This is a genomic window from Flavisolibacter tropicus, assembly GCF_001644645.1.
GTDB lineage: Bacteria > Bacteroidota > Bacteroidia > Chitinophagales > Chitinophagaceae > Flavisolibacter > Flavisolibacter tropicus.
The window spans coordinates 4,133,318-4,248,660 of sequence record NZ_CP011390.1; the positions used below are offsets into that span (position 1 = coordinate 4,133,318).

The following is a 115,343-nucleotide window of genomic DNA, read 5'->3' on the forward strand; positions in this document are numbered from 1 at the left end:
GCGGCCTGGCGTATTTCAAAGGAGAACTTCCTTAACGGTGTTGACTGGGTAAACGATCTGAAGCTGAGAGGAAGTATTGGTATCAGTGGTAATGATAACATTGCCCGATATGGACGTTTAGACCTTTACAGCATTGGTAACAGCTATGGAGGCAGTGCCGGTACCAGCTATTCTCAACTGGGCAACCCTGGCTTACAGTGGGAAGCCAACAAGGTAAAAGAGATAGGCGTTGAATTTGGTTTATTCAAAAGAGTGAAGGGTGAAGTGAGCTATTTTGAAAGAGGCTCTAGCGGTATCCTGTTTGACAAACCACTTTCTTACACAACTGGTTTCTCAACGATCCTGACCAACCTGGCTAACATGAAGAACTACGGTGTAGAAGGTATGGTGGATGTAAGAGTATTAGATAAGAAAGACTTCAACTGGAATGTGTCCTTGAACATGACTTCTTATAAAAACAGAATCCAAAAAATGACCACGGATTCTATTATTCAGGGTAACCTGCGCTGGAAAGTGGGAAGTGACAGATACCAATACTATATGCGCGAGTGGGCGGGTGTTGATCCTGCTGACGGCAAACCAATGTGGTATATGAATGAAGTGGCTACTGGCAAAAAAATCACGACAAAGGATTGGAATGCGGCTAGCCGTTATGAAAACGGATCCTCTTTACCAAAGTTCTTTGGTGGTATTACCAACAAGTTTGAATACAAAGGCTTTGATGCTACCGTATTTGTATTCTTTAACGTAGGTGGTAAAATCTACGACTTTACCTTGTCTCAGCAAATGCATGGTGGTGCTAACCGAGGTCAAACCTTGGCTAATCAAAGCTTTAATGCCTGGAAGAAGGCAGGCGATGTTACAGACGTGCCACGCTTTGTTGATAGAAATACCGACTTAGGTAATAATGCTTCAACCCGCTTCTTATTTGACGGTTCCTATGCTCGTTTGAAGAACCTTAACATAGGTTATACTTTGCCGAAGTCGGTATTGGACAGAGCAAAGATTTCAAACGCTCGCTTTTATATTCAGGCAGAAAACTATTTTACCTGGGCGAAACATAAGGGCATGGACCCAGAGGTTGGTATAGACGGTACTAACAACAACGATATCCCTAATATCAAAACTTTAACCGTAGGTCTGAATCTTGGCTTATAATAAAAACTTAACAATGAAAAGGTCACTGTTTTATATACTGTTTGCGGGTATGGTCTTTTCCGGATGTAAGAAAGACTTTCTGGAAACAAAGCCTACCACATCTATAGATGCACCTGATGCATTCTCTACACCAGATAAGGTGACAGCCGCTATGAATGGGCTGTACGATCTGATGACATTATCTACGTTTACGAATCATATCATGTTGACCACCGATATTAAGGGTGGCGATATGCTGGTGGTTAGTACAGGTAACTACAGCCGGTTTGTTACTGAATATCAGTTTTTGCAAAGTCCAACGGCTGGATATGGTACCCAGTTCTGGAGAGATGGTTTCCGCTTGATCTCTAACACGAACCAAGCCATTAAAAACTTGCCAACTGCGCCAATTAGTGATGCCCAGAAAAATGATTTCCTGGCTGAAGCCAGAATGATCAGGGCCTGGGGCAACTATCAACTGGTACGTTTGTTTGGCCAGCCGTATTCTGTAGCACCAACTAGCTTGGGTATTCCAAAATTAGAAACACCAATTGGTGAAAAAGATCCAACACCAGCACGTGCAACGGTAAAGGAGATCTATGATTTTATAGTAGCCGACTTAACTTTTGCAGCTACCAACTTGTCAAGTACCAGAAACAGCGTTTTCCGTGTTACTAAAAATGCAGCCTATGGTATGTTAGCCCGGGTATACCTGGACATGGAGCAATGGAAGCTAGCTAGTGATAACGCCAAGTTAGCCCGGGCAGGTTTTAGCCTGGCTCCAGGAGCTGATTTATTAAAAGGCTTTGTTGATCCTACTTCTGAATGGATCTGGGGTTTGGATTACCGCTCCGACGACAACTCTGGTTACCTGCAGGTGGCTTCTTTCCAGGAGCCCTATGATATTGGCTATAGCACATTTAGAGCTACTTCAACTTTCTTTAATCTTTTCGCGGCAGATGATATTCGCAAGAAGTTATTCTATGTGAATGAAACAAAAGTAGCGACTTACGAAGGCGATGCGCTGCAAAGAGATAAGCCAATGATCAGCAGAGATGGCTACCTGATGAATAAATTTTATTTCCGTTCCGCCTGGGATTTGGATGTGCCTTTGATGCGTTCGGCTGAAATGTACCTGATTGAAGCAGAAGCTGAAGCTGAGCTGGGAAATACAGTACCTGCACAAACGGCACTTTATGCCGTTCAGAAAAGATCAATTCCTACTGCCGTTATTTCTGCCAATACGGGTAATGCCTTGAAAGCAGAAATTCAGGTAGAAAGAAGAAAAGAGTTGTTTGGTGAAGGCTTCCGTTTCTTTGATATTTTAAGAAGAAAAGAAACATTGGTTAGAACCAGCCCCGAGCATTGGGCTCCATTAACCCTGGCTCCCGGTGCACAAAAAAATATCTTACCGATTCCACAAAGTGAGCGCGAGGTAAGCGGGCTGCCACAGAACCCCGGATATAACTAAGCGCACCTACATAAGCTTAAAAAAGTAAAACCATGCCCCAAGGCATGGTTTTTTTATTTCCACAACTCAAATACTGCGTAGAGGCTTTTCCGACAGCTGTAAAAGCGCTTCTTTTTCGCATTATTTGACCTAAACCAGTCCTGCCATACACACACTGCCACGTACATAGATGTACCAATGAGGATATAAGATTTGTGATGTAAAACGAAGAACTATGAAAAGGTGGAAAGGCATGGTGGCTGTTATGCTATTAACATTAGCGAGTTGTAAAGACCTGTTTCAGTATAGCCCCAATGAAATACGGTTAGAAGAGGATGAAACAAGTATCAATTTGAAAAACATCCCAAGGATTGAGGCGTTGCCACAGAAGGACACACTTAAGTTTGTTCTCATTGGCGACTCGCAGCGTTTTTATGATCAAACAGCTGACTTTGTAACAACCATCAATCAAAGAAATGATATCAGCTTTGTAGTGTTAGCAGGTGATATATCTGACTTTGGTTTAAGCCAGGAATTTAAGTGGGTACATCGGGAAATGAAAAAGCTGAAAATGCCATATGTAGGTGTCATTGGCAACCACGATATGCTGGCCAATGGCCGATTGGTATTTAACGAAATGTACGGGCCTGAAAATTTTGCTTTTACGTGCAATGATACCCGGTTGATTTGCCTGAATACAAACTCACGAGAGGTGGGCTTTGATGGCTCTCTTCCCAATCTATCCTGGTTGAATACGGAATTGAAACAAGCAGCTTCCTTTAAAAATGTGTTTGTGATTTCTCATGTGCCTCCTTTTGATCATAAAGATTTTGATACAAACCTGGAGCAGCCTTATGCAAATACACTAGCCACCTATCCCAATGTACTGGCTTCTCTTCACGCGCATGAACATCACCTAAGCCGTTCGCGGCCTTATGAAAATGGTATGGAATATTATGTAACCGCCACGGTTAAAAAGCGAATGTATTCAGTGGTAACGGTTTGGGATCATCAATATAAAATTGAAGAAGTTGAGTTCTAATCTATCATATAAATCCATGTTTGCTATAGTGCTGTTGCTGGGTCATTTGGCAGTAAGTGCACAGAAGTGGCTGCCAGATCATACCAAGCTGCAGTATGCAGGTGGTATAGGCTTTCTGTCTGTGGGTGTGGGCTACCATAATAAAAAAGACAAGTTACAGGGAGATGTGTTTTATGGTTTTACGCCAGCATCGGTAGGCGGATTGGATATACATGCGCTGACTGTAAAGGGAACCTGGTTTCCGCTAAAGCCAATCAATCGTAAAACATGGCAACTGCGGCCCCTAAGCACTGGTCTGCAAGTGAACTATACGTTCGGAAAACAATACTTTGGTTTTACGCCCGACAATTATCCCTATGACTACTACAAATTCCCAACGGCTCTGCATGCAGGGGCCTTTATTGGCGGACAGGTGAACAAACAGGTGAGTAGTAGACGAGGCATAAAACGAATAGGGCTATATTATGAGCTGGGAACCTATGATGTGGAGCTGGCCAGTTATGTTAGAAACCGAAAGGCCTTGTCTGTTCCGGATATTCTAAACCTGGGGATTGGAATTGTAACCTCTTTTTAAATAAGGTTGTTGGTTTACAGAGGACAGAAGAGAATATTGAACAAGGAACAAGGAAGGAAGAATGCAGGAAATGTTCAATGTTCAATGCCGTGATCAACGCTCAATGTTCAATGAAGAGAGAATGAATAAGGAATAATGAATAATGAATGATGAATATTGAAGGAGGGAGAGCGTACTGAATATAGTGGGCTGCTGCTATCTAAATTAAATGAGTCTAAGACATAAAAAAAGCCCTGAACTACTTCAGGGCTTTTTTCTATATTTTGATTTCTTCACCGTCTTGGTCAAAGAACCGGAATTCGGTCAATTGGTAATTGGTATCAGCCTTTATGGTAACGGTTTGTTTGAACTTACGTTTCCACTTAGCCGCTTTGCTCCACAGCCAACCTTTTGTCAGGTAGGCATGTACAATTGGATTGACCATGATGGTCAGGTTGCGGTGTTTATGAGTGATCAGGTAGTTGAGGTTCTTTTCAATCTCATCTTCCAGGATCAGTGTAGAAGCAATCTTACCGGTACCATGACAGCTTGGACACACCTCTTGGGTGTTGATGTTCATTTCCGGCTTCATACGCTGCCGCGTAATTTGCATCAGGCCAAATTTGGAAATAGGAAGAACGGCATGTTTAGCGCGGTCGGGCTGCATAAACCCTTCCATCGCTTCCATTAATTTCTTTTTGTTATCGGGCAGTTTCATATCAATGAAGTCTACCACAATAATTCCCCCAATATCGCGCAGGCGCAATTGGCGGGCAATTTCTTCCGCCGCTTCCATATTGGTTTCCAGGGCGTTTTGTTCCTGATTATTACTAACACTCTTGTAGCCGCTGTTTACATCAATTACGTGTAAGGCCTCTGTGTGCTCAATAATAATATAGGCGCCACTGTTCAGGTTCACGGTTTTACCAAAAGAAGCCTTTACCTGTTTGGTAATACCATACTGGTCAAAGACACCCATGCCACCATTGTTGGCATGCAGGGTTACAATGTCGGCTTTTTCCGGGGCTATCTTTTGAATATAGCTCTTGGCATCGGCATAAATGCCTTTGTCGTTAGTTACAATGCGGTTGAAGTCTTCATTCAGCAAGTCCCTTAAGATCGAAGTGGTCTTAGTTTGCTCACTCAGTATCTTGGCAGGAGCTACTGCGCCTTGCAAATTCTTTTGAATGGTTTTCCAGGTAGCTACCAGTTCTGAAAGGTCTTCATGCAGCTCTGCTGTATTTTTTCCTTCAGCCGCTGTACGTACAATAACCCCGAAATTCTTTTGCTTGATGGATTCAATGATCCGTTGCAAGCGCTTCCGCTCTTCAGCAGAGTGGATCTTGCGCGATACGGCTACAATATCATTAAAAGGAGTTAGTACTACAAAACGACCTGGTAAGGAGATCTCACAGCTCAGGCGCGGGCCTTTGGCCGCGATGGGTTCCTTTAAAATTTGAACTAAAATGTTAGGCTTGCCGTTTAAAACCTCATTGATCTTGCCGGTTTTAATAATTTCTGGCTCATTGGGAAATTGTGCAAAGTCAAACCCTTCAGGACTACGATCATTAATAGCCTGTTGGGTAAATTTCAGCAAAGAGCGGGCATAGGGGCTTAGATCGGTATAGTGTAAAAAAGCATCCTTTTCATGGCCTACATCAACGAAAGCTGCGTTTAAGCCGGGAATTAATTTCTTTACTTTACCCAAATACAAATCGCCAACTGCAAAGCGGGCATCTACCTTTTCTGTATGAAGCTCTACAAGTTTTTTATCTTCCAATAATGCAATGTCCACGCCGTGCGGGGCTGCATTTATAATCAATTCTTTGTTCACATTACTACAGCTTTATGTACGAAATAGCAATACATGCCAATTGCGTTAGTGTATACCGGAATGCTGCAGTAACCTTTTGAGAGAATGATGATGGAGCAAATTGATGGGAGGAATGCAAACGGTATTACGCAATCAACAAGCAATAAAGCCGGGAATAGCTGGGCTATTCCCGGATAAAATATTAACCTAAGAAGTTATTTCCTCTTTTTATGACGGTTTTTTCTTAATCTCTTTTTGCGCTTATGCGTCGCAATTTTATGACGCTTTCTTTTTTTACCACAAGGCATACGTGAAACGAAATTTTATGTTTGAAAATTATTTAAGTAAATCTTTCACTCGTTTTTCAACTTCTTGTTTGAGTTCCGGTATTTGAATAAAAGGTAAACTGCGCTGGTACCAGGCCGCTGCTTCCTTCTTATCATTTTTCCGCTCATACACATCTGCCAGGTATAATAATGCTTCCAGATTATTAGGCTGTAGTTGTGTTACCCTTTTAAAACGCTCAATAGCTTTATCCAATTGTCCAGACATCATGGAGGCTTCTCCTAAAGTCATCTGGGCGTAAATATTGGTAGAGTCGCGCTCTACTACCTGGCGAATCTTCATAATGGCTTCCATCGGGCTTTCTGAAAGGCCGCCATACAACAGTGTGGCGCCCAGGGCTACCTGAGAGGAATCATTATTCGGGTTGAGCTTCAAAGAACGTTCAAAAAGATCTTTGGCTTGTTCGCCTTTCCAGTGTTGAACCAGAGGACTTTTTTCAAACCGCAGATTGTTTAAAAACAAATGGGCTGCAAAGGTGAGGGATTTTTCTGAATTTTCCAACCGCGCGGCCTCGGCGGTGTACCAGGCGTATGGTTCAAAGATGCGGGCGGTGTCGCGCCAGAACTTTGCCAGCTGGTGGTAGATGTGCATTTTCTGCTCACCCACATCGCCGCGGGTGACGCTGCTCTCTAAAAAACTAATGCGGGTCAGCTGCTCTGCCGTAAGGTTTTCCTTGGCATGGTGCAAGATGCTATCTACAGATAGCTGCTCGTCCTGGGCATGATCGTGCCCGGCATGGCTATCAGCCTGCTGACTACCGGTAGGTGTTTTTGGGTTATGACCAAATATTTTGTCCTGAGTGACAGCATATAATGTGATGGTCAAAAAAACAGCAATCCCTGCTGTTATCAACTGTGGTCTTTTCATGAAAACGGCCCCTGTTCTTGTGAATGGGCACGCAAAGTTATTGTTATTCTACTACAGTTGTTTTCTTCACTTCAGCTACAAACTCTTTTGCAGGCTTAAAGGCAGGGATTTGATGTTCAGGAATGTGAACGGCAATATTTTTCTTGATATTGCGTCCAATTTTGGCGGCACGTTTTTTTGTGATAAACGATCCAAAGCCCCGGATATAGATGTTTTCACCCTTAGAAAGAGAGTCCTTGATCTCTTTAAACATGGACTCAAGAGTTACTAATACATCGACCTTGGGAATGCCGGTTTTTTCCGAAATCTGGTTGACTAGATCAGCTTTTCTCATAGCTCTGTTTTGTCTTTGTGATAGCAATATAATACTAAATATAATGATTGTCAACATTATACAACATCTTTCAGGAGGAAATTGTTGTTTTGTTAAAATAAATGGGAAAAACAAAAAGCACCGCTAAAAACGGAGAAAAAGACTTGGGACGCGCCTTTGCCAAGGGTTTGTTACAATGGAACCGCCAGGAAAATAGCCGCGAAATGCCCTGGAAAGGAGAAGCTGATCCGTATAAAATTTGGTTGAGCGAAATCATTTTACAACAAACCCGGGTAGAGCAGGGGTGGAAATATTATGAACGCTTTATACAAACGTTTCCAACTATAACTGATCTGGCTGCTGCGCCTGATCAGGCCATTTTTAAATTATGGGAAGGGCTGGGGTATTATTCGCGGTGTAGAAACCTTATTGCTACTGCCCGCTTTATTGCCACCGAGCGCAATGGCATTTTTCCGGATACCTATGGAGAAATACTAGCCTTAAAAGGAGTGGGGCCTTATACCGCTGCTGCTATTGCCTCATTTGCTTATAATGCACCATACGCTGTGCTGGATGGCAATGTGTTCCGGGTGCTTTCCCGCATATATGCCCTGGAACAGCCCATAGATACTACTGAAGGAAAAAAAGTTTTTTCGCAGTTAGCGCAGGAGCAGCTGCCGGAAAAACAAGCCGCGGCCTATAACCAGGCTATCATGGACTTTGGCGCTGTTATCTGTAAGCCTGTGCCCAATTGCTCCCAATGTTTTTTCCAGGAGCAATGCCAGGCATTTTTGGGCAACAAACAGGCCTTGCTGCCCATCAAAAGCAAGAAGACGCAGATACGTGAACGTTGGTTTCACTACATTGTTCTTCAATACGGAAATGCGGTGGCCATACAGCACCGTACCGCTAAAGATATTTGGCAGAACCTTTATCAACCCCTGTTGATTGAAGCCGATAAAAAACTAAATAAAAACGAAGTGCTGCTGCAATTAGAGCATAGTTATGGCATTCGGCCTGCGCAATATGAAGTCATTAGCGCTGCCGTAAACCTTACACAAAAGCTTTCTCACCAAACCATTCATTTTTCTTTTATCCATTTAGAAGTTAAAAAAAAGCCGCAACTAGAAGGTTTTCAATGGGTTGTTAAAAATGAATTAGAGCGTTATCCCTTTCCTAAAACCTTACAGCAATTCTTAAGTAAAAATTAGCACCAGCTTACTGGCAAACAATTTGTTGCTTTTAAGTAAATTAGAGATACGAAGCTTTAGACGATTCACTAACGAAAATTTGAATGGTATGAGAGGCGTAAACAGAGTTATGCTTATTGGCAACTTAGGTAAAGATCCGGATGTACAGTTTTTAGAAGGTAATATTGCTGTTGCAAAATTTCCGCTGGCCACCACCGAAACCTTTAAAGATCGTTCAGGCAAATTGGTATCCCAAACCGAATGGCATACCGTAGTATTGTGGCGAGGATTGGCCGAACTGGCCCAGAAGTACCTGCACAAGGGCAGCTTGGTCTATATAGAAGGCCGACTGCGTACCCGCAGCTGGGAAGACAAAGAGGCTAACCGAAAGTTTGCTACCGAGGTGGTTGGTGATAACCTCATTATGCTAGACAAGCGCACCGAAGGTAATCATGGCGCCGCTATGAGCGGACAAACTGAATCAGGGGGTATGGAAGGAATAAACGTACCACCGCCGCTCGATGAGAATGAAGACTTATCTTTTTAAATAGCAGAAATAAAATAAATTTGTCGTGTAGATAAGGGCAGGATTATCCTGCCTTTATCCATATATTGTTCACCAAAATCGTTGCTTTGGACTATCATTCGGTTGATAACTTACTATTTTCACTAGCCTACACCATTATATCTGCAAACCCGCAGGGGGCAGTTTTTCTTGTTGTTCTGCTGATTATTTTACTCTTACTAAGCTTTGTAACAGCCGGTGCTGAGGTAGCGCTGTTTACCTTACAGGGCAAAGACGTAAACATGCTGAAAACTAAACAGCATGCCGCCGCCCGCCGCATTACCAGTTTATTAGACGAACGCAAAGCCGTTTATACTTCTTTACTGATTGCCGGCACTTTTTTCAACATCAGTATTATTATCCTGACCAATTTCTTACTGAATAGCATTTTACACCTGGGCACCGTGGACTTTATATTACCCATTAACCTGGATATGCTGGTAAAGATCATTGTTATTGCCTTTATCCTGGTGCTAATAGGAAAGGTGCTGCCCAAAGTATGGGCTACTCAAAATAATCTGCGCTTTGCCTACAGTACATCATCTGTAGTGGAAGCCTTACATCTTTTACTGCGCCGCCCCAGCTTATATATGGTGGCCATAGCCGACAATATCAGTAAACAAAGCGGTGCTGATAAAGTAGAGAGCGCAAGCCTGCGCCAGCTGGATGCCGCTATTGATGTAAACAATGAAGAAACTTCTGTAGAAGAAAAGAATATTCTAAAGGGTATTGTAAAGTTTGGCAATATCTCCGTAAAGCAGATCATGCGCTTTCGCCTGGATGTAAACGGTGTTGAATACGACACTCCCTTTAGTGAGCTTGTTAGAAAAGTAGAGGACCTGCATTACTCGCGCCTGCCGGTATATAAAGACACGCTGGATAATGTGGCTGGTGTGGTCAACACTAAAGACCTTTTACCGTATTTGCACGAGCCCAATTTTGACTGGCATACCATTATCCGCGCGCCGTTTTTTGTGCCGGAGTCTAAGCTGATCAAAGATCTGCTGGAAGAATTCCGCACAAAGCGCATACACTTTGCCGTGGTAGTAGATGAATTTGGTGGCACCAGCGGTATTGTAACCATGGAAGACATCCTGGAAGAAATTATTGGCGATATAAAGGACGAGTTTGACGAAGAGGAAAACAGCGTGCGCCAAATTGATAACGATACCTATATTGTTGATGCGAAGGTAATGCTACACGATATGTGTAGGGCTATGAGACTAGCCTTGGATACCTTTGATGAAGTGCGGGGTGAAAGTGACTCTCTTGGCGGACTGGTACTGGAAATAGCTGGTAAATTCCCTGCCCAGGATGAAACCGTAACCGCTGGCGACTTTCAATTTACTGTATTAGAGATCAATAAAAACCGCATCAACACCGTTAAGGTAACGATCAACCGCAACCGAAATGAAGACTAAGAGCCTATTATGGATAGCCGTTGCAACTGTGCTGATGGCGGCGTGTAACAGTGATTATGTTGTAAAGCCCCGCGGCTATTTTAAGATCGACTTCCCCCAAAAAGCCTATCAAACCTTTGATCAGCCGGGCTACCCCTATACTTTCGAATACCCGGTGTATGGCAAGGTGATCAAGGATACCTTGTTTTTTGATAGGCAACCAGAGAATCCTTATTGGATCAACATTGACTTTCCTCAGTTTAACAGCCGCATTCATATATCTTATAAGGATGTGCAGAAGAATAACTTTGACTCGCTGGTAAACGACGCCTTTACCATGTCGTATAAACAACACACTTATAAAGCTTCAGCTATTGAACCAGAGCCGTTTACAACTCCCAATGGAGTAGAGGGTGTTTATTTTACCCTGAAAGGCAATACCGCTACTGGTAATCAGTTCTTTGCTACCGATACCTCTAAGCATTTCCTGCGCGGCGCACTGTATTTTGCAGCTACCCCTAACGAAGATTCTTTAGCACCTGTTAATGCCTTCCTTAAAAAAGACCTACAGCACTTGATTAATACGATACAGTGGAAGAAATAGGGAGGGAAAGCTACAAGCTTCACGCTGCAAGCTACAAGCAGAACAGTCCTACTAGATATTATTATTTCCTCTTACCTGCAAAACTGCCGGCTCTTTTGTATCTTTAAACTCTTCACTTTAGCTTGGGTTACAGGCTGTTTTATTACAAATTTCCATCATGATTTCGGGGTGCCAGAAGGGGCAGGATAGGTTGTCAGAGGGTAGGGCGCGGGGTAGAAAGGCCAGAAGTGCGGGTGAGGTACGGACTTCATACGGAGTAAGTAGGGACCTGATACGGAGTTACCTAGGCTTCTATACGGAGTAACCATGAAGGTGTAGAGGAGTGGCAGTGAAGGTAGAGGGAAGGAGTAGGCAAGGTAGAATGGCTGATGGCTGATTTTGGGATGGCGGATTGGGAGGATTAGAAAGAAGAATTAGCTGGATGAGATTAGATTTTTAGGGGAAGTGTGCTTTTGGGGTAGTTGCTTTTCTATCAACTGCTGAAACAAGTTACGCCTGCCAATCAAGAGTCATTGTAGATGGCAGGCAGGTAGAGTGTAGAAGATCGAAACCTGCACCCAGTCCTCCTTTTCTCCTTAGCTCTGTGCGAAATCTTTCTTACGCCCCTTGGCGCGTTCTGCTTGAGACTATCACATAATTTCCCGTTAATCCACACCATAGCTGGAAAAGGAGGGTTAATTTTGTGCCTTACATTGAACACATGATATCAATAGATAATGTTCTGGTGAGCGATGAGGTGGTAGAAGCCAAATTTGTGTGCGACCTAAATAAGTGTAAAGGTGGCTGCTGCGAGGATGGCGATGCCGGTGCTCCCCTGGAACAAGAAGAAATGAAAATTATCGAAGACAACTTCGAAGCCGTGGTGCCATACCTGACCCAAGAGGGACTTGACGAAATTAAGCGCCAAGGCAAGTTTTTATATGATAAAGAATTTGGCTGGGTAACTCCTACCATCAACGGTGGCCTGTGTGTATACGGCTTCCGCGATGAAAAAGGCATTATCAAGTGCGGCTTTGAAGCAGCTTATAACGATGGTAAGATCGGGTGGAAAAAGCCCATTAGCTGTCACCTGTTTCCCATTCGTCTTACTGAAACAAAGCAGTACACCATGGTCAACTACGAGCCAAGGGAAGTAATGTGCGACCCGGCTTGTGCATTTGGTAAAAAGCTAAAGGTGCCGGTATACCAGTTTTTAAAAGAGCCGATAGAACGTAAGTTTGGAGCAGAATTTTATAATACCTTACACCAGATAGCGGTTGAGTACTTTGACCAAAAAGCCGAAAAGAAGTAAATGTCTGAACAATCATCCACCTTCGTAGCCAAAAGCACGGTAAAGGCTGCCGACAGGGAGCATCGCCGTAAGATCAACTTTAATATTGCGCGATACAATGCGGTAGTGCCGCAAGGCAAAACACAGTTTACTGATGTTCCACTGGCGCGTGAGCGGGCCAAGAATGTAAAGTGGAAGGCTATTGAAACATTGGATAAACAGCTGGAACTTTTTGAAAGTACACTGACCAAACGCGGCGGAAAGGTGCTATGGGCTGAAACGGCTGATGAAGCCTTGCAACAAATTCTCACGATCTGTAAGGATAAGAATTGCTCTACTATTGTAAAGAGCAAGAGCATGGTTACAGAGGAACTACACCTGAATAAGTTCCTGAATAAACACAATATTGAAAGTGTGGAGACAGACCTGGGTGAATACATTCAGCAACTGGACGATGAACCACCTTATCATATTGTAACACCGGCTATGCACAAGAGCAAGGAAGATGTGGCTAAACTCTTTGCTGAAAAGCTAGGTACTCCGTCTTCTTTAAATCCAAGTCAGCTAACGTTAGTAGCGCGGCAAAAGCTGCGTGAGAAATACCGTCAGGCGCAAATCGGGATCACCGGGGCCAACTTTATTGTAGCCGATACCGGCGCTATTGCCCTAACTGAAAATGAAGGTAATGGCCGCTTGAGCTGTGCTTATCCAAAAACCCATATTGTAATTGTGGGTATTGAGAAAGTGATTCCTACGCTTACTGACCTGGGATTGTTCTGGCCGCTATTGGCTACCTATGGTACGGGTCAGAAAGTAACTGTTTATAATTCTATTGTAAGCGGACCGCGCCAGCCGGGTGAAACCGACGGCCCAGAAGAAATGTATGTGATACTGCTGGATAATGGGCGCACCAATATCCTGATGAATCCAACATCAAGAGAAAGCTTGTACTGTATCCGTTGTGGTGCTTGCTTAAACGCTTGTCCTGTCTATAAAAATATTGGTGGCCATGCTTATGGCACAACCTATAGCGGTCCTATTGGATCGGTGATTACTCCCCACCTGAAAGAAATGGATGAGTGGAAGCACTTAAGCTATGCTTCTTCGCTGTGTGGCAATTGTACAGAAGTATGTGCGGTGAAGATCAACCTGCATGAACTTTTGCTGGAGAATAGGGCTGAGGCCGTGAAGAAGAACCATGCCTCCTTTGTAGAAAAGATGGCCTGGGTCTTTTGGAAAAAGGCTATGAGGAATCGCGGCATGATGAACATGGGTTCGGGCCGACTGAAAGGCTGGATGGTCAATACGTTTGTAAAAGACTGGAAGAAACACCGCAGCGAGCTTGAATTTCCTGAAAAGTCCTTCAACCAGTTGTGGAAGGAGCGTAATGGCAAAAAGGTTAAATAACGCTTGTGCTGATTTACAGTCATACCGTTACGCCGCGGCTGCAATATGTAGCCAGCTTCCTAACGCAGTACTATGGGGAGTCATTTCTTCTGACTACCGATTGGCAGTATTTCCAAAGTGCAGACAAACATAAGATCAATTACTCTGCAACTAGCATTAATGAGCAAACGCTTTGGATAAAGCCTGTTGACCTGCTTTTTGAAGCAGGGGTGAAAAAGCAGTCGATCGACTGCTTTGAACATGCACATGGCTATAAAGCCTTCTTTGCTACAGAAGGTGCACTAGGCTTTGATCTCTTTGCTGCTGTATTTTATTTGCTATCGCGGTATGAAGAGTACCTGCCTCACCAGAAAGATAGCTATGGCCGCTATGCACACGAAAATAGTTTGGCTTATAAAAACGGCTTCCTGCACCTGCCACTGATCAATATTTGGTTGGAAGACTTTAGAGAAATCCTTCAAGAAATTTGGAATTTGGAACTTGGAATTCGGAGCTTCCAATTTGTTCCTACGTATGACATTGATATAGCCTGGAGTTATCAGAACAAAGGTTTTTTGCGTAATGCAGGAGGTACGGTAAAATCAATAGTCAATGGTCAATGGGCAAGAGTAAGAGAACGGTTTAAGGTTTTGAGAGGGAAGGAGCAGGACCCCTATGATTGCTACGACTGGTTAGATGCCATACATTGGAAGTATGAATTGTGGCCGCTGTATTTTTTTCATGTAGGGCAAGAAAGAAACCAGTACGATAAAAATATAGCTACCACTAATAGTGCTTTTCAGGAGTTGATAAAACATCATGCTCATACCTATGTAGTGGGCTTACATCCTTCTTGGAGCAGTGGTGATAAGGCCGAATTCTTTCAAAAGGAGAAAGAGGAGTTAGAGCGCCTTGCTAGTCAAAAGATTACCTTTTCCCGTCAACACTACATTCGGTTTACTTTACCAGATACTTTCCGGCGTTTAATACACAATGGTATAAGAGAAGATTACTCAATGGGCTATGGTAGTATTAATGGTTTTAGAGCTTCCATAAGTACGCCGTTTCATTGGTATGACCTGGATAATGAAGTGGCAACGATATTGCAGCTGCATCCGTTCTGTTTTATGGATGCCAATGCTTTCTTTGAGCAAAACTTATCGGTAGAAGACGCCTTTGATGAATTGATGCACTACTACCATGTAACCAAACAATGCGGTGCCGTTTTGATTACTATCTGGCATAACCAGTTTTTAGGAACTGACCCGATGTTCAAAGGCTGGCAGGAATTGTATGAGCGATTCCTTAAGACCGTTGTGTACTAATTCTCTTCTTTGACCCGCTTAGCCGGTAACATCTTCATGATGGACTTGTTTACCAGGTATACACCAACAAGGGTAATCAGCATCCCGATAATAATATAGCCGGAAAGTTCTTCTCCCAGCAACTGCCACCCCAATAAAACAGCCACAACCGGATTTACATAGGCATATAAGCTTACCTGCTCTGTGGGAAGATGTTGTAAGGCATATAAATAAGCCAGGAATGTAAGTATTGAGCCAGCGGTAACCAGGTAGGCAATGGCCATCCAAGAAGCATTTGGAATAGCTGCCAAGGGTATGGCATAACCTAAGGCAAAGCTGCCACCAATAAGAGCTGTGCCGGAAATAACCATTTGCAGTCCTAAACTAAAATAAGGGTTGAAATTAGCCGCCTGCTTTTTAGTATAAAGTGTACCGAATGCCCACGACCAGGTAGATGCTATAGAGATAAAAATACCAAAGCGAAACTCTGGATTCAGGAAATCTTGCAAGTGATCGAAGAAGATAACACAGACACCGGCAAAGCCTAGTAAAAGGCCAATTACTGTATTAAACCGCAGTTTGGAATGTGAGCTGAATGCTGCAATCAATACCAGCCACAGCGGGAAAATAGCACCAATGATGGAGCCCAGGCCAGCAGAAATAAATTTTACACCCCAGGTAGAAAGCGCATTGCTTAAGAGGAAGTTTAACACGCAAAGGACCAAGATCGGGCCCCATTCTTTTCCTTTGGGAAGGTGATAACCCTTGATCAGGAAAAAGACCACGTAACACACTCCACCTAATAGTTGACGCATTCCTACCAACTGTAGTGCTGGCATATGTTTTACGCCTTCTCTGGAAGCCAGCCAGGTGGTACCCCATAAAAAACACACAGCAATCAGCGCCGCTATTGCTTTCCTATGCTGGCTTTTGTTGTGAAGGGGCAAGGGGTTCATCTGTTCCAAGTACGTGGTTACATCTTGTTCTGCTTGCGCATCACTGCCAGCAACATTTTTATGTTGGGGGTTTAGAGGCATTGGATGTGTAGTGAGTGGTGAGTGAAAAGAAAAGTGAAAGGTGAAAGGTGAAACGTGAAAGAGGAAAACTCCCTGCTCACGTTTCACCTTTCACGCCTGCCTTAGTGTCTGAAATGACGCATGCCGGTCATTACCATAGCCAGGTTTCTTTCCTTGCAATATTCAATACTGTCTTTGTCGCGAATAGAACCACCTGGTTGTACAAACGCTGTAATGCCCGCTTCATCGCCCAGCTTCACACAATCATTAAAGGGGAAGAACGCATCGCTGGCCATAACAGCTCCTTTCAGATCAAAACTGAACTGCTTGGCTTTTTCTACGGCATGACGTAAGGCGTCAATACGACTGGTTTGACCGCAACCTTTACCTACCAGTTGTTTGTTTTTTACCAGCGCAATAGCGTTGCTCTTTAAATGCTTACACACGATGTTGGCAAACAACAGGTCTTCTCTTTCCGATGCAGTAGCCGGACGGCCTCCTACATCTTCCCACTTTTCATAGTTGCCTTTATCCTTGTCTTGTACCAGGGTGCCATTCAATACATTCTTGTATTGTTTTGTAGCAGCAACTGGTTTATTCAATTGTAGTAATATGCGGTTCTTCTTGGATTGTAAAATAGTCAGTGCATCTGCATCAAAAGCAGGTGCAATCAATACTTCAAAGAAGATCTCGTTAATAGCATTGGCAGTAGCTATATCTATAGCGCCATTACATACCAGCACACCACCAAAAGCACTTTCTGCATCACCTGCTAAGGCATCTTTCCAGGCGCCTTCTACAGAAGGGCGACTGGAAATACCACACACGTTGGTATGCTTGATAATAGCAAATGTGGCCTGAGTAGTTTCACCTTCAAACTCCTGGATCAATTCAATAGCGGCATCAATATCTACCAGGTTGTTATAGCTGATCTCTTTACCATGCAGCTGATTGAAGTTCTCGGAAAGGTTGCCAAAGAACGCAGCTTGCTGATGTGGGTTCTCACCATAACGCAGTGGCGTGCGTTGTTCTTGTCCAAATACGGTCAGTGGCGTATCTGCACTGAAATAGTTGGTGATAGCAATATCATAATCGGCTACTATCTGGAACGCTTTAGCCGCAAATTTTCTGCGTTGTTCTAAAGTGGTTTCTCCATTTTGTAATTCCAGGATCTCTACCAGGTTGGCGTAATCATCTTTGGAAGCTAACACCGTTACATCACTGAAGTTCTTGGCGGCACCGCGTATCATGGATGGACCACCAATATCAACCTTTTCAATGATCAGTTTTTCATCTGTAGTGTTGGCTACTGTTTCCTGGAAAGGATACAAGTCCACAATCACCAGGTCCAGTTCAGGAATACCATATTGCTTCATTTCCTGCACATCGGTTTCATTATTTCTACGACCTAGTATACCACCAAAAATCAATGGATGCAAGGTCTTTACACGACCTCCTAAAATAGAAGGGTAAGAGGTTAACTGCTCTACTGGCACTACAGGTATACCCAGGTCTTCAATAAACTTTTGAGTACCTCCGGTAGAGTAAATAGTGGTGCCTTGCTGTTGCAACTGGCGTACTACGGGCTCAAGACCATCTTTGTAAAATACAGAGATCAGAGCGGCTGAAATTTTCTTGTTCATGTAGAAATAAATTAAGGCAGGCTTAGAAGCTGTTTGAATTAATTATTTGATATGGCGCATGGTGTCTTTTGGGCTGCAACTTCGTCGGATTTTTTGCCTTAGGCGTTTGACTATGGCTGCAAAATCCTCCTTGTTTCGCTCCAAAATACTCTCATCATCAATTCTGAATAACTAACTCAAACAGCTTCTTAAAGGAGCCGCAAAGGTAGGAGACTAAAACGGCATCACAAAAGCACCTTGCTCCTGTACATCATAAAAGGGAATGTGTAGCGCAAGGGCACTGCGTTTCCACAGATCAGCTTTCCAATGAGGCACCGAACCATCAATAACAATCTGTTTGATAGTTGATGCCTGGGCTATTTGCTCAAGGTAAAGTTTTGGGTTTTTGGAAAGAATCAGCAGATCAATAACAGGCTTAGTGGGTTGTGGTTGAAATACTACAGTGGTATCAATAACTAAGCATTGCTTGCCTTCAATAACAAAGGTTTTCTGATTAATACAATGCTGTTCTTCAATGCGGTAATGAATACGAGATGGCTGCAGATGAAAACGATAGAGAGCGGGTTCTTGCAACAATGCGCTATCGCCAATAAACGCAGAAGACTGCCCTTGTATAACATCAATGGCCTGTCGCTTGGGGATGTTATAAACAATGAGCTGTTGTTGCTGTGTGGCCTGTTTAAATGAAAGGGCGCGCAGGCCTATAAACAATAGTGCGCTGCTCAAGGCTATCCGAATGGCCTTGGTTTGTTGATGGAGTAGCCAAAGCGTTAAACCAAGTATGCACGCGTATAGCAATGCAGTCTGCAAAGGTGAAATGGACAGGTTTTGCCAAACGGCAAAAGACACCGAGTCTAAGCGTTCCACATAGTTGTTAAGTCCTTGAATAAGCAAGGATAAGAGCTGGCCGCACTTTACGGCTATACTGGGAATAAAAGCCAATGCGCACAGAATAATCTCTCCAATCAAGATCAAGCTGGATAAGGGAACTGCTACCAGGTTGGACAATAAGAAGAGAAGCGGAAACTGGTGGAAATAATAAATGCTAATAGGCAGCGTGAGTATTTGGGCCGCCATCGATACTGCTGTTAGCTTCCATACAAAATCAACCAACTTGTTGGGGAAGAAGCACCAGTTGTATATAGGTTTAAAGAAAACAAGAATGCTTAGTACGGCCAGGTAGGAAAGCTGAAAACCCACATCCCACAGCCAGTATGGATTGATACAGAGTAACACAAAGGCTGAAAGTGCTAAGGTGTTGTAAATAGATGCCTTGCGGTCTATGACCGTACTAAAGGCTATACAGGTAAACATCACTGCCGAGCGCAGAACTGAAGGTTGTGCACCAGCCAGTAGACTAAACGCCCAAAGGCCTGCTATGATCAACAAAAAGCGCCCCCATCTCCATGATTGGCGAGAAAGTGGACGGGTGAGAAGTAACAGTAGCCAATAAATAATTCCCAGGTGCAAACCAGAAATAGCGATGACATGTACCACGCCTGTATTGGAATAAGACTGTACCAGGTTCTTGTCCAGATCGTCTTTATAGCCAATAAGTAAGGCTTCTGCCAAGCCGGCTTCTTTTTCACCGGGTATATATTGTTGCAATGTCTCAACAATTGCTTGCCGGCAACGATAGATGGCTTTGGTTAAAGCGGCTTCCTCTTTTTGGGGCAGCACTTGGTAGTCGTTGAGCGTTAAGTAGGCTTGGTGCGTGGTGCCTTGGCGCAGACTGTATTGCTGAAAGTCAAAACCTCCGGGATTGCCTGTATTTCGAATAAGCTGTAACCGTTTGGCTGTTATGATCTGGCTGCCATAGCTTAAGGAGAGGCTGTTACTATCTTTTTTAAAGTAAAGAATCACTTGCCCGGTCAGAGGCTCCAAATGATCTTTTGTGTACCTGCCTTTTACCGTTGCCAGTGCTTTATAGGAGTTGGGTTTTTCTACTAATGGTTCTTCCAGTCGTAGTAACAGGGCTTGCTCTGGTTTAGTTTGGTGACTAATCCATTGTGTGTTATTACGCACATCTTGTTTCCACGCTAGTAAACTGCCGGCTATAAACAACAAGGCTTGCAAAAGAAAACCGCTTACTTGCTTATAGGCAAACCGGTGCACAATAGGTAAACGATAAGCGATGAAAAGAAAAATGAGGATAGGGAGGGCGCATTCACCTAAAAGAGAAGGTGGGTGGGGCCAGTACCATTGACAGCCTATACCCAGCATAAACGGCATTAACAGGCGTAGCATAGGCATACGCCGTAGGTTTACATGTGGGGTAACAGACATGCTTGAAAATACACCCTTTTCTAAAAAATTAGAGGCGATGAATGCATTCATCGCCTCTGGTGTCTCTGCATAGGTTAGCGCAGAATTATATATAAGAAAACTAAAGCTTTTGTAGTTGTTTGATAAATAACCAAACTTGTGCCAAAAAGCTCCGCATTAATAATTTTTGGCAGGAATTAAACGGAAGTAGATATAAACACCTAAAGCTGCCAAGGCGGTCACTATAAATGGAACAGTGCTGTTCAAACCAGTCCATAACACACCAGCAACCACGCTTGCCAGCAATGTACAGATGCTTTGTCCTGATGTGTAAAAGCCAATAGCAGTAGCCGTGTTGGTATCATGTGCCAGGTTGGTGATCCATGCTTTGGCAATGCCTTCCGTAGCAGCTGCATAAATGCCATACAGGAAAAAGGCAATGAATAGTAAATAGGTAGTCGTGCTTAAAGCAAATAACAGGTATACGATTGCAAACACTAACAGGCCGCCACAGAATACACGCTTCAATCCAAACCGGTCGGCCAGTACGCCCAGTGGGTAGGAAGCAACTGCATAGACCAGGTTATAAAAGATATAGGCTAGAATAGTAGTGGTATCGCTGCCGGTGATCTCTTTGGTCTTCAGTAACAAAAACACATCGGAACTGTTGAACAATGTAAACACCAACAGTCCTAAAACCAGTTGTTTATAGTCGACCGGCGCAATGCTCCAATAGCGGAAGAACGAGAAAAAATTGCCTTTGCGTAGCGTTGAGGAAGGTTGTTTCTTTTCTTTAAGCAAAAAGATCAACCCCACGGCTACCATACCCGGAATAAAAGCATAATAAAACAGAGGGGCATATTGCCGGGGAAAGAAATAGAGAAAAGTGAGGGCCAGCACCGGGCCAATAACGGCACCCAATGTATCCATACCGCGGTGAAAAGCAAACACACGTGCCTTGGTTTGTGGGGTAGCGTTTTGTGAGAGCAATGCATCGCGTGCTGCGGTACGTAGGCCTTTGCCAAGCCGGTCCGTAGTACGGGCCAGGAAGATCCACCAAGGATAGGTTAATACTGCCATCATAGGCTTGGACAAAGCACTTAAAAAATAACCGGCTTTAATAAAGGGAAGGCGAATGCCTTTCTCATCGCTGCGCTTGCCAAAGTACCCTTTGCTGAGTCCGGCCGTAAATTCAGCAATGCCTTCCAGCACACCAATCAGTAAAACGGAAAAGCCAATTTCTTTAAGGTAGATGGGAACAACGGGATACAGCATCTCGCTGGCCACGTCGGCAAACAGGCTGACCAGTGAAAGGATCCAAACGGTGCGGTTGATGATCTTCACAATTACAAATCTAATTGTTCTAAAAAGGGATTGAAAGTAGGTGTACAAGTACGAGCGGTACAATGAAATTATCAAGCCAATCCCTTTTGTATTAAATACCTTTGCAGCGCTTATCAATAGATAAGCGAGCAGGCATGTGGTTTGAGCATGCCGGCATTACGATCTTTTCATTTTATCTGACTACGTATGTGTGCAACAAAGGCCGATGTAAAACCCAATATTGTTTTAAGTATCCTACAAAATAAATGTCCACGCTGCCGCAGGGGTAAGTTGTATAAATACGGCAACCCCTACAACCTGAGAAAATTTATGGTCATGAATGCGCACTGCCCGGTATGCGGACAAGTGCTGGATATGGAGCCTGGTTTTTACTATGGTACCAATATGGTGAGTTATACATTGGCTGTGTTGATCAGTCTTTTTTCCTTTTTTCTATGGTGGCTTACAATTGGCTTTTCACTTTCCGACTCACGCTTCTTTTGGTGGATTGGACTGAACGCTGTGATGCTGGTGTTATTGCAGCCACCGCTAATGCGCATCTCTCGTACTATTTGGATCTACTTCTTTGTGAAGTACAGTCCACAATGGAGCGAAGGTGATGTAATGCATGCGGAGCGCATTAATAAGGATCAGATGAATGCGTGGTAGGGCAGTTGGCAGAGGACTGTTGATAGAGGATAGAATTCAGTTGACAGAGAGACGTTGAAAAATGCTAATTGTTTTAATCCATTATATCCAGAGACTTGCAATAGTCGATATCCCCTATCTTCAAGATAGGGGATATCTATATGCGCTAATCCCTTATAGACAACATCAATCGCCATGGATCATATAGAAGTAGGTAAATACTGGAACGATAATGCCCTTGCGTGGACCACCATTGCCAGAGCGGGCTTTGATATTTACAGAGACCATCTGAATACGCCAGCCTTCTTTAATATGTTACCTGGTGTACAAGGCTTAAGCGGTATTGACATTGGGTGCGGCGAAGGCCATAATACCCGCCTATTGGCAAAGAAGGGAGCTGCCATCTGCGCTATTGATATTTCTGAAGTCTTTATCCAAAATGCCTTGGAAGAAGAGGCGCAACATCCATTAGGCATAGCCTACCAGATAGCCAGCGCTATTGAGCTGCCCTTTGAAAATAACCAGTTTGACTTTGCCACTTCCTTCATGTGCCTGATGGACATTCCGGAATTGGAGCAGGCACTAACCGAGGCCTACCGCGTGATCAAGCCCGGTGGCTTTTTCCAGTTTTCCATTACCCATCCTTGTTTTGATACACCGGTTCGGGTAAATAAGAGAGATGTAAATGGGAAAACTTATGCAATAGAGATAAGTGATTATTTTAAGCACATACATGGTGATATAGAAGAATGGATTTTTGGTGCTGCGCCGGCGCACTATAAGAGCGCCTTTCCTAAGTTTAAAGTACCTAAGTTTTCCCGCACCTTGTCGCAATGGGTAAATACCCTGGTGAAAACCGGGTTTATCATTGAGGAGTTCAATGAACCCTGCCCCAGTAATGAAGTAGTAGCGCAGCAGCCTCGCCTACAAGACAGTCAGCAAGTGCCGTATTTTTTACAGGTGCGCTGTAGAAAAGCTTTGTAAGCCCAATAAGCTATATAACAAAACCAACACTTCATACAACGAAGACCCGGCTTCATACATGTGAATATTCCATAAAGTGAAGTAGTCGATTAGTTTGGTAGTATGAATGAATTCCTGGAACTATTTGGTGGCCCAATAGCCGTTTTAAGTTCGATCATAGCTACTATACTATTAGCGCGTCGTTGGAAAAACCAACGGCACGGCCATACACGTAAACATGTCGTTGCACTACTTTACTGGGGACCTGTGTTCCTGATTTGTTGTATGGTGCTACATTGTTTCCGAAACGGGTATAATACTATCACTAATTCAATAAGCATAGGTCGCTCTGTTTTCAACTTCTATCACTATTCCTTACAACTGTTTGGAGTCGTGCTGGCTTACCAGGCCTATGTGCTGTTGGGTAAATGCCGCGACTATGCAAAGCAGCGTGTCCGCCAAGGCAAATCGGTATATGCAATGATAGCGTTGATTGTTTTTACAACACTTCCTACGTTTTACTTTACACCTATTGGTATTGTGCCCACTGTTGTGTTAACCATTTCATCCATCGTCTCCTGGTTTGTACATAAATCGGTACCAGCAATGAGCGTCGATAGCAAGCAAGCTAATGAGCTTATGCCAGTGCTAGAAGAGGAAGCAGCTACGCTGTAACAACATGCACCAACTATCCCTGCTTATTTCAGAATAGAATGAGTGTTTAGCTAGTGATATAAAAAACTTGGATAAAACTGTAACCTGCTCTTTTTATTGATTGTCTAAATGGTAAACCAACAAATGAGAAACACTTTAGTAGCGCTTTTATTGCTACCCACGCTAACCAAAGCCCAGACCATTGCGCAGAATGCCGATGCTTTATTAACGGCGTATTCCGATCAGCATAAGTTTAGCGGCACTGTGCTTATTGCCAAAGAAGGGAAAGTCGTATTTGAAAAGGCCTATGGCTATGCGGATCAGAAAGCGGGGCGCTTAAATACTACTACAACAGAATTTAGAGTGGGGTCACTCACCAAGATGTTTACTTCCACGCTGATCTTGAAACTGGCACAAACTTCAAAACTCTCCTTAACAGATCCGGTATCAAAATATGTAAAGGGTATAACCGGTGGTGATAGTATAAAGCTGATCCATTTACTGACACATACTTCGGGTATCAACGGAAATATAGAAACTGAAGTGTCTACCCTCGAGCAATTTGTTGCCAACTTCAAAACACAATCACTGAAATTTACCCCAGGCTCTCAGTTTGAGTATAACAACTTCAACTATATTCTGCTTAGCTACATTGCACAAAAAGTGACTGGTGTTCCTTATGCAAAACTGCTACAAACCGAAGTGATAAATAAAGCCGGCATGATTCATTCCGGTCTGGATAAAGCGGATAGAGCCTCAAAGGTGAAAGCCTTGGGATATACCACTAACCCGGAAACAGCATTGTGGCAAGAGGTGGACGATAAAAACGTAGCGCTGGCTGCAGGTGCCGGTGCATTGTATAGCACGGCAGGGGATTTATATAAGTGGTCTCAAGCGCTATCACTACATAAGCTGCTGCCTGATTCTATGTGGACCAAAGCTATGCAGCCTTTTGTTAATGGTTATGGCATGGGCTGGATGAATAGTAACGCGTATGGGCATACGCAAATTGGGCACACCGGTTCTATTCCTGGTTTTATTGCCAACTTCATGAAGTTTCCTAAGGAAGATATTACTGTTATCTTATTATCTAATTACCAGGATGTAGATGGCAACCAGCTGTCAAAAGACCTGGCGGCAGTAGCTTTTGGTGAGCCTTTTAAGCTGCCGGTTAAAAAACAAGCGGTGGCCCTTTCTGCCGATGTGTTGAACAAGTTAGTAGGTGAGTATCGCTTGCCAAATGGCTTTAGCATTACGGTATCGGTAGACGGTAATAAGTTGTATGCATTGGCAGCTGGCGATCCGACGCGTATAGAGCTAACGCCTGAAAGTGAAACCAGGTTCTTCTTGAAAGGGCCTGAAACAGAAGTGCAGTTCCTAGAGGAGAATGGTGCGAAGTATATGTTTGTGAATATGCAGGGTGGGATGAAGTTTGAGAAGGCGAAGTAACGTTTATTACTATTTCTAACATCAGTTGGTATCAGTGAAAGATGGCGTTGGTCTTCTTTTACGGATACCAACTGTTTTTTTTAAAGGGTGATCCCAAAAAGAAGGATCAGATTATACCCACTTCAAATAGAAGGTTTTAAGTCTGGAATTTGTGATTTGGAATTTGGTATTTCCTCCCCCTATTCGGATTTCGATATTTTAATTTCGGATTTTTTTATATTATATTTAAGCTAATAGGTTTACTCTTTATTCAGTAACGTAAGAATAATTTAATCATGAAAAACATGATTGTAAAAGGGGCGTCATTAGTATGTTTCATAAGTTTACTAATCGCCTGTAATGAAAAGAAAGAAGAACCGCAAAAAGAAGCACCGCAAGCGGTAACGGTTGATAAAGAACAAATCAAAAAAGAAATTCAGGCTAAGGAAGATTCCTTTGCGGCGGTTTATAATAGCGGAGAACTAAGAAACATCGGCTATTATGCAGATGATGCGGTAAGCTTTTTTCAAAACAGAGCACCATTAGTGGGGAAGCAAACCATAATAGAGTTTTTAAAAAATGATATACCCTCAACTGCTGATCGAATTTCATTTACAACAAAGGAGGTTTTTGTTTCCAATGATGGAAACCAGGTGGTAGAAATTGGTTCTTTTAAAGTGGTGGATTCTACCCAAGCGCCAATCAATACAGGAAACTATATGAGTTTATTTGAAAAGAGAAATGGTAAATATGTTGTTGTAAGAGATATGAGTGCTTCTGATATGCCATTTAAATAAAAGTATAGAACATCTACTTTAAAAAGGCCGCCCGAAAATAGTTTCGGACGGCCTTTTTATTTTATAAAACTATTTTGGTGTTATACCCATTTCAAATAGAAGGTTTTAAGCCTGGTATTTGGAATCTGGATTTTGGTATTTCCTCTCACTATTCGGATTTCGGTATTTTAATTTCGGATTTTCCCATACCGGTCTGCTTATTTGAAAACGGTATTATCATTTCTTTTTAATGCCATTCAGTACATAACTAACCTCTTCTGCCGCCACCCATGGAACGACCGCCTCCTCCTGAAGAACGACCACCACCCATGGAACGACCACCACCCGTGGAACTAGATCTGGGTGACGGAGAAGAATAGCTTGGTGATTGTCGGGTTGATGTAGGCTGTCGGGTTGATGTAGACGGCGACTGCCGTGTTGATGCAGATGGCCTGTTTGATGCAGAACCTCGATCTGATGCAGAAGCTCGATTACCTGCCCTGTCTGATGGACCATTAGCTGCATGGTCCGAAGTTGAAACCCTATTATTCCCAGCCCTATTATCTCCAGCCCTATTATTCCCAGCTCTATTATCCCCAACCCTATTATTTCCACCCCGGTTTCCTGATCCATTGCCATAACTGTTTCTGGAATTATTATTGGCTACTGTTGTAGATCTGTTTCTGTTACTATTGTAGTTATTGAAATTGTTATTGTTATTAATAACTACCGTATTGCCGCCGCCATAATGGCCACCATAGTATCCATGATGGTGGTAATAGTGGTTACTCCTATATATGCCAACGGCCATCACTGTTGCAAATCCAAACCAGGGGGGATAATACCCATAATGATAAGGAGGAACATAAGGTACATAGGCGGGTGAATACACATACTGTACGATGGGTGCCGATTGAACGACTACTGTAGTTTGTGCCGGTACATTTACAGTAACAGGATTATCGCCCGTATACCCTGGATTAGCCGTTACTGATGAGTTTCCTTTTGGCTCAATAACATAATCTTTACCATACAGGTCCTCGTCACCAACTATCTGCAAGCTAACCTTCTTGTCTTTATCTTTATCTAATAAGATGACCGCCACATCTTGTGTTTCGCTCTTGCTGACATCAACCTGTAGTATAAATGAATACGAGTCACCGTTTTTCTTCGTCACCACTTTGATAAAATCTATTTTTTTATCCAGGTTTAAATCCAGGTTATTGATTTTTGATTTTTCATCATTCAACGATTTTTCAAAGGCTTCAATCGTTTTTGACTTTTGGAAAAGATCCAATACGGCATAAAGATCAAGGTTGTCTCCAGCCATGCCTAACATGGCAGATGTATCTTCTTTTTCTTGAGCAAAAGCCGGCAGGCTTAACATACTCAGTGCGGCTGCTAAATAGGGCAAAAGAAATTTTTTCATGATAAAGCATTTATATTATCAATCTTTTGCAGAGTACCATCTTCTACACACAAAAGGAGTGGGATGATAGCATAGCGGCACAGTTACTTCAAAGTTAGAAATCTCTTATAACAAACATTTCCTTCGCCATTTTTTTGTGCAACATTGTTAAGCAGATTGGAGACATTTAAACCAATGGTTCGTTGCCAGGCGCAAGGCTATGAAAGGAGAAACGGCAGAGTCTGAAGACCGGTAGAAGTATAAAAGATGACACCGGATATGGTATAATACCCAATTAAACCATTCAGTACGCATATTTGATGACTGAGGACAGTTGATAGATGATAGGAACACTGTCATCTATCAACTGCCAACTGTCAACTATTCCTTGACAGTTCTTTTATGTCGCTGACCTCCAAAATTTGTTTACGGTAACCATTCGTTACTGTTTTTATCATGGCTCTTCCTACTTGCTCCATTGTTAGCGAACTGGCTGAAAAAAGCTTGGGGTATAGAAAGATAATAGGCTTAAAAACGGCTTTTACATTTTTCTGTTCTTTAAAGGGTTTCATAAAGCCTGGACGAAAATTGTATTGTCCTTTGAAGGGAAGTTTCAGTAATGCATTTTCTGTTTTGCCTTTCACTCTTGCCCACATGGATTTTCCCTGTTCAGTGCTGTCGGTGTGACGGCCTGTAACAAAATTGAATACCATATTTGGATTTAGGCCTAACAAGACCTTTGCAAAATGCAAGGTAGTGTCGTAAGTAATTTTTGTATACGCATCTTCCTTCACTCCAATAGAACTGATGCCGGCACAATAAAAGCAGGCATCATATATTTTTAATTGTTCTGCGAACGCCTCAATATTAAAAAAGTCAGGTACCAGCAACTCTTTTAGTTTTGGATGTTGCAGGTCGTAATGCCGGCGGCTAACAATCAATACGTCTGACACCTTTTCATTTTGCAAACATTCCAATAATACCCCTTCACCCACCATTCCTGTAGCCCCTGTTATGATTACTTTTATTGTGTCCATTTTCCTGATTGCGATTTGAGTGGGTTATGCTTTTGCTCGCCGCTGTTATGTGCTTGCCTTCCTGACTGCAATGTTAATCTGTCCAAAGTTCTTGATGTATCTTGATTGTATTCGAAGTCGCTTTCCTTCCAACGTTTTAATATAGAGCGTTTTGAACTCGTTGTACCTGCTGTCAATAGGAAAAAATCGAAAACGGTAAGGTGTTGTTTCTCGTTTTACTGTTAAGCCGCTGCTGTTGGGCAACGAAAATGTCCTGCGTCTAAGCCCAAACCAATCAACTACTGTAATTTGGCCTCTCTCGATGAGAAATGTCATGACAGACCACGATAGGGCAAAAAGAGGCAAAACAATAAAAACTAGCATGTATCCTAGTCCAAGTAGAATGTGTTTTGTTGAGCCATTCGATACTTTTTCAAAAAAAGTTGTCTTCCAAAAGGAATAGAAAAGGTCAATGCTAACAGTCCAAAGAGGAAAAGATTGCAAAAGAAAAGGGTAAAGTCAGTTTTAGAATTTGTCTGCATGAAGATTGTCAGGATTGTACATAACTGAGAGAGGCTTTCTGAAGTACAGGCAGTCTGTGTTCCTATAGCCCCTAGTTTAACTTAAAGATAAACAGAATTACGCCGTTGATTTCACTTGCTTTTGTCATAGAAATCAACGGCGTAATAATGCCCTATTGGCAGTTCGTTGTACTTGTTTTAGATGTTGTCTGAATACTTTACAGTAAGCTTTGGAAACATTTGTTTTAAGTCGTCACCCTCTTCTTCCCATTCGTTGCCAGTCGTCTCTAACTTCTCCCTATATGGATAAGGCATTGCTTGTCCAGTTAGCTCTTCAAAAACGGCCGCCGGTACATAACTCAAACCTTCCCATTCAACATTTTCAATCTTGGCGGTGTCAACGTCAACGAGTGTTTCTGGGTCGTTTACTGTCCTGTAATAGAACTCACTACCCTGTCCAATTACCCACTCCCTAAAATCATTAAAACTATCATCACCGCAACCGCCGTGAATAATATAAATAGCGCCCCAAAGTTCCCAAGTATTTGCTTGCCCTCTAAAGTACCTAAATCTGTTACCAAATAAGATGATGTTGTCAAGTGTCAACTTGCGAAGTTCATTTGCTAATTCTTCTTGCTGCTGCTCGTAGTCACCAATAGCACTGTCCTTCGCAGTCTGGATAATTCTCCAAAACTGACCTTCGTCCATAAGTGCGTCTGATGCAGTAAAGCTTGTGTTTGGCGGCTCAGAATTTGTATTCTTTTTCGTCCCGCCAAAAAGTTTGTCAAATAGTCCCATAAGTATAGATGAAGTTTTTTGGTTGCTGCTGTCGATTAATAATCGACAGCCAAATATCAAAATTAAGCAACTGCTTGCTCAACGTCTTATTAGCAATCAATAATGCAAGTTGGAGTAAGAATAAAAGTAAATACTAAAAGCGCCGATAACCAATCAGAAATAAGCAAGGGGTGTAGAAATGAAAAATGAAACGAGAAACTTGAAACAGCCTTCTCGTTTCATGTTTGCTTTTATGCTTGTGTAGGAGCTTCTTTGTTCTCTTCATTCAATACTTTCCACAACAGGTCTTTCAATTCCTGTAGGTGGTAGTTGGTAACAGAAGAAATAAAGATGTGCGGAACATTAGTAGGTAGTTCGTTAGCAATGGCGTGGCGCAGTTCTTCATCCAGCATATCGCTCTTGCTAATGGCAATGATGAATTGCTTGTGCAGCAGCTCGGGGTTATATTCCTCCAGCTCGTTGACCAGGATATCAAACTCCTTGCGATGATCTTTACTGTCGGCAGGAATGAGGAACAGCAAAATAGAGTTGCGTTCAATATGCCGCAGGAAGCGGTGTCCTAACCCTTTGCCTTCTGCCGCGCCCTCAATGATTCCGGGCAGATCAGCAATACAGAAGCTTTTAGAATCACGGTATTCAACAATGCCTAAGTTAGGCGTAATAGTAGTAAAGGCATAGTCAGCAATCTTAGGCTTGGCAGCGGTGATCACGGAAAGCAGGGTGGACTTACCAGCATTGGGAAAGCCTACCAGTCCCACATCGGCCAATACCTTCAGCTCTACTACCTTCCAGCCTTCTTCACCTGGTAAGCCCGGTTGGCTATATTCTGGAGCCTGGTTGGTGGGTGTTTTAAAATTGGTATTTCCTAAGCCGCCTTTTCCACCAGGCAGCCAAACCTTTTCCTCACCATCGTTAAGAATCTCCATTTCTATTTCGCCCGTCTCTTCATCTCTCACAATAGTACCCAGCGGCACTTCCAGGATAATATCCTTGCCATCGCGGCCGGTGCGGTTGTTGTCACTCCCTTTCTCTCCATCTTCTGCTAACACATTCTTGTGATAACGCAGGTGCAGCAAGGTCCACAGGTTGCGGTTGCCCCGCAGGATAATATGACCACCACGGCCACCATCACCCCCATCCGGGCCACCATATGCGGTAAGTTTATCTCTTCTAAAATGCTTGATACCAGCGCCACCATGTCCACTGCGACAATAGATCCGTATCTGGTCTACAAAGTTGCTTTTTTCCAATCTGCTCTAATTTATAAGCTGCAAAAGTAGTGAAAAAGCCACCGCTCGCCCTTTTCCCTAAAGGAGAAGCGCTTCGCGCTGGTTGGTTTCACGCAGAGGCGCCGGGGGCGCGGAGAAGGGTAGAACCAGGATTATTAGGATTGAGGAGGATTGGGAGGAGAAGGGTTGACAGGTTGATAAGGTGACAGGCAAAGGAATGATGAAGAAAGAAATATTCAATGCTCAATACCCAACGATCAAAGTTCAATGGAGAGAAAAAGAATTGATAAAAAGAAAAGCACTCCTACAATTGGAGTGCTTTTCTTTTTATAGACATTCCTTATTCTTCCAAATCCTGTTCATCCATTCTAAATCCCACTAATCCGCGGTCCTCCTTTCCTCTGTGCGAAACCTCTTCTCTGCGCCTCTGCGTGAAGCTCATCGCGTGCAGCGTGTAGCTTACAGCTTGCAGCTTCCCTCACTCACCACTCACCGTCCTACTGTATCATCACCTTCTGTTCATAAACCTTTTCGTTCTCTTTGTTTAGTACACGTACCAGGTATACGCCGTGGGCTTTAAGAGAAGAAATGGAAATAGATTGGTTTACATATTCGTCTGCGGTTAGCAGGCGCTTTTGCATTACTTGACGGCCCATTACGTCGGTTAGCTGTAGTGTATACTCGCCAGCTGGAATGCGATTAAACTGAAGGTTGAACTGGTTGCTGGTAATGGGGTTGGGATATACCTGTATTTGATTGGCATATTTAGACTCTACACGGGCAATGCTTTCTATAGTGGTTCTGTTGCCGGAAGTGCTTAAATAATTACTGTTGGCCAAATCTGAACTGCGAAATACAATGGGTGTTTGGTAGACAGAGGCTTCCCAGCTTTTGGGATTTACTACATAGTAACCACTGCCATCAATAGCACTGCTCACCAGTAGATTGCCATCGCCATCTACAACGGCACCATTTGTAGTGAATTGGGCAGGCAAGCCTTTAATATTGCCCATAAGCTTGGCTACCTTGGTGTTGATATCTACTTTAAAAACATAATTGCGGGCTGAAAGGATATAGAGACTACCCTTATCATCGGCAATCATATCACCACCAAAAGAGCTGCAGCGGTTATGAACGGAAATGCCGTTATTGGAAGCATCGTCTACTAACTTGCCTAATTGTTGGATCTGGGACTTCTTGCCGTTGGTAGAAAAGCGGATAAATGTTTCACCATTGTTGCTTATCGCATAGCCATATCCGTCAGGCGCTATCACCATGCGGGTAATACACTTGCCTTCATCGTTGTGCATATTGCCAGCTTGTGTAAACGCTTGGTCAGTTACATAATACACCTTCATGGTTCTAAGGTCTATATAGCGGAGCTGATCAATAAACATGGGTGTGAAGTACAAACGATTGTGCTTGCGGTCATAGGCAGCTGCTGCCACGCCTGTACTAAATGGTGCGTTCAGCATATTGCCAAAGCGAGCGTCTGCTTTAGGTGCTACTACTTTATGTGTTGTGGCATCGTACACTACTGCTTTTTCATCAGTGCCATTAAAGAGCAGGTCGCTATACTGGCCGGTTTTCAGGTCCAGGCGACGCAAAGCGTTCCAACCAGAGCCCTTGTCGTTTAAATCAGTAACTACATAGGCAAAGCGATCGTTTTGCGCATATAAACTAATGGTAGTAAATAAAAGGAGGCTTGAAAGAATACTAAAAGGTAGCGTTCTTCTCATGGTTAAGGTTTTAAAGTAGTAAATAGAGGAGTATTAAGATACAATAAGAAGTGCTGTATTACTAGGGCTTTCGTAGGAATCGTTGCATTATTTTTTGAAAGGACTATAGTCGGCCACAAACAAAGGTTTTTGTTCTACTTCTTCACGCAATGGTTCACAAGGTTTTAAGGTATTGTAGAGGTGCTGGGGTAGTTCCTGGTAAAGTTGTGTGCCTTGCGTTTTCCATTGAATCATATCATCACTTACCTGCTTAATGATCTTACCAGGATTACCAACTATTAAAGAGCGGGGTGGTACTTTCTCGCCTTGTTTGATGAAACAAAGAGCGCCTACAATGCATTCATCACCTAGGTCTACATCATCCATGATCACTGCATTCATACCTACCAGGCAGTTGCGGCCAATGGTAGCTCCGTGAATAATAGCGCCATGGCCAATATGTGCGGCTTCTTTCAATAAAACAGTCACACCGGGAAACATATGTATGGTGCAATTCTCCTGCACATTACAGCCGTCTTCAATCACAATCTTGCCCCAGTCGCCACGAATGGCTGCACCAGGTCCAACATACACATCCTTCCCAATAATCACATGACCGGTAACAGCAGCTTGTGGGTGTACAAAAGCAGATGGGTGTACAACAGGCTTGATGCCATTGAACTCGTAGATCATAAAATAAGTTTGGAGGGTTAAAGATAGTCTGAACCGGGATTTGGGGAGATTTAGGGATTAGGGAGAAATGGCTGATGGCTGATTTGGGTTGACAGGTTAACAAGTTGAAAAGTTGATAAGGAATTGGAGTGTTTAGAATCAGGAGTTGGTGTGAACTGAGTTATATAAATACTGTCAAAGCTTTAGGCTCATATTGCATAGGCGTCACGTCACAATAAAGCCTCATAGGGAGGAATATTCGATTGTGGTGAATGATACATAAGAGTAGTATACAATGTTTATATTATTTTCAATAATTATTGAAAGTTTAATAATATTGATTAGTTTTACGTCAGAAAGTTATTCGTTATGAATATACTGGCCTATATCATCTACCTCAGCATTACTTACCTGATTACGGTGCATGTGGGTTTACGTTTTTACAGGAATGGCCGTATTTATATTCTTACCATCTTTCAGGGTGATCAGGGACTTGCCGATTTTGTGAACAAGCTATTACTGGTAGGTTATTACTTGTTGAACTTAGGATATGCTGCTGTAATGATCCGCTTTTGGGATACCATTACTTCTTGGGCAGAACTGGTCAGCAGTATTGGTACAATGACGGGCCGAATCATGTTAACACTTGCGGTTATACATTTTGCCAACATGGGTATTATTTACCTGATTCGTGAAAGAGCAACTCATTTTACTCACCATAAAATTTAAGATCATGAATATGTCTTTCAATTTTACCGCGTACCTGGTATACCTACCTATTGTTATATTTCTTACCTGGTATGTAGCCCATACTCTGTTCAAAAACGCCCGCGTATTTATGCTGGATATTTTTAATGGTCGTGAAGAGATTGCCCTATCTACCAACAAATTGTTTGAAACCGGTTTTTACTTGCTCAACCTAGGCTTTGCCTTATTGATCATGGAGATTGCTACTGAAATAGCTGATAGTCGCACCATGCTGGAAATATTGAGTACCAAGATTGGTGGCTACAGCATTTACCTGGGCATTATGTTGTTTCTCAACTTATACTTATTCTTCCGCGGTAAGCGTGTATCTAAAGAACGAGCCAAAGCTGCACTGCTGCAAGGGCGATAAGTTGAATAGAAAAGGATGTTTACTGTTGCGATACAGATGGTTATACGGGCAAGCCTATTCAGGCTTGCCTTTTTTATGGGTGGCTACCCAGTAAATTAGTAGGCCTGCTATGATGACCAGTATCAGTTTGCCTTGCCAACCAAACTGTGTGACCTGGTAAACGGAATAGGCCTCAATAAACAATGCAGGTACTTTCCCTAGAGAGCTGGCAATAGCAAACGTCATTAGGCTTACGTTGCCGATAGCACCTGCAAACGTAACTAAGCCGGAAGGAACAAAAGGCAGTAAACGCAACCCTAGGATGAGTACAAAGGCCTCTTTGCCATTAGCCTCTATTAAACGTTCAATACGTGGGTATTTGTGCAAGGGCGTGGTCATGGCTTTTTTAAATCCTTTACGGTATAGAATAAATGCCACTACAGCTCCAATAGCTTCCCCTAAAAATGACATAAACAATCCTTCCCAAAAACCAAAGAATAAGATATTGGCAGCAGTAATAAAAACGCTGGGAAGAATACCTGCTACAGCAATGACCACGCTTAAGAAAAGACTAATAACGATAGCCCATTGCGGATGCGCCTGAAATATTTCAACTAACTGTTCTCCCAAAATACAAGATTAAATCAGTGGCTTACCTGTTCTAAAACAAGTGCCTTTGAAAAGCGCTACTTGCTCATTGCGTTGGTTAGTGACCGTTATAAGGTATAGTCCTGTACTACGGCCATTGTGTAGCTCTTTGGCTTCTGCTGTAAGTACATCGCCGGGAAAGGTGGGTTTTGTAAAGTTAATGGAGGTATCCAGCGCCATTGATAAGTTATTGCGATTGTTGCAGGCAAAGGCAAAGGCGCTATCAGCCAGTGAGAAGCAAATGCCACCGTGAATAACACCAAAGCCATTAAGCATTTCCTCGCGCAGGATAAGATTTATCTTGCTATAACCTTCTTTAATATCAAGTATCTGAATGCCTAGCCATTGACTAAAAGCATCGTGTTGCATCATATGGGCTACTACTTCACTTGGACTAGGCTGTGCTATTGGTTGATAAGTTGGCAAGTTAACAAGTTGACTAGGTGATGTAATTATTTAGTAGTTGATTTGTTTTGGAGAAAAGTAATATAGCCATTTAAAAGCTTTTCAATCTCCTGAACCTTAACGCGTAGGAAATCCAGTTCTGTATGTGAAATTAGTTGACAGTCAAAAGCATCAATCAAATGATTCAATGTTTCACTCAATGAGCCTCTGGCAATAATACAAAATCGTAATCGGTCTGGATTTGTTTGTCGCCCATGTCCTTCTGCTATTTGCGAGTTGATAGAGCGGGAACTAGGTATTAGTTGATCTGAGAGTCGAAATTTCTCTTCAGTTGGAAATCGTTTGACTAGCGTATGTATTTCATTTTTAAAACTCCGGGCTCTTTTCCACACTTCTAACTCTTCAAAGCTTTGATATGCCATATACTTTCCTTATTAACTTATCAACTTTTTAACTTGTCAACCCAATCTATTTCCCCCTAAACACCGGTTTCCTTTTTTCCAGGAAAGCCTGAACCCCCTCATTGAAATCCGCCGTTCTGCCTGCTTTTTCCTGAAATATTTCCTCATCATGCAACTGGTCTTCATAACTATTAATGAAGGAGTTATTCAGTACCTGTTTGGTAAACGCCAAACCTAGTGTGGGCATTTGGGCTAGTGTAGATGCGAGCTTCTGGGCTTCAGCAGCAAAGGAGGCGTCAGGAAAAACTTTATAAATCATACCCATGCGCTCGGCTTCAGTAGCAGGTACTTTATCACCCAACATCATTAGAGCCGATGCCTTTTGCCAGCCAATCAGTCGGGGCAGGAAAAAAGTGCCACCACTATCCGGGATCAATCCAATTCTGGAGAATGCTTGAATAAAAGAGGCTGACTCAGCGGCTACTACTATATCACAGCATAGCGCAATGTTGGCGCCAGCGCCAGCAGCTACGCCATTGATAGCCGCCACAACTGGTTTTTCCAGTTTGCGTATCTGGCGAATAATGGGATTATAGTGTTCGCTTAGAATAGTGGTAATTTCTGGCCCATTGGGATCTGCCACTTCTTCCAGATCCTGGCCAGACGAAAAGGCTTTGCCTGCTCCAGTTATGAACACACAACGGATGTTGCTATTGCTTTTGCATTCTTTCAGTTGATCTTGCATCAGCAGCGCCATCTCCCGATTAAAGGCATTGTATTTATCCGGGCGGTTGAGGGTAATGCAGGCAACACTCTCTTTTATTTCAAATACTACAGAGGTCATGGTAAGTGATTTCCTGCCAAATCTAAAGGGGAAAATTGTAAATCCGGAAAGGGAATTAGTGGCACTTGAAATAATCAAACGCTTCTTTGCAATCTAAGCAGCGATACATAGACTTACAGGCGGTAGAGCCAAACTCACTGATGAGTTCCGTATGATACGAATTACAACGCGGGCATTGAACAGCTTCTTCACGAAACATATCCGTAGTACAAAACTGCTGTTTAGGATTAGGAGGCGCAATGCCGTAAGCTTTTAGTTTTCGTTTGCCTTCTTCCGTCATCCAATCTGTCGTCCAGGCGGGCGAGAGAGATTGCTTGATGGTTATGTTGCGATACCCTTTTTCAATCAGTTTGAGGCGAATGTCCATACTAATTACATCCATAGCAGGACAACCAGAATAGGTAGGGGTAATGGTGATGGAAACTGCTGCTTTCGGCCCTTCTCCTCCTAAAGGGGGAACTTCAGTATCAGAAACCTTTACGTCTCTGACGATTCCTAGATCAAGAACAGATAATACGGGTACTTCCGGATCTTTAACTTCTTCTAATAGTAGCCAGATCTGTTCTTCAATTGAGGTATTGATATGGTCATTAGTTGTATTCATATATTCCCCTTTAGGGGTTAGATGTGTCTACCAAACAGCGTTTGGATAGGTGCGCTGCAAGTATTGCATTTCGGTTAACAGGTAACCTAAATGCTCTGTATGTTTGCCTTCCTTACCACCACTTTGTGCCCAAGTGCTTTTGGGGATCGATAGCGTAGCTTCTTCAAAAACAGTGGTTACACGGTTTAGCCAGCTTTCTTTTAATGAAGCAACATCTACACCATAACCTTCCTGTGCGGCTTGTGTTTCAAAAGCAACAGGCGCAAACATTTCACCTGTAAACATCCAGAGTTCCTCCAGTGCTGCCGTAATGCGACGATTACTTTCTTCTGTGCCATCACCCAGGCGAATCACCCATTCACTGCTCCAGCGCAGATGATAGGCTACCTCCTTCAACGATTTTTCTGCAATAGCAGCCAGTTGTTCATCTGTACTGTTTTGCAATTGCGTATACTGCAGGTATTGAAAAGCAGAAAAGAAGAATTGGCGAAGTGTTGTCTGTGCCCAATCACCTTTAGGCAATTCGGTAATCAACAGGTTTAGGAACTGGCGCTCTTCGCGTAGCATACCCAGATCATCTTCTTGTAACTCCCTGTTGAATGCTTTCCAAGGACGCGGCAGCAGCGCATTTACAGCGTGTTGTTCTTCTACGCTAAATCCATTGTATAATGTAGCAGCATACTGATATAAATAACGAGCCTGGCCAATCAGGTCTAGTGAAATATTGGTAATAGCAATATCCTGCTCTAATACAGGTCCATGTCCACACCACTCAGCGTTGCGCTGACCGAGTATTAAGGCGTTATCGGCAAGTTGAAGTACGTAGGCAAAAAGTTGACGAGTTGACAAGTTGATGAGTTGATAGGTTAAAAAATCCTGCTAATCCTTTTCTTAAAATCCGATAAATCTGCGGTCACATGTGCGTTAATTCATCCGGCAGATCATAAAACGTTGGATGGCGATAGATCTTATCACTGGCAGGTTCATAAAAACTCTCTGCCTCATCAGGATTAGAAGCATGCACATACTTGCTTTCTACTACCCAAATGCTTATGCCTTCCTGTCTACGTGTATACACATCACGTGCGTTTTCAATAGCCATTTCGGCATCAACGGCGTGCAAGCTGCCTACATGTTTGTGATCTAGGCCTTGCTTGCTGCGGATGAATACTTCCCATAGAGGCCACTCAACAGCCCCCTCCGTCTCCCCCGAAAGGGGAGGGACCTGCGCACTGGCCTTGCTTATTTGACCAGTGTTCTTTTGTTGTGAGTTATCTCCACCTTTGATAGCGTCGTAGTCGCCGTAGTATTGTTTACGAAAGAAGTTCATGATTTATTAGTTGCAGATATCCTACTTCGCTGAGATGTAGGATGTCTAATTGTTGAAAATTTTTAGATAAAAGTGATTATATGTAGCCAAGGCAATAATTAATAATTAGTCATCAATAATTACTATGCAGCCACTTGTTTCTTACGAGCCGCTCTTTTCTCTGCATGTGCTACTGCCGCTTCGCGAACCCATGCGCCTTCACTCCAGGCTTTATTGCGGGCTTCCAGGCGTTGCTTGTTGCAAGGACCATTACCACTTACCACGTTCCAAAACTCTTCCCAATTGATCGTTCCAAAATCATAATGCTTGTGCTCTTCATTCCATTTCAGATCCGGATCAGGTAGGGTCATACCTAACAGTTTTACTTGTTCGGCTATCATATCTACAAAGCGCTGGCGCAATTCATCATTGCTAAAACGCTTGATCTTCCATTTCATGCTTTGCTCACTGTGCTGACTCTCGCTATCGTGCGGACCAAACATCATCAGGCTGGGCCACCACCAACGGTCAATGGCGTCCTGCACCATCGCACGTTGTTCTTCATTACCCCTGCTTAATACCAATAAGGTTTCAAAACCCTGGCGCTGGTGAAAGCTTTCTTCCTTACACACACGGATCATAGCACGGCTGTATGGACCATACGACGTACGGCAAAGCGGCACCTGATTCATAATAGCAGCTCCATCAACTAACCAACCAATAGCGCCCATATCGGCCCATGTTAACGTAGGGTAATTGAAGATAGAGGAGTACTTAGCTTTTCCGCTAAGGAGTTGTTCTGTCATTTCATCGCGGCTGATGCCTAAAGTTTCTGCCGCAGAGTAGAGATACAAACCATGACCGGCTTCATCTTGTACTTTGGCAATAAGGATTAGCTTACGCTTTAATGAAGGGGCGCGGCTGATCCAGTTACCTTCAGGTAACATACCCACAATCTCGCTGTGCGCATGCTGGCTGATCTGGCGGATCAGGTTCTGGCGATACTTCTCCGGCATCCAGTCCTTCGGCTCAATGCGGATCTCGTTATCAATTTTATCTTGAAATATCTTTTCTAATTCTTGTACCGACATATAGCAATACGTTATTTACAAATTTACTGAGAACCAGACTAGAGAACTAGGATTCACAAGATTTAAAGGATTATTGGGAAAATAGATATGAAACCCTTTCCTCCTAATCTTTTCCAATCCTAAAAATCCTAGTTCTATTATTATTTCGCATCAAAATCCACTACCACCTTCTCCGTTTTGGGGTGCGACTGGCAGGTGAGGATGTAACCAGCATCAATTTCGTCTTGTTCCAATCCCCAGTTTACTTCCATTTCTACCTGGCCCTCTACCAGCTTGGCTTTGCAGGTACAGCATACACCACCTTTACAGGCATAGGGGAGATCGGCGCCTTGTTTTAGCGCAGCATCCAAAATGCTCTGACCACCATAGGGCAAGTCAAAGTCAAAAAGAATACCGTCAAGCTTCACGCTCACCTTGGCTTGTGGGCCTTCATTGCTAACTGGCTTGGCTTCAGTATTTACAGTAGATTTCTTTTGTCCGGGAACGGTAAACAGTTCAAAATGAATATGTTCTTTGGCTACTCCATTGGCTTGCAAAAGGTCGCGAACGCAGAAGATCATTTCTTCTGGCCCGCAAAGGAAGAAATCGTGCGACTTCTTGACATCAATCAGTTTATCTAAAAATAGCTGGCATTTAGTAGCGTCCAAACGGCCGGTATTGATCTCGGCATCCGTGCGTTCACGGCTTAATACATGGTAAATGCGAAACCGGTTTATGTATTTATCTTTTATTGCTTCCAGCTCTTCTTTAAAGATGATGCTGTTCTTGGTACGGTTGCCAAACACCAGTGTAAAGGTGCTGTTAGGCTCTGTTTGAAGCGTTGTTTTGATAATGGATAAAATAGGCGTGATCCCGCTACCTGCAGCAAACGCCACATAGTTCTTGTGTTGTTCAGCGTTCAGTTCTGTATAGAATTTTCCAACAGGTGGCATTACTTCCAACAAGTCGCCTTTTTTAAGGCTTTCATTGGCATAGGTAGAAAAGAGTCCTCCTTCTACTTTTTTAACCGCCACTCTTAACTCGCCGTCAATAGGACTACTACAAATAGAGTAGCTACGGCGGAGCTCTTCACCGTTCAACTGTTTGCGGATCGTCAGACTTTGCCCCTGTTTAAAAGCAAAAAGGTCTTTAAGTTCACTAGGTACATCAAAAACAATGGATACGCAGTCTTCCGTTTCTTGTTGCACTTTCTTAACCGGAAGGGAATGGAAATGAATCATACAGCCACAATCGTTACAAATGAGGCCCAAAGATAGGAGGAGATGGGGATTAGGGAAAAGAATAGAACTAGGATTAGCTGATTAGAAAGGATTAGGAGGAATAAGTTAACAAGTTGGAAAGTTGACAAGGGGAGTGCAATGGCATTCCCCTTGTCAATTGAATAAAAAAGAAAAGCTGGCAATCGCTGCCAGCTTTTTACTATAAATAGTTTGTTGGATTCTCCTTCTTAGATTGTCAACCTATCAACATTCTCTCCTCAATCCCCTAATCCACTCAAATCCCGGTTCAGACAATTATTTTCTTTCTACCTGGTTTTTGATCTTAGGGATAGATTGCAGGTAAGCAAAGATGGCTTTGGCTTCATTGTCGGTCAATGGCGTGTAAGGGATCATAGGGATGCGCAGGGCTGGTCCGTGAGGTACCTGTCCATACTTCAGAGCCTTGACAAAGTCTTCTTCTGACCACTTGCCAATTCCAGTTTCTTCGTCCATAGTAAGGTTAAGCGTATAGATATCTTTACCATCCATGCCCTGCATTTTGTTGCCGCCACCAAAGAAGCCAGCTGATTTTTCAGGGTTGTTATAATCATTCTTGGTAAAATCCTTAGAATGGCAGGCATAACATTCCAACTGGTTCAAGGCAATATAGCGGCCCCAGGCTACCTGGTTGGTTGTATCGGGGTTTGGAATAGCTGCTGTTGGATAAGCCGATGGTTTAATAAAGCCCGCGTTGGTAATAAACTTGGCTAAAAATGAGTATTCTGTCGCTGGCTGGCGTGTATTGTCAGCCGTTACCCAAGTATGATTGGAGCGTAGAAAAGCTATGACGGAGTACAAATCTTCGTCAGAAGTATGGGCCAGTTTAGCCATGATGGGCAGGAAGGTGCCGTCGGGCTTAATACCAGTGCGTAATAAATAAGCAATCTCGCCATCGGTCCATTTACCAATACCATGTTCAGGATCTTGAGTAATATTTTTAGAGTAAATAGCGCCAAACTGGGGTACCTCGTCCATTTTTCTACCAGTAAGTTTACCGGTATTAGGGTCCATGTGACAGGAGTTACATAACATGGCTGCCAGGCGTTGACCTTGCGCTACCCGAGCCGGAGTGGCTTCTACTTTTAAGTCGATTTTCTTTGCTTCCCCTTTTGGAACGCCGCGAAAGGCAATAAATGCGGCAGCTAAACCTACCAGAACTACAATTACGCCTAATGTAATTAATAAATAGCGCAATGCCTTTTTCATAACAGTCAGTTTTAATATTATGCAAGAATAATATACATAAGCTGAGTTTAAAAGCTCTGCTGTAGGAAATGTGGTAACTTAGGGATGAATTGTCATGATTTTGTCGGGTTGCCCCCGTGTAGGGGGAAATACTGATGCGTTTGGTAACAAATAAGAAGAGCTTTACACCCAAGAATTGGTGGTTCTAACGCAATATTTTCGGTTTATAAAAGCATGTCAGTGGCACTCAGGGGCGGACTGAAAGAAAATTATTACTTCCCACTGTCAAATGCTGTAGGTTTGCACGCCGAAAAGGGTAATGGTCAATGGTCTGCCGCCAAGTAGTTTCCCACTCTAGCTCAACGTCCACTGTCTTCTACCCGAATTAAAAATCAAAATTAGAAAATCAATTTATGTCTCTGCTCGTAGTAGGCTCTATGGCCTTTGATGCTATTGAAACACCATTTGGAAAAAGTGATAAGATCATTGGTGGTGCTGCCACTTATATTGCATGGAGCGCCAGCAACTTTACACAACCTATCAAACAGATCTCTATTGTAGGTTACGATTTTCCAAAGGAAGAATTGCAAGCCTTAGAAGCAAGAGGCGTAGTAACGGAAGGTATCCAGATCAAGGAAGATGAAAAATCATTCTTCTGGAGCGGTAAGTATCATATGGATATGAATACCCGCGATACATTGGATACACAGTTAAACGTATTGGCCAACTTCAACCCAGTTGTACCTGAAAGCTACCAGGATTGTGAGTTCTTGATGTTGGGTAACCTGGTGCCAGCGTTACAAATGAGCGTGATCGATCAAATGAAGAACCGCCCGAAGTTGATTGTAATGGATACCATGAACTTCTGGATGGAAACTGCTATGGATGATCTGAAGAAGGTGTTGACCAAGGTAGATTTATTAATGGTTAATGACAGCGAAGCCCGTGAATTGAGCCATGAGTTCTCCCTGGTAAAAGCGGCCAAGAAGATCATGCAAATGGGACCAAAATACCTGATCATCAAAAAAGGGGAGCATGGTGCATTATTGTTCCATGGTGAGAACGTGTTCTTTGCCCCGGCTCTACCATTAGAAGATGTATATGATCCAACTGGTGCTGGCGATACGTTTGCCGGTGGTTTTATCGGTCACCTCGCCCGTACCAAAGACATCTCTTTTGAGAATATGAAAACAGCCATCATTATTGGCTCGGCTATGGCTTCTTTCTGCGTAGAGAAGTTTGGTACACAACGCTTAAAAGAAATCACTAAAGCAGATATCGACCACCGCTTAGAGCAGTTCCAGGAACTGGTAAGCTTTGAGATTGAGTTGGTATAGTCTGAACCGGGATTTGGGGAGATGAAGAGGAGAAAGTTAACAGGTTGACAAGTTAATAAGGAGATCCCAACAAACTATTGATAGTAAAAAGCTGGCAGTCACTGCCAGCTTTTCTTTTTACATTGATGCTCCCCTCTCTCCCTTAAATATTGAGTATTGAAAGTTGAGCATTGGACATTTTCTCCCTTCTTCCTTCTTCATTCCTTGTTCCTTGTTCATCATTCCCTTCCTTGTCAACTTTTCAACTTGTTAACCTGTCAACCAAAATCAGCCATCAGCCATCCTCACATCAACCATTTCTCCCTAATCCCTTCATCTCCCCAAATCCCGGTTCAGACTTTTCTCGCCAACACCACCGTCTCTTTAAACCGCTCCCTCTTCCCCTCCAAATTGAACAATTCAATAAGAACAATGTAGGTGCCTACAGGTAGTTTCTGATGTTGTTCATTTAGCCCATCCCAGATCCAGTTGCCCTTTAGCCCCATCGTGCCATTCTTTACCAGGTAACGAACGGGCACACCTCTTACATCAAAGAGGGTTATGTTGGCTACCCAGCCGGGCTCTATTGCTTGGTATTGGATGAACGCGATATCATCATAACCATCGTTGTCTGGCGAAAAGACCTTAGGTGTGATGTTGATTAGCGTATGACCCTCTTCCACTTGTTTGTACTGGCTGTTCTTATAAGTAGGAGTACCATAGCCCGCTGTAGACGCTGCGGAGTGCCAGTTGTTGGCTTCCTGTGATACCCCTTTAGGATCTAAACGTTCCAAGGATACGCCTTCGGGGTTTGCAATCAAATCAAAATGCCAGCTGGAATTGTAGATCACTTCATCCAGTACGGTGCCGGCTTGGTTTAGTAGCACTACTGTTCCTTTGTCATCAGGAAAAGAGGGAAGGGTAGAAAGTTCTAAAACTGCTTCTGGTTGTTTTACATGGTAGCGAAGTGAAAGTCCGGCTTTGTTTTCAGTAACAACCACATACGCACCCGGCGCAATAAAGAAAGAATTGGTGGTGAGCTGCTTTTTAGAAGCAATAGCGCCAGTACTGTTCCGGTTGGCAATAAACAAGTCTTTGGCATCTATCAGTTTGTTGCTGTTATTATACAGTTCTACATAGTCATCACCGTTAGGTGCCGGATTAAAAAGTATCTCGTTGATCACTATATCCAAAGCTGCCGCAGCTTCTGGGATACCGGTAATAACAGTGCTTTCGCCTGCATTGCCTTTACAGTCTTTTATGTTGGTGCTCTTGATGGTGTAAGTAGTGTTCGCTTTTAGGGGTGCTCCTAGTTTTAGATATACCGTCTGAAATAACGGTGCTTCTAGTTTTATTCCTGTAACGGTATTTCCACTAATGGTATAGTTTACCATCGTAGCTGCTGATGCACTATCTAATGGTTCGTTGAAGCGCAATACCAAGGTATCAGTACCAATGGGATATACCTGCAATAATACAGGCGGCGTATTATCGCTATTCAATCCATGCACTGCATTCTTTTGGCCGGGTGTGCCGCCGCTGCTATGTGTACTGGCTTTCCAATTAGCAGCACTGGTACAGGGATTTTGAGGGTCAATCATTTCCAGGCTCCAGCCGCCTTCTTCTTTTTCTTCGCCATACCACGCCTTCTCATATGCTACTGCATGGATCAGCGTTTGGTTTTTAGAACGCAGTGATAGGGTAGTACCATCATTCGCCAAACTAGGGAAACTGCTTACGCCCAATACGCGCAAATATTTGGGAAATAGGGCAGCGCCAGATGTGGTTGTAACAACTAAAAAACTATCTGCCGGCAGCGTATATGAGGGAAATGATCCACTCGTTGAAGTAAGGGTATATAATCGCCAGCCCTCAAGGTTAAGACTTCTTCCACTAATATTTTTCAGTTCTATGTACTCCACATTGGGCAAGTCGATAGGTGGTGTGGGATCGGCCATGATCTCGTCTATGATCACATCAAAACGTTGGGGAGTATAGTGACTAAATGTACCGGTGCCTCTGTTAAGTGTATTACCAGCTATGTCTTTAATGCCGTTAATTGTTAGCGTATAGGTAGTGCCGTTAGTAAGCGGTGTAGCAAAAGCTAAATGCACCAAAGCCAGGTTGTCAAAGTCCAGCTTTGAAGTGGTTGGTATTCCCAAACTATTGACATTGTAATTGGTGAGTGTCTCACTGCTGGAACGCTCTACCGGTTCTGAGAATAATACATCAATATTAGTTGGTGAAAGGGCGATAAGCGATGCAATGGCTGGCGGTGTTACATCGGGTGTGTAAGGAACAATTGAAATATCGTCAAAGTAATGTTTTTGAAAGAAGGAAGATGTGCTTTGCTTTACCGAAATGCCAAAGTGAGTAGAGGTGGTATAGGTATTGTCTGCCGCAACTCCTTCTTCCGTAAACGTACTACCTGTGCCCGATGCATCGCGGTATAAAACAAAAACGCCAGCTGTGCGCAACACTTTTATGCGCAGTGTATTATCGCTGGTATTGGTAATACCATCCACACCATCAATGATCTTGGTACTACTGCTGCCATCTTTCCTGTATAGAGCTACTTCATCCTGCGTATTACCAATGCGCACAAAATAACCGGTAGTGGTGTTAGCACTAAGATCTTCGGCAGAAGCAATAAGAAAAACATCTATATAATTAGCAGAGGAGGTATTGAATTGCAGTCGTAGGGTAAATTCCCACTGCGCGTCGGTGGCCAGTTCATTGATTGTGCTCAAGAAATAGCTGCTGTTAGCGGTGGTGTTATTGCTTTGCAATTGACCCGTAGTATTTATTTTCCAGTTGGTCAGCGTACCCAGCCAGGTAGGGTTGATACTAAGATCTCCATCGGAAAAGTCATCTTTTACCTGGGCAAAGAGGCGTGATACGGGCAGGAGCGCCAGCAGGCAAACGAGTATCGTTCTCATAAGTAAGTTTTGGTACCTTAAATATACAAAGCCCTGCTACTACAGATTTTATATGATAATTTTTAGAAATTCAAGACATTTGCGGCTCTAATTTTACCACCATGAAAGTAGCCGTAGTAGGTGCCACTGGTTTAGTGGGCACAAAAATGTTACAGGTGTTGGCCGAGCGCAACTTCCCTGTAACCGAGTTAATACCTGTAGCCTCAGAGCGTTCAGTAGGCAAAGAAGTAACCTTTAAGGGTAAGACTTATAAGGTTGTAGGTATGCAAGAAGGTATTGCGGCGAAACCAGCAGTGGCATTGTTTTCCGCAGGTGGCAGCACCTCTCTTGAGTGGGCGCCTAAGTTTGCAGAAGCCGGCATTACTGTTATTGATAATTCCTCTGCCTGGCGCATGCATCCCGACAAGCCATTGGTAGTACCCGAAGTAAATGCCAGTGTATTAACAGCAACTGATAAGATCATTGCTAATCCTAATTGTTCTACCATTCAAATGGTAGTAGCCTTAAAACCCTTGCACGAAAAATATAAGATCAAGCGTGTGATAGTAAGTACGTACCAGAGCGTAACCGGTACTGGTAAAAAAGCGGTTGATCAGCTGAATAATGAGCGTGCAGGAAAAGAAGGGGAAATGGCCTATAAATACCAGATCGACCTGAATGCTATTCCACAGATCGATGTGTTTATGGATAATGGCTACACCAAAGAAGAAATGAAAATGGTGAACGAGACCAAGAAGATCATGATGGATGACAGCATTAAAGTAACCGCTACTACCGTGCGTATTCCAGTGATGGGTGGACACAGTGAAAGCGTGAATGTAGAGTTTGAAAACGAATATGATCTGGCCGATCTAAAAAAGGTACTAAGCGAAGCACCAGGTGTTGTTGTACAAGATGATGTTGATCAGCAAGTATACCCAATGCCGCTGTGGGCGCATGAAAAAGATGAGGTGTTTGTAGGTCGTCTACGTCGCGATGAAACACAGCCTCGCACATTGAATATGTGGATTGTAAGTGACAACTTACGTAAAGGCGCTGCTACCAATGCCGTGCAGATTGCAGAGTATTTGATGGGTAAAGCTTTATTGGGTTAAGGAGTTGACAAGTTGATAAGTTAACAGGTTGACAAGAAAGGGCTTTACCTGTTAACGGAAATAAAGAAAAGGCAGGCTATTAATAGCCTGCCTTTTCTTTTAATAATTTACCAACCTAGCATAAAGTGAAATCTAAAGGCCGAAGATCTTTTCCTTATTGAGCAAATCATCTAAGTGCATGTTAGTAAAAGAGAGAATAACTTTCTTCTTTGTCCGGCTTGTATAATTACCACCATGGTCTCTACGTAGCGTAATATCAATATCATTGATCTCCCAGTGTAAAAAGTCAAAGTCCCTTTTTTCTACATCTTCCATAGTTACATTAAAGGGAGAGCCAAACAGGAGAATTAAGCTGTCTATAAATCTTGAGGACAAATCCAATAGCAAATACAAACAATAGGACGTAGTAGAAGGTCTATAAGCGTAAATGTCATTGATAAGAAATTCTCCTAAAGTATAGGGGCGTATTTCTTTAAGCTTACGGTTGAAGTTTTCAATAGACAACGAGTGACTACTTTTCACTAACTCAATACGATCATAAGAACAAGGCAACATTTGCTCATCAATGAAATGCTGTATGTTTTCGCTTTTAGGAAGAATTTCATTTAAATCCATAGTACGGATATATGTTTTGTAATCTGATACATAAAAAAGTAAAAGCTGGTATCAACTGCCAAGCATTTTCTATGTATGTAAGAGAAAGTACGGAGGGATTATCCTTGTCAACTTTTCAACTAGTTAACTTTTCAACTCTTATGAGCCCCTGTTTCAGAAAAAATGACCGATGCCGCCACCGCTTCATTCGCTTCCAGATCCTTTTGTACGGACTGAAGTTTGGCCTTAATTCCAGCCAATGCTAATTGGCCCAGCGGCAAACGTAAGGACTCATTATCGCTATAAACAAAGTCTACAATGGCTCGAGCGCCTTTAACCGGATCGCCTTCTTGTTTGCCATTGGCCTCCTGTATATACTTGTACATAGTTCCTACTGGAGTATGCTGGTAGTCTTCCAGTCTTTTTTGCGGCATTTTAATAGAGGTGCCGGCAAATTGGGTGCGGAAGGGGCCTGGCTCTACTATGGTGACACGGATATTGAAAGGAGCTACTTCCTGCGCCAGGGCTTCACTAAAACCTTCCAGTGCAAACTTGCTGGCGTTATAAATACCAAAACCTCCCAGTGCCCGGATGCCAGACACGGAAGAGAGTTGCACAATATGGCCACTTCTTTTCTCCCGCATTATCGGTAGCACTTCTTTGGTTACGGCTACAGTGCCAAAGAAGTTGGTTTCCATTTGCTGGCGTATTTCTTCCAAACTAAACTCTTCAATGGCACCAACAGTACCATAGCCGGCATTATTAACTAATACATCAATAGAACCAAAATGTGTATAGGCCCTGGCTACTACGGCCTTGATCTTGTCTGTTGCTGTTACATCTAAGACAAGCCCAATACCTCGTTCCGGGTGTTGATTATTAAATGCAATGGCCTGTTCTTCGCTGCGAAACGTAGCTGCGACCATATCTCCTTTATCAATAATTGCCTGTGCAAGAGCCTCTCCCAAACCACTGGAAGCGCCTGTTAAGAACCAAACCTTTGCCATATAGTTTGTTTTAATTTGTTTTTATGAATATGGGGCGTATTAAGTTGACAGCTGATCGTTGACAGAGGAACTTCCTGTCATCTGCCCACTAGCAGCCGTCATCTGATACGTACTGAATAGATTAAAAGGTTTTTAATCCGTTATTGCTCTGTTGATAAACTGTAGTAATGGTTGCAGGGCCTCAAAAGCAGCTACTGTTTTTTTGTGCAATGAAGCGGTGAAGAGTTCTTCGTCGGTTATGGATGTTTCGGCAATAAAGCTTTTTAGTTTTAAATATTCAATAGCAGGGTTATCTTTTTCATAGCCTTTCGGTACAGTAGATAAGCGTATCTCATCGGCTGAATACACATCCCCAAAGTTCTTCTGAAAGGTCTTGGCTTTTATGATAGCTTGAAACTCATCCCAGTTATAATCGATCTCCTGGCGTACAGCTTTTAATGCAGGGGCTTCGGGCATCCACAGGCCACCTCCTACAAAGCTGCTACCGGGCTCCAGGTGAAAATAATAGCCTGCCAGTCCCGACTTGCGGCCGCCTGTTTTAATACTAGCACCAAAGTTGGTCTTGTAAGGCGTTTTGTCGTTAGAGAAGCGGATGTCGCGGTTGATGCGGAACATACAATTCCGGGCTATAGTGCCTGTAATAGACGGGTCGCTTTGTTGCAAGCGGTCAATGACCAATTGAATAAAATTCTGAAAGTCTATACGCGCGGCTTCATACTGCGCGCGGTGTGCATCAAACCAAGGTTTGTTATTATTCTTCTTGAGCTGTTTTAAAAAGGTAAGGGTCTGTGGTTCAAGCATAATAGAACTAAGGTTAACTTGATTGATGAGGATTATTGGGAAATATAGAATGAGGCATGTCTTAAAATCATAAGAAGGATTAGGAGGTGATAAGCATTCTCCTCCTAATCCTTCTTAATCCTAAAAATCGTGGTTCTATACTCTTGACCAGTTCTCGCCGCTTTTAATGCGGTATAAGGTCATTTCACTTACAGCATATTTGTCGGCAATCTGCTTAATAGTCAAACGACGGTTCTTATTGTTCAGCTGGTCTTTGATTCTTCGTACTTGCGTAGCGGTTAGTTTCAAGCCTACTGTGCGGTTAGCTTGCTTTTCTTTGTAAGCAATCTTAGCCGGGCTGCCTTGTTGATGTTCAATCATCTCATCCAATGTAGCCCACTGCAGGTTCTTGATGTTATTGTCGAGCTTGTCGTGGTTCTTGTGGATCACGAACTTGTACTTGGGCGATGTCCTTTTCAGGAACAAACGGGCCAGCTCGCGGTGGATGTACAAGGTGCCCTTATTACCGGGACGGTGTAAATTTAGCGTACGGTAGCCCGTTGTAATAGAGCCGTTTAGTAGCTTACCGTCTTTTAAAATATCTTCTTTATAAGAGGCGATACGTCCGTGTGAGGAAACAGCATAACGGTTGCGTAACGCACCACTGCCGCTAAAAACAAGTGGTTTCCACACTTCGCCGGGTTGTTTATTTATCATACTAATCAATTGAAATGGAGAATAGATGGAGCTTACCAGTTAGAATTCTACTCCTAAGTTAAAACGTTTCCAAACAATTTCTTATCTAAACTTTGCCAATCATCCTCAAAAATTGATCTTCCGTAATTATTTTGATTGAAGTAATCTTCTTTGCCTTCTCTAACTTGCTTCCAGCGTCCTCTCCAACCACTAAATAATTGAGCTTGCTGCTTACGCCAGACACGATCTTTCCGCCATTCTCTTCTACTAACGCTTCAGCCTCACTGCGTTTTAATTTGACCATTGAACCAGTGAACAAAAACGTTTGTCCTTCCAGGTTGCCACCATTGCCAAAATCCTTCTTGGCATTTACTAACTGCAGACCTAAACCTTCCAGTTCCTGCAACATTTTAATGTTGTCATCGTTCTGGAAAAAGGTAAATACACTGTTAGCAACCTTGGGGCCTACGTCTTCTAAATTCATCAGGTCAGCCTCTGTAAAGCGCTGTAGGTCAAGCAGATGGTTCACTGCATGCGCTAAGGTTTTAGCCATCGTTTCACCTACATGGCGCACGCCCAGGGCAAACATCAATCGGTGTAAAGGTTGATTCTTGGAGTTGGCAATTGCTGTTTGCAGATTAGTAATTGATTTGGGACCAAAGCCTTCAAGGGTTCCTATTTTCTCATAGTCCAGCTGGTAAATCTGTGGTATGGTGCACAACAGTCCCAGATTATAAAACTTCTCAATATTAGCTTCACCCAAGCCACGAATGTCCATAGCATCTTTTGAGGCAAAATGGAAGAGGCGCTCTAGCACCTGGGCTGAACAGTTGATGTTTGTACAACGCCAGGCCGCTTCTTCCTCCGCACGGTATAACTCATCACCACAAGCTGGACAGTTACGGGGAAACTGAATGACTTGTTCATTACCGGTGCGTAACTCATGCATGGATTTAACAATATAAGGTATCACATCGCCAGCCCGCTCTACTAATACGGTATCGCCTATACGAAGATCCTTATCACGGATATTGTCTTCGTTAAATAAGGAAATAGAAGAAACGGTAACACCACCTATAGCTACCGGTTCTATCTTGGCTACAGGGCCAATATTACCAGTTCTACCTACCTGATATTCTACTCTAAGAAGTTTGCTGGTGGCCTGACGAGCTTTGAACTTGTAGGCTATGGCCCAGCGAGGGTGGTGGGTGGTCATACCCATTTTATCCTGTAGGTCAAAGCGGTTAACCTTGATCACCATGCCATCTATTTCATAAGGCAGATCATCACGGTGTGCTTCAAACTCGGTACAATAATCGATTACAGCTTGTATGCCGTTGAATACCTTCTTTTCTTTATTGGGACTGCGGAAACCCAGGTTCCACAGCATCTCCAATGTTTCGGAGTGCGTATGAGGTCCTTCATGTCCCGGTAGGATAGAGAAGTAACCCAGGCTATATGTAAAAGCTTCCAACTTACGACGGCCCACTTCCAAAGGGTCTTTAATACGTAAGGTACCAGACGCTGCATTACGTGGATTGGCTAATGGCTGTCCACCAGCTTCTACTACAGCTTCATTAAACTTGGCAAAATTGTTCTTGTTGATCAGTACCTCTCCGCGGATCTCTACGGTGTCTAAACCATAAGTAGCAAAGTGCGCACTTAAGGGAATGGTGCGGATCTGGCGAATGTTGGGTGTAATATCATCCCCATATACGCCATCACCGCGTGTGGCGCCACGAACCAGCCGGTCGTCTTCATATAGGAGTGATATAGAGGCTCCGTCAAACTTGGGCTCTACACAATATTCAATGACCGACTCACCAGTTAGTTCCCGTGCTTTACGGTCAAAGTCTAACAGGTCATCACTGTTATAAGAGTTGTCTAACGACAGCATGGGTACCAAATGTTGCACCGTTGGAAACTCCTTGGTCAATCCCTTACCCACACGCTGAGTGGGTGAATCGGAAGTGATCAGGTCGGGGTTTTCGGTTTCCAGCTTTTCCAAACTTTTGTACAGGGTATCGTACTCAAAGTCAGAGACCAGCGGGTCGTTTTGTATATAATAGCGGTACTCATGAAAACGGAGTACTTCACGCAGGGTATTGATAGCAGAGGGAGTAATGCCTTCTGCTTTGGCAGTTTTTAGTAGGGCTACTGTGTGCTGTTGTAATTCTTTTACGCGGTCTGTCATACGCCCTAAAAGTAGTACGATTTGGGATTTAAGATTTCAGATTTGAAGATTTCTGGATGGCGTTTCACGCAGAGCACACCGTGGCGCCACTGAGGAGGGGTTTTGCAAAGAGCTAAAGAGAAAAAGAGGATCACAGATTAGCAGAGTTTATAATAGATGAAAAGGAAATGTTAGGACAGAAGCCTTCTGTGCGCAGGTGCCCCTTTAGAGGTTGGGGGCGCGCATGGGGGAGTATACAGCCCCTGCTTTATCCTTCCTCTATCCCTAGTCTCTTGTGCCTCTCTTGTACCTCTTCTGTACCTAATCTGTACCTCTTCTGTAGGTAAGTCCGTACCAACTGCACAGATAAAGCCCTCTACCTGCCTTCCACATTCACTACTCCTCCTATTCTACTCCTATATACATTCACTATGGACTCCATACTCATTACTCATTACTCACCACTCACCAATGACTTTTCTCCCGTGGACTGTCGTCTGTCAACCCTGAACTCTCTCTCGGCTGTTTGGCTTGCAGCGTGCAGCTTTCTCCCAGCCTTCCCTCAAAAGAAAGTTGGAAAAAAATAAGCCGGCACAATGTGTTTTCAGTACATATTGTATCTTTAGCCAATTATTCGCTTGCTATGAAGAGAATGCTGCTGCTTATAAGCACCATGGCCCTATCTATGTGCTTACGTGCCCAACTGCTGACCTATACCCCCCTGTTCCCTGCAGAAAATGACGCTGCTCAAAACCTCGTTATAACCGTGGATGCCAATAAGGGAAACAAAGGATTATTGAATTATACCCCCAATAACGATGTCTATGTACACTTAGGGGTGATTACCAATCTCAGCACAACAGCTAACGATTGGAAGTATGTGAAGTTCAGCCAAAATTTCAACCAGCCCAACGCATCCCTGCAAGCCACTTACATCGGTAATAATAAATGGACGTTTACCATCAACGGTAGCTTGAAAAGCTATTTTGGTGTGCCGGCGGCAGAAACCATCCGCAAAATTGCCATTCTGTTCCGTACGGGCAATGGTTCTAAAAAACAGGCTAATGCCGATAACAGCGACATGTACATTCCGGTATATAACGCTGATTTAGCCGTGCAACTGCTGGAGCCGGCTATGCAACCTCTATTCAATCCACAACCGGAAACCCAAACCATTCCGGTGGGTGCGTATACATTTAAAGTAGCAGTGAATAAACCTTCCAGCGTAACACTGAACGCTGGTAATGGCACAGTGCAAACGCTATCGGTTACTAACGAGCAAACCTTTACCGTTAACTATGTTACGGCTGGTTTGTACCAGGTACAAGTAACGGCTAACGATGGTACACAAACCGCTACTACTAATCTGCAGTTAACGGTGGGTAGCGTAACCTCGCCAGTGGCCGATCTGCCTGCTGGTGTTAAGGATGGTATTAACTATGATGCAAGCGGCACCGCTGCCACATTGGTGTTGCATGCCCCGGGAAAAAACATTGTCAGTCTGATTGGTGATTTCAATAACTGGACACCCAGCAACAACTACATCATGAATAAAACACCCGATGGCAAGAAGTTTTGGCTACGACTGGAGGGACTTACTGCAGGTACTGAATACGGCTTTCAATACCAGGTAGATAATGCCTTAAAGATTGCCGATCCTTATGCAGAAAAGATACTGGATCCAAATAACGATGGTTTTATTTCTGCTACTACTTATCCTAATCTGAAAGCCTATCCAACTGGCAAAACAACCGGAATGGTTAGTGTACTTCAGCCCGGTGCACCAGCGTATAATTGGAGTGTTACTAACTTCTCTCGGCCGGATAAACGCGGCTTGGTGATCTATGAAGTGTTGGTGCGTGATTTTATTGCCAACCACGACTGGAAAACACTTTCCGACACCCTAAGCTATTTCAAACGCCTTGGTATAAACGCTATTGAGTTGATGCCGGTAAATGAGTTTGAAGGCAACCTTAGCTGGGGCTACAATGGTTTCCAATACTTTGCTCCTGATAAATACTATGGTCCGGCCAATCAGCTCAAGGCCTTTATTGATAAGTGCCACCAAAACGGCATTGCTGTTATCATGGATATGGTGTTGAACCATACCTATGGTCCTTCACCGTTAGCCCAGTTGTATTGGGATGCAGCTAACAACCGTCCTGCCAGTAATAATCCCTGGTACAACACAGTACAGCCACACGCCTTTGGCTTTGGTGAAGACTTTAATCATGAAAGCGCCGATACCAAATACTTCTTTGGCCGCGTGTTGCAACACTGGCTCACCGAATATAAAATAGATGGCTACCGCCTGGATTTTACCAAGGGACTTACACAAAAGGTTTCTACCAGTGACGCAGACATGTCTGCCTACGACGCTAGCCGGGTGGCTATATTGAATGGTTATGCCAATGCCGTAAAAGCAGTAGCTCCCGATGCCTATATGATATTGGAGCACCTAACGGCTAACACAGAAGAAAAGCAGCTGGCCGATAATGGCTTCCTGCTTTGGGGTAATTTAAACGATAGCTACATGCAGGCAGCTATGGGCTACCGCGACCGCTGGAATTTTGATTGGGGTATCCACAGCGTACGTGGTTGGACACAACCGCACCTCGTTACCTATATGGAAAGTCACGATGAAGAGCGTGTAACGTATAAGAGTATCAAATATGGGAATGCTGTTAGTGGCTATTCCATTAAGGATACAGCTACTGCCTTAAAACGCATGGAGTTGGATGCTGCCTTTCTGTTAACCATCCCCGGTCCTAAGATGATCTGGCAGTTTGGCGAGCTGGGTTACGACTTCTCCCGTTGTTACTTATCCAGCAATAACGATGAAAGCGGCAACTGTGATAAAAAATTAGATCCCAAGCCCATTCGCTGGGATTATAAAAACGAGCCTCGTCGCCAAAGCGTATATAATATATATAGTGGTTTAAATGCCCTGCGCTTTCACGCTTGGTATAAGGAGTTGTTTCAAAGCGGCACTATTACACAAAACTTTAGCGATGCCTTTAAATGGTTGAAAGTGGCCAGTGGCGATACATCTATGCTGGTAGTGGTGGGCAACTTTGATGTAACAACCACCAGTAGCACCGTAACCTTCCCAACGGCCGGTACCTGGTACGACTATTTTGGTAACACCACCTTTACGTCTACAGGAACAGCGCAAACCATTAGTTTACAACCCGGTGAATACCATGTGTATGTCAACCGCAATGTCAACAACATTTCCGTAACGCCGGTAGTAAACATTCCTACCAGCGGTACCACATTGGAAGCCAAAGTATTTCCCAACCCTGTTCATACTAACTATGTAGTGGAGCTATATGTACCCCAAAGTGGCACCACCAGCATTGATTTGTTGAACCTTTCTGGTCAACAACTGGGAACGCTACAACAAAAGTTTCTGATAAAAGGCAAACACCAGCTGTCGTTTAACCGAAGTGGTTTACCTGCTGCGTCCGGTACTTACTATATCAGGATCTATACAAGCGCCGCACAAAAAATAATACCGATCACTTTACAATAAAAGCTATGCAAAAAATAGGCTTAAAAACCGCTGAGATTGAGAAAAAAACGCACCTCGACTTTTTCAATATAGCCATCTCTGTAGACTGTGTGATTTTCGGCTACGAGAATAAAAAATTGAAAGTGTTGCTGATCAAATCGGACCTGAAAGAGTTTGAAGGGCTATGGTCTTTACTGGGCGACTTAGTACGGCCGGATGAAGACATGGAAGAAGCGCCATACCGTGTGTTGCGCGAGCGTACAGGATTACAAAATGTATTTCTGGAGCAGGTGCATACGTTTGGCCGCCTGAATCGCCACCCGTCAGGCCGAGTCATTACTACGGCCTATTACTCGCTGGTGGATACGAAAAGCCATGCTATACAGCTTACGGAAAATGAGCTGCACTGGCACAATATCAATGATATTGAAAAGCTAGCCTTTGACCATAAGCTGATTCTGAATACCTGCTTAAATCGTTTACGCGAACAGGTAATGGAGCACCCGATCGTATTTAATTTATTGTCAGAGAAGTTCTCCTTACGCGAGCTGCAGGATCTGTATGAAGCTATTCTGGGTGTGGAACTGGATCGCCGAAATTTCCGGAAGCGCATCATGCTGAAAAACTGGCTGGTAGATCTGAACGAAATGGAAGAAGATGTACCGCACCGGCCCGGTAAATTATACAAGCTACGTTCGCAGCTAAAGAAAAACAACCGGCCGAATGTAGATCGTTTAATGTCTTTATAACGGTACGCATTAAACAAAATGCTACTACCGGTTTAAAAACCAAACGGATAACCGAAACTTGACGAAAAACATGAAAAATTATTAAGAAAAGTTTCACAGGAAATTAAAAAAAGATTAAAATTGTGTCTTAGATACACATTAACCAAGCTGTATCCTTTACTAACAAAATAGATTGATTGCTTTATGAATTGCAGAAAATTGCTTTGCAACCTCATCCTGCCCGCATTCTTCTTATTGCTTTCCAATGCATTATGGGCTCAAACCAAAACCGTTACAGGTCGTGTAACCGATGCTGCCGGCGCTGGTCTTTCAGGGGTTTCTGTAACTGCGCGCGGCTCGAATTCTGGAACCAGTACATCAGCAGATGGTAGTTTCAGTATTACGGTCCCCACAGCTACGACTATGCTAACTTTTAGTTCCGTCGGTTATGCCAGCCAGGAAATCAACCTCGGCTCTGCAAACGCGATTAACGTGCGTTTACAAACTACTTCCAGCAACCTGAACGAGGTGGTGGTTGTCGGTTACGGTACCGCACGTAAAAAAGATCTGACGGGTGCCGTAACGGCCATTTCTTCAAAAGATTTCCAAAAAGGACAGATCACTACTCCCGAGCAGTTGATAGCCGGTAAAGTAGCGGGTGTTCAGATCACTTCCAATGGTGGTGCGCCGGGTGCTGGTAGTACCATTCGTATCCGTGGGGGTGCTTCTTTGAATGCCAGCAATGATCCATTGATTGTTATTGATGGTGTGCCTTTAGATAATAATAGTATATCTGGTGCTGCCAATCCGCTGGCCATGATCAACCCTAACGATATTGAAACATTTAATATCCTGAAGGATGCGTCTGCAGCGGCTATTTATGGTTCTCGTGCCTCAAACGGTGTAATTATTATTACCACTAAAAAAGGTAAAGTAGGTAAGCCGCGTTTCAATTTCAATACGCAACTTTCTGCAGCTACTCCTGCTAACCAGGTTGATGTATTGAGTGCTAATGAATTCAGAACGTACGTAAATCAGAACGGTACGGCCGAACAAAAGGCATTTTTAGGTTCTGAAAATACAAACTGGCAAGACGAAATTTATCAAACCGGTATCACTACCGATAATAACCTAAGCATGACTGGTGGTCTTGGTAAAATACCTTTCCGCGCTTCATTGGGTTATTTAAATCAAACGGGTATCCTGCGTACTGGTAAATTGCAACGCACTTCTTTGGGTTTCAATATGAGCCCACAGCTGTTCGACAACCATTTGCGCATTGACCTGAACTTAAAAGGTTCATTAAGTGCCAGCCGCTTTGCTAATGAAAGTGCTATCGGTAATGCGGTAACCTTCGACCCTACACAACCCATTCACTCAAAGAGTTCTCGTTTTGGTGGTTACTATGAGTATTTAGATCCGGCTTCTGCAACTGGTTTAAGAGGTTTAGCGCCTTTAAATCCTGTTGGTTTGTTAGAACAACGCGACGATCAAAGCGATGTGCAGCGTAGTGTTGGTAATGTAGTTTTTGACTATAAATTCCATTTTCTTCCTGACTTGAGAGCTAACCTGAACCTGGGTTATGATATTTCTAAAGGACAAGGTACTGTAGTGATCGATGACAGTGCTGCCTCTTCCTATATGCGTCATAAATCACCAACTACGGGCAAAATGTATGGTGGTCAGAATACAGAGTATGAGCAGCATAAACAAAACCTGCTGACAGAGTTTTACTTAAACTATGCAAAAGACATCCGTTCTATCAGAAGCCGTGTAGATGCGATTGCTGGTTATGGCTATCAGGATTTCAAGACGACGAACTACAACTTCCCTGACAAAACATACCGTGATACGATCGTAAGCGTTCCGAACTTTCCGTTCGATGAACCACGCAATACTTTGATCTCTTTCTATGGTCGTTTAAATTATACGTTGATGGATCGTTACCTGTTAACGGCTACGGTACGTCGCGATGGCTCTTCACGTTTTAATGAAGAAAATCGTTGGGGTACTTTTCCTTCCTTAGCTTTTGCATGGCGAATGAAAGAGGAAAACTTCCTGAAAAACAGTAAGGTATTTTCTGATTTGAAATTGCGTGTGGGTTATGGGGTAACAGGCCAGCAAGAGGGTATTGGTCTTTATGATTACATCTCTTATTATAGCTTGAGTAATAACCAGGCTCAGTACCAAATCGGCAACAGCTTCTACAACCTATACCGTCCGGGTGGTTACTATGCTAACCGTAAATGGGAGCAAACAGCCACTACTAACGTTGGTTTAGACTTCGGTTTCATAGACAACCGCATTACGGGTAGTGTAGAATATTATTTCAAAAAGACAACCGACTTGTTGAATGAAATTCCCCAGTCAGCCGGTACCAACTTCTCTAATAAGATCGTAGCCAACGTAGGTAGCATGGAAAACCGTGGTGTTGAATTTAACATTAATGCTGATGCGGTTAGAAATGCCAACCTGACCTGGAATGTAAACTTCAACGCTACGTATAATAAAGGAGAGATCACACAGTTGAATATTACGGATGATCCTTCATTCCTGGGTAACCGCTATTTCGGTATCGGTGGTACCGGTCGTAATATTAAGATCAACTCTGTGGGTAACAAACCGGGTTCTTTCTTTGTATTGCAGCAAGTGTATGATGCAAATGGTAAACCAATTGACGGTCTGTTTGAAGACAGAAACCGCGATGGTGTGATCAATGATAAAGACATGTACCAATATAAGAGTGCCAACCCGGATTTATTCTTTGGTTTCTCAACGAACCTTACTTATAAAAACTGGAATGCCGGTGTGGTAATGCGTGCCAATGTGGGTAACTATATGTACAACCAATTGAACGCTTCTATCGGTAGCCGCAGCAATGTATTTGCAACGGGTTACTTACGTAATGCGTATTCAGATTTGTTAAATACAAATTTCAGTGGTACAAAAGCTGATTATTACTTCTCTGATTATTTTGTACAGAATGCTTCATTCCTTAGAATGGATAACCTGAACATAGGTTACAACATGGGTAAGGTATTTAGCAGTAATGCTAACCTACGCTTGAACGCTGGTGTACAAAACGTATTTACGATCACTAAATACAAAGGGTTGGATCCGGAGATTTCTACTGGTGTAGACAATAACTTCTACCCACGTCCAAGAACCTTTACTATTGGTGCTAATCTGGAGTTTTAATTATTGAGAAAAAGCAATTTCTAATTAACAGATTCTTCTACTATGAATATAAATGTTTTCAAAGCGGGTTGTATTGCAACGCTATGTGCAACTGTACTTTCCGCATGTACAAAAAATTTGGATCGGCTTCCGACCAATGATATTACTTCAGAGGTAGTGTACAGCACTTCCGCTGGTTATAAGCAAGCTTTTGCCAAAGTATATGGGGCTTATGCTCTCACCGGAAACCAAGGTCCTGCGGGTAATGGTGATGTGCAAGGTATTGATGAAGGTACTTCCGATTTTTTACGCTTGCATTGGTGGGCGCAGGAGATTAGCACTGATGAAGCTGTAGTACAAGCTGGCTGGGGTGATCCGGGCATTCACTTCTTTCACAACATGACCTGGTCGCCCAACAACGAGATCCTGACCGGTCTTTACTACCGTTCTTTTTACCAAATCACGTTGGCGAACGATTTTATTCGCCAGGCAGCTGAGGATAAAGTAGCTTCTCGTGGTATCAGCGGTGCCAGTGCCGATAGCATTAAAACCTATAAAACGGAAGCACGCTTTATCAGGGCGTTTCAATATTGGGTGCTGATGGATCTGTTTGGCAACCCAGCCTTTGTAACAGAAAACGATGTCTTAGGTGCCAGCGTACCTAAGCAAACAACCCGCGCGGAACTGTTTAAGTACATTGAAACAGAGTTAAAGGACATTGAAGGCAGTCTTGTGGCACCACGCCAAAATGAATATGGCCGTGCTGATAAAGCAGCGGCGTGGGCTCTGTTAGCGAGAATGTATCTGAATGCCGAAGTGTATACAGGTTCACCACGCTATAACGATGCAATCACTTATGCAAAGAAAGTGATTGACGCAGGTTATACTTTAGTTGGCGACTACCGTCAATTGATGTTGGCCGATAACCAATTGAATAAAAATGAGTTCATCTTAACTATCAATTATGATGGACAAAAAACACAGAGCTTTGGTGGTACTACCTTCCTGACCCATGCGCCAATGGGTGGTTCAATTCCTACTGGCAGCTACGGTGTGAATAGCGGATGGGCTGGTGTTCGAACAACTAAAAATCTACCAGGTCTATTCCCTGATGCAACAGGTGCTGCGGATAAGCGTGCTCAATTCTATACCAATGGACAAAGCCTGGAATTAAGTGCTGAACCCGCTCCGAAATTTGAAGAAGGCTATGCTGTACTGAAGTATAAAAACATCAAACGTGATGGTACTGCAGGTTCTAGTCTGGCACATTCTGATATTGATTTTCCGCTGTTCCGTTTAGCTGAAATGTATCTGATCTATGCCGAGGCTGTTTTAAGAGGCGGTACTGGTGGTGATCTGGGTACAGCTTTAGGTTACATCAACCAATTACGTACGCGGGCTTATGGCAATACATCAGGTAATATTACTGCAGCGGATCTAACAACACGATTCATTCTGGATGAGCGTGCAAGAGAACTGTATTGGGAGTGTTTCAGAAGAACAGACCTTGTTCGTTACAACTTCTTTACCACCGATGCTTATTTGTGGCCTTGGAAAGGTGGTGTAAGCTCTGGAACAGGTGTAGCTTCTTACAGAAATGTATTCCCTATTCCAACAGCGGATATTACCGCCAACCGCAACCTAAAACAAAACACAGGCTATTAATTCCAATCATAATTAGATATGAAAAAGATATTCAAACTATTCTCCTTCTTCACCATGGCGATTCTGTTATGGTCTTGTGAGAAAGATGAAAATAGAATCACTTTCGAAGGTGGGACAGCTCCAGCAGCTACTTCTACAAAAACAGGAACCATTCCATTAACGTTTGCCACCAGTGGTGAGGAAGCTTTCCGTTTAGACTGGACCAACCCAAACTACAAGTTCACTACAGGTGTTAGTTCTCAGAACGTTTCGTATACCATTGAGATGGATACCACAGGGGCTAATTTCACCAATCCCAAGAAGAAATCAATTGCTATCAGCAGCAGCTTAAGTAAAACGTTTACGCAAGCTGAATTGAATGATTACCTGTTGAACACCTTGGAAGTGAAAGCGGGAATGTCTCACCAAATAGAAATGCGCGTGATTGCCAATTTGGCTTCTGGTGCCGGACTATTGACTTCTAACATATTGAAGTTTAACATGACGCCATATGCCATCCCTCCTAAGGTTGCCGTTCCTTTTACAGGTCATTTATACCTGATTGGTAGTGCTACGCCAGGTGGTGATGCTACCGGTTGGAACAACCCGGTGCCTGTACCTACGCAAGAGTTTAAACAAGTTACTCCGACGCTATATGAGCTTACCATTCCATTGATTGGCGGTAAAGAATACTTGATGATCCCTGACAACGGAAGTTGGAGTAATAAATATGCAGTGGGCAATAAATCATTAGCGGGCTTAGCTGACGGTGGCGAGTTTGGCTATAACCTGGGTGATAACTTCCCTGCGCCTGCTGCCAGTGGTACGTATAAAATCACTGTGAATTTTCAAACAGGACGATTCTCCGTAGTAAAACAGTAAATCACAACTAATATCATTTTATGAGATCAATTATAAATTTCATTCTGCTTTTAACAGGCATGACGGTATTCCTGACCTCATGTGATAAAGTAGACGACCTGCCTGTTTATGGCAATGGTAAGACTTCTGTTCTTACGGCTTCTACAACTACTGTAGCACCAGCGGCAGCAGATTCCATGAAGACGGCTTTAACATTGAAGTGGACATATCCTGGCTATGCTACGGATTCCAGCAACATTAAGTACCGTATAGAATTTGATGCTACCGGAAACAATTTCGCTAATCCATATGTGAAAGAGATATTAGGCAAGGACAGCGTTGCCATTATTGCCAGAGAGCTTAACAATATGCTCTTAGCCAGAGGTTATGCTTTCAACATACCCGTTGATATGGATGTAAGATTAATAACTTCCTATGCCAACAATAACGAGCGCATTACAGCTAATACGATCAAGATAAAGATGACTCCTTATAAGGTGCCGCCAAAAGTAGCTTTACCTGCTTCTGGTAAGTTGTTTCTAGTAGGTGGCGCTACTGTAGGTGGCTGGAGTAATCCGGTTCCTGCGCCAAGTCAGGAACTGGCTCGTTTGGATGAAACAACATTTGGAGGTGTATTCCAATTAAAAGGCGGTGAATCCTATTTAATACTTCCCGTAAATGGAAGTTGGGATGCCAAGTATGGCTTTGATGGAGCTAATAATGGAAACAAGGTTGAAGGTGATAACTTCAAAGCAGGTGGCGGTGATTTGAAAGCACCTGCAGCAGATGGTTTATATACCATTATCGTAGACTTCCAGGCTGGTAAGTTTACTGTAACACCGTTTACCGGTGCACATGGCCTGCCTTCTGATTTATACATTGTGGGTGGTGCTACACCAGGTGGTTGGAGCAATCCGGTTCCAACACCAAGCCAGCACTTAACTCGTTTAAATGCCTCTCAGTTTACAGTTACCTTGGCTCTTACCTCAGGCGAGAAATTCTTGTTATTACCTACCAATGGTGATTGGGGTAAAAAGTTTGGTTTAGATGGTGCTGCTGGTACCAATAACCTTACAGGAAAGTTCAAGCCAGAAGGTGCCGATATTCCAGCACCGACAACAAGTGGTAATTATAAGATCACTTTCGACTTTGTAACGAGCACTTATACGATGGTGAAGATCTAACGCTAATGCACATAACTATAAAAAAAGGCTACTTCTATTGGAGTGGCCTTTTTTTATAGTGGGCAATATTCAATTTCATTTTCTGTATTTGTTTACAGAGATTTGAAAATCATCCGAAAAACGAAGACTAATGCGGCTCCGTTATCTGTTATTGTTTATATACACAATCATTTCTACTCAAGCATTCAGCCAATCAAACAACCTTGTATACGTAGATAAACAAGGTGTGATGCGTTGGCGTAAAGACAATAAGGAAGCTGCCTTTTTCGGCGTCAATTATACGGTTCCCTTTGCCTATGGATACCGGTCGGTAAAGGCGTTGGGCGTTAACCAGGAAACCGCTATTGACCAGGATGTTTATCACTTCTCACGCTTAGGGTTAGACGCCTTTCGGGTGCACGTGTGGGATACAGAGATCAGCGACTCTCTGGGTAATTTAAAGGAGAACGAACATTTGCGCTTGTTTGATTACCTGGTTGCTAAACTGAAAGAGAAACAAATCAAGATATTCTTAACGCCATTAGCTTTCTGGGGAAATGGGTATCCGGAGAAAGACGTAAACACTGGCAGCTTTTCCAGCAAATGGAATAAACAAAAAGTGCTGGTTACAGAAGACGCCATCCGCGCGCAAGAAAACTATCTGCAGCAATTCTTGAAGCATGTTAATCCATATACGAAGACCACCTATGGTCAGGATCCTGATATCATAGGACTAGAGATCAACAATGAACCGCATCATAGTGGTGCCAAGCAACAGGCGTCCGACTATATCAGCCGCATGGTTAAAGCCGTGCGCGGTAGCGGATGGACAAAACCTGTTTTCTATAATATCAGTGAGTCGCCTTCGTATGCAGGTGCTGTAGCCAACTCAAATATTGACGGTGTTAGTTTTCAATGGTATCCTACCGGTCTGGTAGCGAACCACACGGTAAAAGGTAACCATCTCCCGAATGTGGATGTGTATCGCATTCCTTTTGGTGATACAATACCTGCTTTTCATAACAAGGCCAGGATGGTCTATGAGTTTGATGCTGGTGATGTATGGGAGTCATATATGTATCCTGCTATGGCCCGGAGCTTCCGCACGGCTGGCTTTCAGTGGGCCACCCAGTTTGCTTATGATCCTTTAGCCACTGCTTATGGTAATACAGAGTATCAAACCCATTACCTGAACCTGGCGTATACGCCATCAAAAGCCATTAGCCTGCTGATCGCATCCAAAGCTTTTCATCAGCTTCCGCGCAATAAAAGCTATGGTGCCTATCCTGTAGATACTGTTTTTGATGTCTTTCGTGTAAGTCATCAAAACCACTTAAGTGAGATGAATGCAGAATCGGATTATTATTATTCCAATACAACAACAACACAACCAAAGAATGCTTCCAAATTGCAACATATAGCAGGTGTGGGTAGTTCGCCCATGGTTATGTATCAAGGATATGGTGCTTACTTTTTGGATAAACTAGCTAATGGTGTTTGGCGACTGGAAGTAATGCCTGATGCTATTCCAATTCGTGATCCATTTGAACGAGCATCGCCATCGAAAGAGGTGGTTCGCATTCAGTGGGCTACACAGCCAATGGAAATTAATCTTACTGATTTAGGAGCTGAATTTAGTATACAAGCCATTAATGAAGGTAATCAGCATAATGCCACAGTTTCAGGGCGTCAAGTGACTATACGGCCGGGAGTTTATTTGATAACCCGTAAGGGCATTAATCCAGCTTCAATCAACATCTCACAACAGCAGCGGATGTTTGTAGCGCCGTTGCCAAAGTATAGTGAATCTTATGTGGCGCATACGCCTTTTGAACAACTAACAACAGGTATTCCAACTGTGCTAGCAATGCGGTTGGTAGGAGTGGACAGCGCTGATCAGGTTTCTGTTGAAATGCGCCACTCTGCCAACCAATGGAAAGCGGTTACACCAAAGCGTGAGAATGCATATGATTATTCTGTGGCTATACCCAATGAGATGCTGGTGCCAGGTATCATCAACTATCGGGTTATTATTCGTAAAAAGGATGGAACCATCACAGTATTTCCCGGGAACCATAAAGGAGATCCCTATGCATGGGATGCATACATCAATGATAGTTGGGAAACGAATGTGGTAGCTGCTACTGCGCCACTTGAGCTTTTTAATGCCAAGGAAAGCCGCCAACAAATACTGCTTTACAATCCTGATTGGCGCAATAATGCCATTGCTTATATAACAGCAGATGAAACAGGCGAGGTTTTATTACGGGCTTCTATGAGCAAGCCGGAAGCCGGCCAAGTGATGGGATGGCAGTATTATATAGGCGATCGAATCAACGAGCGTATAAGTGATCTGTCTTCTTTTGATCATTTAATAATAAAAGCACGTACAGCGAATGAAACACCTGCTAAAGCGCGGATAGCACTTATTAATCATCGGGCGCAGGCATTCGTAACCTATGTTACGCTGGATCAAACCTTGAAAGAAATAAGTATTCCTGTAAACAGCTTAAAGCAGGATGCTATGTTGTTATTACCAAGACCATATCCTGGCTTTTTGCCACTGTGGTTTACCAGCAAAGCAGAAGGCGCCTTAAACCTTTCGGAGCTGGAGCGAATAGAAATATGTTTTGGGCATGAAAATAACGAACAGGGAGGACCATCCAGTATTGAAGTGTCATCGATCTGGCTTCAAAAGAAAAATTAATCAGAAACAGTTTTAAAAACTTTCTCCTATATGAAACAGGCTCTGTGCAAACCATTGATTCTCATTTTTTTCTTCGCCTGTTTAGTAGGCTGTAGAAAGCCTGGAGCAGAGCAAACAGATGATACGAGTGATCCTGTGACACCTCCTGTACAAACAGTTTTTGCAAAGGGCGCAGATGTAAGCTGGATCACCGAGATGGAAGCCGCTAATAAAAAGTTTTACAATGCTAATGGCCAGCAACAAGAGGGAATGGCTTTGCTGAAAAGTTTGGGTATGAATACGGTTCGGATAAGGGTGTGGGTAAATCCAACTACTGGATGGAACAATAGGGCAGATGTGATGGATAAGGCAGTGCGTGCGAAAAACCTAGGTCTTCGGATAATGATCGACTTTCATTATAGCGATACCTGGGCAGACCCAGGAAATCAAACAAAACCTGCTGCTTGGGCTAGTCAAGGATTAGCTGCACTTAAGACGTCGTTATATAATCACACTACAGAAGTTCTAACAGAATTAAAGAGTAATAATATAATACCAGAATGGGTGCAGGTAGGTAATGAAACCAATGATGGCATGCTGTGGCCGGAAGGTAAGGTATCCGTAAATATGGCGGCCTTTGCACAATTAGTAAGTGCGGGTTATGAGGCCGTAAAAGCAGTGAGTAGTACAACGCAGGTTATTGTTCATCTTTCCAATGGTTATGATAACGCACTATATCGATGGCTGTTTGATGGATTGCGATCTAATGGTGCCAAATGGGACGTTATTGGAATATCGCTTTATCCTTCACCATCCAACTGGTCTGCATTGACAGCGCAATGTCTTGCCAATATGAATGATCTGGTGGCTCGATATGGCAAGCCGGTAATGGTTGTAGAAGTAGGTATGAGCTGGGATAGTCCGGCGGAATCAAAGGCTTTTCTAACAGATATTATATCCAAAACAAAATCAGTTGCCGAAAGTAAGGGATTGGGCGTTTTGTATTGGGAGCCCTTAGCTTATGGAAATTGGCAGGGCTACTCCTTGGGCGCTTTTGATAATAGTGGAAAACCTACAGCGGCTCTGGACGCATTTCGGTAGTACTACTTAAATAATGATTGAATATGGTTCGGTTCTTTTTCATTTTCCTGCTGGTAGTTGATGCTGCTATAGGTATGACGCAATCTTCACAACGTAAGCGTGTTAACTTTGACGAAGACTGGCGGTTCCATTTTGGAAATGCGGCAGATCCAACAAAAGATTTTAATTATCGTATAGCGCCCATTTTTGCCAAGTCCGGTGCTACTACCAATACAGCATTGGGTGTTGGCTTTAAAGACAGTTCGTGGCGGCAATTAGATCTGCCACACGATTGGGCCGTAGAACTACCTTTTGTTAATTCACCCAACTTCGATGTAATGGCGCATGGCTATAAACCAGTGGGTGGTTTGTTTCCAGAAACCAGTGTAGGTTGGTATCGTAAGCATTTCACCATAGCCCGTAAAGATTCAGGGCAGCGTTTCTCCGTTACATTCGATGGCATCTTTCGTGATGCCAACATATGGGTGAATGGCTTCTATCTTGGTAATAATCAAAGTGGCTACATCGGTGTTACATATGACATTACCGATTATATCAACTATGGCCGCGATAATGTGATTGCAGTGCGTGCCGATGCCAGTCAGTATGAAGGCTGGTTCTATGAAGGGGCCGGTATCTATCGTCATGTGTGGCTGAATAGTTATAACAATACACACGTTGCTAATGATGGCATTTTTGCCAGTGCTGAAGTGAAAGGCAATGCAGCAACCGTTAGTATTGAAACAACAATAGAAAACCAAGGGCAGGGGACGTCTGCTTGTACTGTTCAAACCTATGTGACTGAACGTAATGGTAAAGTTGTAGCTCAATCAAATGAACAACCTTTGACCTTGCTAACAATCGAAAGCAAAGCGGTTACGCAACAAGTAGCGGTTTCACAACCACACCTCTGGTCTTTAGAAGATCCTTACCTATACCGCGTTGTAACAATCATCAAACAAAATGGAAAAGTAATTGATCGTGTTCAGCATCGCTTTGGTATTCGCACTATTGATATCAAATGGAATGGTGTCTTTTTAAATGGCAAACACGTAAAAATTAAAGGCACTAACAATCACCAGGATCATGCAGGGATAGGTAGTGCCTTGCCGGATGCCATGCAGTATTACCGTGTGCGTTTACTAAAAGAGCTCGGCTCTAATTCCTACCGGGTGAGCCATAATGCTCCAACGCCTGAATTACTGGACGCCTGTGATAGTCTCGGCATGTTGGTGATTGATGAACAACGCTTACTCAATAGCAGTCCTGAGTATGTTTATCAATTGGAACGCATCATTAAGCGCGATAGAAATCACCCATCTGTTTTTCTATGGTCGATTGGCAATGAAGAAGGTTGGATTCAAACTACTACCATCGGCAAGCGTATTGCACAAAGCCTGTTACTGAAACAAAAAGAATGGGACCCTACCCGGACAAGTACCTATGCGGCCGACCTGCCGAATGTATTTAATGGAGTGAACGAAGTGATTCCTGTACGCGGATTCAATTATCGTGATTCTTTTGTGGCAGCTTATCATAAAGATCACCCCATGCAACCCATTATTGGTACTGAAATGGGGAGTACGGTAACCACGAGAGGAATTTATGAAGTGGATACTGCAAGGGCTTATGTGCCTGACCAGGACATCACTTCACCCTGGTGGGCCAGCACAGCGGAAGAGTGGTGGACGGAAGCGGCTGTTAATGATTACTGGTTAGGTGGGTATGTCTGGACTGGGTTTGATTATCGTGGCGAGCCAACGCCGTATCAATGGCCCAATGTTAATTCGCATTTTGGGGTAATGGATGTATGTGGCTTTCCTAAAAACATTTACTATTACTACCAGTCTTGGTGGACGGATAAAGATGTATTGCATCTATCTCCACACTGGAACTGGAAAGGAAAAGAGGGGCAGCTTATTGATGTTTGGGTAAACAGCAATGCCGATAATGTAGAATTGTTTTTAAATGGCAAGAGTCTAGGTAAAAAGGATATGCCACGCAACAAGCATTTGCAATGGAGTGTGCGCTATAAACCTGGGGTACTGGAAGCAGTGGCCTATAAGAAGGGAAAGAAGCTGACAAGCAAAGTAGAAACTACGGGTGCACCGGTTGCTATTATTTTGAAAGCGGATAGAAACAGTTTACTAGCCGACAATCAGGATGCAACAGTTGTTAACGTAAGTGTAGTCGATCAGCAGGGCAGGGAAGTACCTGATGCGGGAAACCAGATTCAATTCTCCCTAGCTGGTAGCGGTAAAATTATAGGTGTTGGTAATGGCGATCCCAGCAGCCATGAGCCGGATAAATATTTCAATGGCGCTTGGAAGCGCCAGTTATTCAATGGGAAATGCCAGGTGATCATTCAGGCAGGCAAAGAAAAAAGCCCGATACAACTAGAAGCTAAGAGTGAGGGCTTAAAGCCGGCCGTTGTATATTTTCAGCAAGAAATACTTTAAGACAATGATCTTTAGAGAAATAAAAAAAGGCAGCAATTTCGCTGCCTTTTTTTTATTGAACATCTTTTTGATTCTGAATAATAAAGGCAATAATCTCCTCCAGCTGGGTATCAATTCTGCTAATAGCATCTTGTATATCCTCGCGGCTCACCTGTGCGGCAAATGCGGGAGTCTTAAGTTTCTTCAAAATACTCTTTACATCCATGCCTTCATAGCGCGTTGGGCGGATCAGGGCTGCGGCATGAATAAAGCCGGAAAGCTCATCAAACACATAGATCATCTTATCCATGATAGTTTGGGGCTCAACACCGAAGTAACGGGGGCCATGGGAGGCAATACATTGGATAATAGCAGGATCTATCTGACGGCTCTCCAACTCTTCAATAATGATACGACAGTGACCTTCGGGGTGTTTTTCCCAGTCGGCATCGTGCAGCACACCAGCCAGCAACCATTTGTGGGCTTCGGTTTCGGGTAGCTTTTCCCGCTCCAGGGCCCAGGCTTTCATGACGGCACCTACCTGTTTCATATGCAGGCGCAGGCGTTCGTTGGCCACCCAGGCGTTCAATAATTCCAGGGCTTCGACTTCCGTTAATACGTTTCCAATATGGGCTGAATTGCCAAATTGGGTTCTTCCCAGCGACAGATTTACTTCCATTATTGTAAATGATATTCTTTGGTTAAAGCATCCGCCGGTATACGTAAAAGCTTGCTAAACAAGCGGATCATTGTAAGTGAAAGAGGTTGCTTATAATTCAGTACTTTACTGATGGTCCCTTTATCACCATATTCCTTGGCTAAGTCTGCAGGTTTATAGCCGAAATCTTCCATTCGGATTTTGATGATCTCAATTGGGTCTACATCAGGCAAGCTCCACTGTTTTTTCTCATACTGGTTAATAAGGAATGCTAAGAGGAGCATCTCTTTATAGGCAGAAGATCCTTCTTCTGCAGTATAAATTTCTTCAAAGCGTTGGGTGGCTTCGTGATACTCCTTTTCCGTTTCTATCAAAAACCACTGTTTCATGCTTGACGATTTTAAATTGTTTCTGGATCTATTTGATCATACTCATTATGCGTACCAATGAATCTGATTACCACAATTCCGCCATCATAATTTATAAATACAATGAGCCGGTAAGTATTGTGGAGTATTTCAAATCGGGCTCGGTTATTCTTAATGATTTTGGCTTTGGGAAAATCTTCTAATACATCTTGTTTCTTTTTCCATGAGGCCTGTTCTGTTACGCTTACCCAAGCGGCCAAACTCTTACGAGAATCTGCATGTTTTTTCCCAAATTCATTTAGCTTGTTCAAATTGACAATGAGCATGACAATTCCTTTAAGATTAATTCGATCTTATTTTTGGTCGATTTTTTCTTGAACCGTCGCTTATCGTCCCTGACAAGCTTACTTTTCAATAAGTGCGTGCAAAGTAGTAAAAAAGTTGGTTATTTGCCAACTTTTTAGCCGATGCCACTAAAAGAACAATTTATAGTAATGGTCAAAACAGAACATTTATACTTAAAAGCACAAGATTTTTGTTAAGTATTTTAAAAAGGGTTCAAAATTATTATTGTTTATCAATAAGTTACAAAGGTGCTCTGCAAAATAGTGGGTGTTTTTCTTGGCTGTCACGAAGATAAATGAGTATTTTCGCGCCTCAATTTTAAAAAGTCAGGGGATGGCCTGACATAAAACTCAAATCATGAGCAAATTACATTTTACAACAAAACATGCGAATGCGGCTACCGTACAACGCAACTGGTACGTTGTTGACGGTACCAATCAAACCGTGGGACGTATGTGTGCTCGTATTGCTGCAATCTTACGTGGCAAGAACAAAGCATACTACACCCCTCACGTAGACACTGGTGACTACATTATCGTTATTAACTGCGATAAGGTAAAGCTGACTGGTAACAAAATGGATGAGAAACTGTACGATCGTTACAGTGGTTACCCAGGCGGACGTAAAGAAGAAACAGCGAAAGACCTGTTGAAGCGTCGTCCAGAAGTGTTGATCGAGAGAGCGGTGAAAGGTATGTTGCCTAAAAATCGTTTAGGCCGCCAGATGTACAAAAAATTATTTGTATACGCCGGTGTTCAACATCCGCATACTGCACAACAACCAAAGGAATTAAAATTCTAATTCCAAATTCCAAATTTCTAATTCCAAATACTACATAAATGGAAAAGCAAAAAAATAGTGTTGGTCGCCGTAAAGAAGCCGTAACGCGTGTATTTATCGCTAAAGGCAGCGGTGCTATCACTGTAAACGATAAAGACTACAAACAATATTTTTCACTGGTTTACTTACAGAACCAAGTGGAAAGACCTTTAAAGACTGTTGAAGTTGCGGATAAATATGATATAAAGATCAATGCAACGGGTGGTGGTGTTAAAGGCCAGGCTGAAGCCGCAATGCTGGGTATTGCCCGTGCATTGGTAGAGGTAAATCCTGAGTTTCGTCCTGCTTTAAAAGCAGCCGGTTTACTGAAACGTGATCCACGTTCTGTAGAGCGTAAGAAATTCGGTCATAAGAAAGCCCGTAGAAGCTTCCAGTTCTCTAAACGTTAATACCAATTTGAGATTTGATATTGGATGTTTGACATTCTGGTATCAAATCTTCAATCTCAAATTTCAAATTATAAACTTCAAATTATCCAATAAATGGAACAAAATACTTCCCTTCAACAACAACTCCTCGAAGCAGGTGTACACTTCGGTCACCTGAAGAAGAAGTGGAATCCAAAGATGTTACCTTTCATCTTCGCTGAGAAGAAAGGTATTCACATCATTGACCTGAATAAAACAACAGAGGCTATGCAGGAAACTGCCGCTGCCCTGAAACAAATCGCTCGCAGCGGTAAAAAGATCTTGTTTGTAGGTACTAAGAAGCAAGCTAAAGATATCGTTACTGAATGCGCTCAGCGTGTAAACATGCCTTACGTAACCGAGCGTTGGTTAGGTGGTATGTTAACCAACTTTAACACTGTTCGTAAGAGCGTGAAGAAAATGCAGAGCATTGAGAAAATGCTGGGTGATGGTTCTTTTGACTCTATCACTAAGAAAGAGCGTTTGACTTTAACTCGCGATAAAGATAAAATGGAGAAAGTATTAGGTGGTATCGCTCAATTAGGCCGTGTACCTGCTGCTTTATTCATCGTTGATATCGGTCATGAGCACATCGCTTTAGCAGAAGCTAAGCGTTTAAACATCACTACTTTCGGTATCGTAGATACAAACTGCGATCCTAACAAAGTAGACTTCGCTATCCCTGCGAATGATGATGCTACAAAATCTATTGCTATCGTTACTAACTATATCGTTGCTGCTATTGCAGAAGGTTTAGCTGAGCGTCAAGCGGCTAAAGAAGAAGATGGTGATGAAGCAGCTACTGATCAGGAGAACGAAAGAAGAGCTGCCCGCTTAGAAGCTGAAGCTCAAGCTGAAGGTGGCCGTGGCCGTGGTGGTCGTGGTGGCCAAGGCGGTGGCGCTAACCGTGGTGCTGGTGGTGGTACCGGTCGTGGTCCTGGCGGTGGTGGCGCAGCTGGTGGTCAGCGTCGTCGTACACCGGGTCAAGGCGGTGGCGTAGGCCGTGGTCCTGGCGGTGGTAAAAGATAAGGTTAGTCGTTGATAGGTTGACAAGTTAACAAGGTTAACTCCTCAATCTTCCAACGTTTCTTTATCATTTCTTCTACTACAAATCATAGTATTGAACATAAAGAAATGTGCCGATGATAACTCATTGGCACATTTTCAAATAGTCTAATCTTCAAATTAAGAATTATGTCAACTGTAACAATTACAGCTCAAGATATTAATAAGCTACGTCAGGCTACTGGTGCAGGTATGATGGATTGCCGCAAAGCATTAACTGAAACAAACGGTGACTTTGAAGCAGCTATCGACTGGTTACGTAAGCAAGGTCAGAAAGTTGCTGCTAAGCGTAGCGACCGTGAAGCTAAAGAAGGTGTAGTTATCGCTAAAACAACTGCTGATAACAAAACTGGCTTCATTGTTAGTGTTTCTTGCGAAACTGACTTCGTATCTAAGAATGCTGATTTCGTAGCTTTTGCACAAAGCATTGCTGATGCTGCTGTGGCTAACAACGTGAAAAGCGTTGAAGAGCTGAATGAAGTATCTGTAAATGGTCAGAAAGTCGCTGACCTGATCAACGATAAATTAGCTTCTATCGGTGAGAAGATCGGTGTTAACCGTTTTGAGCGTGTAGAAGCTCCTTATGTTGCTTCTTACATTCACGGTGCTAACCGTATGGGTGTATTAGTTGGTTTCAACAAAGATGCTGGTGAAGCTGGTAAAGATGTAGCTATGCAAATTGCTGCTATGAACCCGGTTGCTATCGATGAAACTTCTGTTCCAGCTGATGTAGTTGAAAGAGAAAAAGCAATCATCTTAGACGTGATCCAGCAAGATCCTAAAATGGCTGGTAAGCCGCAGGATATGCTAGAAAAGATCGCTCAAGGTAAACTGAATGCTTTCTTCAAAGAGAATACCCTATCAGCACAAGCTTTCGTAAAAGATAGCTCTAAGTCTGTAGGTGATTACCTGAAAAGCGTTGACAGCGATCTGAAAATTACAGAATTCAAACGCGTAGCGTTAGGATAATCAGTAATAAATTGTTTTTAGAAAGGAGTCTTTTATAGACTCCTTTTCTATTTGTATGATGCTCATATTATGAAAAAGTATTTTTTCTATTGGAGTTGCCTGTTGGGGCTAGCGGCTTGTCAAAGCATTCCCAAGGCAGATAAGGCTGTTATTGTTTCCAAACAGCAGGTTGTTGCAAGCAGTAGCCAGGCCGTTGTATTTAAAGTGGATACAGCTAGCAGCAGCATAATATGGATAGGCACCAAGCCCACTGGCTTCCACACGGGAACTTTCAGATTAGATCAAGGCGTGATTCTACTGGCAGATCATGTTATTAGTAGCGGTGAATTTAGTATTAATGTTGCTTCACTCAGTAATAAGGATTTGCAGGGCGATTCGAAGAAAAAACTCGAGGACCACTTAAAAAGTGCTGATTTTTTTGATGTAGCCAACTATCCTACTGCCCGCTTTGAGATTACCCATATTAGCCTTTATGATAGCACACAGGTAAAGAGTTTGATGGATAGTGCTACACATTTGATCAGCGGTAATCTGACTTTAAAAGAGCAAACAAGAAATATCACCTTTCCCAGTATTGTACGATTGACGGATACCAGTTTAGAAGCGTCTGCCTATTTTCTCATAGACCGTACCCAATGGGGATTGAACTATGGTAGTGATCGATCGTTGCAGGATCGGTTTATTCGTCCAGAGGTTGCCATTCAGCTATCTATTAAGGCGACAAGATCAGAACCATGATGAGAATCCCGGAGTTTTAGATTTCTAATTTCAGAATTTAAAAGCAATTGGGTTGATAATAGGTGAAGCTGGTAAATAATTGCCGGCTTTTTCTATGCTCATCCTATAATACTAGCGTTTCATACCTATTTGTGGCATACTACGAATGTGTTCGTCTAATATTGCAGAAAAGCTTTTAGATGAAAAAAGTATTGGGCTTTCTAAGCTTGCTGGGCATTGTTACCTCGCTTTCGGCACAAACGAAGATCTATTTGCACCTGGATACTTCTGTACACCAAACTTTAACAGGACGTCTTTTGTTATTTACGACTACAGATACTGTTAAAGGTGTACCTGATCAACCGAATTACAAGCAGCCCGTTTTTGCAGTTAATGTGACCAATTGGAAGAAGGATAGTGTGTTGGTTATAGATCAGCAAGCGGAAGCTTTTTCCACCCATTTGCAAGATCTTCCAACAGGCTATTATAAGATTGCTGCCTTTATGGATGCCCACCCTGAAGAGCGCGGTGGTTATAATGTAGGCAACGTATACTCTAGGAAGAACGCCCTCTTACACATAAAAACAGAAGGAGTGAACGAAGCGCATTTGTACATGGATGGTCAGATAAAACCCCGGCCCTTCAAGGAAAACGATTCGTTGAAATTGCTAGAACTTAAAAGCAGTTTGTTAAGTAGCTTTCATCATAAAGATGTATTTGTAAAAGGAGCTGTCATATTACCTGCCGGCTACGATGCCAATAGCACACAAACCTATCCGGTGGTTTATATCATACCTGGTTGGGGCGGTACACATTTCGACGCTATGAGCAGCGGACCACGTAAACGTTATGGCATCGGAATGGGGCAGCCAAAGATCTATGTTTATTTGAACCCCGAGACACAAACTCCTTGGGGGCTACACGCTTTCGTGGACTCACGTGTAAACGGACCTTGGGGTAAGGCCTTGGTGAATGAGGTAATACCCTACATTCAAAAGAACTATCATGGAACAACAAGTCCCAATCAGACTTTTGTAATGGGACAGAGCTCGGGCGGTTATCCTTCTTTATGGCTGCTGCTAAACTACCCGAAAGCCTTTGGAGGTGGGTGGGCGATATCGCCAGATCCGGTTGATTTTAGCAATTTTTCTGGTATTGACTTCTATGCTAAAGACGTCAATTTTTATACTTACAATGATGGAACGCTGGTGCCATACGATATGCGAAAAGGTCAAGCGCAAGGCACTATGAAGCAAAACATCCAGATTGAGTTGTTTAGCGACGACGGCGGTCAACAAGTTTCTTTTGAAGCGGAATATGGCAAACTGGGAACAAATGGAAGACCGCAACCCTTATTTGATCGCATAACTGGAAGAATTGATAAGCAGGTATTGGCCAATTGGAAAGTTTACGATATGGGCCTGTTTATTCAAAAACATTGGAAAAAAATGGATAAGGACTTAAAGGGGAAGATTCATGTTTATGCTGGTGCCGAGGATAACTTCTTTTTAAACAAATCAGTAGAAGCATTTAAAGCCAAAGCCGATAAGCTGCAAGCCGATATGGTGGTGGAGGTGATACCCGGTGCTGATCATTGGTCTATCTGGAGCGAAAGCCTTACCAAGCGCCTTCAAAGTGAAATAGATACATTGATCATTCAAAACAAAAGCAGAGATTCACGTTCTCTATAGGTGTTTAAGATTTACCAAAAAGCGTAAAGTTCAATTGCGCCAAACACCAGGCTGTTAAAGGCATGAAAACAAAAAGCGGCAATGCTGCAAATAAAGAGACGCTGTAAGCCATTGCTAACACAAAACCTAATAAATACAAAGGATATAGTAACATGGGCAGGGCGTGTAATACTGAATCGAAATGACCACTTTTCTTAAACAAGGCATTCGTAACCAACCGAGCGAATACATATAAAGGATAATGGAGCAGCAGGCCAACTAGTGCGGGAAAAAAGAGCAATACCCGCTTCCATAGAGATACTGTTGGTTTAAAATACTGCTTGTACACCGGATCTTTTTCTGAAGGGATCTCGTATACCAGTGATTGCAATTGGTTTTTCAGTTCGGTGTTAAAATAAAGGTTTTGCTTGCCGTCAGTTTCATGGCCGGCTACTACTTCATGAGAGAATGGGTTTCCAAAAAGCAGGTGCACTTCTTTTCCAAACTTCTTAAATGAATCATAATTAATACCCACTGGTAATACCTGTAAGGGAATGTCTTGTTGCCAGGCGCTGGTAGCCAGGCGGGCTGTTCCTTTGGGTAGGGGGCGCAAGTGCCATTCGTTTTCGCATAGGCCTTCGCTGAAGATCAGTACAATGCCGTTTTTCTTAAAAATCTCAATGCAGGAGGCAAAGGTGGTGTAATTATGTTCCAGGTTTTCAGCCCCCTCACGTGTGCGGTAAACCGGGGCCAGGTGTAGCCAGCGTAACATTCTATTGGCCCAAGGGTGTTTAAATGCATCGCCGCGGGCCAATGAATATATATGTTGGTCAAACAGCGTGGTTAGTATAATACCATCTAAAAAGGAGTTTGGGTGATTGGCAGAAAGTAACAGCGGGCCGCGGGCCTTTAAATACTGGGGCTTATTAATAATGATCGTTGAGCAATAGAGCCGGATAGCCAGTCGGGCATAACTTTTCAGTAACCAAAAAAACACGGGTGAATATAAGCTATTCTGGATTGGCAGATCAACGGCTTAAAAAGAAGAAAATCGTTGATGCCAATTAATAAATTTGCTTTTCTATTTTTTTTATGTTGATGAGCAAGCATTAAGGGTTTTTAACATCAGTGGAGCTGAATTAAACCATTTGTAGGGTTATTATGACAGGAAAGTTTCGAGCCTAGGTCGAAATTTTTATAATATACCTGTAAAATCCCCTATTCTTGCAGAGTTTTTCTTTCCCGATATAAATTATTTGCATCAAATTTGCAAGCAAACCGATTACCTTTCAATCCAATACAGCAGCATGGGACTTTTTAACTGGTTTACGCAGGAGATAGCAATAGACTTAGGAACGGCCAATACACTAATTATACATAATGATGAAGTTGTAGTAAACGAACCGTCCATTGTAGCGTTAAACCGCAATAATCCAAAAGAAGTATTAGCAGTAGGCAAGCGTGCTCTGATGATGCACGAAAAAACGCACGAGAGCATTAAGACCATTCGTCCGTTAAAAGACGGTGTAATTGCCGACTTTAACGCTGCGGAACTGATGCTGCGTGAAATGATCAAGCTGGTTTATCCCAAAAAGCCGTTATTTCCACCAAGCTGGCGCATGATGATCTGCATTCCTTCCTCTATTACCGAGGTAGAAAAGCGTGCTGTGCGTGATAGTGCGGAACAGGCTGGTGCCAAGGAAGTATACCTGATTCACGAGCCTATGGCCGCTGCTTTAGGTATCGGTATCGATGTGGAAGAACCGGTTGGTAACATGATCATTGACATTGGTGGTGGTACAACAGGTATTACGGTGATTGCCTTGGCAGGCATTGTTTGTGACCAATCTATCCGTATTGCGGGAGATGAGTTTACGGCAGATATCATGGAAGCGCTGCGTCGTTATCATAGTTTATTGATTGGTGAGCGTACGGCTGAACAGATCAAGATCCAGATCGGTGCTGCCATGAAAGATCTGGAAAACCCACCAGATGATATTCCTGTAAATGGTCGTGACCTGGTAACCGGTATTCCTAAGCAGATTATGGTAGGCTTCCAGGAAATTGCTGAAGCCCTTGATAAATCGATCTTTAAAATTGAAGAAGCTATTCTGAAGGCATTGGAACAAACACCTCCGGAGTTGGCTGCTGATATTTACCGCCGCGGTTTGTACCTGACAGGTGGTGGTGCCTTGCTGAAAGGTTTGGACAGACGCTTAAGCCAAAAGATCAAGTTACCTGTACACGTAGCAGACGATCCACTGAAGAGTGTGGTACGTGGTACTGGACTGGCTTTAAAGAACTACGAACGTTATCCTTTTGTAATGAGATAAAAATGCTTCATGCTACACGCTTCACGCTGCAAGCATGTCTTGCCTAGCGTGAAGCGTGTAGCATATAGCTTACAGCTTTCCACCGCATGCGCAACATCTTCCTCTTTATAAGACGCTATTTTGTCTTTCTTATCTTCCTGGTTTTACAAGCCGTAGCGATATGGATGTTGTTTAGCTATAACCGCTTTCACCGCGCAATAGGATTAGGGTTAGCCAGTGAGGTAACCGGTAGTATCAATGCGCAGGTAGATAAAGTGGATGACTACTTTCATTTGCGTGAGGAAAACCGCCGTGTACACAGCATGAACGATTCGCTTCTGAACCTTTTACGCGAAAACTTTAGTTCGGCCGACACCATGCAACGTATGGTGGTCGATACATTGCGTTTTGACTCTGTGATTCAATTCCGCCGCTATATCTATCGCGATGCTAAGGTGGTGTTTAACTCCGTTAATTCTGAAAATAACTACCTGCAATTAAGCCGTGGTGCCAATAAGGGTGTGACGGATAATATGGCTGTTATCAACTCTGATGGTGCTATTGTAGGCTTGGTGGTAAATACCAGTCCACACTTTAGCCAGGTAATGAGCCTGTTGCATACAAAAAGCCGTATACCTGCCATGCTAAAAGGATCTAACGTATCGGGTACGGTGCGTTGGGATACCAAAGATCCACGCTTTTTGAACCTGGAAGGTATCAGCCGTGATGTGGCCGTAAAGAAGGGTGATACGGTATTGACCAGCCGCTATTCTTACAACTATCCACCGGGCTTTATTATTGGTCGAATTGAAACCATTGAAACCGAAAAAGCAACTGGTTTTTATAAATTACAAGTTCGCTGCGCTACCAACTTCAATAGTTTACAGCAAGTGTTTGTTATTGAAAACCTGCAACGCGCCGAGCAAGTGCAGTTAGAAAAAGACACGGAAAAGAAAATGGAACAGGAAAGGAGGACGACTAAATGAGTGATCTAGTAAAGAATATCTTCCGGTTGGCCATTTTTATATTGGTTCAGGTGTTTGTGCTGAATAAGATCCCTCACTTGCATCAATTTGTGGTTCCTTACCTCTATTACCTGTTTATTCTTTGGTTGCCCTTTACCATACCGCGCATGGGGTTATTGGGTATTGGTTTTATAACCGGGTTGCTGCTGGATTATTTTATGATGACACCAGGTTTGCATACGGCAGCCTGTGTATTAATTGCCTATGTACGTCCTTTCCTAATCAACCTGATGATTGTAAAGGATACCTCTGAGTTGACTTATCATGAGCCATCTCCAAGAGGAATGGGATGGGGGCCTTATTTTATTTATGTATTCATTTTGACCCTGCTGCACCATATCTACCTGGTGTTTTTGCAGTGGCTGGACTTTGGTACCTTCCTTACTTTTTTAATAAAAGTAGGCGCTACTACCGGTATCAGTATGTTGCTGATACTGACCGTGGAACTGCTTTTCCCACGCCGGTTGAAGTATCGTACCAATACAGCCTAAGTCATTAACTACCCTTTATTGCTTGTTGTGCACAATGCTATCTTTTGAACGATGAGCGCCACTTGTGCTTTTGCGTGTTTTAGGATCAGTAGCAGTTGATGCATTCGTGTCCGGCTTTCGCATGCCGGCTGATTCAGTAATAGATTGGCTTCCGGTATTGCTGTTGATTGTTGTTGCTGTATCCACACCCATATTACTTTGTACCGCTGTATCCACTGGCATGGTGGTGGTATCTGTTGTTGGATCACCGTCCGTTGCATTACCGCAACTTGCCAGCGCCCAAACAACGCCAGCCATATAAACTATCCGTTTCATAATACTCGTTTAATAGTCTAGCAATTGACACAATTACTTTGCCATTCCATAAACCTGTTGTTGTGCTATTGCGAAGGCTGTTGTATTGTTGTGTATGAAAACGCTTTTGCTATTGCATGGGGCTATTGGCAGTAGTGCCCAGCTGGAAATGCTAAAGAAGAAGCTTGAATCTTCTTATAAGGTGTACACATTTAATTTACCCGGACATGGCGGCACTGCACTTCCCCAGGAGTTTAGCATACCCACTTTTGCCAATATTGCAAGGACGTATATACGCTTGGAAGGGCTTAGCAGTATTTCAATAGTAGGATATAGCATGGGAGGATATGTGGCAATGTACCTGGCAAGGCACTACCCGGGGTTTGTTGAAAAAGTAGTAACACTGGCAACAAAGTTTGAATGGGACGAAGCCATTGCTGCCAGGGAAGTTAAAATGCTGCAACCCGATGTAATAGAACAAAAGCTGCCCGCCTTTGCTAAAACCTTAGAAGAACGCCACGCACCTGAGGATTGGAAACAGGTGTTGGACAAAACCAAGGACATGCTCTTGGGATTAGGGAAACATAATGAGTTATCACTGGAGGATTACACTTTTATACGAACGCCTGTTCAATTGCTCCTCGGCGACCGCGATAAAATGGTAGGGCTGGAAGAAACCCTAGCGGTATACAAGCAATTGCCCAATGCCCAGTTGGGCATTTTGCCTGGAACGCCCCATCCGATAGAGCAGGTAGATGCAGAGCTATTAGCGTTTCATGTAAGACGGTTTATAGGATAAGTCTTGCAGGTGCACGCCCCCGGCCCCTAAAGGGGAGCGTCCACGCTTCTAAGAATCACAGAGAAACATTATCTGAACCGGGATTTGGGGAGATTCAGGGATTAAAGGAAAGCTGGGCTGTATTTTGTATCTTTAGGGTCTTCTTTTAAGGTGTTTTCTGCCTTTCTTATTACACATTTCTTTACTATCTCTTACAGTTTATAGCGGGGACTGGATGACGACATAGGGCTCTAGTTATGGGTGAGGTAGGGCTGTGGTAGGGGCCGAAGGATCGGCCGAAGGATCGGCCGAGGTACGGGTGAGGTACGGACTTCATACGGAGTTAGTATGGACCTGATACGGAGTAACCTAGTCTTCCATACGGAGTAACCATGAAGGGACAGAGGAGGAGCCATGAAGGGACGTAGGAGTCGCAGGCAAGGAAGTACCAAGGATTAATGGGATTTGGGGAAGGATTGGCAGGATTAGATGGATAGATCAGGTTTTAGGGCAGTGTTCCTTTGAGGTTTAGACTTGCTTTAATGCAAGAGCAGACCCTGAAACGAGTTCAGCGTGACAGTAAAAGTCATTAGACTAGCTGTCAGATTTTAGGTGTGAATCTCTGAGATCCTTCGCTATCGCTCTGGATGACAAAAGCAAGAGGCATTATAATAGCAATCATTTCCTCTCTTTGGGTATTGAGTATTGCGAATTAAGCATTGAACATTTTCTTCATTATTTCTTATTCCTTTTTCTGCTACATCCTGCTAATCCATTCTAAATCCCATTAATATGCGGTCCTCCTTTTCTCCTTTGCTCTGTGCGAACCCCTTCTCTTTTTCTCCTGTCCCTCTTTAACCTCTTAGCCCTTTAACAGGGTGTTTTCAAAAAACTCAGGCTTTGCAACGTAAAATCGCCAATTTCCTCCTACCTTTGCCGTCCTTTCACAAAGCCCACGGGTGTGGTGACCTGTAGGTAGCGACTGAAACAAGCCTGGCTCTCCACAGGCGATTTAGTAAAAACGTGAAAAAAACTTATTAAAAGATGAAACGTACATTTCAACCGCACCGCCGCCGCCGCAAAACCGTTCATGGTTTCCGTAAGCGTATGCAAACAGCTAATGGTCGTAAAGTATTAGCTAGCCGCCGCGCTAAAGGCCGTCATAAACTGACTGTAAGCGACGAGAAGCGATTAAAGTAATAGTATCGAGTAAGTACTGAAAATCATTCAGCCTCCCGCTTATGCAGGAGGCTTTTTTATTACTTCGACAATCAAATACCATCCGGCAGTATACCTACCATAAAAAAGAAAAGCTCAAAAAGCGCAAAGACATTGAAACCCTCTTTAAAGAGGGCAAAACCTTTGGGGCTTACCCGCTGCGGGTTTATTACCGGGTCGAAGTTCCTGAAGGTAATGGTGGTATAGAGCTGCAAGCCGGGGTATCGGTGTCTAAAAAGTATTTTAAACGGGCGGTAGACCGTAACCGGATCAAACGCCTGCTGCGGGAAGGCTATCGACTCCAAAAAGGCGGACTGGTTCTTGCCTTACAAACGAAAGGTGTAACAGTGCACCTGTTTATCATATTTACAGGTAAAGAATTGCCTTCTTTTGAAGAGGTAAAGACAAAATTGAAAACGGTACTTCAGCGTTTAGAAAAAGAAATATGCACGACGTGAAAAAGCTGACTCAACTATTGGCCCTGCCATTCATCTTTCTGATTCGCTTTTACCAAAAAGTGATCTCTCCCTTTCTGGGACCGCAGTGTCGCTATACGCCCACCTGCTCGCAATACGGATTAGAAGCCTTTAAGAAGTATGGTTTGTTCAAGGGTTTCTGGCTTACTATCAAGCGCATTGGCCGTTGTCATCCCTGGGGTGGTAGTGGGTATGATCCGGTGCCGTAAACCCCCTGTCCCCCTAAAGGGGAGACTAAGGTCTAAGTGTTCCTTTTTATAAAAAGAGTCATTTAAAAATTATCTATATAAACAAGAACGCCTTCCATTGGAAGGCGTTCTTGTTTATATTACTATATTAGGCTGTTTGCTTTGCAAAAGTATGTAACGCCTTAGTCTCCCCTTTAGGGGGACAGGGGGCCTTACTTGCTCGCATTTTCAAAACGCTCGCTCACCTTGTTCCAGTTGATCACGTTCCAGAAAGCATTCAAGTATTCAGGACGGCGGTTTTGATATTTTAGGTAGTAAGCATGCTCCCATACGTCAACACCTAAGATTGGCGTGCCTTTTACTTCAGCTACATCCATCAGTGGGTTGTCCTGGTTAGGGGTAGACGTTACTTCCAGTGCACCGTTTCTAACAATCAACCATGCCCAGCCGCTACCAAAGCGGGTAGTACCTGCTGCATTCAACTTTTCTTTAAACGCATCGAAAGAACCAAAGGCCTGGTTGATAGCATCAGCTAAACGGCCAGTTGGCTGTCCACCAGCATTAGGTGCTAAGATCTCCCAAAAGAAAGAGTGGTTCCAGTGGCCGCCACCGTTATTGCGTACGGCTGGAGAAATGCTACCTGCATTGGCAACCAGTTCTTCCAAGCTTTTATTCTCATGTTCAGTGCCTGCAATGGCTTTATTTAAGTTGTCTACATATGCCTGGTGGTGCTTACCATGGTGAATTTGCATGGTTTGCGTATCAATATGCGGCTCTAGCGCATCGGGTGCGTAGGGCAAAGGAGGAAGTGTAAATGCCATAACTGTCGATTTTAAGTTTACAAATTAAAAATTGAAGTCCTATGAATTGCAAATGTATTAAAGGAAATGGGGAATAACGGCCTTCCTTAGGTTTCCGTTGTGCTAAATAAACATTCGACCGCTTATAAAATGTATTTGTCGAATAGAAACGGCAAAGCTCTGCTGTAATGAAAAATTGACTAATTTCCTCGCAATCAAACTAGACTTCAATGAGACGATTACTGCTTTGCATGGCAATGACATTACTGTTTTTGCCACAACTACTGCTAGCCCAATCGCGCCAGGTAACTGGTACGGTAAGGGGGGAGAAAGGGGATCCGATGCCCTTTGTTTCTGTTCTTGAAAAAGGAACAAAAAACGGAACTACCACCAATGATAAGGGTGAGTTTACAATCACTGTTACCTCTAATCGCCCTGTATTAGTTATTTCCTATACTAGTATGCAACCACAAGAGATTGTGGTAAACGGCCGCGATGTTGTTAACGCCACACTTCAACCAGATGCACAGGCACTCGATGAAGTCATTACCGTGGCTTACGGAACTGCTAAAAAAGGTAGCTTCACCGGCTCCGCTACTGTGATCGATGAAAAACAGATCAAAGAACAGCCAACTACTTCTTTTCAAAATGCCCTTATTGGGAAGGCCCCGGGGGTGCAGGTTACTGCTGCATCAGGCCAGGCTGGCTCTGTTGCCAGCATTCGCATCCGTGGTATCGGCTCTATGAGCGCTTCCAACGAACCACTGTACGTAATTGATGGTGTGCCGATAACATCCGGCAACTCGGGCCAGCTGAGCGATTACATTTATTCTACCAACAACGTAATGAATACGCTCAACCCGGCCGATATTGCTTCTATCACCATTTTGAAGGATGCTGCTGCCGCTTCGCTATATGGTTCAAGGGCTGCTAATGGTGTAGTGGTGATCACTACCAAGCAGGGCAGGTCAGGCAAGCCAAAAATCAATTTGCGTTCTTCCATAGCTCTTACACCGTCTTGGGCAACCGATAATTATGAAACAGCCAGTGTACAGGAGCAGGTAAATATGCTGTACAGCATCCTTTACGATTCGCGTATTTCAGCAGGTAGAACACCGGCACAAGCTAACGAACAAACCCTGATGAGATTGAATTCCAGAAACTGGTCACCTGGAGCCAGCTATGGAAATCCTACCACTGCCTACGGATTTGGGATCCATGGTTACGAATTTTCTACCCAGGGAACCGGCATGTATGAGAACGTCATTATCAAAGGCAAGACTGACGGGATTGAAAACCGGGAAGGAAAATATTTTGATTGGGAAGATGCCCTATTCAGAACCGGCGTTTATCAAACCAACGACCTTTCGGTTAGCGGTGGTGATCAAAACACAAAGTATTATACATCTCTTTCTTACACAAAGGATAACGGTCGCATAAAAGTGAATGACTTTGACCGTATATCTGGCCGTGTGAACCTCTCTCAGGGTATTGGTAAATACGTTGACTTCAATTCCAGTATTAATGTTGCCAAAACAACCAAGTCGGGTTATAACGATACCCGGAATACCGGCGGTAACTATTTTATGCAAACCCGCAATTTATTGTGGCCGCTCTACTGGCCTACCGATTATAAAACGGGTAAGCCCTATTCTGATCGTTACGGAAGCCTTGCTCAAAATGGCTTGTATTACGATAATGAGTGGGAGAATAAAACTTCAGATTTCCGGACGTTGATTAATGAGTCTGTTGTGGCTCATATCCTGCCATCGCTTGATCTGAAGACCGTATTCTCATATGATAATGTACAAACGAAGGATCATCTTTATTATAGTGCAAAACATTTCAATGCATCTGCCACTAACGGTAGTGTTTCCGAAATGAGTACCAATTCAACCAGGCTGGTGTCATCTACCACAGCGAATTACAAAAAAGCTTTTGGTGCAAGTAATATAGATGCCCTTGTAGGTTACGAAGCGGAAAAAAACACCACCGATTTTCTAAGGTCTAGCGGCACTGACCTGCCTTCCAGCGCTTTGCATACGGTGGCTACTGCCGGTAAACGAGATGCCAACGCTTATTCCTGGGGCAATGCTATGAACTCCATATTGTCCAGAGTAGAGTATAATTATGATCAAAAATATTCCGCGTCTGCATCCTTCCGCCGCGATGCATCTTCCAAACTGGGACCTGATGTCCGCTGGGGCAATTTTTGGTCTGTTTCAGGTGCATGGAAGATCGACAGGGAATCGTTTATGAGCAATGTAGATTACATCAGTAACCTACGGTTAAGGGCATCCTACGGTATTAATGGAACACTGCCTCCTGGCGATTTTGCTTGGCGCCCGCTAGCTGGCTATGGCAATCAGTATATGACACAGGCCGGCGGTGGCATTAGCTCAATTGCCGATAAAAATCTGAGATGGGAAACCAACTATGTTACCAACGTAGGTTTAGAATTTGGCCTGTTTGCTCAACGCCTGTATGGTACCATCGAGTATTTCAACCGCGACTCAAGAGACCTGTTGCAGAATGTGCCTATTTCCAGGGTTACGGGTTTTTCATCCACGCAAAGGAATGTGGGTGCAATGAACAACACCGGATTGGAACTCAGTTTGGGTGGAGATATCGTTCGCAAAAACAAACTGAGATGGAGTGTGAATGCCAATGCATCGTTTATCCACTCTGAAATAACTAAGCTTTATAGAAGCGCTAATGAAGACAAAGGTGGCGATATCATTTGGTATGATCCTACCGGTGGCGACGCCAGAGCGCAATATATTTACAGAGAAGGTGAATCTACCTATTCATTCTATGGTTATGAGTGGGCTGGCGTAGATCCTGCCAATGGAAAGAACCGTTGGTATGTAAATGATCCTAACAATAAATCAACAGGTGACTTCCAGTTGGACGGCAGAGGCGCCACTTACAACTATAGTAAGGCCAACTATGTGATCTTAGGAAGTGCCTTGCCAAAAGTCTATGGCGGTTTCAATACCGACCTGCAATATGGTAACCTTACCCTGGGCGTCAATTTTATCTATAAGTTAGGAGGCAAACTTTATGATGGCGCCTTCAAGGATATGGCAGATGATGGATATTACTGGGAGCGCATTCGCTCAGAGGATTTATATGAGAATATGTGGACCCCTAGTAACACTAACGGTTCCTTGCCTAAGCTGGATGGTAACGACCTGACAGATCCAATGCAATACAGCAGCCGTCAAATGCACGACGCCAGCTTCTTAAGATTAAAAACGCTTTCGCTGGGGTATAATTTGCCACGTACACTCATAAACAGAGTTGGTCTTTCCAGCGCCAGAGTTTATGCAAATGGTACCAACCTGTTAACCTTCTCTAAGTACAAGCTTGCCGATCCGGAAGTGAACAACTATGGTACAAGAGGATGGGAAACTCCTTATGGCAAAACGTACACTTTTGGTATTGAATTAGGTTTCTAAACCCTCTAAAGATTTTAAAATGAGAAAGTACAATATATTATTTGCAGCCCTTTTGCTGTTAGGATTCACCTCATGTAAAAAGGATTTCCTGGACGTGAAGCCGACCAACGCAGGTGATGCTGAAACGGCTATACAAACGGCTGCAGACGCAAAAGTTATGATCAATGGTCTTATGAGTAAAATGGCCAGCTCCGCCTATTATGGAAGAGATTTTATCTTATATGGCGATGTAAAGGGCGGCGATCTAGCCGTTTATTCCCAGGGCAGGGGATTGGATGCTCTTTACACGTTCAATCATTCCAAGACATCCAGCAGCTTTTCGGGTTTTTGGAACCAAATCTATCACACTATTTTACAGGCTAATAACATTATAACAAGCATTGACCGGCTGAAAGCTGCAGGAACCACGGAGAACTTTGACAATTACAAGGGGCAGGCCCTTACAGCAAGAGCCCTGATGTATTTTGACCTGGTGCGTCTCTACGGCAAGCCCTATTTGCTGGATAAGTCTTCTTATGGTGTACCTAATATCACCTCACCTATCGCTGCAACAGCACAACCGCTGCGTGCCACTGTGGAAGAGAATTATACTCAAATTCTGAAGGATTTAAAAGAGGCCGAGCCACTGCTGCCGAAGGCAAAATCAAACGGCTATTTAAATTACTACGCCAACAAAGCTATACAGGCCAGGGTTTATCTTAATATGGGTAATTCTACCGAAGCCTTGAGTGCTGCGGAAGTCATCATTAAAGACAAGGTATATAAGTCGTACACCAATGCTGAGTGGGTAAATTCATGGAAAGCACAGTTTGGTACTGAGTCAATTTTCGAATTGGGTATTTACCCCAATGAGAGCGATTTAGGCAACAGTTCTTTAAGCATCTATCTGCGCCGCAAAGGACATAGTAGCAGTCAAGCTTTAGGCATGTTTATGGCCAGCGATTATTTCCTCAATAGGCTAAAGCAGGATCCAACTGATGTAAGATGGGGTGTTATGAGCTTTGATGAAACCAGTACCAGCCGCATGGGTGCTACCTACAAGTACAGTGGCAGCACGACGCTTGATGGCGATGGTAAAGGCTCATCTACGGCCGTAAATATTAAGGTGATCCGACTTTCGGAAATTTATTTGATCGCAGCAGAAGCAGCCTTCCCTTCTAACAAAGATCTGGCAGCTACATATCTCAATGAAATCCGTAAGCGTTCTCCTGGTCTGGCGGCTGCTACAGCGGCTACTATTACGTTGGATATGATCTTGGATGAAAGAAGCAAAGAGTTGTTCACCGAAGGCCAGCGCTTCTTTGATATGTTGCGATTGAATCGGCCCATTACGTTCAATGACGAATTTGGAGGCCTAACCATTTCTTCTCGCCCCAAAACTATTGACCGTACTTTTCAAAAAGTAATTCTGCCCATTCCGCAGGATGAGATCAATGCCAACCCCGGTTTAGGAGCACAGCAAAACGCTGGCTATTAATTCTCTAAACCATTAAAATAAAAGCCTGACCGCGTGTGCGGTCAGGCTTTGTTATTTAGAGTGGCTGTTAACGGCTAAATAGGGAAAGAATATTCCTTCCTTTCAACAAACTACAAAGCAGCTGTAAGCTCTTGCTCTTATTGTGGTGTTGATGATTTGAATGCCCGTGTATGGTGGGGCAAGTAGTTATTTACTTACTTTTAAAATAGAAAAGGGGCCTGTTTCAGGCTCCTTTTCTATTTATGATTTTTAGGGATTGAAGTGCTGCATAGCGTATTTTACAAATAGTAGCCCTCATAGGTAATGTTTAAAAGCGAGTAATGGATTGTAGTAAAAGGCTTGTCCCTAGCTCTACATTAAAAAATATTTTATATATTACTTAACAATCAAACCCCTATTAGAGATGAGAAGATTACTGCTATGCCTGGCAATGGCCCTGCTTCTATTGCCGCAATTTTCCTCTGCCCAATCCCGGCAAATTAAGGGTACTGTTAGTGATGATAAAGGAAGTCCCCTGCCCTTTGTATCCGTAATTGAAAAAGGGACCCAGAATGGAACAACCACTAATGAAAATGGAGCATTTACCATTAGTGTCACAAAATCAAAACCTGTACTGGTGTTTTCCTACACGGGGATGCAGTCGCATGAACTGACTGTTGGCAATTCCAACAGCTACAGCGTTTCCTTAAGTACTGTCGGTGCCATGTCGGAAGTGGTTGTAACCGCAATGGGTATCTCTAAAGAGAAAAAGGCTTTAGGTTATGCCAGCCAGCAAGTGGGCACTACAGAGTTAAATCGTAACCATCAGGCTAACCTGGTGAACGCTTTACAAGGTAAAGTAGCAGGTGCTACTATTTCCAGCGTAGGTGGTGGCCCAGGCCAGGGAGCAACGATCCGGATCAGGGGTATTAACTCAATAGATGTAACGCAGTCGAATGATCCTCTGTTTGTTATTGACGGCATTATCCTGGATAACAGTACGTCTACCTTAGGTTCTGGCTCTGGTTATAATGTACGTACAGTAGGTAACAGGGCATCGGATATTAACCCGGATGATATTGAAACCATTAATATTCTTAAAGGGGGTGCCGCTACGGCCTTATACGGTTTGCGTGGCGCTAACGGTGTAGTAGTGATCACTACCAAGAAAGGCAAGGGTGATGGCGTACGGGTAAACGTTAGCAGCACCTACGGGTTTGAGAACATCAATAAAACTCCCGAGATACAAAGGACCTATACTGCTGGTATATTAGGTGTGTACACACCAATTGGTCTTGGGCCAGCCTGGGGGCCAACGATTGCAGAAGCAAAAGCTGGTACAGGGCCAGGTAACGTGGCAGCGGATCCCACTCATCCGGATGAGATCTATGATAACTACAAGCAGGCCTACCGCACGGGAAAGCAAATGCGTAACTCCATTAACATGACAGGAGGATCTGAAACTGTTAAGTTTTATTCTTCTTTATCTTATTTTGATCAGGAGGGCATGTTGCCTTTTACGGATTATAAAAATATTTCCGGGCGCTTAAATACAGATGTGAAGATCAGCAATAAGCTAAAAGCTTCTGTCAACATGAGTTATACCAATTCGGGTGGTTACCGTTATGATGCTGACCGATTTGGAGAAAGCCTGGCTTACTTCTCCGGAAGATGGAATGTGCAGGATTATTTAAACCCCGATGGTACGCAATTATGGCGTGGTACTAACAATCCTATTTATGGAGCGGCTACCAACCGGTTGAAAGATAGAGTGAATCGTTTTGTAGGTGGTCTTTCATTTGGTTATACGCCATTCTCCTGGCTAAACTTTAGCTACCGTGTAGGTGGTGATATTTATACCGATAACCGTTTCCGTACGGCGCCAGGACTTAGGGGTATAACCGGGGAGCGCTCTTATGATAATGCAGAAGGGTATGTGGGTGAATACAATACCAATTACAGAGCCCTTAACTCTACCTTTATGGCAACGCTTACATCTAAGCTGGGTAAGAACTTTAATTCTTCCTTACGTCTTGGACATGAGTTGTTGGACAGAGAAATTACTTCAAGAGGTGTACTTGGTTCTAAGCTAAATGTATTTGACTGGTTTAATCTACGAAATGCAGCTGTGTTAGAGTCTAGTGATAACAGTAGCCAATATAGACTGATGGGTCTTTTTGGAGAAGCTACTATCGATTATAAAAACTTCCTCTTTTTATCACTTACCGGAAGAAATGATATTACGTCATCCCTTCGCAAACCAAACAACTCCTTCTTTTATCCATCTGCCAGTTTGAGCTATTTATTCTCCGAGCAATTGAAGTTGCCTGAGTTTATTAGCAGTGGTAAGGCTCGCATCTCGTATGCAAAAATTGGTAAGGATGCATTGCCTTACAGTACATCCACAGGCTATTCTGCTTATAGCTCATTGCCTGCCGGAACAACAGGCTTTACCAGAGGAGCTAACTTAGGTGATCCTAACTTACGTCCTGAGTTTACCAATACTATTGAAGGTGGTTTAGAAATGAGTTTTCTGAAAAACCGCCTTGGTTTTGATGCCACCTACTATCATTCTATCAGTGAAGATCAGATCATTAACGTGAATGTGTCTTCCGCTATAGGTTATGTCCGTGCGGCTGTAAACTCTGGTAGCATGCGCAATAAAGGTATAGAACTGGTACTGCGTGGTACACCTATCAAAACAAGCAATTTTACATGGGATGCTAACCTGAACTTTTCTGCCAACAGAAACAAGGTGTTAAGCATTAGAGAAGGGCTGACTGAAATTCCTTATGGCGGCTCCAGTGGTGGTTATGTGAATTCACCTGTTACTATGAAATTGATACCCGGTGAGGCCTATGGAAATATTTATGGTACGCATTGGTTGCGTTACTATGGTGGGAAAGAAGAAGATAAAGTAAGAACCGACAAATCTTTGCCAATGGTTATTGGCGCTAATGGATTCCCTGTTTTAGCGCCTGTTTCAAGCCAAAAGCTATTGGGTAACTCTCAGCCTGACTGGGTGGGCGGTTTCAGCAATACGGTGACCTATAAAAACTTCACACTATCTGCTTTAGTAGATGCTCGTTGGGGATTTGAAAAATTCAATCGTCTTGATAACTTCTTTGCCGCCTTTGGTATTGCTGATTATACTGCAGACCGAAGAGAGTTTAAAGTGTTTGAAGGCGTATTGGCAGATGGTACACCCAATACAAAAAAAGTTTGGTTAGGGCAGGGGGTTGGCCCCGATGGAGTTAACTATGGCGAAGGCTATTATCGTAACTACTATCGTGCTATATCTGAGCCATTTGTTGAAGATGCTTCATGGATTCGTTTACGCTCTGCTAGTTTAGCCTATAACCTGCCTGCATCATGGTTGCCTAAAAACTTTATTCGTAATGCTTCTGTTTCTGTAACCGGTAACAACCTATGGCTGTATACCAAGTATTATGGTTTAGATCCCGAGTCTGTTTCTGCAGATAGCGGTAGCAATGTGGATGGTTCTGCTGGATTTACGTATCCTTCTGCCAGAACCTTTTTATTCACCATTAATGTAGGATTCTAAAATTTAAACTTATGCGAAGAAATTATAAATATACCTTCCTGCTTATTGCTATTGGGCTTGTTGGATTGCCAAGCTGTAAAAAGGGTTATTTTGATTTGAATGACAACCCTAACCAGGTTACAACGCCTTCTCTTGCCTCATTGCTAAGTACAGCAACTCATAAAACAGGGATTAATAATTACAACGTAGGTGGTATTACTTCTACTTATGTGCAATACTTGGCCAACCCATCCGCATCAGCTTCTTCCGACATCTACCAGGAACTAGATCAAACGGGTACATGGGATGCCTTGTATTTTGCCATGGCTGATATCTCAGACATGAAAGACCTGGCTATTAAACAAGGCTCAAGTGAGTACCTGGGCGTAGCTAATGTATTACTGGCTTATCATTTAGGGTTAGTAACAGACCTATGGGGCGATGCACCTTTTTCTGAGGCATTCAAACCCACTACACTAACACCTAAATATGATTCTCAAAAAGACCTTTATAAGACAGAAATGGATCTGTTGGATGCTGCTATTGTAGAGTTGAATAAAACAGACGCTACAATCAAGCTGTCTACTACCAATGATTTAATTCATAAAGGTGTGCGTACCAGCTGGCTGAAAACGGCTTATGCCTTGAAAGCAAGATTGTTGCTGAAAGTGAGTAAGACCACTGGCTACAGTGCTGCTTCAGTTCTGGCTGCTGTAGATAAGTCCTATACATCGAACGCCGATGATGCCGGTATGGCTTCTTTCCAGCTTAGAAATCCCTGGGCACAGGTAGCACGAAACAATGCCAGCTTAACGTTAGGCGGTTGGCTTTCGGAGCAGCTAATCGATCAATTAAACGGTACTACTTACGGTGTGTTTGATCCCCGGATCAGGAAGATCACAGACCCTACGGTTAATAATACTTTTATAGGTACCGTGAATGGTGCGGGCAATAGACCGCCTGGTAATAACACGGTGAAAGATGAAAATTATGTTGCTATAAGTTCTCCATGGACAAGCGATGTAGCTCCTATACTAATTGTAACCTATGCAGAGCTGAAGTTTATTGAAGCAGAAGCTGCATTGGCTACGGATCCTGCAAGAGCTTACAGTGCTTATTTAAAAGGTATCAACGCGAATATGGACAAGCTGCAGGTGTCTGCAACAGATGCTGAGCGGACTGCTTATATAACAGCAGCTTCCGTAGGCGCAACGAACTTAACAAGAGCCCTTATTCTGAAAGAGAAATACATTGCTACTTATCTTAACCCGGAAACGTGGAATGATGCCCGCCGTTTTAATTATCAGTACAAAGATTTTACACTTCCGCAAAATGCTGCCCTTCCTACGTTTATTCGTCGACTGGCTTATCCTGTAGGAGAAAGAAGCAAGAACGGGAAAAATGTTCCGACAGTAAGTTCTTTAGCCGAAAAACTTTGGTGGGATCAATAGAGATTGAATTATTGAGTGACTATAAAAGCCCTGCAATTGCAGGGCTTTATTTTTTACCATTCACAGGAATATTGTGCACTACCTGTTGATACCATCTTTCTTCTTTAGGCTAGCTTATACATACAATAAAAGATTAGGGTCATGTGTATGTATATGCGCAAGGCTTTTTTGTTAGAATGCAGCATTTGACGTTATTAGCTGGTCTACCATACTACAGATCTTCTACTGTATTTACTAACATAAACACCATGCGAAATGAGAAAGTTGCTACGCTTTCTGGTAATTACCTTTCTGGTATTGCCTTACCTCGCTTTTGCTCAAACAAGACAGATTACTGGTACTGTAACCGACGAAGGTGGTAATCCCCTGGCTTTTGTTTCGGTAGTAGAAAAGGGGACTAAGAATGGTACTACTACCAACGACAAGGGCCAGTTTAGCCTTTCGGTAACCAGTGCTAATCCTGTTCTAACTGTTTCGTATACGGGGCGCCAGCCGCAGGAAATTGCTGTAGGTGCCAACAATAATTATACAATAGCCTTACAGGCTACAGGTACCATGGCAGAAGTGGTGGTAACGGCACTGGGTATACGAAGGGAGCAGAAAGAACTGGGTTACTCGGCCCAGCAGGTAAATGTGGGTGAGATCACAGAAACCCGGCAAACCAATATTGTCAATGCATTGCAAGGTAGAGCTACTGGCTTGCAGATCAATTCTACAGGGGGTGCGCCTGGACAAGGAGCACGCATTATTATGCGCGGTGTGAACTCTCTGGATCCTAACCGCAATATCCAACCATTCTTTGTGGTAGATGGTATTCCAATCGACAACTCTACAGATGTGCCAGCTGGGTCTGGGCAGGATTTGAAAGGTTTAAGTAATCGTGCTGCAGATATTAACCCCGATGATATTGAATCAATCACAGTATTAAAAGGCGGAGCCGCAACTGCGCTGTATGGAATACGGGCAGCAAATGGAGCAATTATTATTACTACCAAGTCCGGCCGTGCAGGCCGTGTGCGGATCAACTTAACCAGTACTTATGGTGTTGATGAGGTAGATAAGTTTCCAGATACACAAAAAACATTTACGCAGGGCTATAGCGGTGTGTATGATAAAACCAGTTTCTGGCCTTCCTGGGGACCTACTGTAGCGGAGGCTAAGGCGCAGGACCCTACACACCCCGACGAGCTATTCAATAACTATAAAAGAGGTTATCAGGATGGCTACATAATACGCAATACACTGAGCTTAAGTGGTGGAACTGATGTGGCCACTTTTGCTGCCTCTTTATCGCAACTCAATCAGCAAGGCGTCTTACCTTTTAGTGATTATCAAAACTATGGCGGTAAAGTCAGCAGCACCGTTAAAATATCAGAGAAAATCAGGTTTGGTGCATCGGCCAACTACATTAACTCTGGCGGCTACCGAGTGAACGCTGACCGCTATAATGAGCAATTGTCCTACTGGGCACCCCGCTGGGATGTAATGGACTATGAGACACCCGAGGGTACCATGAAAGTGTATGGTGTCGATAATGATAACCCCATGTTCGTTGTAAGTCACCGGCGCTTTAAAGATGATGTGAACCGCTTTATAGGTAATGTGAATTTTTCTTACACACCTATAAATTGGCTGGATATTTCTTATCGCTTTGGAGGTGATATAATAAGCGATGTGCGTACAGAAACCGCCCCTGGCCCTAAAGGATTACCGGGCGAATTGTATCCTGCCAGTGATTTTCGCAATTACGATCCAAGCCGTGGCCTTGGGGGCTTTGTAGAAGAGTATCGTGGCAATAGACGTATTCTCAACTCTACAGCAATTGTTTCACTAAGCCCTAAACTTTCAGATAATATCAGCACTTCTTTAAAGCTGGGTCATGACCTTTTTGATTCTCGCTTTAAGTACGTATATACCATTGGCGATACCTTATCAGATCCTACGTTTTATAATTTGAACAATGCACGGAAAGTAACAGCGTCCAATTACTTAGAAGACCGCCGCATTGTTGGTGTATTTGGCGACTTAACACTAGGTTGGAAAGACTTTTTGTACTTGACACTTACGGCCCGGAACGACTGGACATCTACGCTGCCCGAACAAAACCGTTCCTTCTTTTATCCTTCAGCAAGTGTGAGCTATGTTCTTTCCCAACACCTGACATTGCCTGATTGGATCAGCTTTGCTAAAGTCAGAGGATCAGTAGCCAAGATAGGTAAGGACGCTCCACCTTATTCTTTCTCCACAGGGTTTATTCCATTAGATCCACCGTTATTGGGAGGGTTAACACTATCCGATCGCTCAGGGGATCCCAATTTGAAACCTGAATTCACTACGTCTTATGAAGGAGGTGTAGATGCCCGTTTTTTACAAAATCGAATAGGAGTTGAGTTTACCTACTATAATAATACGAGCAAAGACCTGATCATACCGGTAGCCGTAACTACTTCCAGTGGCCTGAAAGAAATTTATCTGAACGCAGGCTCTATTCGTAACAAGGGAGTTGAAATCAGTTTATATGGAACACCTGTTCGGAAAAAAGATTTTAACTGGGATGTACGCGTAAACTATACGCATAACGATAATGAAGTACTGGAGATTTATCCCGGCTTAACAGAAGTACCTATTTTATCACAGTTTGGCTACCTCAGTTCTACGGTTACCCAAAAGTTTATTCCCGGTATGCCAGTGGGTGCTTTGTTTGGACGTAGCTATGCCCGCTACTATGGCACTGGGAAAGAAGACCCAATTTTTATTGATTACAGCCGTCCGCAGTTAATAGGTGCTAATGGCTTTCCTGTGATCAATACCAAGCAGATGTATTTGGGCAACTCACAACCCGATTGGATAGGCAGTATTTATAACGATCTCCGCTACAAACAGTTCAGCTTGTCATTTTTGTTTGATGCGCAGCAAGGACTGAAAAAGTATAACCAGATGGCCAACTTCATGGCGGCTTTTGGTATTGCCACCTATACAGAGAACAGGCGGGAAACGGTAGTGTTTGAAGGGGTAAAATCCGACGGATCACCCAATACAAAACCTGTATGGTTGGGCCAGGGTGTTGGCCCAGATGGTGTGAACTATGGCAATGGCTTTTACCGTAACGTATACCGTGGGGTTTCAGAAAACTTTGTTGAAGATGCTTCGTTTGTAAAGCTGCGTAACGTAACGATAGCATACCAGTTGCCAGAAAGCTTATTACATAAAACGAAGTTTATAACAGGGGCTTCTATTGCCTTAAGCGGAAACAACTTGTGGTTGAGTACTGATTACACAGGCTTTGATCCAGAGTCCAGTTCTAATAGCGCCGCTAGCTTAGCCGATGGCTTTGCCGGGTTTACCTACCCGGCTACACGGAGCTATATGGTGACATTAAACCTTTCATTCTAAACGGCAAACCATGAAAAAAGTATTCATCTATACGGGTATCATCTTCTGTATACTGTTTGCGGGTTGTAAAAAGTACCTGGACGTTAATACCAATCCTAACCTGGTATACAATCCTTCTCTCAGTAGCCTGTTGGTGACATCTACGCTTCAAACAGGCCTGAATGTGCAGCGCATGGGAAACATTACGTCGTACTATGTACAATACTTAGCTTCTCCCAATGCGGGTAGTGATAGGGATACCTACCAGGAAGAAGATCTGTCTTCAACCTGGAATGATTTCTATAGTGCCATGACCGATATAAAAGCCATGATGCAACAGGCCGAAGAGAGAGGCGCCACAGAGCATCTGGGCGTAGCCAAGGTAACGATGGCAATGAACCTCAATATGCTTATTAATATGTTTGGCGATGTTCCATACAGCCAGGCCTTTAAAGGAAAAGACAATGTAATACCTGCATATGATAATCAACAGGCCTTGCATGATACCACGCTTAAGTTACTGGATGAAGCATTAGCAGCGTTTAACATGCCAACACCTACGATCACGCTGGATCCCGCTAGTGATCTTATATACAGAGGTAATGTAGCTGCATGGAAAAAAACGGCCTATGCATTAAAGGCTCGCTTCTTAAACCAGCTTTCAAAAACCAGCAAGTATAGTCCTGCAGATATTTTGGTAGCTGTAGATAATGCGTATACGTCTAATGCCGATAATGCTGCTCTTACGGAGTTTCAGGAATTTAATCCCTGGAATGAAGTGGCGCGCGATAATGCCAACCTGATCCTGGATGGCTGGTTGAGTCAGCAGTTTGTAGACGCCACTAATGGTAAAACATTTGGTGTAATGGATCCCCGTTTGCCTTTGATCACCAACCTGACCCGTTTTGGCGATTACAGGGGCACGCCTAATGGACAAGGCCGCAGTGGCACTGGAACTAATAATGAAGAATCTGTGTTGACACGCAAAGGTTTTTATTCTGCGGATGGTGCTACACCACTATGGCTGGTAACCTATTCTGAACTAAAGTTCATAGAAGCAGAAGCTGCCTTTAGAAGTGGCAATAAGACAAGAGCTTATGCTGCTTACCTGGCAGGTATGCGGGCACAAATGGATTTGATGAAAGTAGATGCAGCAGCAAGAGATGCCTATGTTAATAATCCCACAGTATCCGTGGGTGAAAGCAACTTAACCTTAGACCTGATCTTCAAGGAAAAATATGTGGTCATGTTCCTGCACCCGGAAGCTTGGGTAGATGCCCGCCGGTTTGACTATAAGTACAAGGACTTTACCCTGCCTGTCAATGCAGTCCTAACTTCATTTATCCGCCGCTCGGCCTACCCGGTTGTAGAAACCAGTCGCAATGGCGCTCATGTGCCGGATGTAAATATGCTGACCAAGCTGTGGTGGGATCAGTAGGTGAGTAGTGAATGGTGAGTGGTGAGCATTCGTGAAACGTCAAACGTGAGACGTGAAAGGCCTGCCGCACAAAGCCAAAGGTTAAACCCGCTTATAAAAAAGAGCACTCCTTAAGTGGAGTGCTTTTCTATTTACATTATCCTTTAAATAATCAATAATTATTCATTAATAATCATTGATGATTGAGCGTTGAGCATTGAACATTCCTCCCTCACTTCTTCCTTCATCATTCCTTGTTCCTTGTTCAATATTCCTTTTCCTCCAAATCCATCTCTATCCTTATAATCCTAGTTCTATTTCCTCCTCATGGCAAAAAAGTCCTTCATTAACTGACTGCATTCTTCCTGTAATAAGCCGTATTCTATAACTGTCTTTGGATGAAAGGGTGATACATCGCGGGTAACGCGGCGGTGGCCATTCTTTTCATCAATAGCGCCATATACAATGCGGCCGATCTTGCTCCAGTATAGTGCACCGGCGCACATGACACAAGGCTCTACCGTTACATAAAGCGTGGCATCCATCAGGTATTTACTGCCTAAATAGTTGAAAGCTGATGTAAGCGCAATGATCTCGGCATGCGCCGTACAATCGTTGAGCTTCTCCACCTGGTTATAGCCACGGGCAATGATCTTGTTATTCAGTACGATCACGGCACCCACAGGCACTTCTTCCTCATCAAAAGCCTTCTGCGCCTGCACTAGTGCCTGCTTCATGTAATACTCGTCGTTCATGCTGCGAAAGTACAGACAGTTAGACATTAAAAGCAGAGAGCGTGAGACGTGAAAGGTGAAACGTGAGAGGGAGAGCTACTAGCTATGAGCTTCGAGCCATGAGAAGGGAAATGAATAGAGAAAGACGAAACGTGAGGCTGTCCGATGCCAACTGCCAACTGTCCACTGTCAACTATACCGTGGCGTACAAATTGTCTATACCTAAATGCATGAACCAAACCTTTACACTGCCGGATGGAAGACAGCTCGGCTATTGTTTGTACGGAGAGCCAGAGAACCAGCCCTGCCTGTATTTTCATGGTACACCCAGCTCGCGCCTGGAACCACAGTTATTAGGAGCCTATAACATTGATCTCAATCTTTTGCTATACAAAGCTGAATTGTTTCTGATTGCAATAGATCGGCCGGGTATGGGACTATCTACGTTTAACCCTAAGGGTGACTTTATCAACTTTGCAGCTGATGTGCAGTTACTATTACAGCATTTAGGAGTCAGTAGTTGCCCCGTGTTGGCCTGGTCGGGTGGGGGACCTTATGCATTGGCTATTGCACACCATTATCCACGGCTTATTTCATCGGTTTCCATAGTCTGCGGCTTTACACGTCCCTTTGCCAAAGGCGTACTTCAACTGATGGGCAAGAACAAATGGTATTTCCGGCTGGCTAAGTATACACCCTGGATGCTAAAAAAAGGCATGAATATTATACGGAAACAGCGGGTAAGAAAGGCGCCTCCCCAATGGATCACAGGATTGCCTTATGTAGACTATGCTTATTTTAAAAACGGTATACGGGTAATTTCGCAGCTCACGCTAAAAGAAGCCTGCCGGAACAGTGCAGAGGGAGCTGTGCATGAGGCCCGCTCTTATTTCAATGACTTTGGTTTCGCACTGTCAGATATACAACAACCTGTACATTATTGGTGGGGAACAGCAGATATGACAGTAATACGATTACATGCAGAAGCGGTAGAACAGCAAGTACAAAACGCGGTTATGCATTACCGGGACAAGGAAGGGCACGTGTCGATTTATGTGAATTGTTTTGAAGAGATATTGGCGCAGTTAAGTCGGGTTTAGCGTACTATTTATTTGTCGTTGCTTAATAAAACCAATTGCCATCATTAATGGAAACCTTCATATTGCTACTGCTATCTTCAATATAGCTACTATAAAGTTTGACTTTTATATTCTGTACTTTACTGTCAAATAGGTCGAAGTAGTGCTTTGATTGAAACTGATAAGATATTCTGTTTTTCTTATCCACTAAATAACACTTAAGGGGCTGTGGACTCTTATCACTAAGGCAGAAGGGTATACTATCTATAACCAGCTTTTCAGTGTAATTACCTGAGTATAATGGCCAACTGGAAGAAATCACAAAACCAAACTGAGATGTATCAATATCTTGTTCATGATTAATTTCAAAATGTAGCGTTTTGTACAAGAACGTATCACAGGTAGGTGGTTGCCGAACAGGTAGGTTTTGCCTAATGTCAAATGGCCACATTATATTGCCGATATTCTTGCTTTTGAAGCTGCAGGACAGTATTAAAAAACTGCAAATAGAAACAATGGTTTTAAAAGAAGGTTTCATAAGTATACCATTAATGTATAAAGCATTCCTTCTGCGCAACTAACCCTTTAGCTCCCGGCCTTATAATTCCGCTTGCCCTTATCGTTTTTAAAAAGAAGTAAAATAATAAAATATCCAGATAGCGTGTAAATTTCAGCTATGAACTTGACCATTCGGGAAGCTACCAAGGACGATGCGATGCTGATTGCAGATTTGAGTCAGCAAACCTTTTACGACACCTTTGCAGCCGATAATAAGAAGGAGGATATGGACATGTTTTTAAACAAACAGTTCACAAAGGGTCGTCTGGTTCTGGAAGTAGGGGCGCCAGGCAATATCTTCCTTCTGGCTTATAACAATGGGGAGGTGGCTGGGTATGCCAAACTACGTGAAGGCAAACAACCTAAAAGCCTGGGCACCAAAAATGCCATGGAAATAGCCCGGCTGTATGCTGTAACGGCTATGATCGGGAAAGGAATAGGCCGTGCGCTGATGCAGGCCTGTATAGATAAGGCCAGGGCCATGGGAAAGGAAATGATCTGGCTGGGCGTCTGGGAGCGCAACCAGCGCGCTATTGACTTTTACCACAAATGGGGCTTTGAAAAGTTTACGGAGTGGGATTTCCTGCTGGGTCGAGATCTGCAACGCGATTGGCTGATGAAGAAGTCACTTTAGTTGGCAGTTGACAGAAGACAGTTGGCAGAGAATGATTATCGCTTACCAACCATTACTGATCCATATCTACCTTCACATTGCTTCATCTGTCGTTTTATTACATACTACTCAACGCTTCTCAGATAAGCTGGCCTTCTGCCGTGAGTCTTCCTTTCACCTTGTAAATCTATTTTCTTCCTCGCAGCTCACAGCTCATAGCTCGCAGCTCCAACTCACCATTCACCACTCGCTACTCACCATTTTATGATAAATGGTCACCGAAAATTGGCCAGCCTTTCGTTTCTTAGCCGCTTCAAACTTGTTTTTCAATTTTATGAAGTCATTATTTAAGCATGCCCTCTCTGCAGCAGCCTTATTGACAGCTACAAGCGGCATGGCACAAAACGGTTATCAGTACGCGGTCGACCTAAACGCAATTACCAATGACCAAGTGGCCGTAACGCTGGTAACGCCTAAGCTGACCACTCCAACAGCTACATTCTCCTTTCCTAAGATCATTCCTGGTACCTATGCCATTAGCGATTACGGAAAGTTCATTTCTAATGTAAAGGCCTTTGATAAAAACGGTAAAGCGCTTGCTGTAACCAAACTGAACGACAACCAGTGGAAGATTGCCAATGCTACCAGTTTAATCAAGGTTACTTATACGGTAGATGATGTGTTTGATGCCGATATCAAACACAATATATACCCAATGGCAGCTACCAATTTTGAAGAAGGTAAGAATATTGTAGTGCATTCGCCAGGTGTGTTTGGCTTTTTTGAGGGTTTAACCAAACTGCCTTTTGAAGTAAACATCTCAAAGCCTAAAGAACTATACGCCTCTACCAGCCTTAGCCCGGTAGCGTCTACACCTACCAGCGATGTCTTTAAGGTTAACAATATTGACGATCTGTACGATGCACCAATTATGTATACTGTGCCAGATACTGCTACAGTAAAAGTGGGAAATTGCCAGGTGCTGGTTTCTGTATACTCTCCTAATCAAAAGATCCACGCTAAGCAAATAGCCGATTGGATGAGCGATCTGCTGGATGCAGCACGTCAATATTTGGGTGGTAAACTGCCAGCCGATAAATATGCTTTCCTCTACTACTTTAAAGATCCTACGACTAAATCTTCGTTCCCAATGGGATTGGGAGGTGCACTGGAACACAACACTTCATCGTTCTACTATCTGTACGAGGTGCCACAATCCATGCAGAAGGAAAGCATCGTGGACATTTCTTCACACGAGTTCTTCCATATTGTTACTCCATTGACGATCTCTTCTAAAGAGGTAAAAGAGTTCAACTGGGATAATGTGGTATTGTCGAAGCATCTATGGCTTTACGAAGGTGTTACAGAGTACACGGCACACCACGTATTGGTAAAATATGGCCTGAATACGGTACCGCAGTTTTTGAATAAGCTATCTGGTAAGATCACCGACTCTCGCACACACTACAATGATACCCTGCCATTTACAGTAATGAGCGTTGATGCTGCAGGTAAATATGAAAAAGAGTATAACAACGTATATCAGAAAGGCGCCCTTATTGGTGCTGTGCTGGATATTTATTTATTACATCTGTCTAAAGGCAACTATGGTTTGCGCAACTTGACCTATGACTTAGGTGTACGCTATGGTCGTAACCGCTACTTCAACGACAACGAGTTATTCGCTGCTATTGAAGAATTAACGTATCCTGAAGTGCGCGCTTTCCTGGAAAAATATGTAGCGGGCCCAACACCTATTCCGTATGATTATTATTTCGGATTGGCGGGTGTAAAATACTCTCCCCGTGCCGAGCGCCAGGTGTTTTCGTTGGGTGGTATAGCCTTAATGCCAAATGCCGCAGGCCATATCACAGTGGGTAGAGGCAGCCAGATCAACGAGTTTGGTAAAAAGATGGGTTACCAGGTAGGAGATGAGATCTATGCGATCAACAATATGCCACTTACAATGCAGAATGTGGGTGATGTGGTAGCAAATATTAAAAAGGTGATGAAGGAAGGTGATCCACTTACGGTTATGGTTGGTCGTAAGAACGCTAACAATGCAATCGATACGGTAATGCTTTCAGCTCCTATTGCTAAGGTAACCGAAGCAGAATTGAATAAACTGGAGTTGATGCCAAACCCAACGCCCGAGCAGCAATTGGTGCAGAAGGCTTGGTTAACAGCTCCGCAAACCGCATTGGCCGTAGCGCCTACAGCTAACCCCGCAGATGTGAATAGCATTGATGCCATTGTAAAGGCTTTATACGATGTGATCTCTGGAGCGGCGGGTCCGCGCAACTGGGATCGTTTCCATAGCCTGTTTTTGCCAGAAGCTAAAATGGGTGCTATAACAGCGGCTGGCCAGTTCCGCACCTTTACGCCTGTACAATACCAGCGCAACAACAAGTCGCATTTTGAGGAAAGTGGTTTTTATGAAGAGGAGCTGAAGCGCAATGTATTAGAGTATGGTAATGTAGCTACTGTACAAACATCCTATCAATTCCGCTTTGAGCCTAGTGGCCCGGTACAACAACGCGGTGTTAACTATGTAACATTAGTAAAGACAAACAACCGTTGGTGGATTGCTAATATCAGCTGGCAACCTGAAACCAAGGAGCTGCCATTGCCTGCATCCTTAGATAAAACGGTTGCTCCTGCAGCCGCTGTGCCTGCAGAGAAAGACAAGAAAAGCAAGCGTAAGGCATAGCATGCAGCGTGAATGACGAATGGTGAGTGGCCAACACACAAAGCAAAAAAATAAACACTCTTATGAAAAAGCACTCCTTTATAGGAGTGCTTTTTCTTTTATCAACATTAGCGAAGTAGAATATCTCAAAGGCATGCATCAGCAACTAGACCGCAATTCATAACCCTCTTGCCTTTGTCATTCTAAACGCAGTGAAGAATCTCAGAGAGCTACACTACAAATCTGATTGCTATAATAATGCCACTTATATTTTGTCAACCTGAGCTTTGCGAAGGGCACTAACTCTTTCAATCTGACTGTTAGAAGTAAAGACTTCTTCTGTCATGCAGAACTCGTTTCAGCATCTGCTCTCACACTGAAAGAAAGCATCAATAAATGTAGTACCTCCTTCTGCTAATAAAATTTGGTTTGGATTGCTAAGCTCAGCCTTGGTACTTATGTGTTTAACAACATTCTTGTAATTGAGAGTACAGTGCCATGCAAAGTCCGTTTAGTTGGCTATTGCGCTGTATGGCTGTGATGGCTATATGGTTTACATAATTGGCAAAATTTTAAATCACGCATGATAAAAATCAACAAAAAGAGTGTTGTAACTCGATAAATTTATACTGGTTATGAAGAGTATTGCAATCATATTTTTGTTTCTTCTTATTGTTACTCAAACACCTTTAGGACAAATACTGAAATTGCCTGTTTTGATTGAGCACTTCTACAACCATATGCAACGGGATAAGATATCTTTTTTAGAATTTCTGCAGGATCACTATTCTACGGAACACAATGATGCTGATAAAGCTGAAGACGAACAATTGCCATTTAAAAATATAGTGCAGCAAAATATTGGTGTTGCTATTATGCCCAACAGCATAATAAATGATTTCTATATAGATCTTGAGATACCAGCAAAAGTAATGATGCAGGATATCTATATTCCACAGCAACATTTTGGCAGCGTTTTCCATCCGCCTAGGGTGTAGCCTTACTATTCCTCTTTTCCGATTTTTCCCATTATTAATTCAAAAACTTATTTTATGAATAGTGTTCAAATGCACTTAATGTTAACGCATGTGCCTATTATTTTGTCTATTACAGGATTGGTAATGTTTATTGTGGCATTACTGATTAAGAATACTACATTAACAAAAACATCTTATATCATTATTGTCATTGCTGGCGTTGCTTCTTTACCTGTATTCTTTACGGGAGAGGGTACAGAAGAAGCAATTGAACGAATGCCCGGGGTTTCTGAAGCCATTATTGAAAAGCATGAAGAAATAGCAAAACTTGCAATGGCTTCTATTGTTGCTGCAGGAATTTTAGCGTTAGCTGCACTGCTTTCTTTCCAGAAGACCATGGTTGCCCGTGTTCTTAAAGTGGTGGTTTTATTGTTAGCTATTGCCTCAAGTAGCCTGATGGCGCAAACAGCGCATTTAGGCGGGCAAATCAGGCATACTGAAATCAGAAATGCAGCAGGCGGAAGGGATGCACAAGGACTTGGCAAGCAGCAACAAGATCAGGATGATGATTAATTAACTTATATACATATACACAAATTCCTGGTAAACGTTGGGTTGCAGACCCAACGTTTCTTCCTTTCACAGATTTAAATCCTATATTAAAAATAGCCACCTCCTTCAAAGAGGCTAGCCACAAACCCATATGTAATTGGTGAGTTGTATTTTTGGACAGTCACTGTTCATTGATAGCAATTTTGTACATCAATAACTAACATACTACTCAATCATGGCACTATTTAACCGTTTCAATGATCAATCCGACAACTCACCAGCTAAAGAAGAATGGCAAAGCGCTAAGGAGCACTTAGATAATAACGAGTATCACGAATGCTTGCAAGCACTAGCATGGGGATTTAGAAAAGATGTGAACTATATGCCGCTGTTTCAGTTAGCAACGGATTGTATGGGCGCAATTGGTGCAGTAGACGAACAAAAACTGTTTGAAGCTGTCTGCAGTAATCAAAATGATGCAAAAGCATATTACGATTTAGGCAAGACTTATTCCAGCATTGAACACTACGACTTGGCTCAGGTCTTTTATGAAAAGGCATTGCTACTCGATCCAAAGAATGAAGAATTGCCTCACGATCTTGCGCTTTGCTATGCCAGGCGATTTAATGTAAGCAAGGCCTTGGAAGTACTTACCAATAATCCACCGAATGACTTCTGGGGTTTGTATTTTCTAAATAAGTGTAAGATCCTTAACCAGAAAATGGATGGAGTTCAGGAGTTTGTAAATGATCTAATGGCTTTTTTACAAGAACAGCCAGACCAGGAGCGAGTGGCTGTTGCCAAAATGAAAATAGAGGAGTTGCAAGAGACGGTACAGCGATACAACACCATTCCAACTATTCAAACACATATTCGCGATTGGCAATACATACAATATGGCAGTGTGGTGCTTGACTATTTTGAAGATAGTGAAGACTATGTAGCAGGTGGCCGCTATGTGGCTAGCTGGGGCTCCATGGAGTCAATTAAGATGCTTGCCAGTAAGTTCAAACAATTTGTAAATAAGCTTTCTATTTCCATTCAGTCTATTGTTTCACTGCCCGGAAGAGATTCTGAAATTATAGGAAGGGTGTTAGCAAAAGAGTTAGGTATTGGTTTTAGTTTTTATGATCCAGAAGAAGTTAATCACCAGGCGTTGATTGTGGCAGCCAACAGTTCTTATTTCGATGCCTATGAAGAACTAAGCACTGTCAACAGCGGGCAAATTCTTTTCGCGGCAAACCACAATTGGTTGGCAAGCACAATGATCAGTCCCGACATCATTGGCTTTATGACACAGAGCTATAGCTTTCCCTGGAATGGTGGTGGCATGCGCGTTACAGATACGGAAAGCGGCGCTGTTGAAAGCATCCCACCTGACGATCGTTCAGAAGAAGAAATAGCTACTGATATTTTCAACATAGAGCCATCATCAGACAATAGTAATGAGCACCTAGAATTTTATCTGGCCCATAAAGACTATCTAAAAGGTATTGGTACATTGTCAGGTAACAAGCGCTACAATCTTATGATCGAAAGCCCTGTTCCAGGATCTTATTTTGGATAAGGAATTTATAATTCTTTCAGCGCGTGCCTCACACACCGAATACTAGTTGAAAAGATACATGGAGAAGGATAACAAGCCCTAGCAGACTAATCACCACTTATCCAATTTGGAACTATCCAAACAATGAAGACCCAATTAAACAGTAGCAGCATAATTAATCAGCTTGTGTCTATATTCACATAAAACAACTTGCTAATGTTCAAGATACTTGAATCAATTCCCAAAGCCTTGGCTTGGCTACAAATTGCTGCTGCTCCATTGGTAATAGGCGGAATTGCAGGTTTCTTTATTTATGCGTACCGGACAGATACAGTTGGTTTGATAGTAGCCATTCTTACAACATTCGTTGGACTTGTTTTAGGTATCTTGTGGGCAAATAGTGTTGCAAAGAAAAGAGGCGTTGTAGAACAAATGGCAAGAATAATTGCCAATCCGGAATTAGATAGTCAGGAAGGTTTACATTCATAATTGTTAAAAGCATAATCGGAAATAATGAATAGAATGGATCTACCCCTACTGCAAGGCATCGACACCGTCATTGTACGTGTCTCCAACATTGAAGTTTCTAAAGACTGGTATATAAATAAACTAGGACTATCATCCATTTGGGATGATCCTAAAATGAAGCTCGTTGTTCTGGATACCAAAAGCCCTACCAGCTTAACGCTGTGGCAAACTGATCAATCGGTAATGGTTAACCGTGAAACAGCCTCTTATCCCATCTTCCGAACACCGGATGCTGAAGCTCTTCGTCAAGAACTATTAAGTAGGGGAGTAGAAGCTGGTGCACCCATTCAAGATGATCACGTAAAATACTTCTTCTTCTACGACCCCGATGGCAACGTGTTAGAAGCCTGCCAGGTACATGAATAAGCAGAGGGTTGTTATTCTATTGGGATTTGGATTTAGATAGCTGGAATTTAACCCTTCGGATTTATTGATTCTTTTTTTCAAATGGAAAATAATCCACCACATCATACTTCCACACATTGGTTGGGAAAATAACCACCAGGTTGGCAGTCTTGGTGCCAATGTTTTTAAATGCATGTGGCATCATCGGTGGAATGTTAACCATATAAGGGCCTTTAATGGTAAACAATGTATCGCCCAAGGCATACATGATCTCGCCATCCATCAATACATGCGATTCCTCGCCTTCATGCGTATGCATAGGAGGGTAGCCGCCCGGAAAAGTTTCCGTAATACCTATGGTAAGGTTTTGATACCCAAAACGTTGCCCTTCCATAACATGTACATATTCACCCGGGCCAGGATTAATGGTTGGCATCTTGTCTAACGTTACCGCATAATCGGAGAAATGCTTCATGCCGGCTGGTGTGAATGGACCCGGAACAGTGCGTCTTTCCAAAACTTTGTAAGGGTGGTGTTGCGCATGGAGCTTGATCATTGCCGAATCTGGTGCTGTTTTTTGTTCATTGACCAGATTACTTAATGGAAAAGTCTCTTTCTTGTTCGTATCGCTTGTGCCGGCAATTTTCGTTTGAGTGGTGCGGCTTTCACAAGCCGAAATGAATACTACTAAACAGAGGGCTAAGTAGCGCAGTGTAGATGGTTTCATGATCATTGCTTTTAACAGTAAAGGATGGTTTTCTTGGGCACTCCTGTTTACTGGACGAACAACAACGCATGTACTTAGAAGCTGTTTGAGTTAGTTGTTTAGAATTGATGATGAGGGTATTTTGGAGCGAAACGAGGAGGATTTTGTAGCCATAGTCCAAACGCCTAAGGCGAAAAATCCGACGAAGTTGCAGCCCAAAAGACACCATAAGCAATATCAAATAAGTAATTCAAACAGCTTCTTAAATTTACAAAATTAACTTGGCAATGTTTGGTTAGTTCCTCAAGGGTGGGAGGAGCACTATTCTGGTAATGATTGTAACTTAGCCACACGTTCTATCCCTCCTATCAGATCGCTCGCCGCAGTTTATGAAAATGGTAGCCGCCTTTACTCTGCAATAGCAGCAGAGCCAACCGGCCTAATACTAACTACCATGACGCAATCCACTACTACGCAAGCCACCAGTGCAATTGCAGGTGAAGGAACGATCAAGTCAACCGTTACAAAGCCTGCCAAAGAGATCAGTTACAAATCCTTAATAGCCACAGTTATATTTGGATTGATCCTTTGGTTTATCTCCCCACCAGAAGGCGTTACGCAAAATGCCTGGCACCTGCTGGCCATCTTTTTAGCTACCATTGTGGGCATTATCACAAAGGCAGCCAGTATGGGCACTATGTCCGTAGTAGCTATGGCCCTGGTGGCTTTAACCCGGGTGCTGGATCCAAATCCGGTAATGGCAATCACTAAAACCTTAAGCGGTTTTGGTAATAGTCTCATTTGGCTGATCGTCATGTCATTTTTTATTGCGCGCGGCTTTATCAAAACGGGTTTGGGTACCCGTATTGCCTGTTGGTTTATTAAGGCAATGGGTAAAACTCCACTCGGTCTGGCTTACAGTCTGAGCATTTCGGAACTGGTACTGGCCCCTGCCATCCCCAGCAATACAGCCCGGTCAGGCGGTATCATTTATCCCATTATTAAGTCCATAGCAGGAATGTTTGACACCGATCCTGCCAATGATGCATCCAGGAAGAAGATTGCAGCCTTTCTGACGCTTAGTGCTTACAATGCCAACATCATTACATCCACTATGTTTTTAACCGCCACAGCCAGCAACCCCCTTTGTCAGCGGTTTGCTGCCGATCTGGGAATCAACATCACTTGGGGCTCCTGGGCCATGGCTGCAATGGTACCAGGGTTGGTGGCTTTGATTGTAACGCCCTTGATTATCCGAAAAGTGTTGCCGCCTACATTGAAGGATACAAAACAAGCACTTGTTATTGTAAACGAGAGTTTAAAGGAAATGGGCCCAATAAGCAAGAATGAATGGTTTATGGTCGCCACTTTTTTTATCCTGTTATTCCTATGGATCCTTGGCGGCCTGTTTGGTATTGATGCCACTACCACAGCCTTTATAGGCTTAAGCATTTTATTGCTTGGCAGTGTGTTGAACTGGGAAGATGTGAAAAGCGAAAAAGCAGCCTGGGACACCATGGTCTGGTTTGCCGCCTTGGTAATGATGGCCAGTAACCTCAACACGCTGGGCTTTATTGGCTGGTTTAGCAACTGGATCAAGGGTTACATAGCCTCCCTTTCGTGGCTGGCTGCCTTTCCCATTATTATCGTTGTTTATTTCTACAGTCATTACATGTTTGCTTCTGCTACAGCCCATGTGGCAGCTATGTATGCAGCCTTATTAGGAGTGGGCGTTTCGTTAGGTATACCGCCTTACTTACTGGCATACATGTTAGGTTTTATTGGTTCAGTGTTTGGAACACTTACGCACTATGGTCATGGACCGGCGCCGGTATTGTTTGGTAGTGGCTATGTTACGGTAAAAGAATGGTGGACCGTAGGAGCTGTCTTAAGTATCTTTTTTATATTGAACTGGATGGTGGTCGGCGGTGCCTGGTTTAAGGTGCTGGGCTTGTATTAGAAAGGTTGGTCTTTAGTTCTTAAGTATAATACCATTTCAATAAAGTAGGAAGTATTAAGTTGGTAGTTGGTAGAGGACAGATGGTAGCATCGAACTGCCAACTGTCCTCTGCCAACTGTCATCAACAAAGGCGCAGTAGTGAAAACTGGTGTCTCTTGCCCTACTCATTGAAAAAGCTCACCGCTCCATTATGTAAACTGTAATAGCCGCCTATAATTTTGATCTCACCCTTATCAATCATTTCCTTAAGCACGGGACTTTTTGCTCGGATGACCTCAATAGAGTTGCGCACATTTTCTTTTACAACAGCTTCTACAAACGCTGAATTTTTAGTTGTATGCTCACCTTGTACTTGCTTCGTTTCCTGTATGGCGGGTTGAATATGAGCAAGCAGTGTGGTAATGTTACCGAGTTTCTCTCCGTCAATGGCGGCTTTCACCGCTCCACAAGCTTCATGACCCAATACCACTATAAGTTTGGAGCCAGCTACCTTACAGGCATATTCCATGCTGCCCAAAATGTCTTCGTCAATAATATTGCCTGCTACACGACCTACAAATACATCACCAATGCCTTTGTCAAAAACAGCTTCCACTGGTATCCGGCTGTCGATGCAGGAAAGTACAAAGGCTTCGGGATACTGGCCTTCTGCGGTCTCGCGCATCATGGCAGTGTCGTCTTTTAGCGTCAATTGATTATGCTGGTATTTCTGATTACCATCTTGTAACTCTTGAATGATCTTTTCAGGTGTGAGCTCTTGTTGATTAGCGGCGGTCAATACTTTTTTTCTTACTTCAGCAGCATGTGAGCTACTCTCTTGCAGTTCACTTTTAGCAGTGCTATTGTTCTGCTTATGATCGGTATTGCCGCAGGCTGCTAATACCTGTTGAAGTGTAAAAGCAATAAGGATGTAGAAACTAATTTTTCTCATGGCTACCTATTTAGCCAATGCTTATTACCCTATTTTAAAGCGGTTGTGCATTTGATAGTAAGCATTCTTGGCTGTTAACAAAGCAGATCATAAGGCGCTTTCTTTTAGCCTAGAAGGGTAGACGGAGCGTAGGACAGCATTCACATTTTGCGGTCATTTTGCAAGTTGCAAAACGAACAAGATGTAGCAAAAAAACCAGCCGCTAATTCTGCAAATACTTATAATGTTGTGCAAGTTGGTGGATGTTGCTATGGAAGAAAAGTTCCTTACTATGTTCTAGTAGTATTTGCTTTAAATACGGTCAGTTGTGTAGATGTCATTTACTATTTACGGGGACCATAATGCGTGAGCACTGTAAAGGGAGATGCTGCTTTTGTAAGTGGTAATTAGGTTTCTATGGCTGGACGGCCTTCACTTCGGCTTTATTTTCTTTACTATGAAGCATTCAGCTTATCACACATGGCTAATAAGTTTCATATTAGTTGGCTATAATCATCCTAATCCCTAAATCTCCCCAAATCCTGGTTCAGACATCCTCCTCTGCTACTACCTACTACCTACGTTTCTTTATGGCTCCTTCATAGTAAAGCCTATGTAAAGCCATAGTAACGTCATGGTAGCCTCTAGGTTCACCCGTATCTTACCCGTACCTCACCCCTACCTCGGGCGTACCTCACCCGTATCTAGCCCCGTATCAGGCTATCTATGCACCGTTATAAACTCATAAGAAATAGTAAAGAAATGTGTAATAAGAGGGGCTGTGGATGCCCTAAAAGAGAAGACCCTAAAGATACAAAACCAGCCCCTGTAGAGCAAGTCCTTTCTTTCCCTGTACCTTGTATCTTGTGCCTTGTACCTTGAACATTCCCTTCCTTCTTCATTCTTCATTCCTTGTTCCTTGTTCAATATTCTCTTTCTCCTTTCCTCTGCTCCTGCTTACTTTTCTGAACAAAAAAGTACAACATATCATACTTGTATAATCACAGTTGTCTACTATCTTTCTGTTTTGGACCTTATTTAACGACATCTACCTTTGGAGGCTGTAACATTTACTCCCACCCTTCATAAACTCCTACTCTATATTTTGTAATTCTATATCCCGCTAACAATGAAAAAGATCCTAATCAGTACATTGATGGGGTTGTTTATAGCATATGTGCTTAGTTGCACGGTGCTTTATTACTACCAGGAAAAACTGCTTTTCATGCCCGATAAGTTAGATAAGGGCTATCGGTTTTCATTTCAACAACCATTTGAGGAGATAAATGTTGCCACAAAGCAAGGCGCACTGCTAAACGGCTTATTATTTAAAGCAGATAGCCCCAAAGGCTTGGTGTTTTATTTACATGGTAATAGTGGCTCGGTTAACCATTGGGGTGATATGGCTAAGCGATATAACAATCTACACTACGATGTTTTCATTCTGGACTATCCAGGTTTTGGAAAAAGTGAAGGTTCCATTTCCAGTCAGGCAGAACTTTTTGATGATATACAATCAGCATACAACAACATGAAGAAAAGATATGCGGAAGAAAAGATAGTTGTTCTAGGCTATTCTATTGGTTCTGGCCCTGCTGCTTGGCTGGCTGCTACAAACACACCTAAACTATTGATATTGCAGGCACCCTATTACAGTATGACTGATATGTTGCACCACATCTATCCAATTATTCCCAACTTTTTGTTGAAGTACAAGTTTGCCACAAATGAATACGTTAAAAGGTGCAAAATGCCGGTAGTGGTTTTCCATGGCAACCAGGACGACGTGATTTACTATGGCTCATCGCTAAAACTAAAAGCAGAAATGAAAGCAGCCGACACGTTAATAACACTGAACAGACAAGGGCACGACGACATTACGTATAATGCTGACTATATCAAAGCCATAGGTAAGATCCTTCACTAGTACATAATAATGATCCAATGCGTTTTTCGCTTTACAACAACTGTTTATAGGAACAAAGTATGTTTCTTTCTCTTGTTCCTTTGGTAAGTTAAGAAATAGCATCATTTATGTGCCTGCTTTTATTTTAAGTACAGTTAGTCGCGTGGTTATCCGGTCATCAAATGTTTTAAGGATAACAAAGTACCATTTGCTGTCAGGTATATCTACGGTGAAAATGTCGTTTCGTTTATGCTGCTTTACGGCCTGTTCAAATGCTGCGGCCATGACGTTTTCTTTGAACCAACCTACATCGCCGTTTGGAGTGGCATCCATGGTGTAAGCGTTAACAAGCTGAGAAAAGGGTGTTCCGTTTTTGTATTGGTGGATAATTACATTCCGTGCGCTGTCAATGGTTTTGGTAGATAATTGGCTGCCATCTAAAAAAATATAATTCACTCTGAACTCAGGGTAAGAAGTTTTGTCCAGCACCTTATAGTCGTAACCTTCTATCCGAAAGGTCTCCCCCTGTTTTTTATCATAAAGAGCTCGTGCAATGTCAGTGGTATCTTTATCAGACGACATCTCTAATAGCTGTGCCACTTCAGGATTCTTTGCTACAAACTTCTTAGCCTGTTTTACAGTGCTAATATCATTTAGTGGGTTATCCTTTGATTGGCTGAACCCTACTACATAAGCCAGGCAAATCAAAGAGGTTAGCAAAAGTCTTTTCATGGTAGAAAGCTAGTGTTATTCATCTATGCGTTAATGAAGGTAGCTAGGTTTTTGTTTGTTTCCGTTTGGTTTTCAGTGTTTCTTGGTAATGCCCAGAACACAGATAAGGCTAGTCCTTCGGCTCAGGTAGTGCTGTG

At 43.2% G+C, this 115,343-nt stretch carries 98 protein-coding genes (1 of these 98 cut by a window edge); 58 read left to right on the forward strand and 40 right to left on the reverse strand.

The window, feature by feature from the left end:
* The 4 genes from SY85_RS17605 to SY85_RS17620 all read left to right on the forward strand — a co-directional run.
* On the forward strand, positions 1-1,158 hold the final stretch of the coding sequence (locus tag SY85_RS17605) for a SusC/RagA family TonB-linked outer membrane protein (RefSeq protein WP_082886556.1). The gene continues 1,929 nt to the left of window position 1, outside the view; only the last 1,158 of its 3,087 coding nucleotides appear in the window; the start codon falls outside the window, past its left edge; the stop codon is at positions 1,156-1,158.
* Between the two features lie 13 nt (positions 1,159-1,171).
* Positions 1,172-2,608, forward strand: a complete 1,437-nt coding sequence (locus SY85_RS17610; protein ID WP_066406181.1) for a RagB/SusD family nutrient uptake outer membrane protein — start codon at positions 1,172-1,174, stop codon at positions 2,606-2,608.
* A gap of 214 nt (positions 2,609-2,822) precedes the next feature.
* Positions 2,823-3,629, forward strand: a complete 807-nt coding sequence (locus tag SY85_RS17615) for a metallophosphoesterase family protein (protein WP_066406182.1) — start codon at positions 2,823-2,825, stop codon at positions 3,627-3,629.
* A 16-nt stretch (positions 3,630-3,645) separates the two neighbouring features.
* On the forward strand, positions 3,646-4,203 hold the full coding sequence (locus tag SY85_RS17620; RefSeq protein ID WP_066406183.1) for a hypothetical protein: 558 nt from the start codon (positions 3,646-3,648) through the stop codon (positions 4,201-4,203).
* A gap of 256 nt (positions 4,204-4,459) precedes the next feature.
* On the opposite strand, the gene SY85_RS17625 is transcribed toward SY85_RS17620, so the two are convergent.
* The 3 genes from SY85_RS17625 to SY85_RS17635 all read right to left on the reverse strand — a co-directional run bounded on the left by SY85_RS17625 (position 4,460) and on the right by SY85_RS17635 (position 7,541).
* Positions 4,460-6,016 (reverse strand): Rne/Rng family ribonuclease, encoded by a 1,557-nt coding sequence (locus SY85_RS17625; RefSeq protein WP_066406184.1) that lies wholly within the window; start codon positions 6,014-6,016, stop codon positions 4,460-4,462.
* 315 nt (positions 6,017-6,331) lie between these two features.
* A complete protein-coding gene (locus tag SY85_RS17630; protein ID WP_082886558.1) occupies positions 6,332-7,207 on the reverse strand; it encodes a tetratricopeptide repeat protein in 876 nt (291 codons plus the stop codon).
* Between the two features lie 43 nt (positions 7,208-7,250).
* Positions 7,251-7,541 carry an HU family DNA-binding protein gene (locus SY85_RS17635; RefSeq protein ID WP_066406185.1) on the reverse strand — a complete coding sequence of 97 codons (291 nt, stop codon included), beginning with the start codon at positions 7,539-7,541 and terminating at the stop codon, positions 7,251-7,253.
* A 101-nt stretch (positions 7,542-7,642) separates the two neighbouring features.
* Here SY85_RS17635 and mutY point away from each other — a divergent pair, with 101 nt between their 5' ends.
* From mutY to SY85_RS17670, 7 genes are all read left to right on the forward strand, one after another.
* Entirely contained in the window at positions 7,643-8,731 is a 1,089-nt protein-coding gene (gene mutY / locus SY85_RS17640; protein ID WP_066406186.1) for an A/G-specific adenine glycosylase, read from the forward strand.
* An 88-nt stretch (positions 8,732-8,819) separates the two neighbouring features.
* Positions 8,820-9,257 carry a single-stranded DNA-binding protein gene (locus tag SY85_RS17645; protein ID WP_066406187.1) on the forward strand — a complete coding sequence of 146 codons (438 nt, stop codon included), beginning with the start codon at positions 8,820-8,822 and terminating at the stop codon, positions 9,255-9,257.
* A gap of 86 nt (positions 9,258-9,343) precedes the next feature.
* Positions 9,344-10,696, forward strand: a complete 1,353-nt coding sequence (gene gldE, locus SY85_RS17650) for a gliding motility-associated protein GldE (RefSeq protein ID WP_066406188.1) — start codon at positions 9,344-9,346, stop codon at positions 10,694-10,696.
* Complete coding sequence (gldD, locus tag SY85_RS17655) at positions 10,686-11,279, forward strand: gliding motility lipoprotein GldD (protein WP_066406189.1); 594 nt, start codon at positions 10,686-10,688, stop codon at positions 11,277-11,279. Before gldE ends, gldD begins: the two co-directional genes overlap by 11 nt.
* A gap of 700 nt (positions 11,280-11,979) precedes the next feature.
* Entirely contained in the window at positions 11,980-12,570 is a 591-nt protein-coding gene (locus SY85_RS17660; RefSeq protein ID WP_066406190.1) for a DUF3109 family protein, read from the forward strand.
* A complete protein-coding gene (locus tag SY85_RS17665; protein ID WP_066406191.1) occupies positions 12,571-13,956 on the forward strand; it encodes a LutB/LldF family L-lactate oxidation iron-sulfur protein in 1,386 nt (461 codons plus the stop codon).
* Positions 13,957-13,961: 5 nt separating this feature from the next.
* Positions 13,962-15,260, forward strand: a complete 1,299-nt coding sequence (locus tag SY85_RS17670) for a polysaccharide deacetylase family protein (protein ID WP_066406192.1) — start codon at positions 13,962-13,964, stop codon at positions 15,258-15,260.
* On the opposite strand, the gene SY85_RS17675 is transcribed toward SY85_RS17670, so the two are convergent.
* The 4 genes from SY85_RS17675 to SY85_RS17690 form a co-directional block, all read right to left on the reverse strand.
* On the reverse strand, positions 15,257-16,276 hold the full coding sequence (locus tag SY85_RS17675; protein ID WP_226998876.1) for a DMT family transporter: 1,020 nt from the start codon (positions 16,274-16,276) through the stop codon (positions 15,257-15,259). The two genes, SY85_RS17670 and SY85_RS17675, sit on opposite strands and share 4 nt — an antisense overlap.
* 101 nt (positions 16,277-16,377) lie before the next feature.
* Positions 16,378-17,898, reverse strand: coding sequence for a bifunctional phosphoribosylaminoimidazolecarboxamide formyltransferase/IMP cyclohydrolase (gene purH, locus SY85_RS17680; protein WP_066406193.1), 1,521 nt, complete (start codon positions 17,896-17,898; stop codon positions 16,378-16,380).
* A gap of 213 nt (positions 17,899-18,111) precedes the next feature.
* Positions 18,112-20,235 (reverse strand): ComEC/Rec2 family competence protein, encoded by a 2,124-nt coding sequence (locus tag SY85_RS17685; RefSeq protein WP_082886560.1) that lies wholly within the window; start codon positions 20,233-20,235, stop codon positions 18,112-18,114.
* Between the two features lie 105 nt (positions 20,236-20,340).
* Positions 20,341-21,507, reverse strand: a complete 1,167-nt coding sequence (locus SY85_RS17690; RefSeq protein WP_066409942.1) for an MFS transporter — start codon at positions 21,505-21,507, stop codon at positions 20,341-20,343.
* A gap of 186 nt (positions 21,508-21,693) precedes the next feature.
* On the opposite strand from SY85_RS17690, the gene SY85_RS17695 reads away from it, so the two are divergent.
* From SY85_RS17695 to SY85_RS17715, 5 genes are all read left to right on the forward strand, one after another.
* Positions 21,694-22,155, forward strand: a complete 462-nt coding sequence (locus SY85_RS17695; protein ID WP_066406194.1) for a DUF983 domain-containing protein — start codon at positions 21,694-21,696, stop codon at positions 22,153-22,155.
* 174 nt (positions 22,156-22,329) lie between these two features.
* A complete protein-coding gene (locus SY85_RS17700) occupies positions 22,330-23,118 on the forward strand; it encodes a class I SAM-dependent methyltransferase (protein WP_066406195.1) in 789 nt (262 codons plus the stop codon).
* Positions 23,119-23,220: 102 nt separating this feature from the next.
* Positions 23,221-23,772: a hypothetical protein gene (locus SY85_RS25495; protein WP_148661233.1), complete on the forward strand. Its 552-nt coding sequence runs from the start codon at positions 23,221-23,223 to the stop codon at positions 23,770-23,772.
* 123 nt (positions 23,773-23,895) lie between these two features.
* Positions 23,896-25,200, forward strand: coding sequence for a serine hydrolase (locus SY85_RS17710; protein ID WP_158512998.1), 1,305 nt, complete (start codon positions 23,896-23,898; stop codon positions 25,198-25,200).
* Positions 25,201-25,475: 275 nt separating this feature from the next.
* Positions 25,476-25,976, forward strand: coding sequence for a YybH family protein (locus SY85_RS17715; RefSeq protein ID WP_066406198.1), 501 nt, complete (start codon positions 25,476-25,478; stop codon positions 25,974-25,976).
* Positions 25,977-26,223: 247 nt separating this feature from the next.
* Here SY85_RS17715 and SY85_RS17720 read toward each other — a convergent pair whose 3' ends face one another.
* From SY85_RS17720 to SY85_RS17750, 6 genes are all read right to left on the reverse strand, one after another.
* Entirely contained in the window at positions 26,224-27,384 is a 1,161-nt protein-coding gene (locus SY85_RS17720) for a DUF2059 domain-containing protein (protein WP_066406199.1), read from the reverse strand.
* A 356-nt stretch (positions 27,385-27,740) separates the two neighbouring features.
* Positions 27,741-28,400, reverse strand: coding sequence for an NAD-dependent epimerase/dehydratase family protein (locus tag SY85_RS17725; protein ID WP_226998879.1), 660 nt, complete (start codon positions 28,398-28,400; stop codon positions 27,741-27,743).
* A gap of 698 nt (positions 28,401-29,098) precedes the next feature.
* On the reverse strand, positions 29,099-29,698 hold the full coding sequence (locus tag SY85_RS17735) for a DUF4240 domain-containing protein (protein ID WP_082886562.1): 600 nt from the start codon (positions 29,696-29,698) through the stop codon (positions 29,099-29,101).
* A gap of 230 nt (positions 29,699-29,928) precedes the next feature.
* Positions 29,929-30,948, reverse strand: a complete 1,020-nt coding sequence (gene obgE / locus SY85_RS17740; RefSeq protein WP_066406201.1) for a GTPase ObgE — start codon at positions 30,946-30,948, stop codon at positions 29,929-29,931.
* A 476-nt stretch (positions 30,949-31,424) separates the two neighbouring features.
* Complete coding sequence (locus SY85_RS17745) at positions 31,425-32,666, reverse strand: T9SS type A sorting domain-containing protein (RefSeq protein WP_066406202.1); 1,242 nt, start codon at positions 32,664-32,666, stop codon at positions 31,425-31,427.
* A gap of 87 nt (positions 32,667-32,753) precedes the next feature.
* Positions 32,754-33,338 carry an acyltransferase gene (locus SY85_RS17750; protein ID WP_066406203.1) on the reverse strand — a complete coding sequence of 195 codons (585 nt, stop codon included), beginning with the start codon at positions 33,336-33,338 and terminating at the stop codon, positions 32,754-32,756.
* Positions 33,339-33,686: 348 nt separating this feature from the next.
* Here SY85_RS17750 and SY85_RS17755 point away from each other — a divergent pair, with 348 nt between their 5' ends.
* Both SY85_RS17755 and SY85_RS17760 read left to right on the forward strand, forming a co-directional pair.
* Positions 33,687-34,046, forward strand: a complete 360-nt coding sequence (locus SY85_RS17755) for a hypothetical protein (RefSeq protein ID WP_066406204.1) — start codon at positions 33,687-33,689, stop codon at positions 34,044-34,046.
* Between the two features lie 4 nt (positions 34,047-34,050).
* Entirely contained in the window at positions 34,051-34,434 is a 384-nt protein-coding gene (locus SY85_RS17760; protein ID WP_066406205.1) for a hypothetical protein, read from the forward strand.
* 54 nt (positions 34,435-34,488) lie between these two features.
* Here the strand turns inward: SY85_RS17760 and SY85_RS17765 are convergent, their stop codons facing one another.
* From SY85_RS17765 to SY85_RS17810, 10 genes are all read right to left on the reverse strand, one after another.
* Positions 34,489-35,043: a TVP38/TMEM64 family protein gene (locus SY85_RS17765; RefSeq protein WP_066406206.1), complete on the reverse strand. Its 555-nt coding sequence runs from the start codon at positions 35,041-35,043 to the stop codon at positions 34,489-34,491.
* Positions 35,044-35,052: 9 nt separating this feature from the next.
* Positions 35,053-35,487: a hydroxyphenylacetyl-CoA thioesterase PaaI gene (gene paaI, locus SY85_RS17770; protein ID WP_226998881.1), complete on the reverse strand. Its 435-nt coding sequence runs from the start codon at positions 35,485-35,487 to the stop codon at positions 35,053-35,055.
* Positions 35,488-35,513: 26 nt separating this feature from the next.
* A complete protein-coding gene (locus tag SY85_RS17775) occupies positions 35,514-35,888 on the reverse strand; it encodes a four helix bundle protein (RefSeq protein ID WP_066406207.1) in 375 nt (124 codons plus the stop codon).
* Between the two features lie 46 nt (positions 35,889-35,934).
* Entirely contained in the window at positions 35,935-36,711 is a 777-nt protein-coding gene (locus tag SY85_RS17780) for an enoyl-CoA hydratase-related protein (protein ID WP_066406208.1), read from the reverse strand.
* 55 nt (positions 36,712-36,766) lie between these two features.
* Complete coding sequence (gene paaD, locus SY85_RS17785; protein WP_082886564.1) at positions 36,767-37,315, reverse strand: 1,2-phenylacetyl-CoA epoxidase subunit PaaD; 549 nt, start codon at positions 37,313-37,315, stop codon at positions 36,767-36,769.
* Positions 37,316-37,342: 27 nt separating this feature from the next.
* Positions 37,343-38,164 carry a 1,2-phenylacetyl-CoA epoxidase subunit PaaC gene (gene paaC / locus SY85_RS17790; RefSeq protein ID WP_066406209.1) on the reverse strand — a complete coding sequence of 274 codons (822 nt, stop codon included), beginning with the start codon at positions 38,162-38,164 and terminating at the stop codon, positions 37,343-37,345.
* A 64-nt stretch (positions 38,165-38,228) separates the two neighbouring features.
* Positions 38,229-38,645, reverse strand: a complete 417-nt coding sequence (gene paaB, locus SY85_RS17795) for a 1,2-phenylacetyl-CoA epoxidase subunit PaaB (RefSeq protein WP_082886565.1) — start codon at positions 38,643-38,645, stop codon at positions 38,229-38,231.
* Positions 38,646-38,767: 122 nt separating this feature from the next.
* On the reverse strand, positions 38,768-39,715 hold the full coding sequence (gene paaA / locus SY85_RS17800; RefSeq protein WP_066406210.1) for a 1,2-phenylacetyl-CoA epoxidase subunit PaaA: 948 nt from the start codon (positions 39,713-39,715) through the stop codon (positions 38,768-38,770).
* Between the two features lie 140 nt (positions 39,716-39,855).
* A complete protein-coding gene (gene paaE, locus SY85_RS17805) occupies positions 39,856-40,935 on the reverse strand; it encodes a 1,2-phenylacetyl-CoA epoxidase subunit PaaE (RefSeq protein ID WP_066406211.1) in 1,080 nt (359 codons plus the stop codon).
* Positions 40,936-41,229: 294 nt separating this feature from the next.
* A complete protein-coding gene (locus SY85_RS17810; protein WP_066406212.1) occupies positions 41,230-42,180 on the reverse strand; it encodes a c-type cytochrome in 951 nt (316 codons plus the stop codon).
* 392 nt (positions 42,181-42,572) lie between these two features.
* Between SY85_RS17810 and SY85_RS17815 the strand changes: the two genes are divergently transcribed.
* The gene (locus SY85_RS17815; protein WP_066406213.1) at positions 42,573-43,496 is read left to right on the forward strand and encodes a PfkB family carbohydrate kinase; all 924 of its coding nucleotides are present in this window, start codon (positions 42,573-42,575) and stop codon (positions 43,494-43,496) included.
* A gap of 332 nt (positions 43,497-43,828) precedes the next feature.
* Here SY85_RS17815 and SY85_RS17820 read toward each other — a convergent pair whose 3' ends face one another.
* Complete coding sequence (locus tag SY85_RS17820) at positions 43,829-46,414, reverse strand: lamin tail domain-containing protein (RefSeq protein ID WP_066406214.1); 2,586 nt, start codon at positions 46,412-46,414, stop codon at positions 43,829-43,831.
* Between the two features lie 101 nt (positions 46,415-46,515).
* Between SY85_RS17820 and SY85_RS17825 the strand changes: the two genes are divergently transcribed.
* On the forward strand, positions 46,516-47,508 hold the full coding sequence (locus tag SY85_RS17825) for an aspartate-semialdehyde dehydrogenase (RefSeq protein ID WP_066406215.1): 993 nt from the start codon (positions 46,516-46,518) through the stop codon (positions 47,506-47,508).
* A 132-nt stretch (positions 47,509-47,640) separates the two neighbouring features.
* Here the strand turns inward: SY85_RS17825 and SY85_RS17830 are convergent, their stop codons facing one another.
* From SY85_RS17830 to ligA, 5 genes are all read right to left on the reverse strand, one after another.
* Positions 47,641-48,123 (reverse strand): hypothetical protein, encoded by a 483-nt coding sequence (locus SY85_RS17830; RefSeq protein ID WP_066406216.1) that lies wholly within the window; start codon positions 48,121-48,123, stop codon positions 47,641-47,643.
* A 131-nt stretch (positions 48,124-48,254) separates the two neighbouring features.
* Positions 48,255-49,109, reverse strand: coding sequence for an oxidoreductase (locus tag SY85_RS17835; RefSeq protein WP_066406217.1), 855 nt, complete (start codon positions 49,107-49,109; stop codon positions 48,255-48,257).
* A gap of 132 nt (positions 49,110-49,241) precedes the next feature.
* On the reverse strand, positions 49,242-49,910 hold the full coding sequence (locus tag SY85_RS17840; RefSeq protein WP_066406218.1) for a DUF2461 domain-containing protein: 669 nt from the start codon (positions 49,908-49,910) through the stop codon (positions 49,242-49,244).
* A gap of 135 nt (positions 49,911-50,045) precedes the next feature.
* On the reverse strand, positions 50,046-50,606 hold the full coding sequence (locus SY85_RS17845) for an NUMOD4 domain-containing protein (RefSeq protein WP_066406219.1): 561 nt from the start codon (positions 50,604-50,606) through the stop codon (positions 50,046-50,048).
* An 85-nt stretch (positions 50,607-50,691) separates the two neighbouring features.
* The gene (gene ligA / locus SY85_RS17850) at positions 50,692-52,779 is read right to left on the reverse strand and encodes an NAD-dependent DNA ligase LigA (RefSeq protein ID WP_066406220.1); all 2,088 of its coding nucleotides are present in this window, start codon (positions 52,777-52,779) and stop codon (positions 50,692-50,694) included.
* Positions 52,780-53,401: 622 nt separating this feature from the next.
* Here ligA and SY85_RS17855 point away from each other — a divergent pair.
* The 9 genes from SY85_RS17855 (at position 53,402) to galA (ending at position 70,070) form a co-directional block, all read left to right on the forward strand.
* Positions 53,402-56,293, forward strand: a complete 2,892-nt coding sequence (locus SY85_RS17855) for an alpha-amylase family glycosyl hydrolase (protein ID WP_148661234.1) — start codon at positions 53,402-53,404, stop codon at positions 56,291-56,293.
* A 5-nt stretch (positions 56,294-56,298) separates the two neighbouring features.
* Positions 56,299-57,021: an NUDIX hydrolase gene (locus tag SY85_RS17860; RefSeq protein ID WP_066406221.1), complete on the forward strand. Its 723-nt coding sequence runs from the start codon at positions 56,299-56,301 to the stop codon at positions 57,019-57,021.
* A 183-nt stretch (positions 57,022-57,204) separates the two neighbouring features.
* A complete protein-coding gene (locus tag SY85_RS17865) occupies positions 57,205-60,198 on the forward strand; it encodes a SusC/RagA family TonB-linked outer membrane protein (protein WP_066406222.1) in 2,994 nt (997 codons plus the stop codon).
* A 42-nt stretch (positions 60,199-60,240) separates the two neighbouring features.
* Complete coding sequence (locus SY85_RS17870; RefSeq protein ID WP_066406223.1) at positions 60,241-61,842, forward strand: RagB/SusD family nutrient uptake outer membrane protein; 1,602 nt, start codon at positions 60,241-60,243, stop codon at positions 61,840-61,842.
* Between the two features lie 18 nt (positions 61,843-61,860).
* Entirely contained in the window at positions 61,861-62,703 is an 843-nt protein-coding gene (locus SY85_RS17875; protein WP_066406224.1) for a SusE domain-containing protein, read from the forward strand.
* A gap of 20 nt (positions 62,704-62,723) precedes the next feature.
* Positions 62,724-63,866: a SusE domain-containing protein gene (locus SY85_RS17880; RefSeq protein ID WP_066406225.1), complete on the forward strand. Its 1,143-nt coding sequence runs from the start codon at positions 62,724-62,726 to the stop codon at positions 63,864-63,866.
* Between the two features lie 130 nt (positions 63,867-63,996).
* Positions 63,997-66,552 carry a cellulase family glycosylhydrolase gene (locus SY85_RS17885; protein WP_066406226.1) on the forward strand — a complete coding sequence of 852 codons (2,556 nt, stop codon included), beginning with the start codon at positions 63,997-63,999 and terminating at the stop codon, positions 66,550-66,552.
* Positions 66,553-66,582: 30 nt separating this feature from the next.
* Complete coding sequence (locus tag SY85_RS17890; protein WP_066406227.1) at positions 66,583-67,632, forward strand: glycoside hydrolase family 53 protein; 1,050 nt, start codon at positions 66,583-66,585, stop codon at positions 67,630-67,632.
* Between the two features lie 23 nt (positions 67,633-67,655).
* On the forward strand, positions 67,656-70,070 hold the full coding sequence (gene galA / locus SY85_RS17895) for a beta-galactosidase GalA (RefSeq protein ID WP_066406228.1): 2,415 nt from the start codon (positions 67,656-67,658) through the stop codon (positions 70,068-70,070).
* Positions 70,071-70,122: 52 nt separating this feature from the next.
* Here the strand turns inward: galA and SY85_RS17900 are convergent, their stop codons facing one another.
* Genes SY85_RS17900 through SY85_RS17910 form a run of 3 tightly spaced genes read right to left on the reverse strand, consistent with a single transcriptional unit; the run spans position 70,123 to position 71,401 of the window.
* A complete protein-coding gene (locus SY85_RS17900) occupies positions 70,123-70,728 on the reverse strand; it encodes a hydrolase (protein ID WP_066406229.1) in 606 nt (201 codons plus the stop codon).
* The gene (locus SY85_RS17905; protein ID WP_066406230.1) at positions 70,728-71,096 is read right to left on the reverse strand and encodes a helix-turn-helix domain-containing protein; all 369 of its coding nucleotides are present in this window, start codon (positions 71,094-71,096) and stop codon (positions 70,728-70,730) included. Before SY85_RS17905 ends, SY85_RS17900 begins: the two co-directional genes overlap by 1 nt.
* 11 nt (positions 71,097-71,107) lie before the next feature.
* Positions 71,108-71,401: a type II toxin-antitoxin system HigB family toxin gene (locus tag SY85_RS17910; RefSeq protein WP_066406231.1), complete on the reverse strand. Its 294-nt coding sequence runs from the start codon at positions 71,399-71,401 to the stop codon at positions 71,108-71,110.
* A gap of 376 nt (positions 71,402-71,777) precedes the next feature.
* Between SY85_RS17910 and rplM the strand changes: the two genes are divergently transcribed.
* The 6 genes from rplM (at position 71,778) to SY85_RS17940 (ending at position 77,109) form a co-directional block, all read left to right on the forward strand.
* A complete protein-coding gene (gene rplM, locus SY85_RS17915) occupies positions 71,778-72,221 on the forward strand; it encodes a 50S ribosomal protein L13 (RefSeq protein WP_066406233.1) in 444 nt (147 codons plus the stop codon).
* A gap of 38 nt (positions 72,222-72,259) precedes the next feature.
* Positions 72,260-72,649 carry a 30S ribosomal protein S9 gene (gene rpsI / locus SY85_RS17920; protein WP_066406234.1) on the forward strand — a complete coding sequence of 130 codons (390 nt, stop codon included), beginning with the start codon at positions 72,260-72,262 and terminating at the stop codon, positions 72,647-72,649.
* Between the two features lie 93 nt (positions 72,650-72,742).
* Complete coding sequence (rpsB, locus tag SY85_RS17925) at positions 72,743-73,696, forward strand: 30S ribosomal protein S2 (RefSeq protein WP_066406235.1); 954 nt, start codon at positions 72,743-72,745, stop codon at positions 73,694-73,696.
* A 165-nt stretch (positions 73,697-73,861) separates the two neighbouring features.
* Positions 73,862-74,701 carry a translation elongation factor Ts gene (gene tsf / locus SY85_RS17930; RefSeq protein WP_066406237.1) on the forward strand — a complete coding sequence of 280 codons (840 nt, stop codon included), beginning with the start codon at positions 73,862-73,864 and terminating at the stop codon, positions 74,699-74,701.
* A gap of 69 nt (positions 74,702-74,770) precedes the next feature.
* On the forward strand, positions 74,771-75,439 hold the full coding sequence (locus SY85_RS17935; RefSeq protein ID WP_066406239.1) for a YceI family protein: 669 nt from the start codon (positions 74,771-74,773) through the stop codon (positions 75,437-75,439).
* A gap of 179 nt (positions 75,440-75,618) precedes the next feature.
* A complete protein-coding gene (locus SY85_RS17940) occupies positions 75,619-77,109 on the forward strand; it encodes an alpha/beta hydrolase-fold protein (RefSeq protein ID WP_066406241.1) in 1,491 nt (496 codons plus the stop codon).
* A 4-nt stretch (positions 77,110-77,113) separates the two neighbouring features.
* Here SY85_RS17940 and SY85_RS17945 read toward each other — a convergent pair whose 3' ends face one another.
* On the reverse strand, positions 77,114-78,085 hold the full coding sequence (locus tag SY85_RS17945; protein WP_066406242.1) for a 1-acyl-sn-glycerol-3-phosphate acyltransferase: 972 nt from the start codon (positions 78,083-78,085) through the stop codon (positions 77,114-77,116).
* Between the two features lie 310 nt (positions 78,086-78,395).
* On the opposite strand from SY85_RS17945, the gene SY85_RS17950 reads away from it, so the two are divergent.
* The 3 genes from SY85_RS17950 (at position 78,396) to SY85_RS17960 (ending at position 80,916) form a co-directional block, all read left to right on the forward strand.
* The gene (locus SY85_RS17950) at positions 78,396-79,421 is read left to right on the forward strand and encodes a rod shape-determining protein (RefSeq protein WP_066406244.1); all 1,026 of its coding nucleotides are present in this window, start codon (positions 78,396-78,398) and stop codon (positions 79,419-79,421) included.
* A gap of 86 nt (positions 79,422-79,507) precedes the next feature.
* Positions 79,508-80,386: a rod shape-determining protein MreC gene (gene mreC, locus SY85_RS17955; protein ID WP_066406246.1), complete on the forward strand. Its 879-nt coding sequence runs from the start codon at positions 79,508-79,510 to the stop codon at positions 80,384-80,386.
* Entirely contained in the window at positions 80,383-80,916 is a 534-nt protein-coding gene (locus SY85_RS17960; protein ID WP_066406247.1) for a rod shape-determining protein MreD, read from the forward strand. Before mreC ends, SY85_RS17960 begins: the two co-directional genes overlap by 4 nt.
* Before the next feature lie 15 nt (positions 80,917-80,931).
* Here SY85_RS17960 and SY85_RS17965 read toward each other — a convergent pair whose 3' ends face one another.
* Positions 80,932-81,231, reverse strand: coding sequence for a hypothetical protein (locus SY85_RS17965; protein WP_066406248.1), 300 nt, complete (start codon positions 81,229-81,231; stop codon positions 80,932-80,934).
* A gap of 94 nt (positions 81,232-81,325) precedes the next feature.
* Between SY85_RS17965 and SY85_RS17970 the strand changes: the two genes are divergently transcribed.
* The 4 genes from SY85_RS17970 (at position 81,326) to yidD (ending at position 83,891) form a co-directional block, all read left to right on the forward strand.
* Positions 81,326-82,009, forward strand: coding sequence for an alpha/beta fold hydrolase (locus tag SY85_RS17970; RefSeq protein WP_066406249.1), 684 nt, complete (start codon positions 81,326-81,328; stop codon positions 82,007-82,009).
* A 1,023-nt stretch (positions 82,010-83,032) separates the two neighbouring features.
* Complete coding sequence (gene rpmH, locus SY85_RS17975; protein WP_066406251.1) at positions 83,033-83,188, forward strand: 50S ribosomal protein L34; 156 nt, start codon at positions 83,033-83,035, stop codon at positions 83,186-83,188.
* A gap of 41 nt (positions 83,189-83,229) precedes the next feature.
* Positions 83,230-83,664, forward strand: coding sequence for a ribonuclease P protein component (gene rnpA / locus SY85_RS17980; RefSeq protein WP_066406252.1), 435 nt, complete (start codon positions 83,230-83,232; stop codon positions 83,662-83,664).
* Positions 83,652-83,891, forward strand: a complete 240-nt coding sequence (gene yidD, locus SY85_RS17985) for a membrane protein insertion efficiency factor YidD (protein WP_066406253.1) — start codon at positions 83,652-83,654, stop codon at positions 83,889-83,891. The genes rnpA and yidD overlap by 13 nt, the downstream gene beginning before the upstream one ends.
* A gap of 191 nt (positions 83,892-84,082) precedes the next feature.
* Here the strand turns inward: yidD and SY85_RS17990 are convergent, their stop codons facing one another.
* Positions 84,083-84,691, reverse strand: a complete 609-nt coding sequence (locus SY85_RS17990) for a superoxide dismutase (protein ID WP_066406254.1) — start codon at positions 84,689-84,691, stop codon at positions 84,083-84,085.
* Positions 84,692-84,900: 209 nt separating this feature from the next.
* Between SY85_RS17990 and SY85_RS17995 the strand changes: the two genes are divergently transcribed.
* The 6 genes from SY85_RS17995 to SY85_RS18020 all read left to right on the forward strand — a co-directional run bounded on the left by SY85_RS17995 (position 84,901) and on the right by SY85_RS18020 (position 99,392).
* Positions 84,901-88,131 carry a SusC/RagA family TonB-linked outer membrane protein gene (locus SY85_RS17995; protein ID WP_066406256.1) on the forward strand — a complete coding sequence of 1,077 codons (3,231 nt, stop codon included), beginning with the start codon at positions 84,901-84,903 and terminating at the stop codon, positions 88,129-88,131.
* Positions 88,132-88,150: 19 nt separating this feature from the next.
* A complete protein-coding gene (locus tag SY85_RS18000; RefSeq protein WP_066406257.1) occupies positions 88,151-89,608 on the forward strand; it encodes a RagB/SusD family nutrient uptake outer membrane protein in 1,458 nt (485 codons plus the stop codon).
* A gap of 403 nt (positions 89,609-90,011) precedes the next feature.
* A complete protein-coding gene (locus tag SY85_RS18005) occupies positions 90,012-93,152 on the forward strand; it encodes a SusC/RagA family TonB-linked outer membrane protein (protein ID WP_066406258.1) in 3,141 nt (1,046 codons plus the stop codon).
* An 11-nt stretch (positions 93,153-93,163) separates the two neighbouring features.
* On the forward strand, positions 93,164-94,582 hold the full coding sequence (locus SY85_RS18010) for a SusD/RagB family nutrient-binding outer membrane lipoprotein (protein WP_066406260.1): 1,419 nt from the start codon (positions 93,164-93,166) through the stop codon (positions 94,580-94,582).
* Positions 94,583-94,837: 255 nt separating this feature from the next.
* Positions 94,838-97,975, forward strand: a complete 3,138-nt coding sequence (locus SY85_RS18015) for a SusC/RagA family TonB-linked outer membrane protein (RefSeq protein WP_066406262.1) — start codon at positions 94,838-94,840, stop codon at positions 97,973-97,975.
* Positions 97,976-97,985: 10 nt separating this feature from the next.
* Positions 97,986-99,392, forward strand: coding sequence for a SusD/RagB family nutrient-binding outer membrane lipoprotein (locus SY85_RS18020; RefSeq protein ID WP_066406263.1), 1,407 nt, complete (start codon positions 97,986-97,988; stop codon positions 99,390-99,392).
* 293 nt (positions 99,393-99,685) lie between these two features.
* On the opposite strand, the gene tadA is transcribed toward SY85_RS18020, so the two are convergent.
* Positions 99,686-100,126: a tRNA adenosine(34) deaminase TadA gene (gene tadA, locus SY85_RS18025; protein WP_066406264.1), complete on the reverse strand. Its 441-nt coding sequence runs from the start codon at positions 100,124-100,126 to the stop codon at positions 99,686-99,688.
* Positions 100,127-100,335: 209 nt separating this feature from the next.
* Here tadA and SY85_RS18030 point away from each other — a divergent pair, with 209 nt between their 5' ends.
* The gene (locus SY85_RS18030; protein ID WP_066406265.1) at positions 100,336-101,205 is read left to right on the forward strand and encodes an alpha/beta fold hydrolase; all 870 of its coding nucleotides are present in this window, start codon (positions 100,336-100,338) and stop codon (positions 101,203-101,205) included.
* A 22-nt stretch (positions 101,206-101,227) separates the two neighbouring features.
* Here the strand turns inward: SY85_RS18030 and SY85_RS18035 are convergent, their stop codons facing one another.
* The gene (locus SY85_RS18035) at positions 101,228-101,722 is read right to left on the reverse strand and encodes a hypothetical protein (protein WP_066406267.1); all 495 of its coding nucleotides are present in this window, start codon (positions 101,720-101,722) and stop codon (positions 101,228-101,230) included.
* A 138-nt stretch (positions 101,723-101,860) separates the two neighbouring features.
* Here SY85_RS18035 and SY85_RS18040 point away from each other — a divergent pair, with 138 nt between their 5' ends.
* The 7 genes from SY85_RS18040 (at position 101,861) to SY85_RS18070 (ending at position 109,013) form a co-directional block, all read left to right on the forward strand.
* On the forward strand, positions 101,861-102,376 hold the full coding sequence (locus tag SY85_RS18040; RefSeq protein ID WP_071891035.1) for a GNAT family N-acetyltransferase: 516 nt from the start codon (positions 101,861-101,863) through the stop codon (positions 102,374-102,376).
* A 313-nt stretch (positions 102,377-102,689) separates the two neighbouring features.
* A complete protein-coding gene (locus SY85_RS18045; protein ID WP_082886572.1) occupies positions 102,690-105,065 on the forward strand; it encodes a M61 family metallopeptidase in 2,376 nt (791 codons plus the stop codon).
* A gap of 614 nt (positions 105,066-105,679) precedes the next feature.
* Entirely contained in the window at positions 105,680-106,042 is a 363-nt protein-coding gene (locus SY85_RS18050) for a hypothetical protein (RefSeq protein WP_066406269.1), read from the forward strand.
* Between the two features lie 54 nt (positions 106,043-106,096).
* Positions 106,097-106,594, forward strand: a complete 498-nt coding sequence (locus SY85_RS18055) for a DUF2231 domain-containing protein (RefSeq protein WP_066406271.1) — start codon at positions 106,097-106,099, stop codon at positions 106,592-106,594.
* 214 nt (positions 106,595-106,808) lie between these two features.
* Positions 106,809-108,140: a tetratricopeptide repeat protein gene (locus SY85_RS18060; protein ID WP_066406273.1), complete on the forward strand. Its 1,332-nt coding sequence runs from the start codon at positions 106,809-106,811 to the stop codon at positions 108,138-108,140.
* A 195-nt stretch (positions 108,141-108,335) separates the two neighbouring features.
* Positions 108,336-108,608 (forward strand): hypothetical protein, encoded by a 273-nt coding sequence (locus SY85_RS18065; RefSeq protein WP_066406274.1) that lies wholly within the window; start codon positions 108,336-108,338, stop codon positions 108,606-108,608.
* A gap of 24 nt (positions 108,609-108,632) precedes the next feature.
* Positions 108,633-109,013 carry a VOC family protein gene (locus tag SY85_RS18070; protein WP_226998883.1) on the forward strand — a complete coding sequence of 127 codons (381 nt, stop codon included), beginning with the start codon at positions 108,633-108,635 and terminating at the stop codon, positions 109,011-109,013.
* Between the two features lie 61 nt (positions 109,014-109,074).
* On the opposite strand, the gene SY85_RS18075 is transcribed toward SY85_RS18070, so the two are convergent.
* Complete coding sequence (locus tag SY85_RS18075; RefSeq protein ID WP_066406277.1) at positions 109,075-109,719, reverse strand: cupin domain-containing protein; 645 nt, start codon at positions 109,717-109,719, stop codon at positions 109,075-109,077.
* A 433-nt stretch (positions 109,720-110,152) separates the two neighbouring features.
* Between SY85_RS18075 and SY85_RS18080 the strand changes: the two genes are divergently transcribed.
* The gene (locus SY85_RS18080; protein WP_082886576.1) at positions 110,153-111,658 is read left to right on the forward strand and encodes an anion permease; all 1,506 of its coding nucleotides are present in this window, start codon (positions 110,153-110,155) and stop codon (positions 111,656-111,658) included.
* 160 nt (positions 111,659-111,818) lie between these two features.
* Here SY85_RS18080 and SY85_RS18085 read toward each other — a convergent pair whose 3' ends face one another.
* Positions 111,819-112,589, reverse strand: a complete 771-nt coding sequence (locus SY85_RS18085) for a carbonic anhydrase family protein (RefSeq protein ID WP_066406278.1) — start codon at positions 112,587-112,589, stop codon at positions 111,819-111,821.
* Positions 112,590-113,697: 1,108 nt separating this feature from the next.
* On the opposite strand from SY85_RS18085, the gene SY85_RS18090 reads away from it, so the two are divergent.
* Positions 113,698-114,495, forward strand: a complete 798-nt coding sequence (locus SY85_RS18090; protein WP_066406279.1) for an alpha/beta hydrolase — start codon at positions 113,698-113,700, stop codon at positions 114,493-114,495.
* A gap of 105 nt (positions 114,496-114,600) precedes the next feature.
* Here SY85_RS18090 and SY85_RS18095 read toward each other — a convergent pair whose 3' ends face one another.
* Positions 114,601-115,206: a peptidylprolyl isomerase gene (locus SY85_RS18095; protein WP_066406280.1), complete on the reverse strand. Its 606-nt coding sequence runs from the start codon at positions 115,204-115,206 to the stop codon at positions 114,601-114,603.
* Between the last annotated feature and the right edge of the window lie 137 nt (positions 115,207-115,343).

What these genes read in the sequence shown, in the direction of transcription:
- SY85_RS17610 (WP_066406181.1), top strand. Translation starts at nt 1,172, where the DNA reads ATGAAAAGGTCACTGTTTTATATACTGTTTGCGGGTATGGTCTTTTCC.
- SY85_RS17615 (WP_066406182.1), top strand. Translation starts at nt 2,823, where the DNA reads ATGAAAAGGTGGAAAGGCATGGTGGCTGTTATGCTATTAACATTAGCG.
- SY85_RS17620 (WP_066406183.1), top strand. Translation starts at nt 3,646, where the DNA reads ATGTTTGCTATAGTGCTGTTGCTGGGTCATTTGGCAGTAAGTGCACAG.
- SY85_RS17630 (WP_082886558.1), bottom strand. Translation starts at nt 7,207, where the DNA reads ATGAAAAGACCACAGTTGATAACAGCAGGGATTGCTGTTTTTTTGACC.
- SY85_RS17635 (WP_066406185.1), bottom strand. Translation starts at nt 7,541, where the DNA reads ATGAGAAAAGCTGATCTAGTCAACCAGATTTCGGAAAAAACCGGCATT.
- mutY (WP_066406186.1), top strand. Translation starts at nt 7,643, where the DNA reads ATGGGAAAAACAAAAAGCACCGCTAAAAACGGAGAAAAAGACTTGGGA.
- SY85_RS17645 (WP_066406187.1), top strand. Translation starts at nt 8,820, where the DNA reads ATGAGAGGCGTAAACAGAGTTATGCTTATTGGCAACTTAGGTAAAGAT.
- gldD (WP_066406189.1), top strand. Translation starts at nt 10,686, where the DNA reads ATGAAGACTAAGAGCCTATTATGGATAGCCGTTGCAACTGTGCTGATG.
- SY85_RS17660 (WP_066406190.1), top strand. Translation starts at nt 11,980, where the DNA reads ATGATATCAATAGATAATGTTCTGGTGAGCGATGAGGTGGTAGAAGCC.
- SY85_RS17665 (WP_066406191.1), top strand. Translation starts at nt 12,571, where the DNA reads ATGTCTGAACAATCATCCACCTTCGTAGCCAAAAGCACGGTAAAGGCT.
- SY85_RS17675 (WP_226998876.1), bottom strand. Translation starts at nt 16,276, where the DNA reads ATGCCTCTAAACCCCCAACATAAAAATGTTGCTGGCAGTGATGCGCAA.
- purH (WP_066406193.1), bottom strand. Translation starts at nt 17,898, where the DNA reads ATGAACAAGAAAATTTCAGCCGCTCTGATCTCTGTATTTTACAAAGAT.
- SY85_RS17685 (WP_082886560.1), bottom strand. Translation starts at nt 20,235, where the DNA reads ATGAATGCATTCATCGCCTCTAATTTTTTAGAAAAGGGTGTATTTTCA.
- SY85_RS17695 (WP_066406194.1), top strand. Translation starts at nt 21,694, where the DNA reads ATGTGTGCAACAAAGGCCGATGTAAAACCCAATATTGTTTTAAGTATC.
- SY85_RS17700 (WP_066406195.1), top strand. Translation starts at nt 22,330, where the DNA reads ATGGATCATATAGAAGTAGGTAAATACTGGAACGATAATGCCCTTGCG.
- SY85_RS25495 (WP_148661233.1), top strand. Translation starts at nt 23,221, where the DNA reads ATGAATGAATTCCTGGAACTATTTGGTGGCCCAATAGCCGTTTTAAGT.
- SY85_RS17710 (WP_158512998.1), top strand. Translation starts at nt 23,896, where the DNA reads ATGAGAAACACTTTAGTAGCGCTTTTATTGCTACCCACGCTAACCAAA.
- SY85_RS17715 (WP_066406198.1), top strand. Translation starts at nt 25,476, where the DNA reads ATGAAAAACATGATTGTAAAAGGGGCGTCATTAGTATGTTTCATAAGT.
- SY85_RS17720 (WP_066406199.1), bottom strand. Translation starts at nt 27,384, where the DNA reads ATGAAAAAATTTCTTTTGCCCTATTTAGCAGCCGCACTGAGTATGTTA.
- SY85_RS17725 (WP_226998879.1), bottom strand. Translation starts at nt 28,400, where the DNA reads ATGGACACAATAAAAGTAATCATAACAGGGGCTACAGGAATGGTGGGT.
- SY85_RS17735 (WP_082886562.1), bottom strand. Translation starts at nt 29,698, where the DNA reads ATGGGACTATTTGACAAACTTTTTGGCGGGACGAAAAAGAATACAAAT.
- SY85_RS17745 (WP_066406202.1), bottom strand. Translation starts at nt 32,666, where the DNA reads ATGAGAAGAACGCTACCTTTTAGTATTCTTTCAAGCCTCCTTTTATTT.
- SY85_RS17750 (WP_066406203.1), bottom strand. Translation starts at nt 33,338, where the DNA reads ATGATCTACGAGTTCAATGGCATCAAGCCTGTTGTACACCCATCTGCT.
- SY85_RS17755 (WP_066406204.1), top strand. Translation starts at nt 33,687, where the DNA reads ATGAATATACTGGCCTATATCATCTACCTCAGCATTACTTACCTGATT.
- SY85_RS17760 (WP_066406205.1), top strand. Translation starts at nt 34,051, where the DNA reads ATGAATATGTCTTTCAATTTTACCGCGTACCTGGTATACCTACCTATT.
- SY85_RS17775 (WP_066406207.1), bottom strand. Translation starts at nt 35,888, where the DNA reads ATGGCATATCAAAGCTTTGAAGAGTTAGAAGTGTGGAAAAGAGCCCGG.
- SY85_RS17780 (WP_066406208.1), bottom strand. Translation starts at nt 36,711, where the DNA reads ATGACCTCTGTAGTATTTGAAATAAAAGAGAGTGTTGCCTGCATTACC.
- paaD (WP_082886564.1), bottom strand. Translation starts at nt 37,315, where the DNA reads ATGAATACAACTAATGACCATATCAATACCTCAATTGAAGAACAGATC.
- paaB (WP_082886565.1), bottom strand. Translation starts at nt 38,645, where the DNA reads ATGAACTTCTTTCGTAAACAATACTACGGCGACTACGACGCTATCAAA.
- paaA (WP_066406210.1), bottom strand. Translation starts at nt 39,715, where the DNA reads ATGTCGGTACAAGAATTAGAAAAGATATTTCAAGATAAAATTGATAAC.
- paaE (WP_066406211.1), bottom strand. Translation starts at nt 40,935, where the DNA reads ATGATTCATTTCCATTCCCTTCCGGTTAAGAAAGTGCAACAAGAAACG.
- SY85_RS17810 (WP_066406212.1), bottom strand. Translation starts at nt 42,180, where the DNA reads ATGAAAAAGGCATTGCGCTATTTATTAATTACATTAGGCGTAATTGTA.
- SY85_RS17815 (WP_066406213.1), top strand. Translation starts at nt 42,573, where the DNA reads ATGTCTCTGCTCGTAGTAGGCTCTATGGCCTTTGATGCTATTGAAACA.
- SY85_RS17820 (WP_066406214.1), bottom strand. Translation starts at nt 46,414, where the DNA reads ATGAGAACGATACTCGTTTGCCTGCTGGCGCTCCTGCCCGTATCACGC.
- SY85_RS17825 (WP_066406215.1), top strand. Translation starts at nt 46,516, where the DNA reads ATGAAAGTAGCCGTAGTAGGTGCCACTGGTTTAGTGGGCACAAAAATG.
- SY85_RS17830 (WP_066406216.1), bottom strand. Translation starts at nt 48,123, where the DNA reads ATGGATTTAAATGAAATTCTTCCTAAAAGCGAAAACATACAGCATTTC.
- SY85_RS17835 (WP_066406217.1), bottom strand. Translation starts at nt 49,109, where the DNA reads ATGGCAAAGGTTTGGTTCTTAACAGGCGCTTCCAGTGGTTTGGGAGAG.
- SY85_RS17840 (WP_066406218.1), bottom strand. Translation starts at nt 49,910, where the DNA reads ATGCTTGAACCACAGACCCTTACCTTTTTAAAACAGCTCAAGAAGAAT.
- SY85_RS17845 (WP_066406219.1), bottom strand. Translation starts at nt 50,606, where the DNA reads ATGATAAATAAACAACCCGGCGAAGTGTGGAAACCACTTGTTTTTAGC.
- ligA (WP_066406220.1), bottom strand. Translation starts at nt 52,779, where the DNA reads ATGACAGACCGCGTAAAAGAATTACAACAGCACACAGTAGCCCTACTA.
- SY85_RS17855 (WP_148661234.1), top strand. Translation starts at nt 53,402, where the DNA reads ATGAAGAGAATGCTGCTGCTTATAAGCACCATGGCCCTATCTATGTGC.
- SY85_RS17860 (WP_066406221.1), top strand. Translation starts at nt 56,299, where the DNA reads ATGCAAAAAATAGGCTTAAAAACCGCTGAGATTGAGAAAAAAACGCAC.
- SY85_RS17865 (WP_066406222.1), top strand. Translation starts at nt 57,205, where the DNA reads ATGAATTGCAGAAAATTGCTTTGCAACCTCATCCTGCCCGCATTCTTC.
- SY85_RS17870 (WP_066406223.1), top strand. Translation starts at nt 60,241, where the DNA reads ATGAATATAAATGTTTTCAAAGCGGGTTGTATTGCAACGCTATGTGCA.
- SY85_RS17875 (WP_066406224.1), top strand. Translation starts at nt 61,861, where the DNA reads ATGAAAAAGATATTCAAACTATTCTCCTTCTTCACCATGGCGATTCTG.
- SY85_RS17880 (WP_066406225.1), top strand. Translation starts at nt 62,724, where the DNA reads ATGAGATCAATTATAAATTTCATTCTGCTTTTAACAGGCATGACGGTA.
- SY85_RS17885 (WP_066406226.1), top strand. Translation starts at nt 63,997, where the DNA reads ATGCGGCTCCGTTATCTGTTATTGTTTATATACACAATCATTTCTACT.
- SY85_RS17890 (WP_066406227.1), top strand. Translation starts at nt 66,583, where the DNA reads ATGAAACAGGCTCTGTGCAAACCATTGATTCTCATTTTTTTCTTCGCC.
- galA (WP_066406228.1), top strand. Translation starts at nt 67,656, where the DNA reads ATGGTTCGGTTCTTTTTCATTTTCCTGCTGGTAGTTGATGCTGCTATA.
- SY85_RS17900 (WP_066406229.1), bottom strand. Translation starts at nt 70,728, where the DNA reads ATGGAAGTAAATCTGTCGCTGGGAAGAACCCAATTTGGCAATTCAGCC.
- SY85_RS17905 (WP_066406230.1), bottom strand. Translation starts at nt 71,096, where the DNA reads ATGAAACAGTGGTTTTTGATAGAAACGGAAAAGGAGTATCACGAAGCC.
- SY85_RS17910 (WP_066406231.1), bottom strand. Translation starts at nt 71,401, where the DNA reads ATGCTCATTGTCAATTTGAACAAGCTAAATGAATTTGGGAAAAAACAT.
- rplM (WP_066406233.1), top strand. Translation starts at nt 71,778, where the DNA reads ATGAGCAAATTACATTTTACAACAAAACATGCGAATGCGGCTACCGTA.
- rpsI (WP_066406234.1), top strand. Translation starts at nt 72,260, where the DNA reads ATGGAAAAGCAAAAAAATAGTGTTGGTCGCCGTAAAGAAGCCGTAACG.
- rpsB (WP_066406235.1), top strand. Translation starts at nt 72,743, where the DNA reads ATGGAACAAAATACTTCCCTTCAACAACAACTCCTCGAAGCAGGTGTA.
- tsf (WP_066406237.1), top strand. Translation starts at nt 73,862, where the DNA reads ATGTCAACTGTAACAATTACAGCTCAAGATATTAATAAGCTACGTCAG.
- SY85_RS17935 (WP_066406239.1), top strand. Translation starts at nt 74,771, where the DNA reads ATGAAAAAGTATTTTTTCTATTGGAGTTGCCTGTTGGGGCTAGCGGCT.
- SY85_RS17940 (WP_066406241.1), top strand. Translation starts at nt 75,619, where the DNA reads ATGAAAAAAGTATTGGGCTTTCTAAGCTTGCTGGGCATTGTTACCTCG.
- SY85_RS17950 (WP_066406244.1), top strand. Translation starts at nt 78,396, where the DNA reads ATGGGACTTTTTAACTGGTTTACGCAGGAGATAGCAATAGACTTAGGA.
- mreC (WP_066406246.1), top strand. Translation starts at nt 79,508, where the DNA reads ATGCGCAACATCTTCCTCTTTATAAGACGCTATTTTGTCTTTCTTATC.
- SY85_RS17960 (WP_066406247.1), top strand. Translation starts at nt 80,383, where the DNA reads ATGAGTGATCTAGTAAAGAATATCTTCCGGTTGGCCATTTTTATATTG.
- SY85_RS17965 (WP_066406248.1), bottom strand. Translation starts at nt 81,231, where the DNA reads ATGAAACGGATAGTTTATATGGCTGGCGTTGTTTGGGCGCTGGCAAGT.
- SY85_RS17970 (WP_066406249.1), top strand. Translation starts at nt 81,326, where the DNA reads ATGAAAACGCTTTTGCTATTGCATGGGGCTATTGGCAGTAGTGCCCAG.
- rpmH (WP_066406251.1), top strand. Translation starts at nt 83,033, where the DNA reads ATGAAACGTACATTTCAACCGCACCGCCGCCGCCGCAAAACCGTTCAT.
- rnpA (WP_066406252.1), top strand. Translation starts at nt 83,230, where the DNA reads ATGCAGGAGGCTTTTTTATTACTTCGACAATCAAATACCATCCGGCAG.
- yidD (WP_066406253.1), top strand. Translation starts at nt 83,652, where the DNA reads ATGCACGACGTGAAAAAGCTGACTCAACTATTGGCCCTGCCATTCATC.
- SY85_RS17990 (WP_066406254.1), bottom strand. Translation starts at nt 84,691, where the DNA reads ATGGCATTTACACTTCCTCCTTTGCCCTACGCACCCGATGCGCTAGAG.
- SY85_RS17995 (WP_066406256.1), top strand. Translation starts at nt 84,901, where the DNA reads ATGAGACGATTACTGCTTTGCATGGCAATGACATTACTGTTTTTGCCA.
- SY85_RS18000 (WP_066406257.1), top strand. Translation starts at nt 88,151, where the DNA reads ATGAGAAAGTACAATATATTATTTGCAGCCCTTTTGCTGTTAGGATTC.
- SY85_RS18005 (WP_066406258.1), top strand. Translation starts at nt 90,012, where the DNA reads ATGAGAAGATTACTGCTATGCCTGGCAATGGCCCTGCTTCTATTGCCG.
- SY85_RS18010 (WP_066406260.1), top strand. Translation starts at nt 93,164, where the DNA reads ATGCGAAGAAATTATAAATATACCTTCCTGCTTATTGCTATTGGGCTT.
- SY85_RS18015 (WP_066406262.1), top strand. Translation starts at nt 94,838, where the DNA reads ATGAGAAAGTTGCTACGCTTTCTGGTAATTACCTTTCTGGTATTGCCT.
- SY85_RS18020 (WP_066406263.1), top strand. Translation starts at nt 97,986, where the DNA reads ATGAAAAAAGTATTCATCTATACGGGTATCATCTTCTGTATACTGTTT.
- tadA (WP_066406264.1), bottom strand. Translation starts at nt 100,126, where the DNA reads ATGAACGACGAGTATTACATGAAGCAGGCACTAGTGCAGGCGCAGAAG.
- SY85_RS18030 (WP_066406265.1), top strand. Translation starts at nt 100,336, where the DNA reads ATGAACCAAACCTTTACACTGCCGGATGGAAGACAGCTCGGCTATTGT.
- SY85_RS18035 (WP_066406267.1), bottom strand. Translation starts at nt 101,722, where the DNA reads ATGAAACCTTCTTTTAAAACCATTGTTTCTATTTGCAGTTTTTTAATA.
- SY85_RS18040 (WP_071891035.1), top strand. Translation starts at nt 101,861, where the DNA reads ATGAACTTGACCATTCGGGAAGCTACCAAGGACGATGCGATGCTGATT.
- SY85_RS18045 (WP_082886572.1), top strand. Translation starts at nt 102,690, where the DNA reads ATGAAGTCATTATTTAAGCATGCCCTCTCTGCAGCAGCCTTATTGACA.
- SY85_RS18050 (WP_066406269.1), top strand. Translation starts at nt 105,680, where the DNA reads ATGAAGAGTATTGCAATCATATTTTTGTTTCTTCTTATTGTTACTCAA.
- SY85_RS18055 (WP_066406271.1), top strand. Translation starts at nt 106,097, where the DNA reads ATGAATAGTGTTCAAATGCACTTAATGTTAACGCATGTGCCTATTATT.
- SY85_RS18060 (WP_066406273.1), top strand. Translation starts at nt 106,809, where the DNA reads ATGGCACTATTTAACCGTTTCAATGATCAATCCGACAACTCACCAGCT.
- SY85_RS18065 (WP_066406274.1), top strand. Translation starts at nt 108,336, where the DNA reads ATGTTCAAGATACTTGAATCAATTCCCAAAGCCTTGGCTTGGCTACAA.
- SY85_RS18070 (WP_226998883.1), top strand. Translation starts at nt 108,633, where the DNA reads ATGAATAGAATGGATCTACCCCTACTGCAAGGCATCGACACCGTCATT.
- SY85_RS18075 (WP_066406277.1), bottom strand. Translation starts at nt 109,719, where the DNA reads ATGAAACCATCTACACTGCGCTACTTAGCCCTCTGTTTAGTAGTATTC.
- SY85_RS18080 (WP_082886576.1), top strand. Translation starts at nt 110,153, where the DNA reads ATGACGCAATCCACTACTACGCAAGCCACCAGTGCAATTGCAGGTGAA.
- SY85_RS18085 (WP_066406278.1), bottom strand. Translation starts at nt 112,589, where the DNA reads ATGAGAAAAATTAGTTTCTACATCCTTATTGCTTTTACACTTCAACAG.
- SY85_RS18090 (WP_066406279.1), top strand. Translation starts at nt 113,698, where the DNA reads ATGAAAAAGATCCTAATCAGTACATTGATGGGGTTGTTTATAGCATAT.
- SY85_RS18095 (WP_066406280.1), bottom strand. Translation starts at nt 115,206, where the DNA reads ATGAAAAGACTTTTGCTAACCTCTTTGATTTGCCTGGCTTATGTAGTA.